Raw genomic sequence first — 90,413 nt, 5'->3', positions numbered from 1 at the left:
GGCCAAGGTGCGACGCACTTCCGGAAGTGCGTCGCACCTTGGCCTCCAATCGTCCAACGGGCGCCATTTGACATTCCCTACCACCTCCGCTATCATTATCGGTGTGCCCAAGCAGGTCGGGCGGTCGCGGTTGGATCCGTCCAACCGAGGAAAGTCCGAGCTCCACAGAGCACGGTGCTGGATAGCGTCCAGGCGGGGCGACCCGACGGAAAGTGCCACAGAAAACAACCGCCCTCGCCGCCTCGCGGCGACGGGGGTCAGGGTGAAAAGGTGGTGTAAGAGACCACCAGCAGTCCGGGTGACCGGGCTGGCTAGGCAAACCCCACCGGGAGCAAGACCAAATAGGAGGGCAAGGCGGCTGTGCCGCCGACAGGCTGCTCGCCTGCGCCCTTGGGTAGGTCGCTAGAGGTGTCAGGTAACTGCCACCCCAGATAGATGACCGCCGGCCGCTCGCGCGGCTACAGAACTCGGCTTACAGACCCGCTTGGGCACAAACGCACCTTAACTCGCACGCCAGACAACCTCCGGCCAGGGCAAAGCCGCTGCGCATATGTGAACGATGGGTGAAAATGCAGAGTCTAATTTTAAAACTTCGCGCAGGGGCTTTACATATTCCAAGAAGTGGTGTATAATGGGTCAAAGTGGGGCAAGGTAGAGGGAAAGTGCATCACAGGCCCCTAACTAGGGCCGACCAGGGCGGCATACCATGTTCCTCAACGATGACGCACAGACGATTGACGACAAAGGCCGGCTCACCATGTTTCTCGGTGAGTACCTGCATACTATTGACGACAAGGGTCGCCTTACCATCCCGTCCAAATATCGGGCCTACCTAGAGGACGGAATGGTCGCTACACGCGGGCTAGACCGCTGCATCGTCGTGTACCCGATGGCCGAATGGAGGTCCCTGGTGGACAAGATCATGGGGCTCCCCTCCACTCCCCGCCCAACCCGCGAATACGCGCGCCTGATTTTCTCCGCCGCGGCAGACCTGCGCGCCGACCGTCAGGGGCGCATCCTGATACCTGCTGTCCTTTACAACTACGCCGAGATTGACTCCGAGGCAGTCATCATCGGCATGTCCAACCGATTTGAAATCTGGCAGCCCAAGCGCTGGGCAGAATATCGCAAGACCATGGAGCAGGACGCCGAGTTCATCGCCGACAAACTGGCCGAACACGGCCTCGCCATATAGGCCGGGGGCCGACACGAGGGCCTCGTATGGATGAGCCTGCGCACACCCCCGTACTCCTGGACGAAGTCGTAGAAGCGCTGGCGATTCGGCCATCGGGCTGGTACGTGGATTGCACGGTGGGATTGGGAGGGCACAGCCGTGCCATTCTGGAAGCCTCCCGGCCGGGCGGCAGGCTACTGGGGCTGGACGCCGACGCCCGATCCCTGGAACTGGCGAGGCTGCGGCTGGCGGACTTCGGAGAGCGCGCCATTCTGGTGCACGCCAACTTCCGCGACCTGGAACACGTCGCCAGAGATAACGGGGTGGATGCCGCAAACGGGATCGTGATGGACTTGGGACTCTCATCGTGGCAACTTGCCGACAGCGCCAGGGGCTTCTCGTTTCACGACGATGGCGGCCTAGACATGCGGTTTGACCCGTCGGAAGGCGTGAGCGCTGCCGACCTAGTCAACTCGCTGGGCGAGGACGAACTGGCAGCCCTCATCTGGCGCTACGGCGAGGAACCCAAGGCGCGGCCCATCGCTCGGGCCATCGTGCGGGCACGGCCCATCGCCACCGCCGGCCAACTGGCCGAAGTCATCGCCCGCGCGGCAGGGCGGCGCGGCCGAATCCATCCGGCCACGCGCACCTTTCAAGCGTTGCGGATCGCGGCCAACCGCGAGTTGGAGAGCCTGGAGGCGGCGCTGCCTCAGGCGGTGCGGCTCCTGGCGCCAGGGGGGCGGCTGGCGGTCATCTCCTTTCACTCGCTGGAGGACCGCATCGTCAAAACGTTCTTTAGAAACGAATCCAGGGATTGCATCTGCCCGCCGGGGATACCGCAATGCGTCTGCGGGCATCGCGCAACCCTGCGCACGATTACGAAGAAGCCCATCACGCCCAGCCCGCGCGAGGTGAACGCCAACCCGCGGGCCAGGAGCGCCAAGTTGCGCGTCGCAGAAAGGCTGCCGGACACGAAATGAGCGCTGTTCGCCAGAACACCGAAGGGGAACCGAACATTCAACCCGCCACGCGGGCCGGTGCCTTGTGGCGGGCCATCCGCGAGAAAGGGCTGTTTGTCGCTATCGCGGCCCTCACGGTGTTCTGCTGGGCGGCCATCCCGCTCTACACGACCACCCAGCGCACGCACGCCGAGTACCAGATCGCATCGCTCCAGCAGCAGATTCTGGAACTGCAACGTGAAAAGGCCCAACTCACCAGGGAGTTGGCCGAGCGCCTGCGCCTGGACGTTCTGGAGAAGGCTGCGCGCGAAGAAGGGTTGGGCCCGCCGGTGGCGCTGGATTATCTGACAGTCCCATAGGTCGCTGGTTGGACGCACCCCCTGGCCGCCGAGCAGGTCGCGCGAGCAGGGGGTGGAGTTGCCCTTCAGGGCATCGGCAAGGACCGCGCGGCGGCGCGAACCGCGCGGGCGAAGGTTCTCGGGTTCAGGGGAACGAGGGGAAAGGGGCATATGGATCGCTCGCCAGATGACATCACCCGACAGCGATGGGTCATCCTCATCGTGCTGTTCAGCGCGTGCGCCATCTTCCTCACACTGTCGCTCGTGGTGAGCCAGTTCGTGAAGGTTGGCGCGTCGCCGCAGGACGAAGCCTCACCCGGCAGCATCCGACTGCCGCGCGGCGCTTTGGCCGACCGCAACGGGTTCCTCCTGGCCTTTGATGTCTTTGAATACGACGTGGAAGCAAGTCCTGCCGGGTTGAGTTCGGAGAAACGCGACAAACTCGCCGACGCCCTGGCCCCCCTCCTCAACAAACCGCGGGATGAGATCCGCGCCCTCCTGGAGACGAACAGTGCCTACGTAACGCTCGCCACCCATCAGAGCGGCTCCGTAGAGCCAGAAATCAAAAATATCCGTGAGTCGTTTGGCCCGGTAGTCAAGACCGTGCCCCACCCCGTCCGCTACTATCCGGAGGGATCGCTTGCTGCCCATGTCCTCGGCTTCGTCAACGCGGACCCGGGCGGGTGCTACGGCGTGGAGGAGTACTACCAGCAGGACCTGCACCGCGAGCCTGTCCCCCTGGCCAAGTTGGGGCCGGCCGCCTGGGACGACATCCAGGCCTCCGACACCCTCCTCGTCCTCACCATTGACCGCTACGCGCAGCGCATCGTGGAGGAAGAACTGGACGCCGCAATCAAGCAGACTGGCGCCAAGAGCGGCCAGGCTATCGTAATGCTCGCCAAGAGCGGCGAGATTCTGGCCATGGCCAGCCGGCCCACGTACACCCCGGCGGAGTACTGGAAAGCGCAGGCCAACACGTGGCTGAACCCCAACGTCTCCGAGATCTACGAACCCGGCTCCATCTTCAAGCCCATCACCTATGCCGCTGCCCTGGACACCCAGACCATATCCGCCAGCGAACTCTTCTACGATCCCGGCGTCATTGAAGTCGGCGGCCGCAAAATCTACAACTGGGACAAAGTGGGCCACGGCACGGTGGACATCGTGGAGGCCCTCGGCAACTCCCTGAACGTCGTTGCTGCCACCATCACCCAGCGCATGGGCAAGGAGCGATTCTACACATACGTCCGACGGTTCGGGTTCGGCCAACTCACCGAAATTGACCTGGCCGGCGAAGCGCCCGGCATCGTCAAAACGCCCTACGACAACCCCCTGTACTCCGACTCGGACCTGGGCACCAACTCGTTCGGGCAGGGCATCTCGGTTACGCCCATCCAAATGATCTCGGCGATCTCGTCCATCGCCAACGGCGGCGTCCTCATGTCGCCCCAGGTGGTTCGTCGCAAGATCGTGGGCGGGCGCGTGATAGAACTCCAGCCCCGCGTGATTCGCAGGACGGTCAGCAGCCAAACCGCCGAGACCCTCACCCGAATTCTGGTGCGCGTGGTGGACGAATATCTGGTCAAGGCGAAGGTTCCCGGCTACAGCATCGCCGGCAAGACCGGAACCGCCGAGATTCCCATAGGCGGCGCGTACGACCCAAACGACTACATCGCTTCGTTCGTGGGCTACGGCCCCGCCAGCGATCCGCAACTGGTGATCCTGGTGAAACTGGACCGGCCCCAGACCGTGAGGTCCGGCGAGGGAGCCGCAGCGCCGGTCTTTCAGCGGATCGCGGCGCGCCTGTTCCAGTATCTGGCCATCCCGCCAGACCGTGCAAAATGAGGGATTCTGTATGCTCACCCTAGGCGACATCATCCAGGCCGCAACCGGCATAGAAACGAAAGGCACGCCCGGCAGCGAGCGCCCCGTCCGAGACGTGGTCATTGACTCGCGGCAGGCCGGCCCCGACCGGCTGTTCGTCGGCCTGAAAGGCGAATCCGCCGACGGTTCGGACTTCGCGGACGACGCCATCGCCAAAGGCGCGGTGGCCGTCCTCGTCTCGCGCGCCCCGGCCACGGCGGCCCAGGTCTGGACCCGCGACACCGCGCACGACCGCATCACTCCGCCCGTCGCCATCGTCGTGCCCGACACCCTCTGGACGCTGCAGGAGGTCGCCGCCTACTGGCGCAGGCGCATGCGGGTGCGCGTTGTGGGCGTTACGGGAAGCGTGGGCAAGACTGTTACCAAGGAACTCACCGCGGCGGTCCTTTCTCGGCGCTACGTAACGCTGCGGAACGAGGGCAACCTCAACAACGAAATCGGCCTGCCCCTGACCCTGCTGAAAGTTACGCCCAAGACCGAATACGCCGTCTTGGAGATGGGCATGTACGCCCTGGGCGAAATCGCGCGCCTGGCCGAAATCGCCATGCCCGCCCTCGGCATCGTTACCAACGTGGAGCCTGTCCATCTGGAGCGGCTGGGGTCCATTGAGCGCATCGCGCAGGCCAAGTCGGAACTGGTGCAGGCGCTGCCCGCCGACGGCGTCGCCATCCTCAACGGCGACGACCCGCGCGTGCGGAGCATGGCCGCCCTGACCCGCGCCAGGGTCTTCACCTACGGTCTCACGCCCGACTGCGACCTCTACGCCTCCGACGTAGAAAGCCAGGGCCTGGAAGGCATCCGTTTCCGCCTGCACTACCGCGGCGACACCATCCACGCCCGCGCGGCTCTGCTGGGTACGCACTCGGTCCACACGGCCCTGGCCGCCGCCGCCGTCGCCTTGAACGAGGGCCTCTCGTGGCAGGAGATCATGGCGGGGCTTATGGACGTGTCGGCGCAACTGCGGCTCATCGCCACGCCCGCCATTCGCGGCGCGCTCATCCTGGACGACACCTACAACGCAAGCCCCAAGTCCACCATCGCCGCGCTGAATTTGCTCGCAGAACTGAAGGGACGTAGGATAGCAGTTTTGGGCGACATGCTAGAACTGGGCGCCTTGGAAGAAGAGGGACACCGCAAGGTCGCGCGAAGGGCCATTGAGGTCGTGTCCCGCCTCATCGCCGTTGGCAAGCGTGGGCGCATCATCGGCGAAGAGGCGCTGGCGTGCGGCATGTCGCCGCAGGACGTGGTCATCGTGGACTCCAACGAAGAGGCCATCCGCGTCCTGTCCGATTGGATTCAAGAAGGGGACATTATCCTAGTCAAGGGATCTCGCGGCATGCACATGGAAGACATCGTGAAGGCCCTGAGGGCCGAGAGGTGATACATTGGCCAGTTCACTGACGTTGGGAACCATATCCTTCTTGCTGGCGGTTTTCTGGGGCGGGCCTCTTATCCGAGTGCTCAAGAAGTACCGCATCGGCAAGCAAATCCGCGTGGACGGCCCGTCCAGCCACATGGTCAAGATGGGCACGCCCACCATGGGCGGCTTGATGATGATCATCCCCGTGCTCCTCATCACCGCCGCCCTCAACCTGCCCAACCTGCGGGGGCTGGACCTCATCGGGCGGTCCATTCTCCTGCCCATGGGCGTCATGCTGGCCTACGGCATCCTGGGCGCCATTGACGACCTGGCTGGCGTTCGCGGCACGCGCGGCACCGGCCTTCTGGCACGCTACAAGTTCCTTTGGCAGGTGCTCATCGCCCTGGTCGCGGCGCTGGGCCTCCATTTCGCGCTGGGCCTGCGCAGCGTCGCTATCCCTACCATCCCCTACAAGATAGACATCGGCCTCTGGTACCTGCCCGTCGCCGTCTTCATCATCGTGGGCAGCACCAACGCCGTCAACCTGACCGACGGCCTGGACGGGCTGGCGGGCGGCACGGTCGCCATCGCCTTCACCGCCTACGGAATCATCGCCTACCTCCAGGGGCAGGTTTATCTGGTCAACTTCTGCTTCACGGTTGTGGGGGCCACGCTGGCATTTCTCTGGTACAACGCCCATCCGGCCATGCTCTTCATGGGCGACACCGGATCTCTGGCCCTGGGCGCCACGCTGGGAACCGTCGCCCTGATGACCGGCCAGTGGCTCCTGCTGCCCGTCGTGGGCATCATCTTCGTGGCCGAGGCGCTGTCCGACATCCTGCAGGTGCTGTACTTCAAACTCACCAAGGGGAAGCGCATCTTCAAGATGGCGCCCATCCACCACCACTTTGAACTCAAGGGCTGGTCGGAGGTGCAGGTAACCCTCCGGTTCTGGTTTATCGCCATGTTGGCCGCCATGCTTGGCGTAGCGCTTGCGTTGATCTAGGGCCATGTATTCAGACGAGACGGACTTCCGTAACCGAACAGTAACGGTCATCGGGGCGGCCCGCGAGGGCACGGCTCTGACGCGCTTCCTGTGCGAGCAGGGCGCGCGCGTCATCCTCAGCGACATCCGGACCGAGGAAGCCCTCGCCGCCCATTTGGACACCATCCGCGACCTGCCCGTTGACCTACGCCTGGGCGGCCACCCCGAGTCCATCCTGGACACCGACGTGGTCTTCGTGAGTCCAGGCGTCCCGCTGGAGATTCCCATCCTGCGCGAGGCCGTCCGCAGGGGCATCCCCTTGAGCAGCGAGACGCGGCTCTTCGTCCGCCTGTGCCCCGCCCCCATCATCGGCATCACCGGCAGCAGTGGCAAGACGACCACCACCGCCATGACCGGCGAGATGCTGAAGCAAGCGGGGTTCCGCACCTTCGTCGGCGGCAACATCGGGCGGCCGCTCATCGGCCACCTGCGCGAAATCCAGTCCACCGACAAAGTCGTCATGGAACTGTCCAGTTTCCAACTGGAGATGCTGGGCGCGAGTCCCCACATCGCCGCCATCCTGAACATCACGCCCAACCACCTGGACCGCCACCCCGACATGGCCTCGTACATCGCGGCCAAGCGCGAGATTCTGGCGCACCAAGCGGCGGATGACATCGCCGTTCTGGGCTACGACAACGCCGTAACCCGCGACCTGGCGGGCGCTTGCCACGGGCGCGCTTTCTTCTTCAGCCGCAAGGAGCGCGTGCCCGCCGGCAGTTACCTGGACGGCGACGCGCTGACCATCCGCCTGGACGGCGCGCCGGAGCGCATCTGCGCGCGCGGAGACCTGCGCCTGCGCGGCGAGCACAATCTGGAGAACGCGCTGGCGGCGTCGCTCCTGGCGCGACTGGCGGGCGCTCCGGCCGAAGCCATCGCGCGCGTCTGCGCTACCTTCCCTGGCGTGGAGCATCGGCTGGAGTTTGTCGCCACCGTCCGCGGCGCGCACTTCTACGACGATTCCATCGCCACCACGCCCGAACGCACGGTTGCCGCCCTGCGCTCGTTCACGGAACCCATCATCCTGCTGGCCGGCGGGCGCGACAAGCACCTGCCCTGGGAGGAGATGGCCGACCTCACCGTGCGGCGCGTGCGACACCTGATCCTGTTCGGCGAGGCGGCGGGTCTGATAGAGCGGGCCGTGTCCGAAGCCGTGCAGCGCGCGGAGGGGCCGACCACGCTCCGCGCCGTCCACGTCGTGCGACGGCTGGAGGAGGCCGTGCCGCTGGCCGCCGACCTGTCGCAGCCGGGCGACGTGGTGCTTCTGGCCCCTGGGGGCACGAGTTTTGACGCCTTCCGCGACTTCGCCGAGCGCGGACAGCGGTTCAAAGAATTGGTGCGCGGCCTGCAATCGCAGGCAGCCAACCCCGATCAGGAGTAACACGGCCATGGCTACGCGCATCCGCAAGAACAGAATGGACGTCCCGCTGCTCATCACGACGGCGGCGCTGGTCCTGTTCGGCCTGACGGCGGTATGGGCGACCTCCGTCTCCGATGCCATGCTCTGGAGCGAGGGACAGGAGCCTCTCCAGTTCGTCCTGGGCCAGTTGAAATGGCTTATCATCGGACTTATCGTTGCAGTCGCGGTATACGTGATTGGCTATCGCCGATTGGCACGGCTGGTTCCCGCCCTCGCAATCGCCGTTCTGCTCTTGCTGATCGCCGTCTTTTTCTTTGGCAAATCCGACTACGGTGCCTATCGCCGACTGGAACTGTTTGGCTTTTCCGTGCAGCCCAGCGAGATCGCCAAACCCATCCTCATTCTCTACCTGGCGCGCTGGCTCTCGTCCAAGCGCGACAAACTCAACGACGTAGACGCGGGTCTCATCCCCTTCCTCATCCTGGTGGGCATCTATCTGGCCCTCATCTTGTTGCAGCCCAACCTGTCCAACGCCATAATCCTGGCTCTGGTCTCGGTTACCATGCTCTACCTGGCCGGGGCCGCGACGCGGCAGGTGCTGGCAGTCATCGCGGGCGGCGGCGTCCTGACGTTCGTCGTCGCCATGCTCATCCCCTACCAGCGCGCGCGCATCCTCGGCTTCGTCCGCGGGGGCGAAAGCAGCGCCGCCATCCAGAACCGGTTCCTGGAGACCCTGACCCGATCGGCAGGCATGTTCGGGCACGGGGTGGAGAAACTCCAGCAGCAAGCCGAACTGGTGCGCGGCGCTCACATGGATTTCATTTTCGCCTTCGTAACTTACGGGTTTGGCGTTTTCGTCGCGCTGGTGCTGCTGGCGGCCTTCCTATACTTCGGCTATCGCGCGACGCGAATCGCCCAGCACGCGCAGTCCGAACTCGGCATGCTCGCCGCGGCGGGCATCGGCGTCTGGATTCTCCTGCAGGCGCTCATCCACATCGGCGTGAACGTGGGCGTGCTGCCCATCACCGGCCTCACGCTGCCCTTCATCAGTTACGGAGGCACGTCTCTGTTGGCGTGCCTTATGGGTACAGGGATTCTGCTCAGCATCTCCGGCGACACACAGCGCAAGGAGACAAAATCCAGTGCGGCTTATGCTTACGGGGGGAGGTACCGGCGGCCACGTGTATCCAGCACTCGCCGTCGCCCAGGCGCTACGCGCCAGCGGGCACGGTGATGAGGTCTGGTACATGGGCCGCGGCAACAGCATAGAGCAGACGCTGGCCGAACGGGCCGGATTGCCGTTCGTGGCCGTTCCGGCTGCGCCGGTGCGTGGGGCCGGCCCCGTGCGGCTCGTGGTGAACGTGGCGAACCTCGTCCGTGGCACCTATCGGGCTGCGGGCGCGCTCCGCCGCTTGCGCCCCGACGCCATCTTCGCCACGGGGGGATACGTCTCGGTGCCGGTTGTGGTGGCAGGTTGGCTGCTGCGCATCCCCAGCCTTATCTACCTGCCGGACATGGAGCCGGGGCTGGCGGTCAGGGTCCTGGCGCGCATTGCCACGCGCGTGGCCGTAACGGCGCAAGAGGCCGCCCGCCACTTCCGCGCCGCCAAGGTCATCGTTACCGGCTACCCGGTGCGGGAAGAGTTTCTGGCGCTGGATCGGGCATCGGCACGGCGGGCGCTGTCGCTTTCCGACGACAAGATCGTGCTCGTCTTCGGCGGGAGCCGTGGCGCGAGCGCGCTCAACAAGGCCGTGGAGGTCGCGCTGGAGGAGATTCTGGAGTTGGCGCAACTGGTGCACGTTTGCGGCGAGGGCGACTACCCTGCCCTGTCGGCCAGGCGCGCGTCGCTGCCTGCCGACAAACAGGCGCGCTATCACCTGTTCGCCTACCTGCACGACCTGCCCGCGGCAGTGGTGGCCGCCGACCTGGTGGTCTCGCGTGCGGGCGCGTCGGTGCTGGGCGAATTCCCCGCCGCGGGCGTGCCGTCCATCCTGGTCCCCTACCCGTATGCGGGGCGGCACCAGATGGTCAACGCGCGCTACCTAGCCGAGCACGGCGCGGCCCTCGTGATGGAGAATGACCGTGTGGGCGAGGACCTGCTGCCCGCCGTCCGCAGCCTATTGGCGGAGGACGCCCGCCGCGAAGCCATGCGCGAGAACGCCCGTCGCCTGGCCCAGCCCGACGCGGCACGTGCGCTTGCGCGGGCTTTGCGGGCGCTGCCTACCGCCAAGGGGGGGTAGCATGCGCGTAAACGTGGATCAGGCGCTCTTGCTCAACATCCTGATCGCGGTGTGCGCGGTGCTCGGCCTTCGCCGGGGCATCGCCAGGGAGATAGTGGTGCTCGTCGGCGTCATCCTCGGGTCGGTGGTGGCGCCCACGGGTGCGCGCTACGTGCCCACCGTCGTCGCGCTCGGGCAGAAGGCGTTCGGCCTGACGAAGGGGGGCGCTGCGCCATCCGCAGCGGCGTTGCCGCCGGGGAAGACGAGCGACCTGATCGTATTCGGCCTGATATTCCTGGCCAGCATCGTCATCAGCAGGGTGCTGGTGAAGCCGCCCAAGGGAATCGCCAGCCGACTCCTCGGCACAATTGTGGGGGGAGTGAACGGCTACCTGATCGGCAGGTTCGTCTTTCCGCGGATTTTCGTGGAGCCGGAGACGGTGTTCGTGGTCTCGGGGTTGAAGGCACAATCGCACTTCAGCCCAGGCAACACGGCAGCCGCCGTCATCGTGTTCATCATCGTTCTCATCGGCCTGGGCATCAGGCAGTCATCGCCGCCGAAGAAGAAGCAAGCCTGACGGTCTCAACGACCCGTAGAGAGGGAGAAATGTCGTGGGGCCTATTGAGGTTCTGTGGGGTTCGCTAATCGTGATGTTCGGCCTCATCGGCCTGGTGCGCGGCTTCCTGCGGGAGGTCGGCGTTACCACCGTGCTGGCCTTCCTGCTGTTCCTGCTGACGTTCTTCGCCAAGCAGATCACGCAGGCGCTGGATATGCTGGTCGTATTGGTGCGGATTTCGCCGCCGGACAGCGTGCAGGCCAACCTGGTGCGGTACGGCGTGTACTCGGCGGTCATCATCCTGGTTACGTTCATCTCGTACCAGGGCGAAACCCTTACCTTTGAGGGCCGCCCGGTGCCAGGCCCGTTCGGCATCGCCCTCAATCTCATCGTCGGCCTGTGGAACGGCTACCTGGTCATCGGCAGTCTGTGGTACTACATGCACAAACTGGACTACCCTATCTCGCTGTTTGGCCTCTTCCAGCAGCCCCTGTCGCCGGTAGCGACGGTGCTGGTAACGCTGCTCCCCGAGGCCCTGATCCCGCCCTACGGGTTTCTTGCGCTGGCAGCATTTCTCATCTTCATGCGGGTGATCAGGTAGTGAATGCGAACAAACAGCCTGATGCCGAACGGAACAACGGCACGGTGAATCTCGCAGCGGTGCGCCGCGTGCACCTGGTGGGCATCGGCGGGGCGGGCCTGAGCGCCATCGCCGCCGTCCTGCTGGCGCGCGGGCTAGAGGTGTCCGGCTCGGACATCCAGGCCAACGCCCAGACGGAGGCCCTGGTCCGGCGCGGCGCGCGCATCTACCTCGGCCACGCGCCCGACCACGTCCGCGGGGCCGATCTAGTCATCGTCTCCTCGGCCATCGCGCCCTCCAACGCCGAATGGCAAGAGGCCGCCCGACAGGGAATCCCCGTCGTCAAGCGCGGGCCTGTGCTGGCCGCGCTCCTCGCCGGCAAAGTCGGCGTCGCCGTGGCGGGCAGCCACGGCAAAACCACCACTGCCGGACTTATCGCGTTCATCCTGACCGAGGCCGGCCTTGACCCCTCATTCATCATCGGTGGCGTCGTGGAGAACTTCGGCGACAACGCCCGCGTGGGCCGCGGCCCGCACTTCGTGCTGGAAGCCGACGAGTACGACCGCACCTTCCTGGCGTTGCGGCCCCACCTGTCCGTCATCACCAACGTGGAGATGGATCATCCCGACTGCTTCCGCGATGAGGACGACCTGCGCCAGGCATTCCTGGAATTCGCGGCCCGCACCGTCCCCGACGGCCTCATCCTCGCGTGGGCCCACGACCCGGCCGTCGCCAGCCTGGCCCAGGAAGCCGCGTCCATCGCCGGCTGCGCCGTCCAGACCTTCGGCCTTGACCCCGACGCCACGTGGAGCGCCCGCGACCTGACCCCGCACGCCGACGGCGGCACGGAATTCACCGTCGTGCGCGAGGGTCGCCCGGATATTCGCGCCCGCGTGGCTTTACCCGGCCGCCACAACGTGGGCAACAGCGTCGCGGCGCTGGCCGCGGCCGCGTGGCTGGGCGTGCCCCTGGCCTCCGCCGCCGAGTCCCTGGCCCGTTTCCGCGGCACCCGCCGACGCATGCAGGAGCGCGGCTCGGTGCAGGGCATCGTGGTGCTGGACGACTACGCCCATCACCCGACCCAGATTGCAGCCACCCTTCGGGCGGTGCGGGAGAAATACGGCCCGCGCCCGCTCTGGGCGGTGTTCCAGCCCCACACCTACAGCCGCCTCAAGACATTGTGGCGGGACTTTGCCGGTTGCTTCGGCGAGGCCGACCACGTCGTCGTCCTGCCGGTCTATCCGGCCCGCGAGCCGCACGACCCGACGGTGCGCCCCGACCTGCTGGCCAAACAGATGCCCCACCCCGACGCGCGCTACGTGGGCAGCCTGGACGAAGCGGCCGCGCTGCTGGCGGAACAAGCGGAGCCTGACGCCCTCATCATCACCCTGGGTGCAGGCGACGAGTGGATTGTAGGCGACCGCACCCTCGCTCACCTGCGCCGCAAACTGGCCCGAACCTTGCAAGCGGAGAAGTAGAGAATGCCTTCAGGAGCACCAGGAGGAAAAAGGAAAATCCGAGTTGGCGTCATACTCGGCGGGCGCTCCGGCGAGCACGAGGTCTCGCTGGTATCCGCCCAGTCGGTCATGGCCGCCATGGACAAGGAGAGATACGAGATCATCCCGATAGGCATCACAAAAGAGGGACGCTGGATCGCGGGCGGGGATCCCGTCGCGGCGCTGAAAGGCTTGCCGGCGGGAGACGCGCACCATACGGCGCTGCTCGGCGACCCCACCCAGCGCGGCCTGGTCTCGCGCGAGGCCATGCAGGCCGTGGAGCGCGCGGCTCCCATTGAACTGGACGTCATCTTCCCGGTGCTCCATGGCCCCTATGGCGAAGACGGCACGGTCCAGGGCCTGCTGGAACTGGCCGACATTCCCTACGTCGGGGCTGGCGTGCTAGGGTCGGCCCTGGGCATGGACAAGGCCGTGATGAAGGATGTCTTCAAGGCCCACGGCCTGCCCATCGTGCGGTACCGCGTGTACAAGCGGCGAGAACTGGAGAGGAGCCAGAAACGGATAGAAGACCAGATTGAGCAGGAACTCGGCTATCCCTGCTTCGTGAAGCCGGCCAACCTGGGGTCCAGCGTGGGCGTCTCCAAGGTGCACAACCGCGCCGAGTTGGCCCCTGCCCTGCACCTTGCCGTGTCCTACGACCGCAAAATCGTGGTGGAGGAAGGCATCAACGCCAGGGAAATTGAGTGCAGCGTTCTCGGAAACGACGAGCCGGAAGCCTCGGTGCTGGGGGAAATTATCCCCTGCAACGAGTTCTACGACTACAACGCCAAGTACATAGACGACCGCTCGGAACTGGTGATTCCCGCGCCGCTGCCCGAATCGCTGGCCCAGCGCATTCGCCAACTGGCCATCCGAGCGTTTCTGGCAGTGGACTGCGCGGGCATGGCCCGAGTGGACTTCCTGCTGGATCGCGAAACGCTGGATGTTTATGTCAACGAGGTCAACACCATCCCTGGCTTCACGGCCATCAGCATGTACCCGAAACTGTGGGAGGCCAGCGGTCTGCCCTACTCGGCGCTGCTTGACCGCCTGATAGAACTGGCTCTGGAGCGACACGAAGAGAAACGCAAGACCCGAACCTCGTACACCCCGAAGGCGAAGGAATGATGGCCATGGCTTGGACGGAACGACGGCGTAGGGTAACGAAACGCAGAGGGCACACCTTTGCCCAGGCGCACGCTGTGCCGCGGATGGGCGTGCGCATAGCTGCGCGCCGTCAGCCCGCGTCGGCGCCCGCGAGGATGGCGGGCCTGGCGCTGGTGCTTGTCGCCGCCATCGCCGCGCTCGTCTTCTCCGAGTCGCTCGCCTTCTTCGTGTACAGCGACGAGACGCGCTACGTGGGCCTGCACCTGCTCACCCCCGAAGCCGTGTGGCAGGCGGCGGGAATCCCCGATGGGTACAGCGTCTTCTTTGTAAACACGGGCCGAGCGGCCAAGGCCCTGAAGGCACTCCCTGAGGTCAAGGACGCCAGGGTAACCCTGCGCATCCCCAACCGCCTGACCATCACCATCACGGAAAGGACGGTACGGGCGGCGTGGGTGCAGGCGGGCACAACGTGGTGGGTGGACGAGACGGGCCACGTGCTCACCCAGGCGCAGGGCGACCTCCCTGCCGACACATTGCGCATCAACAGCATGGTGTCGGCCCCGTTGCAGCAGGGCCAAGACGTGAGTGCGGCGGCCATTCGGGCGGCCCTGCGCTACCATGAACTCATGCCGCAGGCCGTCAGGTTCCAGTATGCCGAGGATAAGGGCATCTCGCTCATCATGCCCGACGGCTGGCCCGTGCATCTGGGCGACGATAGCCAGGCCGAACTCAAAATCGCGCGGTTGAACGCGCTTGTGGAACATTTCGCGCAGCGGGGCATCCGCCCTGTGTACCTGGACTTGCGCGCGCCCGACGCGCCCGCGTACAGGCGCTAGGTGCGGGAGGAGACGAGGCTATGTGGTTACCGCTCATCGGTCTCCTGATTGGACTCATCATCGGATCGGTGGTATCCATTTCTATACCGGCAGAGTATGCCCGCTACACCGCGGTGGCGATTCTGGCCGCGCTGGATTCGGTTCTGGGCGCCGTCAAGGCCAACCTGTCCGGCGACTATGACAATGCCATCTTCATCACGGGATTCTTTGGCAACACGCTCCTGGCTGCCGTTCTGACGTTCCTGGGCGATCGGCTAGGGGTGGAACTCTACTACGCGGCCATTTTCGCCTTTGGCGTCAGGCTTTTCAACAACCTGGCCTTGATCAGGCGACATCTGCTGGCGCGGTTCAGGCGGAGCCCGCGCCGCGCGACGTGATGCTCGCCGCCGCGATGAGCGACAGGAGGGACCAGGTGGATCAACTCGTGGCAGGGATAGACATCGGAACGACAAAAGTGTGCACCCTGATCGCCGAGGCTTCAGGCGAAGGCTCCATGCTTCGCGTCATCGGCGTGGGCGAGCAGGCAGCCCGCGGGATGCGCAAAGGCGTTGTCGTCAACGTCGCCGAGGCCGCCGAGGCCATCGCCGTCTCGGTGGAGCAGGCCGTGCGCGTGTCGGGCGTCCCCGTGGATGCCGCCTACGTCAGCGTGGGGGGCACCCACATCACCTCGCTCAACAGCCGCGGGGTCGCCGCTATCACGCGCCCCGAACGCGGCGTTACCCAGGAGGACATTGACCGCGCCCTGCAAGGCGCAAGGGCCATCGCCATCCCCCACAACCAGGAGGTCATCCACGCCCTGCCGCGCGGCTACTCCATTGACGGCCACGACGGCATCACCGACCCCCTGGGGATGCACGGGCACCGCCTGGAGGTGGAAGCGCACGTCATCACCGCGTCCGAGGCGGCCATCCAGAATCTGCGCGACTGCGTCCTTGCCGCCAAGGTAGAGCCGCTGGGGCCGGTGCCTGAACCCATCGCCGCCGCCCAGGCCGTCCTGCGCCAGAGCGAACGGGAGGCCGGCGTCATCCTTGTGGACATCGGCGGCGGCACCACCAAGATCGCCGTCTTCGCCGACGGGTGCGCGCTGCACACTTCCATCATCGCTGTCGGCGGCGTGAACATCACCAACGACATCTGCTACGGCCTCAAGGCCCCCTTTGAGGTCGCCGAGCGCATCAAGATCGCCCACGGGCATGCGATCCCCGACAAGGTGCGCCCCGACGAAACCGTGGACGTAACCTCGTTCGGAGACGAAATGCCCCAGATCGCGTCGCGCCGCTTCCTCGCCGAGATCATCCAGGCCCGCGTGGAGGAAATCTTCGCCCTGGTGCTCAAGGAGATCAAGCACTCCGGCTACGACATCCTCCTGTCGGCGGGGGCCGTCCTGTGCGGGGGGACGGCGCAACTGCCGGGCATCAAGGAAGTGGCGCGCGAAGTGTTGCAAATGCCCGTCCGCATCGGCATACCCACCGACCTGGAAGGGCTGACCGACACCATCGCCAACCCGGCCCACGCCACAAGCGTCGGCCTGCTGCGGTGGGGCCTGGGCGACGTGTCCGCGCCGCCCCCCGAAGAGAGCGACTGGTCCAGCAGGATCAAGCGCTGGTTCACGAACATTCTGCCGAGTTAGGCACAACGTCGTAGAGAGGGAAGAACCATCATTCGCGAAAGGAGTAGAACGCTATGGTAGACCTGGTAGAGCCCGAGAATTTCGCCAGAATCAAAGTCATCGGGGTGGGCGGTGCCGGCTGCAATGCCGTCAACCGCATGATTGAGGCCGGGCTGAGCGGCGTGGAGTTCATCGCCGTCAACACCGACGTCCAGGCGCTCATGCTCTCCAAAGCCCCCAAGCGCATCTCCATCGGCGAGAAACTGACCCGCGGGTTGGGCGCCGGCGGCGACCCCACCATCGGCCAGAAGGCCGCCGAGGAAAGCAGTGATGACCTCTACGAGGCCATCAACGGTTCCGACATGGTCTTCGTCACCGCGGGCATGGGAGGCGGCACCGGCACGGGCGCCGCGCCCATCATCAGCCAAATCGCCAAGGAGACCGGCGCGCTCACCATCGGCGTGGTAACCAAGCCCTTCGGGTTTGAGGGCCAGCGCAAGCGCCGAACCGCCGAGGAGGGTCTGGAACGCCTCCGCGAGCACGTCAACACGCTCATCGTCATCCCCAACGACCGGCTCCTGGAGATCGTGGACAAGAAGGCGCCCGTTACCGAGGCCTTCCGCGTCGCCGATGACGCCCTGCGCCAGGGCATCCAGGGCATCTCGGAAGTCGTAACGGTGCCCGGGATGATCAACGTGGACTTCGCCGACGTCCGCGCCGTCATGCAGGAAGGCGGCTCGGCGCTCATGGCCGTCGGGCGGGGCAAGGGCGAGAATCGCGCCGTGGACGCCGCCAAAGCCGCCATCGCCAGCCCGCTGCTGGATGTTACCATTGAAGGCGCGCGCGGCGTGCTGTTCAACATCACCGCGGGCCGCGACCTCACCCTCAGCGAAGTGGACGCCGCCGCCAACATCATCAAGGCCACCGCCGATCCCGAAGCCAACATCATCTTCGGCGCCGTCATCAACGAGAGCATGAGCGACGAGGTGCAGATCACCGTCATCGCCACGGGGTTTGACGCCAAGGGCAAGATCCTGCAAAAGCCCGCCGCCATCCCCCAGGCCCGCGCTGCCGCGGCCACCGGCACCGACGGCAAGATCCGCGAATTCCCGGTGCGCATCATCAACACGGAGGACATTGAAGTCCCCGCGTTCATTCGCAACGCCGTAAACAAAGGGCCCAAACAGAACTGAGACTTGCGGCGCGCCCTGGCGCTACGCCACAACCATTCGGCCGGAGCGCGCCGCAGAGCGCCTGGCCCGGCGGCCCGCGCGTTTCGCGTGGCTCTCCATTCGTCATAGCCTGCCTCGCGTCTCCCGAGAGGAGCCCGCCCGTTACCCGCGTCGCCATCTCCCGGTAACGGGCGGGCGGTTTCCACCGGGGCCGTATCGCAGTCGGCCACCACTCTCGGCCCCTAACCTTAAATCTTGTGTTGCGCGAACATTTCAAACAAAAAAGACTTGCATTCTCGCCGCATTTGTGGTACACTGGGACTGCTCCACGACACATAGTGCCTAAGCCGCACACCCCACCCTACATGTGGTATGGTGTCGCCATCTCTCCAGTACGGGGAGCATTGTCGCCTGATCCACCGGCGACAACCAAGGAGGAAGCCGTGCAGTGCCCTAACTGTGGGGAACCGAACACCCAAGTGGTGGATACGCGAATGATCACCAACGGCGTGCGCCGCCGCCGCCAGTGTCCCAAATGCGGCCAGCGGTTCACTACCTACGAGTATCCCGCGTCCACCACGCCTCTCGTGGTCAAGAACGATGGCCGCCGCGAGGAGTTTGATCGCGCCAAACTGCTGACGGGCATCCGCAAAGCCTGCGCCAAGCGCCCCGTCAGCGCCGAGCAGATTGACGCCATCGTTACCGCCGTGGAAAACCAGATTCGCAACTCCCGCGCCAAGGAAATCTCATCCGAAAAGATCGGCCAGATGGTGCTGGAGCACCTCCGCCAGATTGACAAGGTCGCCTACATCCGCTTCGCCTCGGTGTACCTCCGAATGGACGATTTGGAGGCCCTCAAGCAAGAGGTTGAGAAACTTCTGAAGTCCGGTGATCAAGAACCCGCCTCTCGTCGCTAGGAGAAGACCCCATGATTACCCTGGAACCCGCTCTCACTGCGAATGCCTTGACCGTGTTGAAGAAAAGGTACCTGCGCAAGGACGAACACGGCAACGCCGTGGAGACGCCCGCCGACATGTTCTGGCGCGTGGCGTCCAACGTCGCCCAAGCCGAGCGGCTCTACGGCCCCGAGGACCAGGTGGAGTTCTGGGCCAAAGCCTTCCACGAACTCATGGTCTCGTTGGACTTCCTGCCCAACTCCCCCACCCTCATGAACGCGGGCCGCAGGCTCCAGCAACTCTCGGCGTGTTTCGTCCTGCCCATTGAGGACTCCATGATCAGCATCTTTGAGGGCATCAAGAACACCGCCCTGATCCACCAGAGCGGCGGCGGCACGGGATTCTCCTTCTCCCGCCTGCGCCCCAAGAACGACGTGGTGCAGTCCACCAAAGGCGTGTCCAGCGGCCCCGTGTCGTTCATGAAGGTCTTTGACGCCGCCACCGAGGCCATCAAGCAGGGTGGCACCCGTCGCGGCGCCAACATGGCCATCCTGCGCGTGGACCACCCCGACATCCTGGAGTTCATCACCGCCAAGGACAAGGACGGAATCCTGCCCAACTTCAACCTGTCGGTCGGCATCACTCGCGAGTTCATGCAGGCCCTGGCCGACGACGCCGACTACCCGCTCATCAACCCGCGCAATCGCCAGGAGACGGGCAGGCTGAAGGCCCGCGAGGTGTTTGACCTCATCACCCAGATGGCCTGGAAGAACGGGGAGCCGGGAGTCATCTTCCTGGACCGCATCAACGAGGCGAACCCTACCCCCCACCTCGGCGAGATTGAGAGCACCAATCCCTGCATCACCGGCGATACCTGGATCATGACCGCCGAGGGGGCACGCCAGGTGAAGGACCTGGTCGGGCGTCCTTTCACTGCGATCGTGAACGGTGCCGAATGGCCCAGCGAGGGCTTTTTCAGCACGGGGACGAAACCGGTATATCGCCTCACCACGCTTGAGGGCTTCTCGTTGCGATTGACCGCGGAACATCCTCTCATGAGAGTTACCTCGCTCACGCGCTACCGCTTGGAAACGGAGTGGACCGAAGTCCAACACCTGCGTCCGGGGGACAAAATCATTATCCACAACCATCGTAGCCTCCTGGGGTGGGAAGGCCCGCACACCGAAGAGGAAGGCTACTTGATGGGATTCTACCTGGGCGATGAGACGAGGAAACAGGGCAGAATTACCCTCTCCTCCCGTGGCGAGACCGAGGGCGCAAAAGCGGTGCGCGACGAGGTCTATCGCTACGCCCAAAAACTTCGGCACCGTGCCGATTTCGCGGGCTGGACCGCTGTCCGCGGCCGTGGCGAATATCGCCTGACGCTCGCCGCCTTGCGCCAATTGGCAGATGAACTGGGGCTAGGGAATGGCAAAGCCATCACACCGCAGATGGAGCAAGCCTCGGCAGATTTCTATCGCGGCCTGCTCCGCGGCTTATTTGACTCCGATGGTTCGGTTCAGGACAGTCAGGAAAAGGGGGGCAGCGTGCGCCTGGCGCAGAGCAATTTGGAGATGCTGCGCGCTGCCCAACGGATGCTGCTACGTCTCGGCATCGCATCTACGATTTATCAGAACCGCCGCCAAGAAACCACACGGGAGATGCCCGACGGGAAGGGCGGAACACAGGAGTACCTGACCAAAGCCCAACATGAATTGGTGATCGCCAACGACAACTTGCGCTATTTCTACGAGCGCGTTGGGTTCAGCGATACTGACAAAGCCCGCAAATTGGCACAACTCCTGGACGCATACCAGCGGGAGATCAACCGTGAACGCTTTGTTGTTACGATAGCGGAGATCGTCGCAGACGGCGTGGAAACGGTGTACGATGTCCGCATCCCGGGCGTCAACGCCTTTGACGCGAACGGGTTCGTCGTGCACAACTGCGGTGAACAGCCGCTTCTCCCCTACGAGTCCTGCAACCTCGGCTCAATCAACCTGGCCCACATGGTTACCAACGGCTCGGTGGACTGGGCGAAATTGCGCCAGGCGGTCAAGGTCGCCGTTCGCTTCCTGGACGACGTGATTGACATGAACCGCTACCCCCTGCCCCAGATTGAGGAAATGACCAAGGCCAACCGCAAGATCGGCCTGGGCGTCATGGGCTTCGCCGAGATGCTCATCCAGTTGGGCATCCCCTACGACTCGGAGCAGGCCGTGGAGACCGCCGAGGCCGTCATGCGCACCATCCAGGAAACGGCCTGGGAAGCGTCGGCGGCCCTCGCCAAAGAGCGAGGCGCGTTCCCCAGTTTCAAGGGCAGTCGCCTGGACCGTCCGGGCGCGCCGCCCGTGCGCAACGCCACCGTTACCACCATCGCCCCCACCGGCAGCATCAGCATCATCGCGGGGTGCTCCAGCGGGATTGAGCCGCTGTTCGCCCTCGTGTACACGCGCAACGTCCTGGACAACACCGCCTTGCCCGAAGCCAACCCGCTGTTTGAGCGGATCGCCCACGAGCGCGGGTTCTACTCCGCCGAACTCATGGAAGCCGTCGCCCAGCGCGGGGGCGTCCGTGGCCTGGACAGCGTGCCCGAAGATGTCCAGCGCATCTTCCCCACCGCCCACGACATCAGCCCCGAATGGCACGTCCGCATCCAGGCCGCCTTCCAGCGCTACACCGACAACGCCGTGTCCAAGACCATCAACTTCCCCCACGACGCCACCGTGGAAGACGTGCGCAAGGCCTACCTCTTGGCCTACGAACTGGGGTGCAAGGGCATCACCGTTTACCGCGACGGGAGCCGCAGCACCCAGGTTTTGACCAAAGGCCGCGGCGATAAGCCCGCCCAGTCCAAGGACGCGCCCTCCGAACCGTCAGTTCGGGTTCCGCGCACGCGCCCCGTCGTTACCCGCGGCATCACCGAGAAGGTCGCGCTGGGCTGCAACCGCACCCTGTACATCACCATCAACGAGGATGACAAGGGCCTGTGCGAGGTCTTCTTGCAGATGGGCAAATCGGGCGGGTGCACGGCCTCCCAGTCCGAAGCCATCGGGCGGCTCATCTCCCTGAGTCTGCGCTCGGGCATTGAGCCGAAAGCCATCATCAAGCAACTGAAGGGCATCCGCTGCCCGTTCCCCGTGTGGCACAATGGGAATGTGGCCTTCTCCTGCTCCGACGCCATCGGCCGCGCCCTGGAGCACTACCTGGGCATCCAGTCGCCGCACCCCCAACAGCCGCCCGAAACCCACACCGACACCGGGGAAAAGAACCCCCTGGACTTCTCGCCCGAGTGCCCCGAATGCGGGGGCATCCTGGAGTTCGTGGAAGGCTGCATGACCTGCCGCATGTGCGGCTACTCGCAATGCGGGTGAAACGAGAAGACCCAGAACCGGAGATCCCCAAGGGTCTCGGTTCCAAAGTTTGTTGGCCGCGCCACGGGCATAAGTGCGACGCGCTTCCGAAAGCGCGTCGCACCTTGGTTGCCAACATACGCCAGACCCAAATCGCCGTTGGGGTCCCCTAGCGTCTTCCCAGGCTGGCCGCCACCGCCTCGCTGACCGACGTTACCGCCCGCGGCCGCCGCAGGAACCCCTCCAGGTGGATGTCGTCCACGTACAGCGACAGGTGGAGCGTCCTGCCCGCAGCGGTGGCGCGCCGCAACGTAACCAGCGGGTACTTCCAGGCGGGGGTTGTGGGCTTGAACGATGCGGGTAGCCAATCGCGGAACGCTGCCACCCTATCGTCCAGCCGTTGCGCTTCGTAGAGACTCGCGTCCTTCAAGTGGTGGCGGAGGTCATCCGTATGCCGCGTCAGTCCGGTGATACGGGCTTCTGCCTCGTCCAGGATCCGCGCCCGATCTTCAGGGAACCGGCGCAGTTGCGGGTCGCGGGCGCGCGCACGTGCCCACGCGCGCATCGCCGCCTTCAGCCGCTCGTCGTAGTCATCTAGCGTCTCCAGTTCCTTCGCGATAGCCGCTTTCTCCTCCGAGGACAGCCCGCCCTTCTCCGCGCCGCGAATGACCGCTAGCAGCCGATCCAGGAGCGCCATCATGCGCTGCTGTCGCAAATCCAACTGCCGCTCGCGCCGCAGCGCCGAAATCCCCCAGCGCAGTTCGCGCCCCCTGGGAGAGCGCGGGTCGCATTCGGCCAGCGCCCGCCGCATCGCCCTCAGTTTGGCGTCCAAATCGCCCAGGATGTACGGGTTCGCGTCGGCCACCTCGCGCAGCGTCGCCTCGGCCTGCTCCAGCGGCACGTCGTCGGGCACGGCCACCTCCAGCGTTACGCGCAGGTCAGGGCTGGGGCGCGTGAGGTTCGTAATCTTCGTCGCCGCCAGAATGCTGTTGGGCACGTAGATGTCGCAGTGCTCCTCAGTGTTGTAGAGAGTGGTAACGCGGAGGCCGATGTGCCGAATCTGGCACACCACACCGTCCCAGATGATGAGGTCGCCGAATCGGAACGGCGTATCCACAAGGAGCGTCAGCCCGCCCAGGATGTTGCCCAACGTGTCGCGCAGCGCCAGCCCAACGACGAGCGCCGCGCCGCCCGTGGTCAGCGCCACCGTGGAGATGTCGGCGCCCAGCAGGCGCAGCATCAGGATCGCGCCCACGCCGCCGATCACCACCGGCGCCAACACATCCAGCACCGGCACGAGCACGTCGTCAAAACTGGACTCGCTGCGCGCCGCCAGCCGCCTGCCGTAGTACAGCACCGTGTCCCGCGTCAGCCGCCAGACCGCCCACGTGGCAACCGCGATGCGCAGCAGGTTGACCCCGGTGTTCACGGTGTCCTTCGTGCCGGCGGACAGCGTGCTGCTGTTCGTCAGGCTGATGATCGCCGTGAGGATGAGGAAGACCACCACCGGCCGCTGGAGCACGCCCACGAGGACGTCGTCAATGTCGTCGGGCGTGCGTCGCGCCCACCAGGCCAGCAGGCCGAACAGCAGGACCGCCGCGCCGGCAATCGCGCCCAGCCATGAGAGAAGCAAACCCCAATCCGGCATACGCGCCTCCAAAACACGAAATGGGCGCTTGCGGCAGAAAGCCGGCACTGCGGCCACCGCACCATCGCCGCCAGCACGGTCCTATGGTTCGCCCAAAGCGCCCGCGACGCCCGCGCGACCGCTATGGGAACATCAGCCCAGAGGGCGCAGTCAGGCGCGCCCCTGGGGTTGTACCCGAAAGGTTACAGGGGCGGGCCGCTCTACCCGACCTGGATGATCTCCACCGGGCAGCCGTCGGCGGCCGCCTTGGCGCAATCCACCAGGTCGTCGGGAATCTCGCCTTCGCCGGGGTTGCCGCCCACCTGGTACTTGGCTACAATCTGGCTGTTGCCGTCGTCGGGGTTTTCCTCAAAGACCGCGTCGCAGTCCGACCAGCACGCCCCGCAGGCGATGCACTCGTCGCGATTGATGGTTACCTTCTTCATCGCCGAACCTCCCACAGGATGGTGAAAATACGACTCAAAGTGTACGGATATTCGCCCCAGGTGTCAAAACGCGGCGAAGAGGCTGTCGCGCTTTGCCATCTCACCAAAAGCGCAAAACCCTCGGTGCCCTTGTGCGTTCGTGTGAGATTGACGCCTCCCGCACATCCGACGCCGCGAACTCCCCTGCCCCCGCTTGCGGACTTCGCGCCCCTTTGCTACAATCGCCCCAAACGCGATTCGGAGAGGCCCATGGAGAACCTGCGAGACTACTTCCGCGCATTCGCTGCCCTGCCCGAGGCCGCGCGGCAGATGGACGCCGAGGCGGCTGCCGCCAACCTCGCCGGGCAGGCGCGCCCCCTGGCCGACCCCGCCGCTGCCGCCGCCTTTGTGGAGCAGACCCGCACCCGCTACCATCTCACCCGCCAGGATGCCCAGACCGCTTTCTGGATTCTCCAGGAGTACTACTGGACTCACTACATTCGCCGCCGCCCCATCGTGGGCCGCATCGCGCGATTCGTCGCCGCCTTCCTGCGCTACAAATACCCCAAGGTCATCCTGGAGACGCGCGACGAGGTCATCGTGGAGTCGCCCTGGGGGGTCGCCTGCCCCCTTGTGCGCGGGTTTGACGGCGACCTGGCCCAATGCCGCCCCCTGTGCGAGGCCTGCTTCCGCCATGAGGTCATCATAGAACCCGACCAGATCGCGCTCCTGAAGGCCGCGGCCCCTTCCCTTCGGCTCGTCCTCCACAAGTTTCGCGAATCGCCCGACAAGAACTGCGAGTACGCCCTCGTGTCCGAGTAACCCAAGGGCATACGGCGGCCAGCATCCCACGGCGCAACCCCCAGATTGCCTTCTACCGCGCCGAGTGGTATTATCAGCGTTGCGCCTGCCCTGTGCGGCGCGTTTCGCTATGACTACAGAGAGGTACTCATGCCTGAAACCCGAAGTCCACAACGCTTCGCCCGCATCGGCCTCGCCGTAACGGGCCTGCTTGTCGCCGCCCTGTTACTGAGCGGATGCGCGGCGTCCGCAGAAAAAAGCGAATTCGCCGGCCCCGACTGGAGCCGCGGCATTCGCATCGGCGTATCCCATATCAACAACCGGCCCAGCATCGTCTGGGATTCGGCGGGCGCTAGCGCCCTCGTGTCCTGGCTCGCCAACACCGAACAGGGCTGGCGAATCCAACTCGCGCGGGTCAACGCCCAGGCCGAACCCTCCGCCAAGACGTTGCCGTTTCCCATGCGCGCCCCCACCCGCCAGCAGATGGTGCTGAGCGCACCAGGCACGCTGCACTTCTTCTGGCTGGACGCGGCGAACGGACACAGGCCCGGCCTCCACTACGCCCGCACCACCACCGACGCCATTCCCTTGAGCGAGCCGGCGCGCATCTCCGGCGACGCCAGCGATGTAACGGGCTACTGTGTCTTTCGGGCGGTGGAAGGGGCGCTGGACATTCTGTGGGCCGACGTTTCGGGCGGCGACTCCCAGATGTTCCATGCGCGCCTGGCCGATTCCGGCGAAGTCCTCGTGGCCCCGCACGCCCTGGGCGTTGCGGGTGCCGACCCCTATGCGGCCGTGGACAACTACGGTGTCGTCCATCTCGCCTGGCACCTGGGCCAGGGCATGGGCGCCGAGAAGATTTTGTACGCCACTTTTGACCCCGTCGCCATGCGCGTCGGCGAACCCACCGTCATGGCCACGTTCCCGATGGGCATCGGCCTGGCCCTCCACCCACCGGAGATCGCCCTGGAATCCGACTGGGTCTATGTCATCTGGTCGCTGGAGCAGCGCGGGGGAGGCCTCACGCCCGGCACGGCCGAGACCCAGTACCAGGCCTTTCCCATCGGCCAGCCAGCACGCCACAGCGGCGGCGGGTTGTACTTGCCCGCACTCGCCAAGCCCGAGTACCAAGCCGCCAGCGGCGCGTTCAACTACACACACCTGTACCCGCTGGCGTCCGGCGACGGCGCGGTCGTCCTGCGCTCCCCGTCCGACTACGTGTACATGCAGTTTGCCATCCCAGGCCAGCGCGACGAGGCAGGGGTGTTCCTGGCCAGTTACATGGCGCTCCCCCGAAGGGTGGGCAAAACCCAAATTGCACTGGCCATCCTTGACAACGGGCGGGTCAAGGGCTACGAAGTCGCCGCGCGCACCCTGTCCGGCTCACTGCGGCCTGCCGCGACGGTGGACGACGAGGGCGCGCTACACCTGGCCTGCCTCGGCGTAGGGGGATTCGGAAACTACGAGGTGCTCTATGCCAGCACCGCGCCCGCGGTTCGCGCCACGCTCAACCGGATGACGGCCGCCGACGTGCTCGCCCTGCTGTTGGGCAAGACCTGGAGCGCCGCCTCGGCCCTGTCCTTCTTCCCGATGCTCATCATCTGGCTGTTCCTGCCGTTCGCGTGGCTTGTGGGGTTCTACCTGGCCCGACCCGACGCTGACCTGACCACCCGCGCGGGGCGCGTGGGCCTTGCCGTCGCCGTCGTCCTGTACCTGTTCTCCAAACTCTTCATGTTGCCCGCGTTCCTGTGGTACGCCCCGTTCCTGGACGTCGTGCCGCCTCGGTTGGAATGGGTCGTCCTGCTGGGCTTTCCGGCGTTGCTCCTGGCGTTGGGCCTGCTAGGCATGCGCTTTTACATTCGGCGGGCCGAGCGCAAGGTCGTCATGTTCGCCTTCGCCATCTTCGCGGCCACCGACGCCCTCTTGTCGCTCATCTTCTACATGCCCAACGCCATCGGCGGATAGCAAAACCTCCCGCGCCCTCTTATCTCTCCTCGTGGGGGGAGCCAAGAGGGCGCGGGAGATGAACGAGGTCTCCGCGCTGCCTCTTCCCGCTACAGCGCAACCTCTACGCCCAATTCCTGCGCCAGGCCCCGGATTCCAACGAGCACGCTGGCGGGCACAGGCACGCCATTTTGCAGTCGGTCTTGCCGTTTGAGCCATTCTATCTCTCCAGGCAAGTAGATGCGCTCCACGCCAGGAGCGCGAGGAGAATGGAGAATCTCCTGGACGAGGCTTTGCATGTCCCGGCAGAAATCGTCCCAATCGGCAAAAGCCGAAATGTCCAGCGCCTGGGTTACGAACCCTACAGAGGACGGCTGCTGCAGGTCGTGCACCGACGTAAGGCGAGTGCCGAAATCGGCGCCGGTGAGCACGCCCGACAGCACGTCTATGGCCAGCGCCAGGCCGTACCCCTTCGGCCCGCCGATAGGCACCAGCGTGCCATCCAGCGCCGCCTTGGGGTCATCGGTGGGGCGGCCCTGCGCGTCCAGCGCCCAGCCCAGGGGGATGCGCTCGCCCTTGTTGGCCGCCAGCCGAATCTTGCCGCGCGCCACCACCGACGAGGCCATGTCCAGGACGATGTCCACGTCGCCGCCGGTGGGGATGGCGATGCAGACGGGGTTGGTTCCCAGCACCGGCGCCGCCCCGCCCCACGCCGCCATGCTTGGCGCGGCGTTGGCCGTAACGACGCCGATCATCCGATGGGGCAGCGCCATCATGGCGTAGTACGCCGCGATCCCGAAGTGGTTGGCGTTGCGCACGGCCGCGACGCCCACGCCGTGTTGCCGCGCGCGCTCCATCGCCTGGGCCATGGCGCGGACGCCCGCCACCTGGCCAAACCCGCGCTGCGCGTCCAGCAGCACCGACGCGCTCCGCTCCCGCACCACCTTGACCTCGGTCTTGGGTGTCATCAGCCCCGCTTGCACCCGATGGACATACGCGGGCAGGCGCAGAAGCCCGTGCGACTCCACGCCGCGCAGGTCGGCCTCCACCACGATCTCGGCGATGATGCGCGCCTCATCGGGCGGCACGCCGACCTTCTGCAGCAGGCGCTCGCAGGCTTGCACCAGGTCGCTGGCTTGGATGCGTACGATTTCCTCCGGCATATGTTGTGCCTCCAAATGTGGGATTTCACAAACACCACTGCCGCCCCTCGCGCCCGCGCGGGTCATAGAACACCCATGCGGGCAGGGGCGGCAACCGCGGAAGGGCGGGCCTCCGTCAGCCCGCCCTTGCGTTGGATGGGGACTTACGCAAGTCCCAGGTAAGCGTGCTGAACGACGGGGTTCTCGCGCAGCGCCTCGGCTGTATCGGCGAAGCGGATGCGGCCCGTCTCCATGACGACGCCGCGGTGGGCGATCTTGAGCGCCGCGCGCGCGTTCTGCTCCGAGAGCAAGATGGTAATGCCTTGTCGGTTCAACTCGGAGATGACCTCAAACACGTGCTGAACCAACAAGGGCGCAAGGCCCAGCGATGGCTCGTCCATCACGAGGATCTTGGGCCTGGACATCAGCGCGCGGGCGATGGCCAGCATCTGCTGCTCGCCACCGCTGAGGGAGCCGGCCAGTTGTCGCTCGCGACCCTTGAGGGGCGCAAACAGTTCGTACATGCGCGCTTTATCCTTGGCGATCTCGTCCAGGTCCGTCCGATGATATGCACCCATCTCCAGGTTCTCGTCCACGGTGAGCACGGGGAACACGCGCCGGCCCTCCGGCACATATGCGATCCCCTTGTGCACCAACTTGTGCGCGGGTAGCCGGTGGATCGGCTCGCCGTTCAAGAGAATGGCGCCGTGTCGCGGGTGGACAAGGCCGCAGATGGCCTTTATCGTCGTGGATTTCCCGGCCCCGTTTGCGCCGATGATGGTTGTGATCTCGCCGTCGCGCACCTCCAGGGAGATTCCCTTCACCGCGTGAATGTGCCCGTAGTAGATGTGAACATTGTCCAGGACTAACATCACCCTTCCTCCCGGCCGAGATACGCCTCAATGACCACAGGGTCGCAACTCACGGCGCTGCAGGAACCCTCGGCGATCTTCTTGCCGTAGTCCAGGACCGATACCACATCGGAGATTTCCATCACCAGTTTCATGTCGTGTTCCACCAGGAAGATGGTGATGCCCGACTGGCGAATCTCCAGCAGCATTTCGCGCAACTCAGCGGTTTCTGCCTCATTCAGGCCAGCAGCCGGCTCGTCCAGCAGAACCAGGGTCGGCTCAGTGGCCAGCGCTCGGGCGATCTCCACGCGCCGCTGCAAGCCATAGGGCAGGCTGGTCGCCTGCTCGTCGGCGTACCGGTCAATCTTCATGATGCGCAGCGTCCGAAGCGCCCTTTCCTTCAACTCCTCTTCTTCGCGGCGGACGGAGAAGGGGTCTAGCACATGTTGCCAGAAGCGAGTCTTGGCGTGATGCCCCAGGGCCACCAACACGTTCTCCATGACCGTCATGCTGGAGAACAGCCGCAGGTTCTGGAACGTTCGGGCCACCCCCATCGCGGTGATCTTGTACGACGGCAGGCCGCTGATCTGCTTGCCGCGGAACCGCACCACCCCTTGCGTGGGCTTGTAATAGCCCGACACCACGTTGAAGATGGTCGTCTTGCCCGAACCATTCGGCCCGATGAGGGCGTGGATTTCGCCCTCCTGGATGTTCAGCGACACGTCGTTCACGGCCACCAGGCCGCCGAATTGCATGGTGAGGTTCTGTATTTCCAGCAACATGGTCTCACCTCGCCTCTTCGGATGGCGGGTTCGCCGCGGTATTGGCCTCCTCCTCGCGGGCCCGCCGCGCGCCCTGGCGTTCCCGCCAGCGCCGCGCAATGCCCACCGCCCCGCCCGGGAAGAAGAGCACCACCAGTACTACGGCCAGCCCGTAGAACACCAGTTGCCAGTCGCGGAACGCCCGCAGGACCTCTTGCAGGATGACCAGAACTCCGCCAACCACCGACCCCAGCAGGCTTCCCATGCCGCCCAACAGGGTCATGGTGAGAACGAACAGGGTGGAGCGGAACTCAAAGATGTCGGGGCTGATGTACGTGTTGAGGTGGGCGAATAGCACGCCCGCGACCCCCGCGTACACGCCGCTGATGGTGATCGCCAGAATCTGGTAGAAACCGGTGTTGACGCCCATGGCCTTGGCAGCCACGTAGTCATCGCGCACTGCGCGGAAAGCGCGGCCGAAGCGGTGGCGCGTGATCTGCCGAGCGACGAGGTAGCCCAGGATCACGAACGCCAGCACCAGATAGAAGTACTTCTGTTCCGTGTTGATGGGGATGCCGAAGAAACTGGGACGCTTGATGTTCGGAATCCCCATGGCTCCCCGCGTGATCTGGTCTTCGTTCACGAGGATGATGTTGATGACCTCGCCAAGCCCCAGTGTAACGATGGCCAGGTAGTGCGAGCGGACCTTCAGGGATGGGAGCGCCACCACAGCGGCCACCAGGGCCGCAACCACCATGGCGGCCGGCAACGTGAGCCAGAAGGGCCACTTGAAGTTCACGTTGAGCAGCGCCGCGGTGTAGGCCCCAATGGCCCAGAACGCACCGATGGCCAGGTTGATCTGCCCGCAGAACCCCTGGGCGATGTTCAACCCCAGGCTGAGCAGGATGTACAGCCCCGTCATGTTCAAGATGCGCACCTGGTAGTCATTGCGTGCGATCTTGGGCATGGCGAGGAGCAGCGCCAGGAAAGCGATCAGCGCGATGGTCTTCCAAAGTGTCGTGCGCGTCTTCATCTCGCCCTCCTACACCTTCTCAACGGTGGTCTCGCCCACGATACCCGATGGCTTGATCATGAGCACCAGCACCATGATGATGAAGGCGATTCCCTTGGTATAGGCCGACGAGATGTAACCCGCCGAGATAGCCTCAATCACGCCGAAGAGCAGCCCGCCCACAATGGCGCCCGGGATGCTGCCCAAGCCGCCCAGGATGGCCGCCGCAAACCCCTTGATGCCCACAGCCGCGCTCATGGCGGGGTTCACGTACACGATAGGCGCGGCCAGAATGCCCGCCGCGGCCGCCAGCCCCGAGCCGATGGCGAAGGTAACCGCATTCGTGAAGTTCACCGGTATCCCCATGGCGCTCGCGATCTCGCGGTCCTGCGCCGCAGCGCGCATGGCCTTCCCCACCTTCGTCCGCGACAAGAATGTCTGCAGGCCGACCATAAGCACGGCGCCCACCCCGATGATGAGCAACATCTGCGGCACGAGCGCCACGCCGCCCACAAGGATCGGCTTGGACGATAGAGGCGACCGCACCGCAAACCCTTCCGCGCCCCAGATGATGATGGCCAGGTTGTCCAGCACGATGCCCACGCCGATGGTCCCCAGGAGCATGAGCATGAGGTCCAGGTTCGCCAGCGGGCGGAACAGCCTTTCCAGCGCAACGCCCAGGATCGCCGTCAGCAGGATGCCCACGATGAACGCCGCCCAGTAGGGCAGGTGCAGGCCGGCCACCATCCCCTTGTAGAAGATCACGCCGAAGTACGTCCCGATCATGTAGATGCTGCCATGCGCAAAGTTGACGAGGCCCATGGAGCGGTACACCATGGAGTAGCCCAGAGCCACGAGCGCGTAGATGCTCCCGATGCCCAGGCCTCCAACGATAGTCTGCACGAGAATGACCGTTTTGGTCATGCCCCTCCTTTCAAGAGCGGTCTGGACGCCCCAACCGAGAGAAGGCAAGAGGGAGGTCGCTTGCACAGCCTCCCTCTTGCTGCAGTTCTACTGGACGGATACGGGGGTCAGTTTGCCGTCTTTGACGACGCCAATGCCCACCTCGTGCAGGCCCTCGCCGTTCTCATCGTAGCAGATCGTGCCCTGGAGGCCCTGAACGCCGCAGATCTTGTGCAGTTCCTCGGTGATGCGCTCGGGCGTGATGTCGGGGTACGCATTCTCCAGAGCCATGATGAGCACCGTAGCGCCGTCGTAGGCCTTGGCGCCGTGGCTCTCGGGTTCATCACCCCAGCGCGCCTTGTAGCGGGCCGCAAAATCGCGCGTCAGATCGTTGAGGTCATTGGTGATGTACGGGTTGGAGTAGTAAGTGCCTTCCGCCGCGTCGCCGGCGACTTCAACGAACTTGGTCGTGCCGATGGCCGCGCCGCCCGCAAACTGGCCGGTGAACCCCAACTGCCGCGCCTGCTTGGCGATGAGGCCCGAAGCCACCTCGGAGCCGCCGAACAGGATGACCTCCGGGTTGGTCTGGAGAATTTTCGTCAACTGGCCCGTGAAGTCCTTGTCCTCAATGCCGTACCATTCAACGGCCAGAGGCTCCAGGCCGTGCGCCTTCAGGGCATTGGTCTGGTACTCGGCCTCGCCCTTGCCATAGGCCGACGTGTCGGAGATGATCGCGAACTTCTTGAACCCCTTGCCCACCATGAAGTCCACGATGCTCTTCTCATACGCAGGCCCCGCCGGGCAGTCGCGGAATACATACCTGCTGCCCTTCTGGGTAATGGTGGCATTGAGGGCGGCGGTCAGATGCGGGACCTTGTACTCCATGAACACGGGCACAACCGCCAACGTCGTCGTGCTGTTGGTGCACGCGAACGCGGCCACCACCTTGTCTTGGGTGATGAGTTTCTGCGCCAGGGCGACAGCCTTGGTCGGGTCAGCCTCGTCGTCTTCCTGGATCAACTGGAGCATCCGACCGTGGATGCCGCCGGCCGCGTTCTTGGCCTCAAAGGCCAGCAGGATGCCGCGCTCGTCCCACTCGCCCAGGATGGCATTGGTGCCCGTCTTGGGGGCAATCCAGCCGATCTTGATGGGCTCGGGCGGCGTCGTGGGTGCCGCCGTGGGCTGCGCGGGTGCCGCCGTGGGCTGGGCAGGGGCAGCCGTGGGCTGCGCGGGCGCCTTCGTCGGCGTGGCCTGGCCGCACGCGCCCAGCATCACGGCAACGATGGTCAACAGGGTGATCATCACAAACATGCTTCGCCGGGTCATCTGCTCTTCCTCCTAACATTTTCGGAAATTTGTGAAACCGACAGACGTACCGATGGGATATGGATAGGCCTCTGCTCTACCACCTCCCTTCCCCACAGTTCCAACCGTAGCCCACAGTCTTGCGTGACATCTCAGCACGCCAGGCGTCGCAACAAGACCCAACCGCCAATTTTGCTACCCGCCGAACATCGGCGGGAAAAGGCACACGCGGCTCGCCGGGGGCACCTCGCGCTCCAGCGGCACCTGCACGCCATTGACCGTCGCCAGCCCAATGTCGTCGGGATCCAGACCCAGGCGCAGGACGACATCCCGCACCGTGAGTGGGCCATCGGCGTCCAGATGTTGCCGCCGCTGTCCCGGGGGCAGCAGTGCCCCGAACACCTCCACTTCAAACGAGAACGTGCCGCCCCCCATACTCCCACCCTACGCCCCTTCGGGCCGAATCTGCCGCACCTTGTAGAGCGTTTCGGTGTGGCTGTAATCGGGAATCAGCGCGGCGGCCAGCCCGATCTCGCGCGCGATCTCGTCGGCATGCTGGCGCACCACCGGCCCCAACTCCAACATCCGCTCCATCGGCAGGCGGAAGGCTGGCCCCGCGACCGCGATCACCGCGATGGGCCTCTGCCGCGGATCCAGAATCGGCGCGGCCACGGCGTTGATGCCGTCCTCGTATTCCGATTGGGCGATGGCAAAGCCGCGCTCGCGGGTGGCTCGCAAGTCGGCGAGGAAATCGTCAGGGGAGACGATGGTGTGCTCGGTGTAGCGGCGAAGCCCCTGAATCATGATCTGCCTGACCTGGGCCTCGGGCAGATAGGCCAAGATCGCCTTGCCCGACGAGGTGCAGCAGGCGGGAAGCCGCTGCCCGGGCGCCGCGGCCAGTTTCACCCGCTGGGGGCTTTCAATAACTTCCAGATAGACGATGTCCGTCCCGTCCAACACGCCCAGATCCACCGTCTCGCGGCACTCCTCGCTCAGACGCCGCAAAAAAGGCCACGCGTGTCGCCGGATGTCGGTGGTCTCCAGCGCCAGCATGGCCAGTTCCAGAACGCGCAGCCCAAGACGATACTTGCCTGTCGCCTCATCGTGCTGCACGAAACGCTTATTCTCCAGCGTGGCGAGGACGCGGTGCACGGTACTCTTGTGCAACTCCACGCGCTCGGCAATCTCGGTGAGGGTCAGTTCAGGCTCTTCCCGCGAGAAGCACAACATCACATCCAATGCTCGGTCGACGGCACGAATAGGCTTGCTCAAGGCACCCTCCCCCATTGGACAGGATGGCGCGGTGATTGCACAGCGTGCAACTCGGTTTCACAGAATAGTATAGCACAAAGACCGTCGTTTGTCAAGTAGGAATCGCACGGAAATCGTTGGCGCTGACCTCACCTAACCCCTCCAGGGGGATGGGAGAGGTGGCTGTTCCTCCCGCACGGCCCCCACCGTGGTGAAGTCAAGAATAGGGGAGTGTTGGGGTAGAGACGGGTGAGGTGAACCCTCGTCTTGCTGTACGCCCCCACCGTATTGAAGTCAAGGTAGGCGAGGACTGGGTGAGATGGGTGAGGTGGACCCTGATCGGCAAACCCAACGATGCCCGGCCACCGCGCGCCAGAATTGAACTGCGCCCTGGCAACGGGCTGGGTCCCCAAGCGTACTGGCCCCCTCATTGCGGGGAGCGATACCCCGAAGCCAGCCCCTTGCAAGCGCGGGGTTGCTCCGCCCGCAGCCCCTACCCCTGCAGCGGCCGGCGCTTCACCAGCACCGTCCACTGCCCACGCTGCACCGTCTCGTTGCGCTGGTTCAGCACCGCCACGTCCAATATCACCAAGCCGCCGGTGTCGCCCATGGGCCGCGTCCCCGCCACCCGCAGCGCGGCGCGGATGGTATCGCCGATGCGGATGGGCGCGCGGAATTTCCATTCCAGCGAAAGGAACGCCTCCACCGAGCCTTCCATGAAACCGGCCCGCGAGGCCAGCCCCGTGGCCATCGCCAGGCCCAAGAGCCCGTGGGCAATGCGTTCCCCGAAGGGCGTGCTGCGGGCGTATTCGCTGTCCACGTGCAGCGCGTTGAAATCCCCCGAAAGGCCCGCAAACCCCACGATGTCGGCCTCCGTTACCGTCCGGCCCGACGTCGTCCACTCCTGCCCGACGACAAAATCCTCAAACATCATGGTTTGTGCCATGCCCTGCGCCATCGTTCACCTCCCGCGCAACCAATTCGGTCCTGTAGTGTTTGCGTTGTAAAGACCCTCAGGAAGCCATCCCATGCTGAAAAAGGTCCTCATCGCCAATCGCGGCGAAGTCGCCGTTCGTATCATTCGCACCTGTCGCGAGTTAGGGATACGCACCGTCGCCATCTACTCGGAGGTGGATCGGGCGTCCCTGCACGTGCGCTACGCCGACGAGGCGTACTGCGTGGGCCCCGCGCCCGCCCGCGACAGTTATCTCAATATGGAGCGCATCCTGGACATCGCCAGGCGCTCTGGCGCCGACGCGGTGCACCCCGGCTACGGCTTCCTGGCCGAGAATCCCGAATTCGCGCAGGCCTGCCTGGACGCCGGCTTGGTGTTCGTGGGGCCATCGCCCCAGACGTTGCGCCTGTCCGGCAACAAGATTCTGGCCCGACGCGCCATGCGCCAGGCGGGGCTGCCCGTCATCCACGGCTCCGAGTGGGACGTGCCCGATGGCGACCCGGCCCAGGCCGCCCAGGCGGTGGGCTACCCCCTGATGATCAAGGCCGCCGCCGGCGGTGGCGGCAAGGGCATCCGACTCGTTGCCGGGCCGGACGAATTCCCCGAGGCCCTGGCGCTGGCCCGCCGCGAGGCCAAGGCCGCCTTCGGCGACGACTCGGTCTTCCTGGAGCGCGTCCTGGAGGGCGTCCGCCACATTGAGTTCCAGATCCTGGCCGACCAGCACGGCAACGTGATTCATCTGGGCGAGCGCGAAGGCTCCGTCCAGAGGCATCATCAGAAAGTGCTGGAGGAAGCGCCTTCGCGCGCCCTCACGCCGGATTTGCGCCGCCGCATGGGCGAAGCCGCCGTCGCCGCCGCGCGCGCCGCAGATTATGTCAATGCCGGTACCGTGGAGTTCCTGCTGGATGACCAGCAGAACTTCTACTTCCTTGAGATCAATCCCCGCTTGCAAGTAGAACACCCGACCACGGAAATGGTTACCGGCGTGGACATCGTCAAGGAGCAACTCCGCATCACAGCCGGTCGGCGGCTGCGCCTGGCCCAGGAAGATGTGCGACTCCGGGGCTGGGCCATAGAATGCCGCATCCTGGCCGAAAACCCCTTTGACGACTTCCGCCCATCCGTTGGGAAAATCTCGTACATGCGCGAGCCTTCGGGGCCAGGAATCCGCGTGGAAAGCGGCATCCACGAAGGGCTGGAGATCACGCCCTACTACGATTCCCTCATCGCCAAAGTCATCGCATGGGGCGAGACCCGTGGCGAGGCGCTGGTGCGCATGAGGCGCGCGCTGGACGAGTACCGCATCATGGGCATACGCACCAACATCCCCCTGCACCAGGAAATCCTGGACGACCCGCGATTCCAGGGCGGATATGTGGACACTAGTTTCCTGGAGCAGGCAGCCTACGCGGAGCGCGCCGCCTCGCTGGACGACCTGCGCGCGGCCGCAGTCCTTGCCGCGCTGCTACACCATCGGGCCAGGGCGCTGCGCCCCTCCCAGGTGCAGACATGCGCCCAACCGACCCGAAATGGAGACTCCAATTGGAAAGTGCTCGGACGCTGGATGGCAGTAGGCCGATAACCTATCGCGTGGAGGTGGACGGGACGCCGCTCACCGTTACGCTGCTGCCCGACGGCACGCTGGCGATGGAGGGCCGCACGTTCCGCCTGGACGTGTCGGAGATTCAAGGGCTATCGCTGTACTCGCTGCTGGTCAACGACGCCTCCTACGAGGTGCTGGTGGACGAGCGCGGCGGGACGTACTACGCGCTGGTGCGAGGCAAGGTGCACCGCATCCAGGTGCACGACGAGGCGCTCCACCCCAGCCGACGCCAAAGCGCGACGGCTGAGGGCGAGGTCGTCGTGCGCGCTCCCCTGTGCGGCCTGGTGGCGGAAGTGTGCGTAGGCGAGGGGGAGACTGTAGCGGAGAACCAACTCGTCGCCATCCTGGAGTCCATGAAAATGGAAAATGAGATTCGCGCGCCGCGTGCGGGCAGCGTGCGCGGCATCCACGTGCAGGCGGGCGCTGTCGTCCGCGAGGGCGACGCGCTTCTGACCATCGCGTGAGGTAAACGACAAGGCCACATCCGTTGGGGAGGTAAACGTGATACGAACCGTGTTGTGCGATCTGCTGGGAATCCGATATCCCATCATCCAGGGAGGCATGGCCTGGGTGGCCACTGCCGAACTGGTGGCCGCCGTCTCGGAGGCGGGCGGCCTGGGCGTGCTGGGCGGCGGCAACGCTCCCCCCGACTACGTCCGCGATGAGGTGCGCAAGACGAAGGCACTCACGCGCAACCCCTTCGGCGTCAACATCCCCCTGTTCTCGCCGTTCGTCAACGACATCGTGCAAATCTGTATAGACGAAGGCGTGCCCGTGGTCATGACGGGCGCGGGCAGCCCTTCGGCCATCGTGCCGCGCCTGAAAGCCGCGGGCATCAAGGTCATCCCCGTCGTCGGTTCGGTGGCCCTGGCGGTGCGCCTGGCGCGCGACGGCGTGGATGCGGTCGTGGCGGAGGGGATGGAATCGGGCGGGCACATCGGCGACGTGGCTACGCTGCCCCTGGTGCCCCAAGTTGTGGACGCCGTGGACATCCCCGTCATCGCCGCGGGCGGGTTCGCCGATGGGCGCGGGCTTCTGGCTGCCTTGGCGTTGGGCGCCGTGGGCATCCAGATGGGCACCCGCTTCATCTGCACCGAGGAGTGCAGGGTGCACCCCAACTACAAGGAGCGCATCCTGCGCGCCAACGACCGCGCCACCGTAACCACCGGCCACTCCCTCGGCCATCCGGTGCGCGCCATCCGCAATCAGATGACCACGCGCTTCGCCGAGATGGAAAAGACGGGCGCGACCGAGGCCGAGGTCATTGAGTTCGGTACCGGAAAACTCCGGCTGGCCGCCAGGGAAGGCGATGTGATCAACGGTTCCGTCATGGCTGGCCAGATTGCGGGCCTGGTTCACGACATCGTGCCGGTGCGGGTTCTCTTGGAGCGCATCATGGCCGAGGCCGAGGCGCACCTGCAACGGCTGAACGCCTGGGCCGCGGCCTGATTCTTGCGGAGGTTGACGACGTGGAATCCGACGCACAGGGCGCGCCCCGCCTGGTCTTCCAGTTCCCGGGGCAAGGCTCCCAGCACGTGGGCATGGGAAAGGCGCTTGCCGAACGATTCGCCAGCGCCCGCAGGACGTTTGAGGAAGCCGACGACACCCTCGGCTTTCGCCTGAGCACGCTGTGCTTTGAAGGACCGGCCGAAACCCTCACCGACACCGCCAACGCCCAACCGGCGATTCTGGCCACGAGCATCGCGGCGCTGCGCGCGGTGGAAGAGGCGGCAGGCCGCGCGATAAAGCCGGACTACTACGTGGGCCATAGCCTGGGCGAGTACTCGGCGCTGGTGGCTTCGGGCGCGCTGTCCTTCGCCGACGGGCTACACCTGGTGCGGCTGCGCGGCCAACTCATGGCCGAGGCAGGCAAGACCAACCCCGGCGGCATGTTGGCGGTCATCGGGCTGGACGCCGACGTCCTTGACGCGATCTGCCGACAGGTGTCCGAGAGCGGGCGGGTCATCCAGATCGCCAACGACAACGCTCCAGGCCAAATCGTGCTATCGGGCGACGTTCATGCGCTGGGGCGCGCGGAGGAACTCGCCAAGCAGGCCGGCGCGCGTCGCGTCATTCGCCTCGCCGTATCCATCGCGGCCCACTCCAGGCTCATGGCGCACGCCGCCGAAGGTTTCCGCCGCGCGGTCCATGCGGTGGCCCTGCGCCGACCCGCCGCACCCATCGTGGGTAACGTGGACGCCCGCCCGCTCCAAGACCCCGATGAGGTCAGGCGTGAGTTGGTGGAGCAGTTGACCGCGCCCGTGCGGTGGACCCAGTCCATACGCGAATTGGCCCGTCGTGGAGCGAGCCACTTCGTGGAAATCGGGCCGGGGAGCGTGCTCACGGGCCTCGTGAGCCGAATCGCCGGTGCGACCTACGCCGTCGCCATCGGCGACCCCGACGCCGTGATCGCCTTCGCGCAGTCTAGCCGGTAGGGGGCAGCGCGGGGCGACATCGGGCGTGAGGCCCCGCGCCGCAGGACCTGGCCCGCAGGGCTTCGCGCAGCAAGAGAGTGGCCGCGAATTCGTGTGAATCGCGGATGCAATGCCCACATGCACTTACGGGAGGTATCAGAGATGATTCTGGACGGGAAGGTGGCCGTGGTAACCGGCGCTTCGCGCGGGATAGGCCGGGCCATTGCGTTGCGCCTGGCGGCATCGGGCGCGACGGTCGTCGTCAACTATCGCAGCGCCTCGGCAGAGGCGGCCGAGGTCGTCGCGGAGATAGAACGTCGCGGCGGGCGCGCCAAAGCCATCCAGGCCGATGTGAGCGCCTTCGCCGAGGCCGAGCGACTCATCGCCGAGACCGTTGGCGCGTTTGGGCGCGTGGACATCCTCGTGAACAACGCCGGCACCACGCGCGACACGCTCCTGGCCTCCATGACCGAAGAGGACTGGGACATCGTCGTGAACACATGCCTCAAAGGGGCGTTCAACTGTTGCCGCGCCGTCATCCGCCCGATGATGCGCCAACGCTACGGCCGCATCGTGAACATCACATCCGTTGCGGGCCTTGCGGGCCAGGCGGGCCAGGTGAACTACGCCGCCGCCAAGGCCGGACTCCTCGGCCTCACCAAGTCGCTGGCCAAGGAGGTCGGCCCGCGCAACATCACGGTCAACGCCGTCGCGCCGGGCTACGTCCCCACGGACCTGACCGCGTCGCTTCCGCAGGAGATGGTGCAGAACTGGATTGACTTCACGCCCCTGCGGCGCGCCGCGACACCCGAAGACATCGCCGCCGCCGTCGCGTTCCTTGTCTCGCCCGACGCCGACTTCATCACCGGCCAGGTGCTCAGCGTGGACGGCGGACTCATCATGCAGTAGGGGCGCAATTCAACCGCGCCCGAACATAGATAGAGAAGGAGACGCACATGCCACAAACCCGAGTGGTCATCACCGGCGTCGGAGCCGTAACGCCCGTTGGGAACGATGTCCCCACCACATGGCGCAACGTCGTGGAGGGGAAATCAGGCGTTGGGCCGATCACCCTGTTTGACGCCTCGGATCTGGAAACCCAGATTGCCGCCGAGGTCAAGGATTTTGACCCCGTGGCCCTGTTCGGCGCGAAAGCCGCGCGCACCATGGACCGCTACAGTCAGTTCGCCCTTGCCGCCGCGCGCCAGGCCGTGGCCGACGCGGGGCTGACCTTCGCGGGCGACAACGAGCGCGTCGCCGTCATCGTGGGCACCGGCATCGGCGGCATGGCCACGCTGGCCCAGCAACTCCACGCGCTGGACGAGCGCGGCCCTCGGCGGGTCAGCCCGTTCTTCATCCCCATGGTCCTCGCCGACACCGCCGCCGGCAACATCGCCATTGAATACGGGATTCGCGGCCCCAACCTGGCCGTCATCTCGGCATGCGCCAGCGGCGCCAACTGCATCGGCGAGGCCGCCATGATGATCCGACACGGGCGGGTGGACAAGGCCATCTGCGGCGCGGCCGAGGCGGGCATCCTCCGCCTCGCCATCGCGGCCTTCAACGTCATGGGGGCCGTCTCGCGGCGCAACGACGAGCCGACCCGCGCCTGTCGCCCATTTGACGTCCATCGTGATGGGTTCGTCATGGGCGAAGGGGCCGGCATCCTGGTGCTGGAAAAATTGGAGGACGCCCAGGCGCGCGGCGCGCACATCTACGCCGAAATCCTCGGCTACGGCCTCTCCGCCGACGCCTACCACATCACCGCGCCGTTGGAGAACGGGGCGGGCGCCGCCCTGGCCATGGCCGGCGCGCTCAGGGACGCCGGCCTTGCGCCCACCGACGTGGAATACATCAACGCCCATGGCACAAGCACGCCCCTCAACGACCGCGCCGAAACCATCGCCATCAAGTCGGTCTTCGGCGATCACGCCTACCGCCTTGCCGTCAGTTCTACCAAATCGGTCATGGGCCATCTCCTCGGGGCCAGCGGGGCTGTGGAAGCCATCATCACCGCCAAGGCGCTGGAAGAGGGCATCATCCCACCCACCATCAACTACGAGACGTCCGACCCCGAGTGCGATTTGGACTACACGCCGAACCGCGCCCGCCCAACGCCCATTCGGGTGGCGCTGTCCAACTCCTTCGGCTTCGGAGGCCACAACGCCTCGCTGGCGTTGGGAAGATACCCATGAGCAAAGGAATCAAAGCGCAGATCATCGGGTGGGGCGCGTATGTGCCCCGCCGCGTTCTCACCAATGCCGACCTGGCGCAGATGGTGGACACCTCGGACGAGTGGATCGTGGAGCGCACCGGCATCCGCGAGCGGCGACTGGCCGACGCCGACGAGACGACCGCGTCCATGGCCATCGTCGCGGCCGAGCGCGCCCTGGCGACCGCCAGCGCCGACCCGCTCGCCATTGACCTCATCATCGTGGCGACAGCCACGCCGGACTACCTCTTCCCGGCCACGGCCTGCCTGGTCCAGCGCAGCATCGGCGCCACCCGCGCCGCTGCGTTTGACCTCGGCGCGGGCTGCTCAGGGTTCATCTACGCGCTGGCCCTGGGCGCCCACGCCATTGAGGCCGGCGCGTACCGGTACGCCCTCGTCATCGGCGCCGAGACCCTGTCGCGCATCACGAACTGGACGGACCGGGGCACGTGCGTGCTCTTCGGCGACGGCGCGGGTGCGGTGCTCCTGGGACAGGCCAACGGCCCGGGCGGCATCCTGGCTACGCACCTGGGCGCCGACGGCGCGGGCGCCGATTGGCTTATTTTGCCGGCGGGCGGGTCGCGCAAGCCCGCCTCGGCGGAAACGGTCGCCGAGAACCTGCACACGATACGGATGGACGGGCAGAAAGTCTTCCGCTTTGCGGCGAAGATCATCCCCGCGGCCACCCGCAAGGTGTTGGAACAGGCCGGCCTGTCCCTGGCCGACGTGGACATGGTGATCGCGCACCAGGCCAACGCGCGCATCCTCCAAGCGGCAGCCGAGCGGCTGGGCGTGCCAAAGGAGAAGATGTACGCGAACATTGATCGCTACGGGAACACTTCTGCTGCCTCCATCCCCATCGCCCTGTGCGAGATGGCCGACGCGGGGCGGTTGCAGCCGGGGCAGCGCGTGGTGCTGGTGGGCTTCGGCGCCGGCCTCACGTGGGGCGCTGTGCTGGTGGAGTGGGGCGGCAGGCCTCGCCCGAAACGCAACCTGCCCTGGCTCGTGGCGGCCGTTCGCCGCTGGTGGGCGTGGCTCCTGCGCCGATTCCGGCGGTAGCCCGCGCCTCGCCGCGACCCGCTCCCAGACGTAGGGCACGCCAACCCCGCCCCTGGCCGCGACGCCCCGAAGCAATCCCCTCCGAGACCCCAAGGGTCTCGGGACGCCTGGGGTCTATGGTACATGGGTGCGGAGTTGCCGACAACGGGCGAAGCCGAGTCTCCCCTTCCCTTGTCTTGCGCGCGCGCGCATCCTCATGCATAATAAGGCCGCGATTGCCAACCCCTGGCGCGGGCAAGCCTCGGCTCGCCTGCGGGGAAAGGAGTACATGCCATGCATCCTCTCGTCCAACTGGCCAGAAAGGCGATCAGCGCCTACGTGCGAGACCGCAAGCGTATCCATCCGCCAAAACCCGACGAAATGACCCCGGAGATGAAAGAGCGCGCGGGCGTCTTCGTCTCCATCCACACCAAAGACGGCGCGCTCCGCGGCTGTATCGGCACGTTCCACCCCACGCAGCCCAACGTCGCCGAGGAGGTCATCAGCAACGCCATCAGCGCCGCGACCCGCGACCCCCGCTTCTACCCCATCACGCCCGACGAACTGGACGACCTGGACATCTCGGTGGACGTGCTGACCGAACCCGAACCGGTGGAAAGCGTGGAGCAGTTGGATGCGAAGAAGTACGGGGTTATCGTGGAAAGCGGCTGGCGCAAGGGCCTGCTCCTGCCCGACCTGGAAGGCGTGGACACGCCCGAAGAGCAGATAGACATCTGCCGACGCAAAGCAGGCATCGGCCCCAAGGAGCCGGTGAAACTGTACCGCTTCCAGGTCAGGCGGTATCACTGACGGCGCACGGCGTCCCGGCCGGTGCAGGCTAGCGCCGGCGAATGCGGAACATCAGCAGCGCGCCGGCGAGGGCGCTCACCGACGCCACGATGAAAAGCGCCGAATAGCCCATGTACGCGCCCGGACGCGCGGCGTTCAGCCCATCAATCAGCGGCCCGCCCAGGCGGCTCACGGACGCAGAGCCTGCCGTCGCAATATTCGTCAAACCCATGTACAGCCCGGCCTTGTCGGCGGGAATCAGATCGGTGGCCAGCGCCCAATTCACGCTGACGAAGATACCCGTGGCCATGCCGATAATCGCGCCGACCAGATACAGCGAGCGCACGTCGGACACGAACAACAGCAGGAAGATGCCCAGCGCGGCCAGCAGTCCGGCGCCGATGTTCAACATTCGCCGCCCCACGCGGTCCGACAGCCAGCCGGCAGGGAACACCAGCGCGGTCAGCGCCACGCCGATGGCCGCCATCAGGTTGCCCGTTACCTCCGCCGCGTTAGGCACGGCCAGGCGGTCGCGAATGAAGTATTGCGCGAAGGTCTGCACCGCGTAGATGCCCAGGAGAATCAGAAAGCGCGAAGCAATGAGCCAGGCGTAATCGGGATACTCGCGGATGGCTGCGGCGACTCGCCGGCGCCACCCTGCGCGCTCCGAGGGAAGGCCCGGGTTGCCCGCCGGGGCGGGGACGGCTGCCGCGCCGGGCGTCTCGGGCGTGCCCACGACGGTTGTCAGAGCGCACACGGCCAGCACCGCGCCGATGATGGCGAAGGCCAGGCCCGGGTTATCCTGTCCCATCAGGTTCCCCGCAACTAGCGACGCTACGATAAGGCCCGCCATGTCAAACAGGTTTTTCCAGCCCGAGGCCAGGCCGCGCCGTTCGGCAGGCACCAGGTCGGGAATCAGCCCCTGGGCCGGGCCATGCGCCATGTTGGACACCGATTGCAAGAGCAGGTACGTGATGAGGAGCACCCAGAACCCGCCGGCCGCGTTCATGCCGGCCAGGACCAGCAGCGTGGCCACCGTTCCCGCCACCATCCAGGGGCGACGCCGCCCCCACCGCGAACGGGTCCTGTCGCTCCACGCTCCCGACAGGGGCTGGATAATCATGGCCAAGATGAGGCCGGCGAACGTCATCCCACCAAGATAGGTGTTCTTCAAACTATCGGGGACGAACCGCAACAGAAGCGCAGGCAGGATGATAGGATGCAAGGCATTCCACATGAAGGCGAGACCGAACCAGTACACGTTCATGATGACGTAGTGCCGAGACTTGAGCATCGCGCCCTCCTTGAGGACAAAGTTGAGGCGGACGGCATAATACCACGAGTGCCGTCTGCGAATCAAGTGCCGCGCTACCCCCTCACCTGGCGCATCGCGGGAGGAATCGCCTGGACGGCGCTGGCCCGTCGGCGACGCTCCTTTGTCCGGGATGCGCGCCGGGCGGTGGCGGCGCTGCGCCCGCCCCTGGAGGTCATTGGCGGGGAGCACGTGCCTGCCACAGGGCCGCTCCTGGTGGCGTGCAATCACTACAGCCGCCCGGGGTTCCAGGTGTGGTGGGTAGCCTTCGCCATCACGGCAGCCCTGGCCGAACGCCGCGCCCTGGGCGACAACGAGGAAATGGCCTGGGTCATGACGGCGGCCTGGCGGTTTGAGACGAGCCGCTGGCGGCGTCGGATGCTCACGCCTGCCAGCCGCTGGACCTTTGCCCACATCGCCCGCGCCTACGGGTTCGTAACCATGCCGCCCATGCCGCCCGCGCCCGAGGAGATGCACGAGCGAGCCGCGGCGGTGCTGCGCACGGTGCGACTGGCCCGTAGGCTGGCGCAGACGGGCGGCCTGCTGGGCCTCGCGCCGGAGGGGCGAGATGTCCCCGTCGGCCTCGCAGAGCCGCCGCCGGGAGCCGGGGCCTTCATCGTCCTGCTGGCGGAGACAGGGATGAGGGTGCTCCCCGCCGCCGTGTACGAGACCGAGGGCCGACTGCGCGTGCGTTTCGGCCCACCCTTCGTGCCCGCCGCCCCAGCCGACCGCGCCGCCCGCGACCGCGCTGTGGCCGGGCAGGTCATGGACGCCATCGCGCGCCTGCTGTCGTGAAAAACGGCGCATATCCGTTCTTGCGCAGCGCTCTGCCGGAGTGTATAATACGCACGCCCCAACGATGGCTGAGCGATGCGCATTGCTGCCCCCTCAGCGAGGTATGGACGGACCTCGTTGGAGTGCCGCCCAAAGACTGCACATGAAAGGAGAGTCTCATGAAAACACGAAGTTTCTTCGCTCGGGCTATCGCTGTGCTCCTGGTAGTGGCCATGGCCACCGCGCTTGCGGCTTGCGGCGGGGGCGCGAAATCCACACCCAAGCCCCAAGCCACGGCGGCCCCAACAGCCACGCCCGCGCCCACGAACACACCCACCCCGGAACCGCAACCGACACAGGCCGAGACCACAGAATTGGACTCGCTCATCAGCCACCTGAAACTGCTTGCCCCGGTCCGAGTGGTGAGCACGTTCACGGCCAAAGAGGGCGACAATCCCGAATCCGTTACCAGGACGGAGGCCGAGATTGACGCGGCGGGCAATCAGCGCGTCCGGCTGTACGAAGGCGAAAACCTGACCGCAGAATTCTTGTTCGTGGACAAGCAGATGTACATGGGCACCGGCGAGAACCAGTACGTAGCCTTGGGCCCCCAGGATGACCCGTGGGAGGCGCTCATGCTCTACGGCGGGGCGTTCCTGCTGGTCTTCAACAACCTGCAAGAGGCGGAGTTCGTCGGCAAAGAGCAGGTCAATGGGTTCAACACCAACAAGTACCGCGTCAAGATTGACCTGAGCCAGTTCGGCCTCGGCGGATTCATCGCCGGGCAGCAGGGTGCCGTCGTGGACTACGAGGGCTTCGCATGGGTGGAGATGAACGCCAAGGCGCTGGTCAAGGCCGAGACGCTCTACCGCGCAAAGTCCACGACCGACGAGAAGGTTACCGAGATGCGGACCGAGTTTGACGCTGTGAAGGCGGATGTGGCCCCCATTGAGACGCCCACCAACGTCATAGGACAGTAGGCCAAGACGCGACCAGGCTGAAGCCCCACGGGCGTTCATCGGCCCGATAGGGCTTCGCCATTTTTCGCGCCGGGGTGGGGCCAGCCAGGCCCCTGTAGCGCAAATTGACGATGTGCTGTAGCGCAAATTGACAATTTGCGCTACAGGGCGGGCGACCGTAGGGCAATTTGCGCTACAACTGCTTGCAATAACTCCATTTCCAATCGCGCCAAGTCTGCACCAGGCCCGCCTTCACAGGGTTGTCCAGCACGTAATACACAATACGCTGCCACTCCCCTTCGTCGCGCACCACGTGGTCATAATTCTCGTGCTGCCAAAATGCCCCTTCACGTCCCAGTAGTACATTGGCTTGGCGCGCCACGTAACCTTTGAGGGAGTGCATAATGCTGGATATGGAGTAATAGTTGTCCCCTTCCTTGACCAGCGGCGTACATACCAAATGCACGTGATTCGGCATGATGCAGTAGGCATCCAGATCGTATACCCGCCCATCTCTGTATTGGAGACAATCAGCCATCAATGCGGCTATCCCCGGATCACCAAGCCACAGCGGCCCAACAGCGGCGGTGTCCAGCGCCGCATCCCATTTTCCGAATAGCCGACGTTGCTCCAGGCTGCGCCGCCTCTCGCGTTCGCCCAAGTCCGCAATTCGCGCGAGAGCCGCGTCAACACGCCGTCCTTCCGCGATCAGGCTTTGCGCCGCTTCTGCCGGAATAGAGCCAGCCAGGCGAAAAGTAACAAACAACGTGCAACCGGGCAACTGTATATGCGGCAAGTTCCGTCGGTAGAATGATTTCCAGCCCAGGCGTCCCACAATCCCCTCCATGGCTCCCGTAGGGAAACTGTCCGCAGGACAAATTGGCAATTTGCCCTACAAAGAACGCCGCTCCCAAATCGCGCCCAACTGGCGGGCGCACCAATCGTAGCGCGGTTCCACCTGCAGGTCGCGGCGGAACTCGCGAAGGGCCGCCAAATCCATGTCGGCCACCACCACGTCGCCCTGGTCGCAAGGCTCTGCGCGGGCCAAAATCCCATCCCCGCCCACCAGTCCCACCGGCCCCACGATGGCCGACTGCCCGCGGAACGGCATCCCTAGGACGTCGCCCACCATCATCGCATGCACGCCGTAGCACGGCGACTCCTGCACCCTGCTCCACACGCCGCGCAACTGGTAGTGCCAGTTGTAGTCCGCGTTGATGTCCGCCGACGGGTTCAGCAGAATCTCCGCGCCCAGGAGATACGCAATGCGCGCCGTCTCCGGGTAGGTGTAGTCCATGCACACGGGCATCGCCAGTTTGCCCACGGGCGTATCGTACACCTGGATGAACCCGCCGCGCGTCAGGCCCATGTGAAACTCCTGGCCATAGAAGTGCGCCTTCGGCTGGTGGCCCATCTCAAACCCGTCGGGGCCGAACAGGTAGGCCGTGTTGCGCAGCGTTCCGTCGCTCCCCGCGGCGATGGCGCTACCCGCCACGATGTGGACGCGGAAGCGGCGCGACAGGTTCTGGAACGTGAACCGGTACACCCGCGTGGCCGATGGAGCCAGGAGACGGGTTACCGCCGCCAGCGCGCCCGCCTCGCCCGCCCCCGCAGTTGCGCGGGCCGCCTGGGCCTCAATGCCGGGCACCAGCCCCAGCAGCGGCACGAACCCCACCAGTTCGGGGAACACCACCAGTTGCGCGCCGGCCTCCACGGCCCGCAGCGTCCAGGCGTGGCATTCCCGCGCGTAGTCGGCGGGCGACGCGAAGAGGCGCGCTGGAAACTGCACAGCGGCGACGCGCACGCGCGCCCTGTCCTCGTCGGGCGGCAACGCCTGGGGATACGAGGCGCGGGCCAGCCAGCCCTGGGCAGCGCTCAACCCGGCCCGCCAGCGTACCAGCGCCCGCGCCAAGTGGAACATCACCGCGTCGCGCCAGGCGGTCATGGCAGCGACCCCTTGCGGTACAGCGACAGCAGTTGTTGCCGGTACAGCGGCAGGTTCATCTCGGCCAGGATGTCGTAGCGAGCGGTGAGGGCCGCGCGCGCCCCGAAGTCCAGTTCGGCGGCGACAACGGCCTCGGCGTCGGCGCTTTCGGCGCAGGCCACGACGCCCCTCCCGCCGGGGGTCATCTCCACCGGCGCCAGCACGCAGGACCGCCCCACCAGCCCCGCGCCCACGGGATACGCCTCAATGCCGAAGGTCTGATTGGCCTGCACCTCGCGCCACAGCCGCGCCAGCCACGCCCCCTCCGACCGTTCGCGCAGCGCGCCCACATGTACGAGCACCTCGGCGCCCAGCAGTGTCAGGGCGCGGCTCACCTCGGGCACCCGCACGTCCGCGCCGACCACGAGCCCCAGCGCCCCAGCAGGGGAATCAACAACGTGGAGTTCCTCCCCCGCGGAGTACATCAGGGCCCGGTCTTCGCGGCTCAGGTGAATCTGCCGCTGCGCCCCGACGAGACTGCCGTCGTCGGCAAAGACGTGCAGGCAGGGGAAGACCCGCCCGTCCTCGTCGCGCTGCGGGCCGATGTCGGCCACCAGGTACAGCCCGTAGCGCCGCGCCAGTTGGCCCGCCTCGGCCACTGGCCCCTCCCACACCTCGTCCCAGCCGGGGCTTCCCGACAGGACGGCCAGGCGCGCGCCGCGCTCCGCAGCACCCGCAAGGGCCTGCTCCCAGTACGCGGCCCAGGCCCGCTCCGACGCGAACGTAAACTGCCGCCCTTGCAGCGCGGCGACAACCGCACGGGTTTCCGAAGCCACTCCCCTACTCCGCGGCAGCGGCCGTCGCCTCTGCGCGCTCGCGCATGACGCGACGCAGCCGCTCGGCGTCCTGCCGGATGTAACGCGCCACGCCCAGGAACAGGAACGCGCACACCAGCCACGTGCTGACGCAGATGGTCAGGATAGCGTTGCCCAGCGACGACCGCACGGCGATGTACCCCGCCAGCGCCGGCGCGATGGCCGAGCCGATGTTCTCAATGAAACTCAGCGTGGCCTGCGCCGTGCTACGGACTTCCGGCTCGGCCACGTCGTGGATGGTGGCCTGGACATTGGGCGCGGCGATGGACATGGTCACGCCCGTCAGGCACATGAAGATCATGAACGGAAGGAGTTGGCCCGCCGGGATGCGCAGCGTGATGGTGAGCAGAATCGCGCCCAGGAGCACGCCCGTGGCCCCTGTCAGCGCGCGCCCCCTGTAGTCGCGCTTGAAGAAGAAATCGCCGATGCTCCCGCCCACAAAGTACCCCGCCGATAGGGCCAGAATCGCGATCATCATGATGCTGGTCGTCTCGCCCGTGGAAAAGCCGCGCTCTGTCTCCAGGAAGCGGAAGAACCAGAACGTGATGACCTGCCACGGGAATACGCCGAAGAATCCCTGCGCGAACAGGAAGAGGAGCGACTTGCGACGGAACAACCCCAGGGCAACTCTGCGGTCAAAGTGGAACGACGGGATCTCCTCAAACGCAGCCATCTCCGGCTCGGCCTTGCCTCGCGGAGGCTCGCGAAGCCCAAAGAAGATCACAATGGCGAGCAAGATACCCAGGCTACCCGTGATGATAAACACATTGCGCCAGCCCAGGGTATCCCGCAACATGCTGGCCAGGACCATCCCCAGCATGTAGCCCAAAGGCATGGCCGTCTGCAGCAAGCCGTATACTTTGCCCCGTATGTTCGGCCCGAAATAGTCGGCCAGCAGGCTGTAGATGCCCGGGTAACTGGAGTCGTCAATGCCCGTGGACGAGCGCGTGATGAGGAAGGTCGTGTAGTTGGGGGCAATCGCGTTGAGCCACGTGGTGGAGCCCCAGATGAACGAGGCCAGCGCGATGAGTTTGGCGCGCGCGTAGCGGTCGTACAGGTATCCCCACACGGGGTACATGATCGCCGCAACCAGGATGGCGAAACTGGATACCAGGCCCATCTTGGCCTCGTCAATGCGGAACTCCTCCATGATGGGCGTGGTCAGGGGGCCGATGAGCAGACGGTCCGCTTGGTGAAGCAGCATGAAGAAGAAGAACATCAAAACGACAAACCACCGGTACCTGGATTTCATTCCACTCCTCCCCGATTGAAAGAGTTGGCTACCGCATGGGTGTCCGGTCGGTGCTGCACAGGCTCACGATCGTTCGGTCGGCTTCGCACCTCCTTCCGTAGGGTGATGGTGGCGCTGGTCGGCGCCCTGGACCTCGCGCAGCAGTTCTATAGCGTGAGGCAGCGCGGGCAGGATGGTCTCCAGGTTCTCCCTGACGGCCTTGGGGCTGCCAGGGAGATTGACGATGAGGGTCCTGCCCCGTATGCCGGCCACGGCGCGCGACAGCATGGCGTGGGGGGTAACGCGAAGGCTGGCGGCGCGCATGGCCTCGGCAAGGCCGGGAGCCTCCCGCTCCAGGACGGATCGCGTCGCCTCGGGGGTTACGTCGCGCGGGGCGAAGCCGGTGCCGCCGGTCGTCAGGACGAGGTCCAAATCGGCCTCATCGCACCACCAGCGCAAGACCGCGGCGATGCGATCTTGCTCATCGGGCACGATGGCCGTTTCAACCACGTCGCCCTGCAGGTCCGCGCGCACGATTTCGGCGATGACAGGCCCCGCGCGGTCCTCGTATTCGCCCCGCGACGCGCGGTCGCTCACCGTCAAGATGCCAACGCGCATGAGGTCCTCCTGGCGTTCCGACGGCCCGCAGCGCGGCTACTTCTTGAGGAACTGCCGCCACTCGCCGTGAAAGCCGTCTTCGCTCACGCCGTAGTAGTAGTGGATGCGGCCGGTGCGGTCGCGCTGCACCAGGTTGTAGCGCCTGCGGCTGCCCGAGCCGTAAACCTTCCACAGGCCGATGTCGCCCAGCCAGGTGATCTTGTCGCCTGCCACCGGCGCGTCCTCGTGTTGGGTGATGGCCGAGCGCCAAAGCCTGCGCGCCGACTTGCGCGTTACGTTGGTAACGACGTTGCCGTTGCGCAGGTCCTTGAGCGAATGGTACAGCGTGCCTTTGCGCTCTTCCGATTCCACGATTTCCACGCCGGTGCGCGGCGGCTCAATGCGAAACAGAGGCTCTTCTTCTTCGGCGCAGACCGCCTGGGGGGCCGGCTCCGGCGCAGGGGCAGGCTGGCCCTTCTCCTCGGCGGCTCGCTTCACCAACTGGATGATCTCGTCGCGCAGGGCCAAACTGGTCTCCGACTCGTGCCGCACGTAAATCTTCGTGCCCTCCACCGAGTAGGGGATGTCGGCGCCCCTGGGGACGCTGACGCGAATGATCTTCTTGCCCTGCGATTCCAGCGTGTCTATCGTTACGTCCACCGGCGGCGTAACCTTGCGCTGGATCTCCGCCTTCAGGAGCGCCGCCACCTCTTCGGGCTTGTCCACGCCCACAGGCGGCGTCTTCGCGTTCGGGCTTACGCCGATGAAGATGGTGCCGCCGTTGGTGTTGGCGAACGCCACAACATCGCAGATGACCGCGTGCAGCCTGCCGCCCTGGCGCGAGGCCGACTCAAAGAACGACTGCACAATATTCGGCCCCTCCTGCCTGGCCGCCATCACGTGGTCAAAAGGCTGCTTGGCGGGCCTGTAGGGGCGCGTGCGGGCAAAGTCGTCGCCGAGGAACAACTCCTTGATGGCGGCAAACGTGGTCTCGGGCAGCAGCAACTCCGTGATGCGGTCGCCGATGCCGGTCAAACGCTTGTCCTTCGGGTCGGTGGTCAGGCAGTGCGCGTCGGATCCCTGGATGCAGTGCATGCGGCGCGGGTACTCGGGCTTGGAGCCGCTGTAGAACGAAGCCGTGCTCCGACGCTTGCCGCTCTCCAGATCCGTTACTTCCAGCGCGTGCAGGTTCGGATCCTGGGTATAGGCGATCTTGGTCTGCCCGCCGAAGTCAAACCCCTGCATCGCGACGCCGTGGCTGGAATTGGCGTGCGCAGCGATGACCAGCGCCCCAGCCCGCGCCATCTCGCGGTACGCCGTGAGCACGTCGGACGTCGCGCCGACCTCGGTGCTGCCGTCGTCCAATTTGTCGGCGGGGACATTGAGCCGCAGCAGGAGGTGCTCAATCTCCCGCACGGTCGCGTCTTCCGGGAAGATGGCCAGGATGTGAAACCCCAGGGTGGCGGTGAACTCCACGCCCGGCAGCACCAAAATCTTGTTTAGCAGCCGCCGGTATTCGGCCAATTGCTCCTTTTCCGCTGGCTGCAAGCGGTCCAGCCGCTCCAGGAGTTCCAGGCCCTCTATCTCCTGGAGCATGGTGGCGTAGCCCCGTATGGTGTTGTGATCCGTAAAGGCGATGATGTCCAGGCCGCGCTCCTCGGCTCGGCGCAAGATGTCCAGATAACTCACCTTCGGCTCTTGGTAGTCGGCCGAAGCGGGGGTATGGATATGCAGGTCAGCCTTTTTCCATTCCATCTGCCCGCTGACTTTTCGTGTACCTTTCATAAACTCTCTTTCAATCAGAATCTGCAAGCCGCCGTGCGCATGGCGCGCCAGACTTTACGGCTTGCCGAGATTATTGTAACATAAAACGCCTATTTATCAAATAACCGGCCGTCGTGGCCCGCAAGTTGCAACAGGGTTGGCCAGAGCCGCGCCGCAACCGCGGCGAAAGGAGGTTGCGAGAAGACAACATGAGACGACCCCATGTGCTGTTCGCCTGGGCTGCGGCCGCGCTGGCCGCGCTGATCCTCGTCGGCTGCTCGGCCCTTGCCCCGCAAGCCAACACGCCCGCGCCGCCGCCCACAGTGGCACCCTCCGATACAGTGCCGCCCAGCGCCCCTGCGCAGAATCCTGCAGGCGAGCCCACCGCCATTCCCACCCTGGCCGTACCCCCGACCAATCGCGTGCTCAACATCCTGCTCCTCGGCAGCGACCAGCGGGAAGGACAGACCGGCCCCTGGCGCACCGATGTGATCATGTGGGTTACCATCCACCGCGACGAGAAGGCCGTGGGCATCCTCAGCATCCCCCGCGACCTCTGGGTGAGCATCCCCAAGGTGGGCGAAAACCGCGTCAATGTGGCCGACTACTTCGGCGAAGCGTTGAAGTACCCGGGCGGCGGGCCTGCGCTCGTGGCCGACACGCTGAAGAACAACCTGGGGCTGGAAACCGACCGCTACATCCGCCTGAACTTTGAGGCCTTTGAGCGCGTGATTGACGCCATGGGCGGCATCACCGTGAACGTGGACTGCCCCATTGAGGACAAGTTCATAGACGATTCCGCGCCCGGTGGGTTCCGCCTGCTCAAGGTACCGGCGGGGCCACAGGTGATGGACGGCAAGACGGCGCTCATGTTCGCCCGTTCGCGGCACGGCCGCGGCGACATTGACCGCACCCGCCGCCAGCAGCGCGTCCTCATGGGCATACGCAACCGCGCGCTGGATGTGGGCATGATCCCCCGCATCCCCCGCATCTGGGCCGCCCTCAAGGACTCGGTGGACACCAACCTCACGCTCCAGGAGGTGCTGTCGCTGGCCCTCCTCGCCAAGGACATCTCGCCCGAGCAGATTCACAGCCGCGTCATAGACTACACCATGGTCCGAGATTGGACGACGCCGGAGGGCGCGATGGTGCTCCTGCCCGACCGCGCCAAGATCAGGGACGCCATCGCCCATCTGATGGAGAGTCCGCCGCTGATGGAGGCGTCGGCCTTCCCCGGCACCTGCCCCAACTAGGGGAGCGCGGCACTCGCGTTTGGCGACGGTCGGCCCTGCTGGTATCATGGAGCCAACGGTGTACCAGAACGCTGGCCGAACAGAACGGGAGCCGCCTATGCCCACGGATAAGCCAGGCACGGTAACGCTGATAGGCTCGGGCGAGATGACCGATGCCATGGGGAAGGTTTACCGCGCCGTCCTTCGCCGCATCCAAGGGGAGGTGCGCGCCGTGTTCCTGGATACGCCGGCGGGCTTCCAACTGAACGCCGACGAACTGTCCGAGCGCGCCGTGGAATACTTCCGCGAGCGGCTGGGCGTTGGCCTCTCCGTCGCCTCGTTCAAGAGCCGGCAGTCGCTGGACGATGAGACGCTGCAATTCAACCTGCACCTCATTCGGCGTGCCGATCTCATCTTCGCGGGGCCAGGAAGCCCCACCTACGCCGTGTCGCAGTGGAAGGATCATCCTCTGTTCTCGGCGTGCGCCCGGCGGCTACACGAGGGCGCCCATCTCATCATGGCGAGCGCCGCCGCCATTGCCATGAGCCGCTACACCCTACCCGTGTACGAAATCTACAAGGTGGGCGCGGAACCCCACTGGGTGGAGGGGCTGGATATCCTGGGGCCGTTGGGCATGACTCTCGCCATCATGCCGCACTGGAACAATGCCGAGGGCGGCACCCACGACACGCGTTTCTGCTTTATGGGCGCGCCCCGCCTGGGGGTCCTGGAACGGCAACTCCCCGACGACGCCACGATCCTGGGGATAGACGAGTACACCGCGTGCATCCTGGATTTGGAGGCGAACACGGGCGCGGTGATGGGCGCGGGCAGTGTTACCATACGGCGACACGGACACGATGAAATACACTCTGCGGGCACGTCGTTCTCGCTGGACGAACTGCGCACACAAGCGGCAACAGTCCCACGGCCCGCGCCCACCGAGCCTGCCGAGGGAATCTCCACGGTCACCCTGGCCGAGGAACTGCGCCGCGCGCGTCTGCAAATGGAAGGCCGCCCCAACGACCTGGCGGCCTGCCTGTTCGCCCTGCATCGGCTTGCAATGGCGCTGGAGTCGGCGGCTGCCGATCGCGCCCAGGCCGACGAGGCGCGTGCCTTCCTGCTCGCTTCGCTCTCGCGCCTCGCGCAGACCACGAGCGGCGAGGACTCGGCCGCGCCGTATGTGCAACTTTGTGTGGCCATACGCGACCAACTTCGCCGCGCGGGCCTCTGGGCACAAGCCGATGCTATCCGCGACGGCCTCGCGGCCCTGGGGATTGTACTGGAAGACATGCCCGGCGGCACGCGCTGGCGCCGCCGAACACCCGAAAGGAGCAAACCCGAATGACCACCATCACCTGCTACGGCGCAGTCGGATGCATCGGCGGCAACAAGATTCTCCTGGAAGATGGCGACGCGCGCCTGTTCTTTGACTTCGGGCTGGACTTCGGGCACGCGGGCCGCTTCTTCAACGAGTACCTGCGCCCGCGCGCGGCCCGCGGCCTGCTAGATCCCCTGGCGCTGGGGCTGTTGCCCCCGCTGGAGGGGCTGTACCGCGACGACCTGGCCTTCGCGGGCCTGTGGGAACGGTTCCGACCGCACCCGCTGTACCGAGACGTGCGGCGCGATGGCCTGCCCGCCGACGCCGTGCTCCTGTCGCATGCCCATCTGGATCACAACGCCGATCTGTCTTATGTCAACCACGCCATCCCCATCTACGCCACGCGGGTTACCGCCTTCATCGCCCGCGCCATGCAGATCACCGGCCAGATGTCCTTTGAGCGCGAACTCATCTACGTGAACCCCCGCGCTCCGGCGGAATCCGGCGAACTAAAATCGGACTCCAAGGCCGCCTACCGGTGCCGCCCCCACTACTTCGTGGACGGCGCGCTCACCGCCGAAGCCCATGACTACTGGGCGCATCTGCCCAAGAGCGACAGGGGCAGGGGCAAGGATTTCGTGCCAGCGTGCGCCGAGCGCGCGTCGGACTCCGTGAACGGCTTGCCCGTGCGCTGGTGGCCGCTGGATCATTCCATCCCAGGCGCGGGCGGATACGCCGTCCGAACGTCGGCAGGGTGGATCGCCTACACAGGCGACCTGCGCTTCCACGGGAAGAACGGCGACCTCAGCCGCCGCTTCGCGGAGGATTTGGCCCAACTGAACCCCGTCGCGCTCCTGTGCGAGGCGACGCGCCCCGATCCAGACCCCGCGCCCATCACCGAGGCCGACATCATCGCCAATGCGACTGCGCTCGTCCGCGCCGCCAGCGGCAGGCTCGTCGTGGCCGATTTCGGGCCGCGCAACGTGGAGCGACTGGAATCGTTCGCGCAGGTGGCCCAGGAGGCAGGCCGCGCGCTCCTCATCCTGCCCAAGGACACCTACCTGCTCCAGGCCATCGCCCTGGCCGACCCCGACCGCTACACCCCGCCCGAACTGTGGCCCATGCTGCAAGTGTACGCCGACCCGAAGGCCGCCCCGCGCCCGTGGGAGCGCACCCTGCGCGACGCATGGCCCAAACCCCTCGTCGGCCCGGCGGAGGTCTCGCGCAACCCAGGCGCGTACATCCTCTGCTTCTCGTTGTGGGATGCCAACGACCTGCTAGACCTGCAGGGGGTGGAAGGCGGCATCTACCTGTATTCCAGCAGCCGCGCCTACGACGACGAGCAAGCCGCCGACCTGGGCCGCCTGCGCAACTGGGTGCGACACATGGGGTTCACGCTGTACGGCGACCCCGATGACGCCAACCGCGTTCCCCTGCACGCATCCGGCCACGCCGCCGGCCCCGAACTGGTGGAGTTCGTCGCCACCGTCAAGCCCGACATTCTCATTCCCATCCACACCGAACACCCCGAATGGTGGGAGAAGCAACTGGCGGGCAGTGGCGTGCGCATCCAGAGGCCCGAAGTGGGCAGGCCCATCGTGCTGGCGTAGCACCGACCAGCCGCAGACTCGGTTCCAAACCCTGTTGGTCGCGGCATGGCACAGGTGCGCCGCACGTCCGGAAGAGCGTCGCACGTTCCACATTCGCGTGGATTCGTGTTGTTCGCGGTTATGGATGGGGGTTGATTCGCCTCGCTCGCAATGACGGATGGGGACAAGCGGCGTCGCCCCTGCCAACCGCCCTACTCCACCCAACCCAGCGTCCGCTCTACCGCCTTCAGCCAGCCCTTGTAGAGGCGGGCGCGGGTCTCGGCATCCATGTGCGGCTCCCAGATCTTGTCCACGCCCCAGTTCTTGCGCAGGTCGTCCAGGCCGCCCCAGAACCCGACAGCCAGCCCTGCCGCGTAGGCCGCGCCCAGCGACGTAGTCTCGGCCACCTTGGGGCGCACGACCGGCACGCCCAGGATATCGGCCTGGAACTGCATCAGCAGTTCGTTTTGCACCATGCCGCCGTCCACCTTGAGCGCCGCCAGTTTCACCCCCGAATCCTTCTCCATGGCATCCAGCACCTCGCGGGTCTGGTAAGCAGTCGCTTCCAGCGCGGCGCGGCACAGGTGCGACTTGTTCACGTAGCGCGTCAGGCCCACGATGACCCCGCGAGCATCGCTGCGCCAATACGGGGCAAACAGCCCAGAGAAAGCAGGGACGATGTACACGCCGCCGCTGTCCTGCACCTGTCGGGCGTAGTCCTCCACATGCTTGGCGAAATCAAAGAAGCGCAGGTTGTCGCGCAGCCACTGCACCAGCGCGCCCGTGATGGCGATGGAGCCTTCCAGGCAATACACGGCGGGTGCGTCGCCCATTTTGTACCCCAGCGTCGTCAGTAGGCCGCTGGCGCTGGGCACCGGTTCCGTGCCGGTGTTGAGGAGCATGAAACAGCCGGTGCCGTAGGTGTTCTTGGCCTCGCCCGGGCTGAAGCACGTCTGGCCCACCAGGGCCGCCTGCTGGTCGCCCAGGTCGCCGCACACCGGCACTGCCGCGCCCAGAGGCCCATCCGTCAGTGTCGTCCCGTACAGCGCGGGGTCGCTGGATGGACGGATGCGGGGCAACATCGCGCGGGGAATGCCCATGACCTCCAGAATCTCGTCGTCCCAATCCAGCGCGCGCAGGTTCATGAGCATGGTGCGGCTGGCGTTGGAGACGTCGGTTACGTGGGCGCCGCCATGGGGCCCGCCCGTCAGGTTCCAGATGATCCACGTGTCCATGTTGCCGAACAGGGCATCGCCGCGCTCGGCGGCGGCGCGGACTCCGGGCACGTTGTCCAGAATCCACCGAATCTTCGGCCCCGAGAAGTAGGTCGCCAGAGGCAGGCCCGTCTTGTCGCGGAAGCGGTCCTGCCCGCCGTCCTTTGCGAGGGCATCGCAGATGTCCTTGGTGCGGGTGCATTGCCACACAATGGCGTTGTAGTAGGGCCTGCCGGTCTTGCGATCCCAGACCACGGTCGTCTCACGCTGGTTGGTTACGCCGATGGCAGCCAGGTCGCGGGGGGCCACGCGCGCCTTGTCCAGCGCGCCCTGGATCACCTGCTGCGTGCGCTCCCAGACTTCCAGCGGGTCGTGCTCCACCCAACCGGCCTGCGGGTAAATCTGTCGGTGCTCCAGTTGGTGCACGCTGATGACCCTGCCCTCGCGGTCAAAGATCATGAAGCGGGTGCTGGTTGTGCCCTGGTCAATCGCAGCGACGTACTTTGCAGCCATAGTCCTCCCTCACTTGCCTAAGACCTTCTTGAGTTCAATTGGGTCGTTTGTCGTAATCGCGTCCACGCCCCACTCGGCCATACGGCGCATTTCCCCCGGGCTGTTCACCGTCCACACACCGATCTTGAGGCCGCGCGCGTGCACGGCGTTCACAAGCAAGTCGGACACGCCTGCCGACGACGGCATGATATAGTCCGCGCCCGTCTGCGCGATGACATCGGCCACAAACTGCTCGTGGGGCTTGGCGGCGTTCAGCGATAGCGTCGTGTTGCTCAGCAACGCGCCGGTCTTGAAGCGCGGGTCAATCTTCTTCACTTCCACGATGGTGGGAAAATCAAACGAGATAATAATCACATCGTCTACCATATCGCGGGCCTTGACTGCGTCAACTACCTTCTGCTCAATGCCGGGATAGCGACCGAAGATCTTCTCCACCTTGATCTCTATCTGCACCTGGGCCTTGCCCTTGACCAAATCCAGCACTTCGCCCAATGTGGGTACGGGTTCGGCGGGCCAGGGAGCGCCCTTGAACTTCGCCGCCGCGTTGAACTTGCGAATGTCCGCGAAGTTCATCTGATAGATGAACCCCTTGCCGTCGGTGGTGCGCGCCAGGTCGGGGTCATGCATCACGACAAGTTCGCCGTCCTTGGACAAGTGCACGTCGCACTCCACCATATCCACGCCGATGTTGAGCGCGTTGGCGAAGGCGCCCAGCGTGTTCTCCGGAGCGAGCGCCGCGCCGCCCCTATGCGCCACGACCAGGATATGGGGCCAGGCGGGGGCCGTGGGCGAGGGAGCCAAAGTTGGGGAAGGCGCTTCCGTCGGAATCGGCGCGGTTGGCATAGCCGTCAGCGCTGCTGTAGGCTGCGCGGCACAGGCAGTCAGCGCCTGGCACAGCACAGCAGCGGCCACGAGCAGGGTGATGAGCGAGGATACTCTGCGAATTGTGGTCATCGGTCGTCCTCCAATGTATAGCCCCAGCGCGGAGCAATGATAGCAGACAATGACAAACTCTACAAGAAGTTTGGACTGCTGAAGCGGCGCTCCAGCAGTCCAAACGGTGTCATCCACAGAACGCTCTGTGGGTGAGAGGCGTTACGGCGCTACGGTGTCGTTGTAGTCCTTGATCGCCTGGGTAACCTTGGCCGCGGCCTTGTCCAGGGCTTCCTTCGCGGTCGCCTGGCCGGAGAAGCATTCCTCCAGCGCGGCTTCCACGGTCTGGCGCGCCTCAGGAAAGACGCCGATCAGGCCACCCGCGGTGTAGCTGTTGATGGGCGCAGCATGCAGTTGGTCAATGGCCACCTGGAACTGCGGGTATTTCTGCCGCCAGGCGATGTCATCTGGGTGGTTGTATCCCTTGGAGTTGATGGGGTAGTACCCGGTGTTGATGTGCCAGAAGGCCTGCGAGTCGGCGCTGACCATGAACTTGATGAACTTCCACGCGGCTTCCTGTTCCTGAGGCGGCCTCAGGTTCAGGATGTACAGGGCGGCGCCGCCGATGATGGTCCCGGATTTCTTGAAATCCTCTTCGCTGGAGCGCGGCAGGAACCCAACGCCCAGTTCAAACTTGCCCTCGGCGGCATCCACACGGTCGCGGAGGCCAGCGGTGGAGTCCAAGGTCATCGCCACCACGCCCGAGTCAAACGCCTTCTTGGTGTCGGCGGTCTTGCGGCCCAGGTTGGCGCAAATGCCCTCGTCAATCATGCTCTTCCACCATTCCAGCAACTTCACCCCTTCCGGGCCGTTGAAAGTCGCCTCGGTGGCGCGAGCGGCGCGGCCATTCTCGTTGTTCACGTAGTAGCCGCCCTGTACGGCGATGAACTGCTCCACAAACCAACCGTACAGTGCAAAGGCGCAGCCATACTGGACAGTGTTGCCCGATGCGTCCTTTTTGGTGAGTTTGCGGGCGGCCTCGGTAACCTCGGCCCAGGTGCGCGGAGCCTTCTCAGGATCCAGGCCGGCCTCCTTGAACATCGTCTTGTTGTAGTACAAGACCGGGTTGGACGTATTGAACGGCATGGGCCACAGCCGGCCATCCACGGTATAATAGTTACGCACGGCCGGCTCAATGTCGCTCACGTCAAAATTCTCGGCGTCAATGAAGTCCTGCACCGGCTTGACGACGTTCAGGTCAATAAGCAAGCGCAGCCCAATATCGTAGATTTGCACGACCGCGGGCACGTCCTTGGACTGCAGACCGGCTTTCAACTTGGTGATAGCATCGTCGTAGGAACCCTGATATGTAGCGGTAACAAAGACCTCGTTCTGGGACTCGTTGAAGCGCTTGACCAGCTCTTGAATGGCGTCGCCTCCCCTGCCGCTCATGGCGTACCAGAAGTCAATCTTCACAGGCTCCTTTGGCGCCGGAGGGGTCGTCGGCTGGGCTGGCGGCGTCGTAGGCTGAGCCGCAGGGGTCGTCGGCTGAGCGGGCGGCTTCGTCGGCTCAGGCGTCGCCTTGGGACCGCACGCCGTCAGCACCATGGTGGCAACAAGCACCACAGCCACAACAGCGAAGAGCGTTCGTTTCATTGTCCTTCTCCTTTTCGTAACGAATAGTTTTGTCATGTCTCCTTGTGGAACTCCAAACCGATACATCCTTCTCCCGTCCGCATCACCTCCTTCCTGTGCACACGTTCACAAGACCATGACGAAGCAACGACGACAGCGCCACGCGGGGTAGCAATGCTCTAGCCTTTCAGGGCACCGGCAGTCAGGCCGCGGATAAGTTGCCGGTTGGCGAGGACAAACAAGACCAGCGTCGGGATCATCACGATCACCACGCCGGCCATCACCACATTCCAGGCCTCGCGCTCAAACTCCTGCAGCATCTTGATGCCAATCTGCACCGTGCGCATGTTGGTGCTGTTGGTGATGAGCAGAGGCCAGAAGTACTGATTGTAGGTCTGAAGGAAACTGTACACCGCCAGCGTGCCCAACGCTGGGCGGGCCAGCGGCGCAGCGATGGTGAGCAGGTAGCGCAGGTTGCTGCACCCGTCTATGATTGCCGCATCGTACAGATCCTTAGGCAGGCTCATGAAGAACTGCCGAATCAGGAACGTGCCGAACGCAGTCGCCATGAACGGCGCGATGAGCCCCAGGTACGTATCGTCCCACCCGATCTTTTGGATGAAAAGGTAGTTCGGAATGATCGTCGCTTCCCACGGGATCATCATGGTGGAAAGGAACACCATGAACATGAACTGCTTGCCCTTGAACGGCAGGAACGCGAACGCGAACGCCGCCAAACTCGCCAGAACCAGTTGCGAGATCATCACGCCGCCTGACTGGATAAAACTGTTGAGAACAAATCGCAGCAGCGGCGCCATTCGGAGCGCTTCTTTGTAGTTCTGCCACTGGAAATCCAGCGGCACCAGTTTCGGCGGATAGGTGTCCAAGTTTTTCGCGCTAAGCAGCGACGTAACGAACCCCGTGTACAGCGGGAACAGGATGGCGATGGCCGCGATGGTGAGCAGCAGGTACAGGGCGACCTTCCCGAGAACCTGCGCAAACTTGTGCTTGCTCATGCGTAGTGCACCCTCTTCTCAATGACGCCGAATTGGATGATGGTCAGAATCAGGATGATCACAAACAACACCAGCGCCTGCGCCGAAGCGTAGCCGTACTGACCGTTGAAGTAGAAACTGCGGTAGATTTCGTGCACCACCACCTGTGTGGAATCCACCGGCCCACCGGCGGTGAGCACGTTGACCTCGGTGAACGTCTGGAACGCATTGAGCGTGGTCACGACGAGGAGAAAGAACAGGCTCGGCGAGATAAGCGGCAGCGTGATATGGCGCCAACTGTGCCAGAAGCCCGCACCGTCAATCTTCGCGGCCTCGTACAGTTCTTCGGAGATACCCTGCATGCCCGCCAACAGCACGACGGTGGCGAAGCCTGTCTGCAGCCAGATGCGCGGGATCGCCACCGAAATCAGCGCCCAGCGCGTGTCCGTCAGCCATGGGATCTTGCCCACGCCGATGATTTGCATGACGTAGTTGAAGGTGCCGATGACCGGGTGGTACAGGAACATGAAGATAAGGGCTGCCGTCGCGCCCGACACCGAGATGGTGATGGCGAAGGCAACGCGGTAGAACGAGATGCCCCTCAGTCGCAGGTTTCCAAGCGTCGCCAGCGCCAGGGACAGTAGCAGCACTCCCGGCACGGTATAGGCCACAAACTTCAGGGTTACCAGCAGGCTATTGGCGTACACCGGCGACTCCACCAACCGCTGGAACCACTTCAGCCCGACGAACTTGGTCATCTGGCCGATGGGATTGGTGGCATACATGCTGAGAATAACCGTGCGCACCAACGGCGCGAAAACGAAGATCACGAACAGGGCGAGCGAGGGCGCTAGATAAGGGAACGCGGTAATCCACTGCTTGATTTCGCGGCGTCGCTGCTTCGCTCGCGCTTGCGCGATACTAGAACGTGTCCGCGTGAGCACTGCCATGTGCCGCTCCTGTGCAAGGATTTGCAACTGCTGTTAAAGCGGAAAGCAAAGGGCGAGGACGCAGCCCCTCACAAAGACCCTGGGTGGGCACCGGACAACCTGCCACTAGAGTATCTTTGCACACGTAAGTATATCAGAAGCGGTCTGTATTGTCAAATCCATTGCGAAAAACTACCCTTCTGCAATGTTCGCTTCCGCGCCCCACTTGCCGCGCAACGGCGCACCCGGTATAATTCTTCGCGACGCGATTCCATCCGGGAGGCCGCGAGGTGAGGACGACCGCAAGCGTATGGAAGTTGGCCATTGCGATGATGACGATCGTGCTGTGGGCTTCCGTCCCGGGCGCGTGGAGTCGGACGCACGCGCTCAACCAGACGGTGCCCACGCGCACGCCCTCACGCGCGCCCACCAGCACGCCCACGCCCATCCCGCCGTCGCCCACGTTCACCGCCACGCCGCAGCCGCCATCGCCGACGCCCCTCCCGCCATCGCCGACGACGCGCCCGCCCGACACGCCCGCGCCGCCCCCGCCCACCGACACTCCCGCGCCAACGGACACGCCCGCGCCGTCGGCCACGTTCACCCGCACGCGCACGCCAACGCCCGCCCCCACCTTCACGCCGACCGACACGCCGACGGGCACTCCTACCGCGCCGCCCACGCCCACGCCGGAGCCGCCGACGCCCACCGACACGCCAACGCCGACACCCGTACCGCCAACCGCCGCGCCCACAGCCACGCCGACGCCCGCGCCTGGGGCTGCGTCTGGCGTCGTCATCCTTGGGGCCGGAGCGGTGGCGTTGGCTCTCATCGCCGCCGGCCTGGCCTTCTTGGCCCGCCGCAGGACAGCCCGATGAGCGCAGAGTCGGTGCAAGCCCGTGCGCTGCGCCTGTTCCGCGCCGCCTGGCTCACCACTGGCGAGCCTCTGGCGGCGCACACATCGTTCCGCATCGGCGGGCCGGCCCTGCTGTTCGCCACACCGCCCGAGGCCGAGGCCCTCCGCCAACTGTTGGCCTTCTGCGCCGATGAGCGCCTCCCCTGGCTCGTCCTCGGCAGGGGCACGAACCTCCTTGTCGGCGACGCGGGCTACAACGGCCTCGTCATCCACATGGGGAAAGCATGGTCCTGGCTACGCATATCGGGCCAGACGGTAGAAGCGGGTGCGGGCTATCCCCTGCCGGCCCTGGCGCGCAAGGCGGCCGAGGCGGGTCTGGCAGGACTGGAGTTCGCCGCCGGCATCCCCGGCTCCACAGGCGGAGCCGTCGCCATGAACGCCGGCGCGTTCGGCGCAAGCATCGCAGCGGTCGTGCGCGATGTGGATTGCGTCTTGCCGTCGGGCGAAGCCTGCTCGCTGACCAACACCGAGATGAACTTCGCGTACCGCCACTCGCGCGCCCTGGCCGAAGGTATAATCGTCGTCGGCGTGCGTCTGGCCCTTACCCCAGGCCGGCCCGAGGACATCGCCCGCCGCATGGCCGACTTCCAGGCGCAACGCAAGGCGCGCCAGCCGCTGACCTCGTGGAGCGCGGGCAGCGTCTTCCGCAACCCACCGGGCGACGCCGCCGGCCGCCTGATAGAAGCAGCCGGCTGCAAGGGGATGAGGCGGGGCGGCGCGCTGGTCTCGCCCAAGCATGCCAACTTCATCGTCAACACCGGCGGGGCCACCGCGGCCGATGTGGCTACCCTCATGGCCGAAATCCAGCGGCGCGTGTGGGAGGCTTTCGGCGTGTGGTTGGAGCCGGAGATCAAACTCGTGGGCGAGTTTGACGCGCCCACGCCCGGCGCCCGGCTCGCCTGAGCGCATCGCCCAAATCGCGGGCCGCCTCTTCGTCCAACACCCACACAGCCCGCGCCGCCGCCACCCGCGTCGCAGGCAGGGTTGCCTCCTGCGTCTCCAGAACGCGCGCCGCCGCCCTGGCTTTGCCCGCGCCCGTAACGACGAAAACCACGCGCCGCCCCGCCGCAATCAGCGGGAGCGTGAACGTGATGCGCGCGTGCATCCCCTCGGATGGCGCGGCCACGGCGACAACTAGGCGCGTCCGCTCGTCCAGCGCCGCGCTTCCGGAGAACAGCGACGCCGTATGCCCATCCTCTCCCAACCCCAGCAAGATCACATCCAGCCGCGGCAAGTCTTCGCCCGCCACACGCCGCAGCACGGCCTCATACCGGCGGGCTTCGGCGGCGGGGTCTTCCTCGCCACGGATGCGATGCACCTGTTCCGGCGGGATGGGGACGCGCGACAGGAGCGCGGCATTCGCGGCCCCAAAGTTGCTATCCGGATGGCCCGGCGGCACGCACCGCTCATCGCTCCAGAACAGGTGCGTGCGCTCCCAGGGCATGCCCGAGGCCAAAGCCAGCCGCGCATAGGCCGCCAGCGGCGACCGTCCCCCCGACAGCGCCAGGAGAAACCGCCCCCGACGGCTCACCGCGCCCTGCGCCGCACGGACGATCATCGCGGCCACGCACTCGCCCACGTCCTGGGCCGTGGGTGCGACAACCAGCCTAGGACTCATGACCGCCACCCGCGCAATAGGTCATCCACGCCCGGCCGTCGGCAGCCAGCAAGCGCGAAGCCCCCTCCGGCCCCCAGGACCCGGCCGCGTAGCCCTCAAGCGGCGCCCCACCCTGCTCCCAGCCCTGCACGATGGGGTCAATCCACGCCCACGCGCGGTCTATCTCGTCGCAGTGAGCGAACAGCGAAGGATCGCCCTGAATCGCGTCCAGCAGGAGACGCTCGTAGGCTTCGGCCAACCGGCCCGGGCCGAACTCGCGCGCGTAATGAAACACCATGTTCACCGAACGCGTGGCCATTCCGAACCCGGGCGACTTGATCTCAAACACCAGGTGCACGCCCTCATCGGGCTGCAGGCAGAAGGCCAGCCGATTGGCGGGCACCGATTCGCCATCCCCCCGCCGAAACACCAGGTGAGGGGCGCGCTTGAATTGCAGGACAATCTCGGTGGTCTTCGTCTTCAGGCGCTTGCCCGAACGGAGATAGAAAGGCACGCCCTCCCAGCGCCAGTTGTCCACATGGGCCGTGACCGCGCCAAAGGTTGCGGTCTGGGAGTCAGGGGCCACGCCCTCCTCGGCGCGGTATCCCTCGTACTGGCCCCGCACGGTGAAAGCGCCAACCTGTTGGGGCAGGATAGGGCGCAGCGTCTCCAGGACCTTGACCTTCTCCTGGCGGAACATCTTGGCGTCAAACGATGCCGGCGGCTCCATGGCAATCAGCGTCAGCAGTTGCAGCACGTGATTCTGAAACATGTCGCGGAGCACGCCCGCGCCGTCGTAGTACCCGCCCCGATGCCCCACTCCCACCGACTCGGCCACCGTAATCTGAACGTGGTCCACAAAGTTGCGGTTCCAGAGCGGCTCAAAGATGGCATTGGCGAAACGGAACACCAGCAGATTCTGCACCGTCTCCTTGCCGAGATAGTGGTCAATGCGGTAGATTTCTTCTTCGGGGAAGGCCGAATGGAGCGCAACGTTCAAGTCATGGGCGCTTCGGGCGTCTCGGCCAAAGGGCTTCTCTATGACAATCCGCGCCCAGCCATGCTCGGACCGCGACAGGCCCGAATCGCGCAGTCGCTCCACGATGGGAACGTACAGGTCGGGCGGCGTGGCCAGGTGAAACAGATAGCGCCCGTGCCCGACACCCACGCCGCGTTGCGCGTCCAACGCGGCCAGGAAGGAACGCAACGCCGCATAGGATTCCCCCGACCCGTAGTCCAGTTGGAAGTAGCGAAGATGGGCCGCCAGGCGCTCCCACGATTCGCACCGCACGGGCGTAAGCCGAGCGTAGGCGGCGACGCCGTCCCACAACCGCGCGCGGAACTCGGCATCGCTCATCGGCGTGCGCGCGACGCCCACCACCGTAATCTCCCGCCCAGGTGTCAGGTAGCCCGCGCAGCACAGGCTGTGCAACGCGGGCACCAATTTGCGCCGCGTCAAGTCGCCCGATGCCCCAAAGATGACCACGGTAAAGGGCGGCACGGGCCGCCTGGTTTCGCCCGCCTTCGGTTCCATCGCCATTGTCGCCCTCCCACCCAAACACGTCTGGCCCATTATACCCTGCTCGGCGGCGATTGTGAAGCCACGGTTGCGTGGCAAAACGTGCGCCATCGCGACTCGGTTCCAAAGCCTGTTGGTCGTGCCGTGGGCATAGGCGCGGCGCACTTCCGAAAGCGCGTCGCGCCTTGGTCGCCAACACAAGACGGAGCCGAATCGCCGCCACGGCGCGGTTGACGCGCCACGCCCCCGCGTGCTACAATATCCCCGATTCCCGCAACCTGCGACAACGGCATAACCCAGAAGGGAGGGGTTGCCATGGATATTCCCAACCTGCGATGGTGGGGGTGGGGTACGCTGGACCAGACCTACTCCCTGGACAATCGCCCCCGACTTTGGCCCACTCTGCGCCAATGGCTCGCCTTGCCCGATGACATCACCCACTCCCCGCCTGTGCTCCTGGACGACATGGACCTGCGCCCCCCGCGCCTGAGCGATGCAGACATCGGCGCGCTGCGCGGAATCGTCGGCGACGAGGCGGTGCTCGTGGACCGTCGGGCGCGCGTGGAGCACGCCTTCGGCAAGTCGTACCGCGACCTGATCCGCGTGCGCACGGGCATCGTCCCCAATCCTCCGGACGCGGTCGTCTACCCCGCGGACGAGGCCCAGATTGCCGCGCTTTTGACCTGGGCCGCCGACCGCGACATCGCCGTCGTGCCCTTCGGCGGCGGCAGCAGCGTGCTGGGCGGCGTGGAGCCGGAACCCGGCCCGCGCCCCGCCATCTCGCTGGACCTGGCGCGCATGGATCGCCTCCTGGCGCTGGACCGCGTCTCCCGCACCGCCCGAATCCAGGCCGGCGCCACGGGCCCGGAGGTGGAAGCCCAACTCAACGCGCAGGGCTTCACCCTGGGCCACTTCCCGCAATCCTTTGAGTTCTCCACGCTGGGCGGCTGGATCGCTACCCGCGCCGCGGGTCAGGCTTCCACGGGGTACGGCAAGATTGAAGACATGACGCAGGCCGTGCAGATGGTCAGCCCGGCGGGCGTCCTGGACACTCGCGACGCGCCGGCCACTGCCACCGGCCCCAGCCTCCTGCACCTGCTCATCGGCTCCGAGGGCGTGTTCGGCGTCATCACCGAAGCCACGGTGCGGATTCACCCCCGGCCCCAGGTGCAAGACTACCGCGGGTTCCTGTTCCGCTCGCTGGAAGATGGCCTTGCAACCCTGCGCGACCTGCTCCAGGGCGGGCCCAAGCCCACCGTCGCGCGCCTGTCGGACGCCAGCGAGACGGCGGGGTTCGCCATGCTGGCCCACACGCACAGTGGGCTGAAGGCCCTGGGCGACGCGGCAGCCGAAGCCTACCTGCGGATGAAGGGGCACAGCCTCACCGGCGGATCCTGCGTCCTCATCCTGGGCTACGACGGCGACGTGAAGGCCACGCAGCAGGCGTGGAAACGGGCCGCGCCGGTGTGCAAAGCCCACGGCGGCCTCGCGGTTGGCCGCTCCGTCGGCGAATCGTGGAAGCGCGAACGCTTCGCCCAGCCCTACCTGCGCGACATCCTCCTAGGCGCGGGAATCTTCGTAGATACCCTGGAGACCGCCACCTCCTGGGCCAACCTCCTGCGGCTGTACGAAGCCATGACCCAGGCCCTGCGCGCCGCCATCCGCGACGCCGACGGCGGCCCTGGCTACGTGATGACGCACGTCTCGCACGTATACGAGTGGGGCGCGTCGCTGTACGCCACGTTCCTGGGCAGGCAAGCACCCGGTCAGGAGGAGCAGCAGTGGTGGGCCATCAAGCGGGCCGCCACCGAGGCCATCCTGGGCGCGGGCGGCACGCTGAGCCATCATCACGGCATCGGCCGCGACCATGCCTCATGGTTCCAGCGCGAAGTGGGGCCTCTGGGAGTGGAGGCGTTCCGGGCCGTCAAGCGCACCCTGGACCCCGCAGGCATCCTGAACCCGGGCATCCTGTTCGCAGACGGGAGGTAACCCATGCCCGACCTGTCGTTCTCCCTGACCTGCCCGCGCCCCTTCTCGGCCGCGACCCGCCGCGAGAACCTGGACGCCCTGGCGTCGGACACGTTTGACATCCTGGTCATCGGCGGGGGCATTACAGGCGTGGCCGTGGCCCGCGATGCGGCCCTTCGCGGGTACCGCACGGCGCTGGTGGAAAAGCGCGATTTCGGCTTTGGCACCAGCAGCCGCTCGTCGCGGATGATCCACGGCGGGCTTCGCTATCTGGAGAACTACGAATTCGGGCTGGTGCTGGAATGCTGCAACGAACGGCGGCGCCTGCGCAAGATCGCGCCCAGGCTGGTCAGGCCGCTCCCCTTCCTGTACCCCGTGTACAGCGACCAGAAGACCGGCCCGATCAAATTGCGCCTGGGCCTCACCCTCTACGACGCGCTGGGGCTATTCCAGAACGTCCAGCGCCACCGCTGGTTGGGCGCCGATGAAGCGCGCGCCCGCGAGCCGCTGCTGACCAGGCCGGGGCTTCTGGGCGCGGCGCGGTTCTACGACGCCCGCACCGACGATGCCCGCCTGACGATGCTCATCGCCAAGGCCGCCCATGCCGAAGGCGCGGTCGTCGCCAACTACGCCGAAGTCGTCGCGCTGCGCCTGGCCGGCGGCAAGGTACAGGGCGCGTGGGTGCGCGACCGCATCACGGGTCGCGACATTGAAGTCCGCGCCCGCGTCGTCGTCAACGCCACGGGCGTCTGGGTGGATTCCATCCGCCAGCAGGATCCGAACTACAAGGGCATCACCATACGCCCCACGAAGGGCATCCACCTGGTCTTCCGGCGCGAGCGCCTCTCCAGCCACCATGCCATCGCCTTTGACTCGCCTCGCGACGGCCGCCACGCCTTCCTCATCCCCTGGGGCCAACACACCATCGCCGGCACCACCGACACCGACTACACGGGCGACCTGGACGCCCCCGCCGCGACCCGCGAGGATGTCGCCTATCTGCTGGAGGCCCTGGCGCACAACTTCCCCAGCGCGCGGGTGAGCGAAGCCGACATTGTGAGCACCTTCGCTGGCCTCCGCCCCCTCATCTACGCCGAGGGCGGCACCTACACCCTGTCGCGCGAGCACCAAATCTACCGCAGCCCGTCGGGCCTCATCACCGTTGCCGGCGGCAAACTCACCACCCACCGCCTCATGGCCGAGCAGATTGTGGACTTGGCGGCGCGGGTGCTGGCGCAAGAACACGGCGTTGAGGCCGCGCGTCCCTGCGCCACCCGCAAGTCCCTGCCGGGATGCGAGATTGTGGGGAACGCCGCGGCCTGGATGGGGGACGCCGACGCGCACGCCCATCTCGTGGACACGTACGGGGCCGACGCGGCCTGGATCGCCGCCTATGTGGAGGAAAACCCCGCGCTCGGCGAGCGCATCGTGCCGGAACTGCCCTACCTGATGGCCGAGCCGTTGTATGCCGTGCAGCACGAGATGGCCATGAGTCTGTGCGACGTGCTCATCCGCCGCACTCACGTCATCTACGAGACGCCGGGCGGCGGCCTCAACCGGGCCAGGGCCGTGGCCGAACTGCTGGCGCCGCGCCTGGGCTGGGCGGCGGTGGATGTGGAGCGCGAACTGGGCGAATATGAGCGGCAGGTCGCGCTGACGCAGGCGTGGCGATAGCGCCCCCACGTCGCTAGCGGGGCGGCTCCTCGGCAACCAGGCGCCGGTACAGGTCTATCGTCTCCGGCATCGGGGGCGCGTCCAATTCGCTGCGAAGCGTGCTCTCGCACTCCTCAAAAGTGCGGATGACCATGGCGCGGTTGCCCTGGGCGCCGTAGCATTGCATCAACACGCGATACGCCTCCTCCCAGCAGTTATCCACGGCCAGCGCCCGCCGGCACCAGGACACCGCCTCGTCGCAGTCGCCGGAGTCGGCCAGGAGTCCGGCCAGGCGGGCGGCCCCCCGCACAAAAGCCTGGCGTAGGCGATCCCGCTCCCTTAGCGTCCACTCCTCGTACAGAAAGTCGCTCAGATAGTCCCCTCGGTACAGGCTCAACCCTTCCCGCAGCAGGCGAATCGTTCTGCGCGGTTCGGTTTCCTGTTCGGCATGGGCCAGGTACTGCTCAAACTCGTCCACGTCGGTGAGCACAGCGGCGGCCGGGTTGAGTCCGTAGGCCGATTCCTTACGCAGCACGAAGAACCCCGCCGAGCGCGCCGGGCGCTGCGGTTCCAACGCGCGGTTCAGCGCGTTCAGCGCAACCTTGAAGCCAACCTCGGCGGACGACGGGTCAGAACGCGGCCACAGGTACTCCAGGATTTGGTCGCGCTGCAGGAACTTGCCCCGATGGGCCAGCAGGAGCGCAAACAGTTGCCGCGCCTTTTCGCGCTGCCACTCGCGCGGCGCGATCTCCTCCTGCGCTCGCCAAATACGCAGCGGCCCCAGCATCCTGACCGTGAGCGAATAGCCTGGGTGCGACTCAAACTCGGCCACGCCCAGGCTCTCCAGAAGCCGAGACACGTAGGCCGGGTGAATGCGCCGCCGCCGCGCCTCCATCAGCAGGGGGATACACCGCTGCGCGTCGGCTGGCCCCAGAAAACTGGGCCGCGTGAGCAGATGCGCGCAGTCGTTTTCCTGCACCAGGCGCAGGAGCGCGTCGGTGTGCAAGGCGAACGCCGCAGGGTCGCCACTCTGCAGATAGGCCAGGCTCAACCACAGGCGGCAGGCAGTGCGCGCGAAGGCGTCGGAGCAACGGAGAAACGCCGTCTCGGCCCGCGCAAGTTCGTCTATGCCCTGCTGGATCCGGCCCGCATGGATGTACACCGCCCCCAGCGTCAGCCGCACCAACGCCGCGATCCACTCGTCGCCGGCGGCCAGGGCGATGTCTATCCCTTCCCGCGCGCACGATTCTGCTTGCCCCACGTCGCCGAAGAACCCGTAGAGCCGCGTCAGACCCCACAGCGGCTCCACGGTCGCGCGGGAGACCTGCAACGACTTGGCCAGGGCGATGGCCTTCCGGTAGCAGGTTTCGGCCTCATCCGGGCGCGGCTTGCCGATTTGCAGCGCATGCCCGAGCCGCATGTACCCCACCGCCTCCACGAACGGCGATTGTAACGCGCGGCCTACCTCAATGCCATCCTCGGCGCAGCGCAGCGTGGCTTCCGGCTCCCCACGGAACGCGTAGATGAGCGAGAGCAGGAGCAGCGTCTCGCGGTGGGCGCGGGCCGGGCGATGGGGCGGCAGCGCCCGCTCCTCGGCGGCGCGCTCCTCCAGCAGGGCCTGGGCCTGGGCGATGCGCCCCGTGCGCAGGAGGACGCGCACATCCAAGTCGGCGGCGCTGGGGCCATCCGACGCCAGGAGTTCGCGCGCCTGCTGTCGCAGCGCCTTGGCTTCATCCAGTCGCCCCAGGTTCGTGCGATTCTCGGCCAGCGCCTCCAACAGGGCCGCGCGCTCGCGCCGATCCTTCTCGTCGGTCAGGCGAAGCGCCTCTTCCAGAAGAGCCTCCGCGCGAAGCGGGCGCACCGTGTCCAGGTACACCGCCCCCTGCGCCCGCAGCGCGCGGCTCAAGCCTGCATTGTCGCCCGTGGCGCGGAAGCGGGCTTCGGCGAGGCTGTACCACTCCAGGGCCTCCTCAAATCGGCTACCCAGGCGGTAGGTATCCCCAAGCCACACCATCAGCAGAGGCGCATCCTCCAGCACGGCATAGGGCAGTGCGGATATCCAGTTCCGCAGCGTGTCCAATCGGCCCGTGCGAATCATCCCCTCGGCGAGCGTGGCAATCTGTTCGGCTGCCTCCACAAAATCGTTGGCGGCCAGATAGTGGACCACCGCTTCTGCGGTCGCGCCTTTCTCCATGTAGAACCGCGCCGCCTGCCGATGTAGGGCGCTCCTGGACAGGCCATGCCCCGCAAGTTGCTCCTGCAGGAAATCCTGAAACAGGTGCTGATAGCGATACTCGTGGGGGCCTGTCTGATACACGAACAGCCCGTCGTCGCACAGGCCGCGCAGGATCGTCTCCGAGCCGCTCCACCCCAGCATCGCATCGCATCCTTCGGGCGTCAGCGAGCGAAGAACGCTGGTTACCAGCAGGAAGTGCTGGCGTTCAGGAGAGGCGCGGTGGAGGACCTCCTTGCCGAGGTAGTCAAAGAGCGGGTCCAACGCTTCGGGCAAAGCCGCCCACACCTCCCCCAGCGAATTCACCGACCCCGACTCCAGAGCCTTCCAGATCATCTGGAGGGCGATCACCCAGCCCTCGGTCTCGCGCGCCAGGCGCTCCACGTCGGCGGGGGCCAGTTGCACCCTGTACTGCGTGTGGAAGAGCGCGTCTATTTCATCCACCGTGAAGGCCAAGTCCTCTGCGCCAACCTCCAGCAGGTGGCCTTTGACTTTCCATCGGTTCAGGGGCAGCAGGGCGGGACGCTGGCGCGCGCTGATGATAAGGTGGACATTGGGGGGCAGGTAATCGGCCAGGCGGGTAACGATGTACGCGATGTCAGGCGTATCGCCGACCAGGTGGAAGTCGTCAATCACCAGGGCGCTCTCGGTGCGCAGGTCGTCGGCGATCTCGTTGATGAGCATGTCGGCGGCCCGCCGCCACGAGGCTGGCCCCCCTGCAGGGCCTTGCCGCAGGAACGCCAGGGTGCTATCGGCGACTTCGGGGAGTTGCAGGCGCAGGGCCGACACGACGTGCAGGAGAAACACGACGGGGTCGGCGTCGGTCTCCGCCGCGCTGTACCAGAACAGCGGCACCTTGCCGCCCGCCAGCGCCTGGGCCAGCGCCGTGGACTTGCCATAGCCCGTGGCCGCCTGCACCAGCGTAACCCGATGCTGCAAGCACCGCAGGATGCGCTCCGACAGGCGCGGCCTGTACAGATTCGGCTGCAGGGGCTTGGGAGGAATCAGTTTCGTCTGCAGGATGAGCGTGTCCGCCAACATGCTTCTATTATAACCTCTGCTGCCGCAGGCGCAAGGTCGCCCCGCGCGGGGCCTGCTCTCTTCGCGCAGGTTCGCGTGGATCCAACGTGCGACGCACCTCGGAGGTGCGTCCCACGTCCCCTACTCGCGTGGATTCGTGTTATTCGCGGTTGCACAGTTCGTAGGGCGGCTTTCCATAGCCGCCGTGGGCACGGGGGCAGGTATGGAAACCTGCTACGCTCCATCCGTTTCGTGCTGCCGCTCATCGGTCTAACCAATCTCCGCCCAAATATATCCACCACCCCGCACGGGGCGACGCGCTTTGCCGTCCGCCGCCCCCTGTGCTACACTGGGGACTATCCGCGAGGGTTCACCCCCGGACAAGACTCGTCGCAGCCTTGGAGGTGGCTATGAGAGATCACACGAAACTGCTGGCGGAACTTTCGGAAGAGTACCGGCGACACTCGCCGAAATCGGCGGCGCTCCACGAGCGGGCCAAAGCCTGCATCGTGGACGGCATGAGCCACGCGCGCCGTTCGGTAACGCCCTTCCCGCCCCGCCCGGTCCGAGCGAAGGGCGCCTGGGTGGTGGATGAGGACGGCCATCGGATTCTGGACTTCTGGCAGGGGCACTACGCCAACATCCTGGGCCACAATGCCGACGTCATCGTATCGGCGGTGGCCCGCGCGCTGGAAGACGGCCAGGGCCTCCAGACCGGATTTGAAGACCGCGCCCACGTGGAAGCCGCGGAGATTCTGTGTCGGCAGACGGGCGCCGAGCGCGTCCGATTCACCACCAGCGGCGCGCTGGCCACCATGTACAGCATCCTCCTGGCCCGCGCCTACACGGGCCGCGACCTGGTGCTGAAGGTGGGCGGGGGCTGGCACGGCGCCCAGCCCTGGGGCCTCAAGGGCGTGAGTTTCCGCGATGCCACTCGCTTCGCCCACATGGAAACGGAGGGCTTCCCCGGCATCATTGACGAGAGTACCCTCGTCTCCCGCTTCAACGACCCCCAACACCTACGAGACATGTTCGCCCAATACGGCGACCGCATCGCCTGCTTCATCGTGGAGCCATTCATCGGGGCGGGTGGGTTTATCCCCGCCACGCCCGAGTACCTGCGCGAGGCGCGCGCCCTCACCGAGCGCTATGGCAGCGTCCTCATCTTTGACGAAGTCATCGCGGGGTTCCGCTTCCGCGCCGGCGACTTGGGCGCGCTCTACGGCGTGCGGCCAGACCTGGCGGCCTTCGGCAAGATCGTCGGCGGGGGGATGCCCGTGGCGGCGGTGGCCGGCCGCGCCGACATCCTGGCCCTGGCCGGCTCCGGCGGCGGCAACCGCGTGCGTTTCACCGGCGGCACGTACTCGGCGCATCCGTCCTCCATGGTCGCGGCCAAAACCGTCATGGAGCACCTGGCGGCCAACGAAGCGACAATCTACCCGCGCCTGGCCGAACTCGGGGCGAAGACGCGCCAAATCATGGAGGCGGCATTCGCCGAAGAGGGGATTCTGGCCCGCTGCACCGGCGACCCGCGCGGCGCCTTCTCGGGCAGTTCCCTCGCCATGCTCCATTTCCCCTACGACAACGCGGTGGAATTCAACAGCCCCGAGGACGTGTACGACCCCAGCAAGTGCGACGTGGCGCTGCGCGACCGTGTGCTCCAGACCGCCCTGCTGCTGGAGGATGTCCACGTCGTGCACGGACTGGGCGCCCTGAGCACGGCCCACACCGAAGCCGACCTGGAATTCCTGCGCGAGGCCTGCCGCCGCGTGGCCCGGCGCATCAAGCCGCACCTGTAGCGGCCCGGCGGGCGCGGGGGATGAGCGCGCGCATCCCCATCTCCCGCTCGCCTGTTGGCGCCCGCCGTGGCGACGGTTGAAGTCCCGGAGCAATCCCTGTTCTACATTCGCGTAGATTCGCGCCATTCGCGGTTACCACCCTCGCGCAGGCTTTTTGCCAAATCGGGCCTTCTGTGCTAGACTTGTCGCGATGCCCCCGTAGCTCAGGTGGATAGAGCACCGGCCTCCGGAGCCGGGTGCGAGCGTTCGAGTCGCTCCGGGGGTACCTGTCGGACGTAGAAGAGCACAGAGTTGCGGCGCACCAACTCTGTGCTCGTTTTGTTTTGCGGACAGCGCGAGCCGCAAGTGAACGCAAATGTCCCCGCCGCCTACCGCTTCCACGGCGGCGTCTCGGGCAGCAGCGCCTCAAACTCCCGAATCAGCGCGGCCTCGTAGTCGCCGGCGAATTCGCCGCGCAGGAAACGCGGGAAACCCTCCTTGTAGAACCGCTCCCACGACTCATCCTCGCGCCCCGGGTTGATGGGGAAGAACAGCGCGTTGTTGGCGCGGGCGGCCTTCAAGTCCCCGGGCGCGTCGCCGATCATCAGCACATGTCCCGCGGGATACTTGCCGCCAGCCGCATACCGCAGGTGGTCGGCCTTCGTGCCCATCTCCTGCCCCGCGATGGCCCGCACGTAGCCGTCTATCCCATGCTCTTGCCACTCGCGCACCAGCGCCTCGGTGGGCGTCTGCGACACAACGACCATATCCGCGTGCTGCGCCATCATCTCCAGGCTCTCGCGCACGTAGGGGAAAGGCGGCACGCCGAAGACGATCTCCTCAATCGTGCGGTTCACCGCCTGGCTCCATTCCAGCGCCTGGGTCAACTCGGGATCGTGGGTCTCGGCCACCAACTCCTTGAGCGAATCGTTGCTCAGCGGGCGCCCCGACGCGATGAACTTGCGAATCTGCGGCGCTTCGGGGATGACAGCGTGGCGTCGCTGCACCTCGGGCCTCTCGCGCAGCAGGTCAAACACCATGACGAGCGCCGGCCAGCGGTTGATGCCCCGCCACTTGGAGTACAGGTTCACGAACTCCGCCGCCTCCCGCGCGTACTTGGACACCGGTTGCAGCCGCCAGTAGCGGATGATGTTGGGGATAAAGCACTCCTTGTGCTTGATCTCCATCGTGTCAAACACGCAGCCATCGGAGTCTATCCCGACGAAGAACTCGCGGGCGGGCTTCAGTTCCACAAGGGGTTTTGCGGCCTCGGGTACGATTGCCATGACTTCGCCTCCGACAGTGAGATTCGTGAACGTTACACGCCGCTGCACGCCGCGAATCCGCCGTCCACGGGGATGACCGCGCCATGGACGAAACGGGCCGCCGGCGACACCAGCCACAACACCGCGCCGATGAGGTCAAACTCCGGGTCGCCCATGCACCCCATGGGCGTGTGCGCCAGAATCGTCTTGCCGCGCTCGGTCCACTGCCCCGTCTGCTCGTCCACCAGCAGGTAGCGGTTCTGATGGGTGAGGAAAAAGCCGGGGGCCAGCGCGTTGACGCGGATTTGGGTGCAGTAGTTCTGCGACATGTGGGTCGCCAGCCACTGGGTGAAGTTGACCACGGCCGCCTTCGCCGCCGAATACGCCACCACGTTCGTGAGCGGGCGGATCGCCGCCATGGACGCAATGTTCAAGATCACGCCCGACTCCTGGCGAGCCATCTGCCGGCCGATGACCTGGCACGGGATGACCGTGCCCATGAGGTTCAGGTCAAACACCCAGCGGAAGGCGGCTTCGGGCAGGTCAAAGAACGACAGGTCCTTGGACGTAGTGGCCTCCCGCTTGTTGCCGCCCGCGCCGTTGATGAGGATGTCCACGCGCCCAAACCGCGCCAGTGTCGCCTCCAGCGCCTGCTCTACGCTCCCGCGGTCCAGCACGTCCACCTTCACGGCGATGGCCTCGGCCCCCAGCGCGGCGCACCGCTGCGCCACCGCCCTCGCCGCCTCCTCGGCCACATCCGCGATCACCAGGTTAGCGCCTGCCCTGGCCAGCGCCTGGGCCACGCTGCTGAACAGCACGCCCCCGGCCCCTGTGATGAAAGCCGTCTTCCCCTGGAGGCCGAACAAAGAAATGAGATATTCCGTGTCCATAGGCTCCTCCTCTCGCTACAAGAATCACCGAGATATGCGATCCGCAGCGATTGTTGCACACGTTCTCATTTCTGTCAAATGGCGGGCCGCCGTGCTGACAACCGCCTACTTACATCTCCCCTCAAACCACTCGCAGGCCTCGCGCACAGCATCCCGTGGCCCCACCAGCATCACCACATCGTTCAGGCGCAGGCGCGTGTCGCCGTGCGGCACGATGACTTCGCCATCGCGCCGAATCCCGATCAATAGCGCGCCCCCCGGTATCGTCAGGTGGCGCAGGCGTACCCCATCAAGCGCGGCATCGCAGATCACCGACTCTCCTAGTTCGGCTTCGTCTTCCTTGTTGGCAATCAGGTCAAAAGCGCTCGGGAACCGCAAAGCACCCTCAAGAGCCAGCGCCGTCGCCATCGCCGGCTGCACCACCAGCACCCCCATATCCTGCAACGCCCTGGCATCCTCGGCGCGGTCGGCCCAGGCTACCACCGTAGGCACCCCGTACACATGCAGCGCCACGCTGCACACATGCCAATTCACCTCGGGCCTACTGGAAACGGACACCACCGCCTCCGCGTTGGCGATGCCTGCCTGCTCCAGAGTGCGCGATTCCAACGGGTCGCCGTGCACTGCCGCAAATCCCTGTTGCCGCACCACTGCGATCCGCGCCTCGTCCCGCCCCACGATGGTAGCGGGCATTTGTTCTGCCGCCAGCCGTCGTGCCACCAGGAGCCCCAGTTCGCTCGCCCCCACGATGACAACCCCCCGGCGCGCCTTCTCTTCCACCCGCGGGGCAAACCGCAGAAAGAGCAGCGGCGAAGCAGTACAGGTAACGATGGCCACAAGAATGATCGCGCTGTTCACAGCCTCGGATATTGTCCCTAACTCCAGGGCAATTGCCGACGCCGCGATGATAAGCGACAGCCGCGAGGACAGGAGCAGCCCTGCGCTCAGCGCCTCACGCCACGAGAACCGCATGCGCAGCAACAACGCAGGCGCTACTTTCACCACATACGCCGCAACCAAAAGCACCGGCAGCAGCACCAATGCCGCTGGTGAATTCACCAGCGACCCTAAATCAAAGCGCACGCCCACCATGATGAAGAATATCGGAATGAAAAAGCCAAATCCGATGGCCTCCAATTTCTCTCGTAGGGGCGCTTCTCGGTTCCCGCCCAGAAGGCTCACCAACGCGCCGGCCAGGAACGCCCCCAGGATAATCTCCAGCCCCAGAGCCTGGGCCAGCATCACCCACAGTACAATGAGGGCAAACGCCCCCCGCACCCGAATTTGCGCCGTAGCGCTAGACAATTCCGTTATGACCCGCCTCACCACGCCTATGCGCTGGAGAGCCTGCGCCACCCGCAGAAGGACGAAAAACGCCACAACCAGCACCAACACCAACAGCAAGTCTGGCGTCAATCCCCGCTGCTGAATGGCCACCACCACGCTGATGAGCAGAAGCGTTGCGAAATCGGCGAGAAGGGCGCTCACCAGGATCGTCTGCCCGTACGCCGACGAAATCATGCGCCGTTCCTTCAGCACGGGCACCACAACCCCCAACGATGTCGTGCTGAGAATCAGGCCCATCAAGATTGGCGTCCGTATCAGCCCCATAGCAGCGAACCAGAACGAAACCACCACCGAGAGAGTAACCGTAAGCATAAAGATCAAACTGCCAAGCATGACGGGGGAGACTGGCCGCCGCTCCGAAGACGATGGCCGATTCTGAGGCACCAGCACCGTGAAATCCACCTCCAGGCCCGACAGGAACATCAAGAACGCAAAACCGAATTCGGCCAGGAAAGCCAGTGAGGGCGATTCGTGCACAAGGTTCAGGCCACTCCTACCGATGATCATGCCCACCAGAATCTCGCCCACGACGATGGGAATCTGAATCCTGCGGAAAGCGGTGGATAGGAGGGGAACGGCTGCCGCCAGGACGGTTATCAGAAACAACGGCACAAAGGTTGTCTCTCCCATGTCTTCTCCGCGTTATGTCTACTCATTGCGGCCTGGCGGCCCTACCACAAGCACAGCAGCACCCTGGACCTTCCGCGCCTTCAGGCGCTGCAGTGCGCGGTTGGCGTCGCCCAGGGAATACGTCTCCACCTCGGTGCGCACGGGCACCTGCGCGGCGGCCTCCAGCAGCCCCAGGGCGTCCTCCCGCGTGCTGTTGGCCACGCTCCGCACCGTGCGCTCGTGGTACAGCAGGTCGTAGGGCATCGCCGGGACGTCGCTCATGGTGATGCCGGCCAGCGCCAGCGTCCCGCCCTTTTCCAGCGCCGCCAACGCCTGTGGCACCAGCGCGCCCGCCGGCGCGAAGATGATGCTCGCATGCATTCGCGCCCCGGCATCGTTCTCGGCCCCGCCTACCCACACCGCGCCCAACTCCCGCGCCAGCGCCCGATGTCCCGCGCCCCGCGTGAAGACGTACACCCGGCACCCCCAATGGCGCGCGATCTGCAGCACGATGTGCGCCGACGCGCCGAACCCGTACAGGCCCAGGTTTTGCCCGGGCTGCACGCCGCTCAGCCGAAGCGCCCGATAACCGATGATCCCCGCGCACAGCAACGGGGCGGCCTCCACGTCCGAAAACCCTTCGGGCAGGCGGTACACGAACCGCGCATCGGCCACGGCGTACTCCGCGTACCCGCCGTCGCGGTGCAGGCCGGTGAACTGCGCGCGCTCGCACAGGTTCTCGCGCCCGCTGCGGCAGAACGCGCACACGCCGCACGTCCAGCCCAACCATCCCACGCCGACTCGCCGGCCCAATTCCAGATGCCCCACGCCGTCGCCCACCTCGTCCACCACGCCCACGATCTGGTGGCCGGGGATGAGGGGCAACCTGGGCAGGCGCAACTCGCCCTCCACCGTGTGCAAGTCCGTGTGGCACACGCCGCACGCGCGAACCCGAATGCGCACCTCGCCGGAGCCAGGGCGCGGATCGGGCAGTTCCACCGCCTCCAGCGGGGCGGTCTCCACAGGGCCGATGTGTCGCAACAGCATGGCTCGCATAGCCCACCTACCTCAGAAATCCTACAGCCATCTCTTCGTCGCTGTCCATCACGACCTCCAGCCGCTTGCCGCCCGTCAGCGCGGGGATGTCCAGCACCCGCACCACATCGCCCCAGCGGGCGTCTTCGGGCAGCAGGTCCGCCAGCGCATTCGGGCTGCCCTCAAAGAACTCCGTCCTGAACAGCGCGCCGGGCGCGTCGGGGAAGATCGCCAGCGGGTATATCTGCGCCTCCACCAAGTCCTGGAAAAAGTGCGTGCCGTAGGAGACCTCCGGGGTGGCGTCTGTGCCCGAAATCCCAAGTTCCACCAGCATCCGCGCATTGTAGATGTCGGCGTAGGACACTTTCACGCCCAGGTCCATGCTAGAACTACCCCATCGCCCCGGGCCGATGAGGATGAACCGTTCGCCCGCCAGTTTCTGATTGAGCCGCCCCACCACCCGCGCCACTTCGGCCTTCTGCGACGGCAAGGGCAGCGCCGCGTATGCATCGGGGCGGATGTAGATGACGTATCGGATGTCGGCCACCCTGCCGTGTGGCACCAGTCGCCGGGAGATGAACAGCGCGCGCTCTTCGGGGATGTCCGGCACCTGCACGCCTTCGGCTTCGGCCATGCTGGCCTGCGGGCGGCACTGGAGCAGGCGGATGTAGGCGCGGGGCTTCCCGCCGTCCGGCGCCAGGTCCAGCGTGAACTCCATGTCCACCGGACGGCCGTATCGCCGCTCCAGCAGCGCCAGGAAGTCGCGCATGTCGGCCGCGAAGTTCGTCTCCGTCAGCAGGCGGTCAAAGGTGAACACCATCCGCACTTTGGTGTCGCGCTCAAAGGGCCGCATGGGCGAGAAGTAGTCGCCATAATCCCACGAGACGAGGTAGGGCAGCGGCGGGTAGTCCTCGTCCACCACCTCTTCTATCGGCAGCGAACGAAACTCGTTATCCTCCATGTCCAGCACATCTATGAAGTGCTGGGAATACCGGCGGATGTCCTCGGTGGTCGTCTCGGGGCGCAACTTGGGATGGCTCAAGGCCACCATGCGCGGGTAGTCGTTGGGGACCCGGTCCACGGCGCGCGTCCCCAGCCCGCAGACCATGCGCACCAGCCCGTCCTCCCGGCGGATGCGCGGGTTCCACCGGAACGGGTTGCGGCTGAAGGCGACGCCCGCCGCCATCGGGAAGAACCAGCGGCCATAACGCTGGCCCTGCACCTTCTGGATGAGGATCGCCATGCGCTCGTCGTAGTCCAGCAGCCCCATCTTCTTGCGGTACAGCAGGGCCGCGGGGTTCACCACGCTGGCGTAGATGCGCGCGATGACGTCGCAGAGCGCCGACAGGTTCTCGTCCAGCGTGCCCTGATTCGGGCAGAAATGGCTCTCGTACTTGCCCGCGAAGGACGTGCCGAAACTGTCCTCCAGCAGGCTAGAAGACCGCACGATGATGGGGACCGGCCCGATGTCCTCCAGCAGGTCGCGCAGCGCCCGGGTGATCTCCGGCGGGAACCGCCCCTGGCGGTACACGTCGTAGATGCGCGGATACGCCGCCTCAATCTCGGCCTGCGGCAGGTACTTCTGATTGATATACTCCAACAGGTGATTGTAGGCATGGAAGTCGTAATAGACATCCGAGCCTACGTAGTACGAATCGGGGATGCTCACCAGCGGGCGTAGTCGCCGGGCCACCTCCGAGTCATCGGTCTGGAGAATCTTCCAGGCCAGGAGCATGCCGGCAGCCTTGCCCCCGATCTTCCCGCGACCGATGCGGCGCTGGCGTATCTCCTTCAGGTCGCGGATGGTGAAAACCCCCCGCGCCACGCCGAGGAACTGCAGGTGATCGCTGATCATCGCCTTGAGCAGGACGACGATGATCTCCTGCAGGTGATGTTGAATCCGCGCTCGCCGCTCCGGCGGCAACGCCTCGTACTCCTCCCCTTTGGCGAACAGGATGTCCCACGGCGCCAGTTCGGGGTTGAAGGTCAGGATGTCGTCATCCGTCAGGCGTTGAGGCCCCAGGATCTCGCTCACGATGCCGCGGAAAAGGTCGTGCGGCAAGTTATACGCGAAGTAGAAATCGGTAAGCGTGTCGCGAATCTGGCGCAGCCGCTCGTTCCACATCTCGGCCGTCTCCTGCACCAGCGGATCCGAAAGCCCCTCGCGCTGCTGCGACAGGATGGCCTTCTCGCGAACTTCCGCCTCAAACCGCTCCTGCGAGATGACGCCGCGCGAGAACAGTTCCTGGCGCATGCGCTCGCGGATTCGCGACGCCAGGATGGGATACTGGCTGATCTCCAGATACAGTTGCAACACCTTGGGCATGAACCGCCCGTTCTCGTCCATGGTGGCCTCACGCTGGGATAATACAACCCGTCCGCGCCGCCCGCGCGCCCCGTTGTGGCGCGGTCATCCCGAACCTATTGTAACACAAAGTCCCGCCGATTGACGAAACGCGACAACGGGGATGACCAGCATAGAGCGTAGGGCAGGTTCCCATACCTGCCCGGCGGATATGGAAAGCCGCCCTACTGTCAGGATTTCGGGGTGGGCGAATCGGCCTCGCGGCGCGCGGATGCGGCGTCCGACGCGCTCCCCGCGCCGCCCAACGCGTACAGGAGCGCCAGCACCCCCCAAAGCAGGACGCTGCCCTTCGTGCCCCACACGGCCACGTCCAGCAGCCCCTGGGCCAGCAGGGCCGCCAGGCTCGCGACGGCCCCGGCCGCCAGGGACCACAGGTCGTCGCCGGCCGCCCGCAGCCGACGCAGGGCCACGATGGCGCGCCACGCGGCCATGGCCATCACCGCCACAAGCGCCGCAAGCCCCGGCAGCCCCAGATCCAGCGCCGCCTGAAGGTAAAGGCTATGCGCTCCCGGCTGGCTGAAGGCCGCGTACCCGTACAGGTCGCGCAGGGCCACATTGAACCCGCCCATGCCCACGCCGGTCAGCGGGAAGTCGCCGATGAGCATCGTGGCGTAATGCCACATCCGCAAACGGAACGCGAAGGTGGATATGTCCAGAATGTCCGACTCCATCGGCGGCTGCCAGGCCCCGCCCGCCAGCGCCCAGTAGCCGACGCCCGCGGCCAGCGCCGCCGCAAGGAGCAAGGCCGCCGCCAGCGCCGCGCGTCGGCGCACCATCAGCACGGCCAGGATCGCGCCCCCTGCCAGGAACGCCGCCCAGGCCCCGCGGGATTTCGTGAGGAACAGCACCACGAGCATCAGCAGGCAGGCTACGGCCCAGACGCCGCGCGCCCCCCACAGCCTGCGGGCCAGGGTTCGCCTCGCCGACACCGTCGGGGGCCTCAGCGCCCACGCCAGCGGGATGAAGATCACGCACAGCAGCGCCCCCGCCATGATATTGGGGTGCACCGTGTCGCTGACCAGGCGCGGGAACAGGGCATACACGGATGGCGGGAAGAATGTCTTGCGCGCGGTGAACCAGTTCACCACAAAGGGCGACGCCAGCGCCAGCGCCACCCCCGCGCCTGCAAGCCCCGCCCCAACGGCAGCCACGCGCTCGCGCGTCCGCGCCCACGCCGCCAGCGCCCAGAACATCCCCAGGCCGGCCCACAACTGCCAGACTCGCGGCCATGTGGCGTCGGGCGTCTGCGTGATCGCCGCCGACACCAGCGACATCGCGGCGAGCACCGCCATCGCGCCCCAGGCAGGCGGACGCCGCAGGCCACGCCCCACGCCTATCAGGGCCAGCCCCGCCGCCACGCCCAGACACGCCGCCCAGCCGAATGCGGGCGCAACCGCTGCGGCCCCTGCAGCCGCCACGATCAACGCCGCGCCCGCCGTCTCTGCCCAACTACGCCGCGCCGCCTTCATCTGGCCCTCGCCCGCCGCTCATCTCCTGCCGCAGCCGCTGCTTCAGCACCCGCCACAGAAACAGCGGGTTGCCGATGACATAGCGCCGCCACAGGCGTCGCGGCTCAATGATCAGCCGCCCCAGCCACTCCAGCCCGTGGTCGTTCATCCACTTGGGCGCGCGGCGCAACTCGCCCGAAACGTAGTCAAACAGCGCGCCGCATGTGAATGCCACGTTCACGTCCAGGCGCTCCCAGTTGTCGGCCAGCCACCGCTCCTGCAGGGGCATCCCGAACCCCACAAACAGGATGTTGGGCCGGGCCGCGTTGATCTGCTGGATGACCGCCTCGTTTTCTGCGCTACCTGGCGTCTTGTCAAAGTAGCCGTGGTGCGTGCCCGCGATGCGCAGGTTCGGGAAGCGCTCCCGAAGGCGCGCGGCGGCCTTGTCGGCCACGCCAGGGCGCGAGCCGAGCAGGAAGAAGGAAAAGCCCTCCCTCGCGGCCATGTCGGCCAAATCCCATATCCAATCGGCGAACACGATACGGCGCGGCGTCCGATGGCCTAAAACCCGCGCGCCCCACCGAAGCCCCTCGCCCTCCAATCGCACGATGTTGGCCCGATTGAGGAAATCTCGGAACCACGGCTTCTCGTAGGCCAGGTTGAACGAGAACACGTTGCCCGACGCCACAAGGATTTTGCGCCCCGAACGCACGGATTCGGCCACCGTGCGGATAAGGCCATCCCAGTCCAGCAAGGTCAGTTTGGCACCGATGAGGTTGATGGAATGCCAAGACTCGTTCATTTCCCCGTCTCCTGCCCAGAGGGCGAGAGGCCCGCCGCGGAGACAGTGTCCTTCACCTTCGCAGCGAGGATCAGCCCCCACAGCGTCCACAATGTCATCGTGAGCGTCTGATCCCACCACCAAGCGTCGGCCAGTTCGCGGACGTTGAAGCACAGCATCGCGATGGCCACCGCGACCCAGAACCCGCGCGCCCCTTGCGACGCGCCACTCCGTTTCAACCCTCGGAAAATCTCGCGCCAGATGGACACCCACAGCCCGATGTACAGCACAAGCCCCACCACGCCGTGCCGGAAACCCATGGCCAGGATGCTGCTGTGGCTTCCCGCCGAGAACGACGAGCGGACGCCCGGAATCCGCGCCTGCACGCCCCAGCCGGCGATGGGATGTTCAGGCAGAAGGCGAAACGTCTCCAGGTAAACCCGCGTCCGCACCGAGATGCTGCCGGGCCGCCACTCCACGGCCACGGCCCGCCACAGGTCGTCCAGCCCCCCGAATCCGATGACGATGCCCAGAATCGCCAGGACGACCAGGGCCGCCGCGCCCGCGTACAGGGCCGTCCTTGCCCGCCTGTTGAGCGATCGCGAGGCGTACACGCCAAACGCCGCCAGCCCCACGCCGAACGCCAGGTACGCCACGCGCGACTCCGCCCCGGCCAGGCACACGAGCAGCCCCGCCAGCGCCAGGCCCAACACGACACGCGTGCGGCCCTTCGCCTCGGACATCTGCCATGCCACAAACGGGATGAGGAGCAGGGAGATGATGCTTAGCGAAGACGGCGTCAGCGTGAGGCTTGTGAGCCGCCCAGGAAACAGTGCGGCCCCCTCTGCCGAAACCACGGCAAGCCGCCGAATCGCAACAGACCGGAAGAATGTAGAAGACTCCACAAGGTAGCCAGGCAGGAGCCTGCCCACCGCAGAAAGCATCTCGCCGCGCCACAGCCCCAGCGCGTAGATCAGCCCCCCCGCGGCCACAAACACCGCCAGCCACTTCAACCCCCGCGCCGCCTGGTTCCATTCCTTTGCCGTGCGAACGGCATTCCCGAAGAGGAACAGCATCATCACCTGCGACCAGGCCGCGGCAGTCTCCTTCACGAAGATGTCGGCGTATTCCCGATCCACCCACAACGCGGGCACCAGCCACCAAGCCGCCAGCAACCCCGCCCACACCACGGGCGCGCTCACGGTGAACCGGCCCCGCGCCTGCCACAGGTACCGCGCCGTCTCCCACGTCAAGAACAAGGGCGGCAGGATTTGCTCCACGCCCAAAATCCACCACAGCGGCCACAACGCCAGGAACAGCATCAGGTCAACGGAGAACGGCGTGGACACGAACGGTACAGGCCACGGGCGATCCTCGCCGGCTCCTGCGTCCCCCTTCGCCAGTCCACGGAACCTAATGGGCATTCTCGCCAACCTTCCCCTCAAGCACGGCCTGATACAGCGAGCGATACTCCTCCACCACGCGCTCCAGCGCGTATCGCCGCGCCGCCTCAAAACACGCGAGCGCCATGCGCCGCGCAAGGGACGGTTCGCCTGCGATGCGCCCGATCACCTCGGCCAGCGCGCGGGCATCCCCCGGCGGCACCAGCCACCCCGTCTCGCCTGGCGCCACGAGTTCCGGAAGCCCCCCCGAGGCCGCCGCGATCACCGGCTTGCCAAACGCATAGGCCTCCACCACCACATTCCCGAAGATCTCGGGGTACACCGAGGGGACCACCATCGCATCGCATTCGGCGAGCAGGCGCGCCTTCGCCTCGCCGAACACCGCGCCGTGGAAGGCTATCCGCGGGTGGCCGCCGTAGCGCCGGCGCAGCGCCCCCTCCAGCGTGCCCCACCCTGCCACGTCCAGCCGCAGGTTCGGGCAGCGGTCCGCGCACGCCGCGACCGCCTCGCACAGCAGGTCCACCCCCTTCGCCTGCTCCAGCCGCCCCAGGTACAGCAGCCGCACGTCCGGACCTTCCGCCACACGCGACGTGGCGCGCACGCGCTCCAAGGCCTGCAACGTCAGCCCATGCGAGTTGGGGATCACCCGCGAGGTGGCGCGCGGGAAGAATCCCCGTTGCAGGTGCGCGTCCAACGTGTAGCGGCTGGGAGCCACCGCCGCCGCCACCGCCCGCGACAGCCCCGCCCGCAGCGACGAGTACGGGCGCATGAACCAGGTCCCCCTCTCGGCCCACGCGCCCACGCGGCTCTCAAGAGTACCCTCCGGGCTGAACAACTCGTAGTCGCGACACGTGTGGACGATGGGGATACCCTCGGCGCCCGCCGCCGCCCACACCGACGGCGACAGGCCGCGCAGTTTGTTGACATGCACGATGTCGGGCCGCTCCCGACGCAGGATGCCCCGCACAACCCGATAGGCATGGAGATTCCACATGTCCAGCAGTTGCCACGGGACGCGTTTCCACATGGGCTGCTCGTCCTTATCGCCCACCCAGTACAGGTTCCGGGGCAGGAACGAATAGACGGTTACATCCCCCTCTCGCTCCACGCGCAGGCGTCGCTCGCGCGTTGTTGTAATCACCGCCACGGAGTCGCCCCTGTCCGCAAGGCCCTGCGCCAGCATCCGAGCCGAGCGCACGGCCCCGCCCCCGGCCTGCAGGTCATAGATGTACGAGACAATCGCCACCTTCATCTAACGAACCCCTCGGAGCGCCCCGACGACCTTGCGCACCTCGCGTAGCCCCACCGCGTAGGCCGTCGCCGCCAGGAACACCCCGCAGCCTAACATTCCGCCCGCGAGCAGGGCGAGATTGAGCACGCGACCACCCAGGGCCGCGCGAACCAGCGCCTGCAAGGCCACCGCCCCCAGCCACGCGCTTGCCGCCACCAGCGCCAGCCGCCACGCGCCGCGCCCGTCCACAATCTGCACGCGGGCAGGGCGCAGCATCGCAAAGTAGAGCCAGGTGAACGAAACCGCACTGGCCAGCGCCGTCGCCAACCCCAGCGCGCGCAGGCCCAGGCCCGCCCAAATGAGCACTGCCTCGCACGCCAGAAGCGTGGCCGACGATAGAACGGCGGACGTGAACAGAACCCGCAAGCGCCTGGCCGCGTAGGCCAGCCCGCTGGGGATGCGCGTCGCCGCCTCGCCCAGCACGGCCGGCGCGAACATCTGCAGCGCCAGGGCCAGCGTCTGCACGTCGCCCGCCCCGAACTGCCCGCGCCCGAAGATCACCGCCGTCAGCGGCACGGGCAGCGCCAGCATGATCACCGCCACCGGTATGGCCACCAACATCACCTGCCGAAACTCGGAACGGAAGTCGGTTCTGATTTGCCCTGCACTGCGGCGTATGGTCGTGATGAGAAAGCCGCGGAACACGAACCGCTCCAGCGTGTTGATGATCCGCCGTGCGTAGTTGGCGGCGGTGATGCTACCCGGCGGCAGGAGCGATGCCAGCATCTGCTCGCCCAGCGTGGCGGCCACATAGACCCCCTGGCCGGCCAACGGCACGCCCACCATCGCAAGCATGGCCCGCAGCCGGGCCGATGTGGGCCATGCGGGGGCGCACCGCACCTTCAGCACGGCGGGCATCAGCGCCAAGCCCAGCGCCGCCTCCAGCGCCGCGCCCAGCGTCAATCCCCACGCCGCCAGCGCCAACCTTTGGCTCGCCGGCGCGCCCAGGACGAAGCCGACCGACAAGGCGATGCCCGCGATTCGAGCCACCGTCGGGAGCCACATAATGCCCTCGTGGTAGTAGATGGCGCGGAACGTCTCGGCCAGCGCCAGAAACGCCAACAGCCACGCCAGGATGGCCGCCAGCGGCACGGCGGCCAGGCGCGTCTCGGCCGAAGCGCCGGGGATGGTAACGGGCAGCCACCAGGCGCTGGTGAGCGACAGGATCACCGAGATCGGCAACGCCAGCGCCGCGATGACGGAGATGGCCTCGCGGTAGGCCGTGCGGCGGTCCGCCTCGCCCGCGAACAGCCCCATGAACGAATTGGTAAGGCTTTGGAACATCCCGCGGCCCACCTTCTGCGGCAGCGCATAAGCGGCATACAGCGCGTCGGATTGCGCGCCCAACCCAAAGGCTGCCGCGATGACCACGTCCAGCAGAAAACTTGCCACGGCCTCGGTGCCGAACAGCAGGTTCAACACCGCCGAGCGGCCAAGAAACGAGAGGGAACCGCCTTCTTCCACATGCGAGGGGTCAGCCATTATGTCAACCTATACGGCAAGTTGTCATGGTTGGCGGGCCAGGCGTTCCAGGCCGCGGCGCGCCGCGTCGTCGTCGGGATCCAGTTCCAGCACCTTGCGGAACATGGCCTCGGCGTCCGCCAGCCGTCCCGTGTCCTCGTAGAGAGACGCCAGCCCCCTGTACGCCCACTTCATGCTGGGATCCACGGCGATGGCCTGTAGGAACAGTTGCTCGGCGCGGGCCGCATCGCCCTGCTTCCAGACCAGTTCGCCCAACCGAACGTAGCCCCAGTAGTAGGGCGCATTGACCACCAACCACTCGTAGTCCGCGAGGGCGTCGTCAGGCCGACCCAACTTCCGCAGCGCATTGGCGTGGCCCAGATGCGCCTGCCGCTCCATCCACGTCTCCGGGAACGAGGCCACGGCCAGGGCTTGCTCGTACAAGGCCAGAGCCGCCTGCCAGTCCTCGGCGGCCTCGTGCAGCACAGCCTTGCGCACGTAGGCCTCGCCCGCCTCGGGCGCCGTGGCGATGGCCCGGTCGTACCAATCCATGGCCCGCGCCGTGGCGCCCTCCTTCTGCGCCTGCCGCCCGCTGCGCGTGAAATCGGCGCCGGGGATGCCGCCGCGACGCCACTCTGCGCCTGCCTCCTGGCGCGCGCCCCGCTGCCAGAGCACGAAGCCGCGCCCGCGATGAGCCGCCGCGTTCCCTGCATCCAGCGCCAGCGCCGTCGCCAGGAGCGCCTCGGCGCGGGCCAGGTCGCCGTCGGACGCGGCGCCCTCTGCCCGGTGGGCATGGCGATACAGGGCCAGCATGGCCGCATTGCTGTAGCCCCGACTCAGCGCCGGCCGCGCCACCGCCATCGCCGCGATGACGCCCACGAGCGCCAATATCACCAAGGTTGCGCGTCTGCCTTTGCGCATGAGGCTCACCCGCCTCCACACCGTATCCCAGACCTTGCGCGTCTCCAGGGGTTGACCGCATCCACCGTTGCGCGGTGCATTATATCACGCCGCAACCGGCGCGGCAACCGCGACCGCGACGCGCTTCAGAGTGCGGATGTTTGTCCTCCCGCACAGCCACCCCCTTCTCCCCCGCGTGCGGGGAGATGGGGGCCAGGGG

The 90,413-nt window shown here is 65.9% G+C and carries 76 protein-coding genes, 1 tRNA gene and 1 other RNA gene; 41 read left to right on the top strand and 37 right to left on the bottom strand.

From position 1 onward, the window contains the following. The first annotated feature begins 108 nt into the window (after positions 1-108). The 20 genes from rnpB (at position 109) to H5T65_00780 (ending at position 21,965) form a co-directional block, all read left to right on the top strand. Positions 109-491, top strand: an RNA gene (gene rnpB, locus H5T65_00875) — RNase P RNA component class A. A gap of 266 nt (positions 492-757) precedes the next feature. Continuing rightward, a complete protein-coding gene (mraZ, locus tag H5T65_00870) occupies positions 758-1,195 on the top strand; it encodes a division/cell wall cluster transcriptional repressor MraZ (protein ID MBC7257779.1) in 438 nt (145 codons plus the stop codon). A 26-nt stretch (positions 1,196-1,221) separates the two neighbouring features. After that, positions 1,222-2,154 carry a 16S rRNA (cytosine(1402)-N(4))-methyltransferase RsmH gene (rsmH, locus tag H5T65_00865; protein MBC7257778.1) on the top strand — a complete coding sequence of 311 codons (933 nt, stop codon included), beginning with the start codon at positions 1,222-1,224 and terminating at the stop codon, positions 2,152-2,154. After that, a complete protein-coding gene (locus H5T65_00860; protein ID MBC7257777.1) occupies positions 2,151-2,492 on the top strand; it encodes a hypothetical protein in 342 nt (113 codons plus the stop codon). Before rsmH ends, H5T65_00860 begins: the two co-directional genes overlap by 4 nt. 150 nt (positions 2,493-2,642) lie before the next feature. Continuing rightward, entirely contained in the window at positions 2,643-4,316 is a 1,674-nt protein-coding gene (locus H5T65_00855) for a penicillin-binding protein 2 (GenBank protein MBC7257776.1), read from the top strand. Positions 4,317-4,326: 10 nt separating this feature from the next. Next, positions 4,327-5,736 (top strand): UDP-N-acetylmuramoyl-tripeptide--D-alanyl-D-alanine ligase, encoded by a 1,410-nt coding sequence (locus H5T65_00850; GenBank protein MBC7257775.1) that lies wholly within the window; start codon positions 4,327-4,329, stop codon positions 5,734-5,736. A gap of 4 nt (positions 5,737-5,740) precedes the next feature. Continuing rightward, positions 5,741-6,721, top strand: coding sequence for a phospho-N-acetylmuramoyl-pentapeptide-transferase (locus H5T65_00845; GenBank protein MBC7257774.1), 981 nt, complete (start codon positions 5,741-5,743; stop codon positions 6,719-6,721). A 4-nt stretch (positions 6,722-6,725) separates the two neighbouring features. Next, positions 6,726-8,141: a UDP-N-acetylmuramoyl-L-alanine--D-glutamate ligase gene (murD, locus tag H5T65_00840; protein MBC7257773.1), complete on the top strand. Its 1,416-nt coding sequence runs from the start codon at positions 6,726-6,728 to the stop codon at positions 8,139-8,141. Between the two features lie 7 nt (positions 8,142-8,148). Further along, on the top strand, positions 8,149-9,354 hold the full coding sequence (locus H5T65_00835) for an FtsW/RodA/SpoVE family cell cycle protein (GenBank protein ID MBC7257772.1): 1,206 nt from the start codon (positions 8,149-8,151) through the stop codon (positions 9,352-9,354). Next, positions 9,272-10,360 carry an undecaprenyldiphospho-muramoylpentapeptide beta-N-acetylglucosaminyltransferase gene (gene murG / locus H5T65_00830; GenBank protein MBC7257771.1) on the top strand — a complete coding sequence of 363 codons (1,089 nt, stop codon included), beginning with the start codon at positions 9,272-9,274 and terminating at the stop codon, positions 10,358-10,360. The genes H5T65_00835 and murG overlap by 83 nt, the downstream gene beginning before the upstream one ends. A 1-nt stretch (position 10,361) precedes the next feature. Continuing rightward, complete coding sequence (locus H5T65_00825; protein MBC7257770.1) at positions 10,362-10,916, top strand: CvpA family protein; 555 nt, start codon at positions 10,362-10,364, stop codon at positions 10,914-10,916. A gap of 34 nt (positions 10,917-10,950) precedes the next feature. Continuing rightward, positions 10,951-11,496: a hypothetical protein gene (locus H5T65_00820; GenBank protein MBC7257769.1), complete on the top strand. Its 546-nt coding sequence runs from the start codon at positions 10,951-10,953 to the stop codon at positions 11,494-11,496. Next, positions 11,496-12,953, top strand: a complete 1,458-nt coding sequence (gene murC, locus H5T65_00815) for a UDP-N-acetylmuramate--L-alanine ligase (GenBank protein ID MBC7257768.1) — start codon at positions 11,496-11,498, stop codon at positions 12,951-12,953. Before H5T65_00820 ends, murC begins: the two co-directional genes overlap by 1 nt. Positions 12,954-12,956: 3 nt before the next feature. Continuing rightward, positions 12,957-14,099: a D-alanine--D-alanine ligase gene (locus H5T65_00810; GenBank protein ID MBC7257767.1), complete on the top strand. Its 1,143-nt coding sequence runs from the start codon at positions 12,957-12,959 to the stop codon at positions 14,097-14,099. 83 nt (positions 14,100-14,182) lie between these two features. Beyond that, a complete protein-coding gene (locus H5T65_00805; protein MBC7257766.1) occupies positions 14,183-14,914 on the top strand; it encodes an FtsQ-type POTRA domain-containing protein in 732 nt (243 codons plus the stop codon). Positions 14,915-14,934: 20 nt separating this feature from the next. Then, positions 14,935-15,291, top strand: a complete 357-nt coding sequence (locus tag H5T65_00800) for a small basic family protein (protein ID MBC7257765.1) — start codon at positions 14,935-14,937, stop codon at positions 15,289-15,291. Positions 15,292-15,305: 14 nt separating this feature from the next. Beyond that, complete coding sequence (gene ftsA / locus H5T65_00795) at positions 15,306-16,544, top strand: cell division protein FtsA (protein MBC7257764.1); 1,239 nt, start codon at positions 15,306-15,308, stop codon at positions 16,542-16,544. Between the two features lie 53 nt (positions 16,545-16,597). Then, positions 16,598-17,716: a cell division protein FtsZ gene (gene ftsZ / locus H5T65_00790; GenBank protein ID MBC7257763.1), complete on the top strand. Its 1,119-nt coding sequence runs from the start codon at positions 16,598-16,600 to the stop codon at positions 17,714-17,716. Between the two features lie 422 nt (positions 17,717-18,138). Further along, entirely contained in the window at positions 18,139-18,612 is a 474-nt protein-coding gene (nrdR, locus tag H5T65_00785) for a transcriptional repressor NrdR (GenBank protein MBC7257762.1), read from the top strand. A gap of 11 nt (positions 18,613-18,623) precedes the next feature. Then, complete coding sequence (locus H5T65_00780) at positions 18,624-21,965, top strand: adenosylcobalamin-dependent ribonucleoside-diphosphate reductase (GenBank protein ID MBC7257761.1); 3,342 nt, start codon at positions 18,624-18,626, stop codon at positions 21,963-21,965. Between the two features lie 148 nt (positions 21,966-22,113). On the opposite strand, the gene H5T65_00775 is transcribed toward H5T65_00780, so the two are convergent. Together H5T65_00775 and H5T65_00770 are read right to left on the bottom strand one after the other, a co-directional pair. Next, a complete protein-coding gene (locus H5T65_00775; protein MBC7257760.1) occupies positions 22,114-23,592 on the bottom strand; it encodes a mechanosensitive ion channel in 1,479 nt (492 codons plus the stop codon). A gap of 200 nt (positions 23,593-23,792) precedes the next feature. Continuing rightward, positions 23,793-24,017, bottom strand: coding sequence for a ferredoxin (locus H5T65_00770; protein ID MBC7257759.1), 225 nt, complete (start codon positions 24,015-24,017; stop codon positions 23,793-23,795). A gap of 249 nt (positions 24,018-24,266) precedes the next feature. Between H5T65_00770 and H5T65_00765 the strand changes: the two genes are divergently transcribed. Together H5T65_00765 and H5T65_00760 are read left to right on the top strand one after the other, a co-directional pair. After that, positions 24,267-24,818, top strand: coding sequence for a hypothetical protein (locus tag H5T65_00765; protein ID MBC7257758.1), 552 nt, complete (start codon positions 24,267-24,269; stop codon positions 24,816-24,818). A 129-nt stretch (positions 24,819-24,947) separates the two neighbouring features. Continuing rightward, on the top strand, positions 24,948-26,762 hold the full coding sequence (locus H5T65_00760; protein MBC7257757.1) for a hypothetical protein: 1,815 nt from the start codon (positions 24,948-24,950) through the stop codon (positions 26,760-26,762). An 89-nt stretch (positions 26,763-26,851) separates the two neighbouring features. On the opposite strand, the gene H5T65_00755 is transcribed toward H5T65_00760, so the two are convergent. The 9 genes from H5T65_00755 to H5T65_00715 form a co-directional block, all read right to left on the bottom strand. Beyond that, positions 26,852-27,904, bottom strand: a complete 1,053-nt coding sequence (locus H5T65_00755; GenBank protein ID MBC7257756.1) for an Ldh family oxidoreductase — start codon at positions 27,902-27,904, stop codon at positions 26,852-26,854. Between the two features lie 143 nt (positions 27,905-28,047). After that, the gene (locus H5T65_00750; protein ID MBC7257755.1) at positions 28,048-28,755 is read right to left on the bottom strand and encodes an ABC transporter ATP-binding protein; all 708 of its coding nucleotides are present in this window, start codon (positions 28,753-28,755) and stop codon (positions 28,048-28,050) included. Further along, positions 28,755-29,516: an ABC transporter ATP-binding protein gene (locus tag H5T65_00745; GenBank protein MBC7257754.1), complete on the bottom strand. Its 762-nt coding sequence runs from the start codon at positions 29,514-29,516 to the stop codon at positions 28,755-28,757. The genes H5T65_00750 and H5T65_00745 overlap by 1 nt, the downstream gene beginning before the upstream one ends. A gap of 4 nt (positions 29,517-29,520) precedes the next feature. Continuing rightward, positions 29,521-30,528 carry a branched-chain amino acid ABC transporter permease gene (locus H5T65_00740; GenBank protein MBC7257753.1) on the bottom strand — a complete coding sequence of 336 codons (1,008 nt, stop codon included), beginning with the start codon at positions 30,526-30,528 and terminating at the stop codon, positions 29,521-29,523. A 9-nt stretch (positions 30,529-30,537) separates the two neighbouring features. Beyond that, positions 30,538-31,431: a branched-chain amino acid ABC transporter permease gene (locus tag H5T65_00735; GenBank protein ID MBC7257752.1), complete on the bottom strand. Its 894-nt coding sequence runs from the start codon at positions 31,429-31,431 to the stop codon at positions 30,538-30,540. Positions 31,432-31,518: 87 nt separating this feature from the next. After that, positions 31,519-32,736 (bottom strand): ABC transporter substrate-binding protein, encoded by a 1,218-nt coding sequence (locus tag H5T65_00730; protein ID MBC7257751.1) that lies wholly within the window; start codon positions 32,734-32,736, stop codon positions 31,519-31,521. 174 nt (positions 32,737-32,910) lie between these two features. After that, entirely contained in the window at positions 32,911-33,150 is a 240-nt protein-coding gene (locus tag H5T65_00725) for a MoaD/ThiS family protein (protein MBC7257750.1), read from the bottom strand. 9 nt (positions 33,151-33,159) lie between these two features. Continuing rightward, positions 33,160-33,987 (bottom strand): IclR family transcriptional regulator, encoded by an 828-nt coding sequence (locus H5T65_00720; GenBank protein MBC7257749.1) that lies wholly within the window; start codon positions 33,985-33,987, stop codon positions 33,160-33,162. A 472-nt stretch (positions 33,988-34,459) separates the two neighbouring features. Then, positions 34,460-34,900, bottom strand: a complete 441-nt coding sequence (locus H5T65_00715; GenBank protein MBC7257748.1) for a MaoC family dehydratase N-terminal domain-containing protein — start codon at positions 34,898-34,900, stop codon at positions 34,460-34,462. A 94-nt stretch (positions 34,901-34,994) separates the two neighbouring features. On the opposite strand from H5T65_00715, the gene accC reads away from it, so the two are divergent. The 8 genes from accC (at position 34,995) to amrA (ending at position 42,998) form a co-directional block, all read left to right on the top strand. Further along, positions 34,995-36,503 carry an acetyl-CoA carboxylase biotin carboxylase subunit gene (accC, locus tag H5T65_00710; protein ID MBC7257747.1) on the top strand — a complete coding sequence of 503 codons (1,509 nt, stop codon included), beginning with the start codon at positions 34,995-34,997 and terminating at the stop codon, positions 36,501-36,503. Continuing rightward, positions 36,464-36,988: a biotin/lipoyl-binding protein gene (locus tag H5T65_00705; GenBank protein ID MBC7257746.1), complete on the top strand. Its 525-nt coding sequence runs from the start codon at positions 36,464-36,466 to the stop codon at positions 36,986-36,988. Before accC ends, H5T65_00705 begins: the two co-directional genes overlap by 40 nt. Before the next feature lie 37 nt (positions 36,989-37,025). After that, positions 37,026-37,973, top strand: a complete 948-nt coding sequence (fabK, locus tag H5T65_00700; GenBank protein ID MBC7257745.1) for an enoyl-[acyl-carrier-protein] reductase FabK — start codon at positions 37,026-37,028, stop codon at positions 37,971-37,973. 92 nt (positions 37,974-38,065) lie between these two features. After that, entirely contained in the window at positions 38,066-38,959 is an 894-nt protein-coding gene (fabD, locus tag H5T65_00695) for an ACP S-malonyltransferase (protein MBC7257744.1), read from the top strand. 141 nt (positions 38,960-39,100) lie between these two features. Then, positions 39,101-39,847, top strand: a complete 747-nt coding sequence (gene fabG, locus H5T65_00690; GenBank protein ID MBC7257743.1) for a 3-oxoacyl-[acyl-carrier-protein] reductase — start codon at positions 39,101-39,103, stop codon at positions 39,845-39,847. Positions 39,848-39,894: 47 nt separating this feature from the next. Further along, positions 39,895-41,133 (top strand): beta-ketoacyl-ACP synthase II, encoded by a 1,239-nt coding sequence (gene fabF, locus H5T65_00685; GenBank protein MBC7257742.1) that lies wholly within the window; start codon positions 39,895-39,897, stop codon positions 41,131-41,133. Positions 41,134-41,141: 8 nt separating this feature from the next. After that, positions 41,142-42,209: a ketoacyl-ACP synthase III gene (locus H5T65_00680; protein ID MBC7257741.1), complete on the top strand. Its 1,068-nt coding sequence runs from the start codon at positions 41,142-41,144 to the stop codon at positions 42,207-42,209. 273 nt (positions 42,210-42,482) lie between these two features. Next, positions 42,483-42,998 carry an AmmeMemoRadiSam system protein A gene (gene amrA / locus H5T65_00675; GenBank protein MBC7257740.1) on the top strand — a complete coding sequence of 172 codons (516 nt, stop codon included), beginning with the start codon at positions 42,483-42,485 and terminating at the stop codon, positions 42,996-42,998. Positions 42,999-43,026: 28 nt separating this feature from the next. On the opposite strand, the gene H5T65_00670 is transcribed toward amrA, so the two are convergent. Beyond that, the gene (locus H5T65_00670) at positions 43,027-44,271 is read right to left on the bottom strand and encodes an MFS transporter (GenBank protein ID MBC7257739.1); all 1,245 of its coding nucleotides are present in this window, start codon (positions 44,269-44,271) and stop codon (positions 43,027-43,029) included. A 66-nt stretch (positions 44,272-44,337) separates the two neighbouring features. Between H5T65_00670 and H5T65_00665 the strand changes: the two genes are divergently transcribed. Both H5T65_00665 and H5T65_00660 read left to right on the top strand, forming a co-directional pair. Beyond that, positions 44,338-45,084: a hypothetical protein gene (locus H5T65_00665; protein ID MBC7257738.1), complete on the top strand. Its 747-nt coding sequence runs from the start codon at positions 44,338-44,340 to the stop codon at positions 45,082-45,084. A 158-nt stretch (positions 45,085-45,242) separates the two neighbouring features. Continuing rightward, positions 45,243-46,043: an LppX_LprAFG lipoprotein gene (locus tag H5T65_00660; protein MBC7257737.1), complete on the top strand. Its 801-nt coding sequence runs from the start codon at positions 45,243-45,245 to the stop codon at positions 46,041-46,043. Positions 46,044-46,215: 172 nt separating this feature from the next. On the opposite strand, the gene H5T65_00655 is transcribed toward H5T65_00660, so the two are convergent. The 6 genes from H5T65_00655 to H5T65_00630 all read right to left on the bottom strand — a co-directional run bounded on the left by H5T65_00655 (position 46,216) and on the right by H5T65_00630 (position 52,404). Further along, positions 46,216-46,869, bottom strand: a complete 654-nt coding sequence (locus H5T65_00655; protein ID MBC7257736.1) for a transposase — start codon at positions 46,867-46,869, stop codon at positions 46,216-46,218. 45 nt (positions 46,870-46,914) lie between these two features. After that, a complete protein-coding gene (locus H5T65_00650) occupies positions 46,915-47,967 on the bottom strand; it encodes a nitrilase (GenBank protein ID MBC7257735.1) in 1,053 nt (350 codons plus the stop codon). Further along, the gene (locus tag H5T65_00645) at positions 47,964-48,782 is read right to left on the bottom strand and encodes a carbon-nitrogen hydrolase family protein (protein MBC7257734.1); all 819 of its coding nucleotides are present in this window, start codon (positions 48,780-48,782) and stop codon (positions 47,964-47,966) included. Before H5T65_00645 ends, H5T65_00650 begins: the two co-directional genes overlap by 4 nt. Positions 48,783-48,786: 4 nt before the next feature. Next, positions 48,787-50,073, bottom strand: coding sequence for an MFS transporter (locus H5T65_00640; GenBank protein ID MBC7257733.1), 1,287 nt, complete (start codon positions 50,071-50,073; stop codon positions 48,787-48,789). A gap of 63 nt (positions 50,074-50,136) precedes the next feature. Continuing rightward, positions 50,137-50,670, bottom strand: coding sequence for a molybdopterin adenylyltransferase (mog, locus tag H5T65_00635; GenBank protein ID MBC7257732.1), 534 nt, complete (start codon positions 50,668-50,670; stop codon positions 50,137-50,139). A gap of 36 nt (positions 50,671-50,706) precedes the next feature. Further along, complete coding sequence (locus H5T65_00630; protein ID MBC7257731.1) at positions 50,707-52,404, bottom strand: putative DNA binding domain-containing protein; 1,698 nt, start codon at positions 52,402-52,404, stop codon at positions 50,707-50,709. Between the two features lie 218 nt (positions 52,405-52,622). Between H5T65_00630 and H5T65_00625 the strand changes: the two genes are divergently transcribed. Genes H5T65_00625 through H5T65_00615 form a run of 3 tightly spaced genes read left to right on the top strand, consistent with a single transcriptional unit; the run spans position 52,623 to position 56,576 of the window. Beyond that, positions 52,623-53,666 (top strand): LCP family protein, encoded by a 1,044-nt coding sequence (locus H5T65_00625; GenBank protein ID MBC7257730.1) that lies wholly within the window; start codon positions 52,623-52,625, stop codon positions 53,664-53,666. A gap of 46 nt (positions 53,667-53,712) precedes the next feature. Further along, positions 53,713-54,993: a hypothetical protein gene (locus H5T65_00620; protein ID MBC7257729.1), complete on the top strand. Its 1,281-nt coding sequence runs from the start codon at positions 53,713-53,715 to the stop codon at positions 54,991-54,993. Next, the gene (locus H5T65_00615; protein MBC7257728.1) at positions 54,990-56,576 is read left to right on the top strand and encodes an exonuclease; all 1,587 of its coding nucleotides are present in this window, start codon (positions 54,990-54,992) and stop codon (positions 56,574-56,576) included. Before H5T65_00620 ends, H5T65_00615 begins: the two co-directional genes overlap by 4 nt. A gap of 191 nt (positions 56,577-56,767) precedes the next feature. Here H5T65_00615 and glpK read toward each other — a convergent pair whose 3' ends face one another. From glpK to H5T65_00590, 5 genes are all read right to left on the bottom strand, one after another. Further along, positions 56,768-58,282, bottom strand: a complete 1,515-nt coding sequence (glpK, locus tag H5T65_00610) for a glycerol kinase GlpK (protein MBC7257727.1) — start codon at positions 58,280-58,282, stop codon at positions 56,768-56,770. A gap of 9 nt (positions 58,283-58,291) precedes the next feature. After that, positions 58,292-59,236: a hypothetical protein gene (locus H5T65_00605; GenBank protein MBC7257726.1), complete on the bottom strand. Its 945-nt coding sequence runs from the start codon at positions 59,234-59,236 to the stop codon at positions 58,292-58,294. A 141-nt stretch (positions 59,237-59,377) separates the two neighbouring features. Further along, a complete protein-coding gene (locus H5T65_00600) occupies positions 59,378-60,811 on the bottom strand; it encodes an ABC transporter substrate-binding protein (protein MBC7257725.1) in 1,434 nt (477 codons plus the stop codon). 158 nt (positions 60,812-60,969) lie between these two features. Next, positions 60,970-61,806 carry a carbohydrate ABC transporter permease gene (locus H5T65_00595; protein ID MBC7257724.1) on the bottom strand — a complete coding sequence of 279 codons (837 nt, stop codon included), beginning with the start codon at positions 61,804-61,806 and terminating at the stop codon, positions 60,970-60,972. Continuing rightward, positions 61,803-62,735, bottom strand: a complete 933-nt coding sequence (locus H5T65_00590) for a sugar ABC transporter permease (protein MBC7257723.1) — start codon at positions 62,733-62,735, stop codon at positions 61,803-61,805. The genes H5T65_00595 and H5T65_00590 overlap by 4 nt, the downstream gene beginning before the upstream one ends. A 269-nt stretch (positions 62,736-63,004) precedes the next feature. On the opposite strand from H5T65_00590, the gene H5T65_00585 reads away from it, so the two are divergent. Together H5T65_00585 and murB are read left to right on the top strand one after the other, a co-directional pair. Beyond that, entirely contained in the window at positions 63,005-63,592 is a 588-nt protein-coding gene (locus H5T65_00585) for a hypothetical protein (GenBank protein MBC7257722.1), read from the top strand. Next, positions 63,589-64,533, top strand: a complete 945-nt coding sequence (murB, locus tag H5T65_00580; GenBank protein MBC7257721.1) for a UDP-N-acetylmuramate dehydrogenase — start codon at positions 63,589-63,591, stop codon at positions 64,531-64,533. The genes H5T65_00585 and murB overlap by 4 nt, the downstream gene beginning before the upstream one ends. Here murB and pgl read toward each other — a convergent pair. Together pgl and zwf are read right to left on the bottom strand one after the other, a co-directional pair. Next, positions 64,481-65,248: a 6-phosphogluconolactonase gene (pgl, locus tag H5T65_00575; GenBank protein MBC7257720.1), complete on the bottom strand. Its 768-nt coding sequence runs from the start codon at positions 65,246-65,248 to the stop codon at positions 64,481-64,483. The genes murB and pgl overlap by 53 nt on opposite strands. Further along, positions 65,238-66,767: a glucose-6-phosphate dehydrogenase gene (zwf, locus tag H5T65_00570; GenBank protein ID MBC7257719.1), complete on the bottom strand. Its 1,530-nt coding sequence runs from the start codon at positions 66,765-66,767 to the stop codon at positions 65,238-65,240. Before zwf ends, pgl begins: the two co-directional genes overlap by 11 nt. 294 nt (positions 66,768-67,061) lie before the next feature. Between zwf and H5T65_00565 the strand changes: the two genes are divergently transcribed. Both H5T65_00565 and H5T65_00560 read left to right on the top strand, forming a co-directional pair. Beyond that, positions 67,062-68,735, top strand: coding sequence for an FAD-binding oxidoreductase (locus H5T65_00565; protein ID MBC7257718.1), 1,674 nt, complete (start codon positions 67,062-67,064; stop codon positions 68,733-68,735). 3 nt (positions 68,736-68,738) lie between these two features. After that, positions 68,739-70,388, top strand: a complete 1,650-nt coding sequence (locus H5T65_00560) for a glycerol-3-phosphate dehydrogenase/oxidase (GenBank protein ID MBC7257717.1) — start codon at positions 68,739-68,741, stop codon at positions 70,386-70,388. A gap of 13 nt (positions 70,389-70,401) precedes the next feature. Here H5T65_00560 and H5T65_00555 read toward each other — a convergent pair whose 3' ends face one another. Further along, positions 70,402-73,641: a tetratricopeptide repeat protein gene (locus H5T65_00555; GenBank protein ID MBC7257716.1), complete on the bottom strand. Its 3,240-nt coding sequence runs from the start codon at positions 73,639-73,641 to the stop codon at positions 70,402-70,404. A gap of 389 nt (positions 73,642-74,030) precedes the next feature. Between H5T65_00555 and H5T65_00550 the strand changes: the two genes are divergently transcribed. Both H5T65_00550 and H5T65_00545 read left to right on the top strand, forming a co-directional pair. Next, on the top strand, positions 74,031-75,419 hold the full coding sequence (locus H5T65_00550; protein MBC7257715.1) for an aminotransferase class III-fold pyridoxal phosphate-dependent enzyme: 1,389 nt from the start codon (positions 74,031-74,033) through the stop codon (positions 75,417-75,419). A gap of 192 nt (positions 75,420-75,611) precedes the next feature. Next, positions 75,612-75,684 (top strand) — tRNA-Arg (locus H5T65_00545). A 103-nt stretch (positions 75,685-75,787) separates the two neighbouring features. On the opposite strand, the gene H5T65_00540 is transcribed toward H5T65_00545, so the two are convergent. The 11 genes from H5T65_00540 to H5T65_00490 all read right to left on the bottom strand — a co-directional run bounded on the left by H5T65_00540 (position 75,788) and on the right by H5T65_00490 (position 90,214). Continuing rightward, positions 75,788-76,684, bottom strand: a complete 897-nt coding sequence (locus H5T65_00540) for an HAD family hydrolase (GenBank protein ID MBC7257714.1) — start codon at positions 76,682-76,684, stop codon at positions 75,788-75,790. A 32-nt stretch (positions 76,685-76,716) separates the two neighbouring features. After that, the gene (locus H5T65_00535; GenBank protein MBC7257713.1) at positions 76,717-77,553 is read right to left on the bottom strand and encodes an SDR family oxidoreductase; all 837 of its coding nucleotides are present in this window, start codon (positions 77,551-77,553) and stop codon (positions 76,717-76,719) included. A gap of 105 nt (positions 77,554-77,658) precedes the next feature. Continuing rightward, the gene (locus H5T65_00530; GenBank protein MBC7257712.1) at positions 77,659-79,530 is read right to left on the bottom strand and encodes a cation:proton antiporter; all 1,872 of its coding nucleotides are present in this window, start codon (positions 79,528-79,530) and stop codon (positions 77,659-77,661) included. Between the two features lie 18 nt (positions 79,531-79,548). Further along, on the bottom strand, positions 79,549-80,565 hold the full coding sequence (locus tag H5T65_00525; protein MBC7257711.1) for a zinc-dependent alcohol dehydrogenase family protein: 1,017 nt from the start codon (positions 80,563-80,565) through the stop codon (positions 79,549-79,551). Positions 80,566-80,572: 7 nt separating this feature from the next. Continuing rightward, entirely contained in the window at positions 80,573-82,891 is a 2,319-nt protein-coding gene (locus tag H5T65_00520; protein MBC7257710.1) for a PEP/pyruvate-binding domain-containing protein, read from the bottom strand. Between the two features lie 188 nt (positions 82,892-83,079). Beyond that, positions 83,080-84,378 carry an O-antigen ligase family protein gene (locus H5T65_00515; protein MBC7257709.1) on the bottom strand — a complete coding sequence of 433 codons (1,299 nt, stop codon included), beginning with the start codon at positions 84,376-84,378 and terminating at the stop codon, positions 83,080-83,082. Continuing rightward, positions 84,359-85,159 (bottom strand): WecB/TagA/CpsF family glycosyltransferase, encoded by an 801-nt coding sequence (locus H5T65_00510; protein MBC7257708.1) that lies wholly within the window; start codon positions 85,157-85,159, stop codon positions 84,359-84,361. The genes H5T65_00515 and H5T65_00510 overlap by 20 nt, the downstream gene beginning before the upstream one ends. Then, positions 85,156-86,562, bottom strand: a complete 1,407-nt coding sequence (locus H5T65_00505) for an O-antigen ligase family protein (GenBank protein MBC7257707.1) — start codon at positions 86,560-86,562, stop codon at positions 85,156-85,158. The genes H5T65_00510 and H5T65_00505 overlap by 4 nt, the downstream gene beginning before the upstream one ends. Continuing rightward, entirely contained in the window at positions 86,552-87,793 is a 1,242-nt protein-coding gene (locus tag H5T65_00500; protein ID MBC7257706.1) for a glycosyltransferase family 4 protein, read from the bottom strand. Before H5T65_00500 ends, H5T65_00505 begins: the two co-directional genes overlap by 11 nt. Then, on the bottom strand, positions 87,794-89,314 hold the full coding sequence (locus H5T65_00495; GenBank protein ID MBC7257705.1) for a hypothetical protein: 1,521 nt from the start codon (positions 89,312-89,314) through the stop codon (positions 87,794-87,796). It abuts the gene before it with no gap. Positions 89,315-89,338: 24 nt separating this feature from the next. Beyond that, the gene (locus H5T65_00490) at positions 89,339-90,214 is read right to left on the bottom strand and encodes a tetratricopeptide repeat protein (protein MBC7257704.1); all 876 of its coding nucleotides are present in this window, start codon (positions 90,212-90,214) and stop codon (positions 89,339-89,341) included. Positions 90,215-90,413 lie beyond the last annotated feature (199 nt).

Source organism: Chloroflexota bacterium, from assembly GCA_014360805.1.
Taxonomy (GTDB): Bacteria; Chloroflexota; Anaerolineae; order DTLA01; family DTLA01; genus DTLA01.
This window is presented reverse-complemented; position numbering and strand designations above follow the sequence as displayed.

Bases quoted from the DNA above. Each gene is read 5' to 3' on its own strand.
- mraZ (MBC7257779.1), top strand. From the start codon at position 758: ATGTTTCTCGGTGAGTACCTGCATACTATTGACGACAAGGGTCGCCTT.
- rsmH (MBC7257778.1), top strand. From the start codon at position 1,222: ATGGATGAGCCTGCGCACACCCCCGTACTCCTGGACGAAGTCGTAGAA.
- H5T65_00860 (MBC7257777.1), top strand. From the start codon at position 2,151: ATGAGCGCTGTTCGCCAGAACACCGAAGGGGAACCGAACATTCAACCC.
- H5T65_00855 (MBC7257776.1), top strand. From the start codon at position 2,643: ATGGATCGCTCGCCAGATGACATCACCCGACAGCGATGGGTCATCCTC.
- H5T65_00850 (MBC7257775.1), top strand. From the start codon at position 4,327: ATGCTCACCCTAGGCGACATCATCCAGGCCGCAACCGGCATAGAAACG.
- murD (MBC7257773.1), top strand. From the start codon at position 6,726: ATGTATTCAGACGAGACGGACTTCCGTAACCGAACAGTAACGGTCATC.
- H5T65_00835 (MBC7257772.1), top strand. From the start codon at position 8,149: ATGGCTACGCGCATCCGCAAGAACAGAATGGACGTCCCGCTGCTCATC.
- murG (MBC7257771.1), top strand. From the start codon at position 9,272: ATGCTTACGGGGGGAGGTACCGGCGGCCACGTGTATCCAGCACTCGCC.
- H5T65_00825 (MBC7257770.1), top strand. From the start codon at position 10,362: ATGCGCGTAAACGTGGATCAGGCGCTCTTGCTCAACATCCTGATCGCG.
- H5T65_00810 (MBC7257767.1), top strand. From the start codon at position 12,957: ATGCCTTCAGGAGCACCAGGAGGAAAAAGGAAAATCCGAGTTGGCGTC.
- H5T65_00805 (MBC7257766.1), top strand. From the start codon at position 14,183: ATGGGCGTGCGCATAGCTGCGCGCCGTCAGCCCGCGTCGGCGCCCGCG.
- H5T65_00800 (MBC7257765.1), top strand. From the start codon at position 14,935: ATGTGGTTACCGCTCATCGGTCTCCTGATTGGACTCATCATCGGATCG.
- ftsA (MBC7257764.1), top strand. From the start codon at position 15,306: ATGAGCGACAGGAGGGACCAGGTGGATCAACTCGTGGCAGGGATAGAC.
- ftsZ (MBC7257763.1), top strand. From the start codon at position 16,598: ATGGTAGACCTGGTAGAGCCCGAGAATTTCGCCAGAATCAAAGTCATC.
- H5T65_00780 (MBC7257761.1), top strand. From the start codon at position 18,624: ATGATTACCCTGGAACCCGCTCTCACTGCGAATGCCTTGACCGTGTTG.
- H5T65_00775 (MBC7257760.1), bottom strand. From the start codon at position 23,592: ATGCCGGATTGGGGTTTGCTTCTCTCATGGCTGGGCGCGATTGCCGGC.
- H5T65_00770 (MBC7257759.1), bottom strand. From the start codon at position 24,017: ATGAAGAAGGTAACCATCAATCGCGACGAGTGCATCGCCTGCGGGGCG.
- H5T65_00765 (MBC7257758.1), top strand. From the start codon at position 24,267: ATGGAGAACCTGCGAGACTACTTCCGCGCATTCGCTGCCCTGCCCGAG.
- H5T65_00760 (MBC7257757.1), top strand. From the start codon at position 24,948: ATGCCTGAAACCCGAAGTCCACAACGCTTCGCCCGCATCGGCCTCGCC.
- H5T65_00755 (MBC7257756.1), bottom strand. From the start codon at position 27,904: ATGCCGGAGGAAATCGTACGCATCCAAGCCAGCGACCTGGTGCAAGCC.
- H5T65_00750 (MBC7257755.1), bottom strand. From the start codon at position 28,755: ATGTTAGTCCTGGACAATGTTCACATCTACTACGGGCACATTCACGCG.
- H5T65_00745 (MBC7257754.1), bottom strand. From the start codon at position 29,516: ATGTTGCTGGAAATACAGAACCTCACCATGCAATTCGGCGGCCTGGTG.
- H5T65_00740 (MBC7257753.1), bottom strand. From the start codon at position 30,528: ATGAAGACGCGCACGACACTTTGGAAGACCATCGCGCTGATCGCTTTC.
- H5T65_00735 (MBC7257752.1), bottom strand. From the start codon at position 31,431: ATGACCAAAACGGTCATTCTCGTGCAGACTATCGTTGGAGGCCTGGGC.
- H5T65_00730 (MBC7257751.1), bottom strand. From the start codon at position 32,736: ATGACCCGGCGAAGCATGTTTGTGATGATCACCCTGTTGACCATCGTT.
- H5T65_00725 (MBC7257750.1), bottom strand. From the start codon at position 33,150: ATGGGGGGCGGCACGTTCTCGTTTGAAGTGGAGGTGTTCGGGGCACTG.
- H5T65_00715 (MBC7257748.1), bottom strand. From the start codon at position 34,900: ATGATGTTTGAGGATTTTGTCGTCGGGCAGGAGTGGACGACGTCGGGC.
- accC (MBC7257747.1), top strand. From the start codon at position 34,995: ATGCTGAAAAAGGTCCTCATCGCCAATCGCGGCGAAGTCGCCGTTCGT.
- fabD (MBC7257744.1), top strand. From the start codon at position 38,066: ATGGGAAAGGCGCTTGCCGAACGATTCGCCAGCGCCCGCAGGACGTTT.
- fabG (MBC7257743.1), top strand. From the start codon at position 39,101: ATGATTCTGGACGGGAAGGTGGCCGTGGTAACCGGCGCTTCGCGCGGG.
- fabF (MBC7257742.1), top strand. From the start codon at position 39,895: ATGCCACAAACCCGAGTGGTCATCACCGGCGTCGGAGCCGTAACGCCC.
- amrA (MBC7257740.1), top strand. From the start codon at position 42,483: ATGCATCCTCTCGTCCAACTGGCCAGAAAGGCGATCAGCGCCTACGTG.
- H5T65_00670 (MBC7257739.1), bottom strand. From the start codon at position 44,271: ATGCTCAAGTCTCGGCACTACGTCATCATGAACGTGTACTGGTTCGGT.
- H5T65_00660 (MBC7257737.1), top strand. From the start codon at position 45,243: ATGAAAACACGAAGTTTCTTCGCTCGGGCTATCGCTGTGCTCCTGGTA.
- H5T65_00655 (MBC7257736.1), bottom strand. From the start codon at position 46,869: ATGGAGGGGATTGTGGGACGCCTGGGCTGGAAATCATTCTACCGACGG.
- H5T65_00650 (MBC7257735.1), bottom strand. From the start codon at position 47,967: ATGACCGCCTGGCGCGACGCGGTGATGTTCCACTTGGCGCGGGCGCTG.
- H5T65_00640 (MBC7257733.1), bottom strand. From the start codon at position 50,073: ATGAAATCCAGGTACCGGTGGTTTGTCGTTTTGATGTTCTTCTTCTTC.
- mog (MBC7257732.1), bottom strand. From the start codon at position 50,670: ATGCGCGTTGGCATCTTGACGGTGAGCGACCGCGCGTCGCGGGGCGAA.
- H5T65_00630 (MBC7257731.1), bottom strand. From the start codon at position 52,404: ATGGAATGGAAAAAGGCTGACCTGCATATCCATACCCCCGCTTCGGCC.
- H5T65_00625 (MBC7257730.1), top strand. From the start codon at position 52,623: ATGAGACGACCCCATGTGCTGTTCGCCTGGGCTGCGGCCGCGCTGGCC.
- H5T65_00620 (MBC7257729.1), top strand. From the start codon at position 53,713: ATGGAGCCAACGGTGTACCAGAACGCTGGCCGAACAGAACGGGAGCCG.
- H5T65_00615 (MBC7257728.1), top strand. From the start codon at position 54,990: ATGACCACCATCACCTGCTACGGCGCAGTCGGATGCATCGGCGGCAAC.
- glpK (MBC7257727.1), bottom strand. From the start codon at position 58,282: ATGGCTGCAAAGTACGTCGCTGCGATTGACCAGGGCACAACCAGCACC.
- H5T65_00605 (MBC7257726.1), bottom strand. From the start codon at position 59,236: ATGACCACAATTCGCAGAGTATCCTCGCTCATCACCCTGCTCGTGGCC.
- H5T65_00600 (MBC7257725.1), bottom strand. From the start codon at position 60,811: ATGAAACGAACGCTCTTCGCTGTTGTGGCTGTGGTGCTTGTTGCCACC.
- H5T65_00595 (MBC7257724.1), bottom strand. From the start codon at position 61,806: ATGAGCAAGCACAAGTTTGCGCAGGTTCTCGGGAAGGTCGCCCTGTAC.
- H5T65_00590 (MBC7257723.1), bottom strand. From the start codon at position 62,735: ATGGCAGTGCTCACGCGGACACGTTCTAGTATCGCGCAAGCGCGAGCG.
- murB (MBC7257721.1), top strand. From the start codon at position 63,589: ATGAGCGCAGAGTCGGTGCAAGCCCGTGCGCTGCGCCTGTTCCGCGCC.
- pgl (MBC7257720.1), bottom strand. From the start codon at position 65,248: ATGAGTCCTAGGCTGGTTGTCGCACCCACGGCCCAGGACGTGGGCGAG.
- zwf (MBC7257719.1), bottom strand. From the start codon at position 66,767: ATGGCGATGGAACCGAAGGCGGGCGAAACCAGGCGGCCCGTGCCGCCC.
- H5T65_00565 (MBC7257718.1), top strand. From the start codon at position 67,062: ATGGATATTCCCAACCTGCGATGGTGGGGGTGGGGTACGCTGGACCAG.
- H5T65_00560 (MBC7257717.1), top strand. From the start codon at position 68,739: ATGCCCGACCTGTCGTTCTCCCTGACCTGCCCGCGCCCCTTCTCGGCC.
- H5T65_00555 (MBC7257716.1), bottom strand. From the start codon at position 73,641: ATGTTGGCGGACACGCTCATCCTGCAGACGAAACTGATTCCTCCCAAG.
- H5T65_00550 (MBC7257715.1), top strand. From the start codon at position 74,031: ATGAGAGATCACACGAAACTGCTGGCGGAACTTTCGGAAGAGTACCGG.
- H5T65_00540 (MBC7257714.1), bottom strand. From the start codon at position 76,684: ATGGCAATCGTACCCGAGGCCGCAAAACCCCTTGTGGAACTGAAGCCC.
- H5T65_00535 (MBC7257713.1), bottom strand. From the start codon at position 77,553: ATGGACACGGAATATCTCATTTCTTTGTTCGGCCTCCAGGGGAAGACG.
- H5T65_00530 (MBC7257712.1), bottom strand. From the start codon at position 79,530: ATGGGAGAGACAACCTTTGTGCCGTTGTTTCTGATAACCGTCCTGGCG.
- H5T65_00525 (MBC7257711.1), bottom strand. From the start codon at position 80,565: ATGCGAGCCATGCTGTTGCGACACATCGGCCCTGTGGAGACCGCCCCG.
- H5T65_00520 (MBC7257710.1), bottom strand. From the start codon at position 82,891: ATGGACGAGAACGGGCGGTTCATGCCCAAGGTGTTGCAACTGTATCTG.
- H5T65_00515 (MBC7257709.1), bottom strand. From the start codon at position 84,378: ATGAAGGCGGCGCGGCGTAGTTGGGCAGAGACGGCGGGCGCGGCGTTG.
- H5T65_00510 (MBC7257708.1), bottom strand. From the start codon at position 85,159: ATGAACGAGTCTTGGCATTCCATCAACCTCATCGGTGCCAAACTGACC.
- H5T65_00505 (MBC7257707.1), bottom strand. From the start codon at position 86,562: ATGCCCATTAGGTTCCGTGGACTGGCGAAGGGGGACGCAGGAGCCGGC.
- H5T65_00500 (MBC7257706.1), bottom strand. From the start codon at position 87,793: ATGAAGGTGGCGATTGTCTCGTACATCTATGACCTGCAGGCCGGGGGC.
- H5T65_00495 (MBC7257705.1), bottom strand. From the start codon at position 89,314: ATGGCTGACCCCTCGCATGTGGAAGAAGGCGGTTCCCTCTCGTTTCTT.
- H5T65_00490 (MBC7257704.1), bottom strand. From the start codon at position 90,214: ATGCGCAAAGGCAGACGCGCAACCTTGGTGATATTGGCGCTCGTGGGC.